A 110,932-nucleotide genomic window follows, 5' to 3' on the forward strand; every position below is an offset into this window, starting at 1 on the left:
CCTCGGGGTCGAGCGAGCAGGGCGGTAACCCAGCGGCACCTCGGGTGCATCAGCAGCATCTCAGCTACCGACAAGAGGATGGTGCACCAGTGAGCTGGGAGGACATGGCCCCGCTGCTGGCGGAGGCGACGGTCGAGACCGCGATCATGGTGGGCTGGTCGGCGCTGCTGACCGTGCTGCTCGGGCTGCCGCTCGGGGTGGCGCTGGTGGTGTTCGACCGGGACGGGCTGCGGCCGCTGCCCGCGCTGAAGTCGGCGCTCGGCGTGATCGTGAACGTGGGCCGGTCGGTGCCGTTCATCGTGCTGATGATCGCGATCATCCCGTTCACCCGGCTGGTCGTCGGCACCACGATCGGGACCGCCGCCGTGGTGGTGCCGCTCACCGTCGGCGCGGTGCCGTTCTTCGCCCGGCTGGTGGAGACGTCGCTGCGCGAGGTGGACCGGGACGTGGTCCAGGCCGCCCAGGCGATGGGGGCGGGCCGCTTCACCATCGTGGCCAAGGTGCTGCTGCCCGAGGCGCTGCCCGGGATCGTCGCCGGGGTGACGGTGACGGTGGTGGCGCTCATCGGCTACACGGCGATGGCCGGGACCATCGGCGGGGGCGGGCTGGGTGACCTGGCCATCCGCTACGGCTACCAGCGGTTCGAGACCGGCGTCATGGTGGCGACCGTCGTCCTGCTGGTCGTGATCGTACAAGTCATGCAAAGCCTGGGCGATTACGTCGCCAGGCGTCTTTCTCACAAATAAAGGAAAAATCATGAATATTCGTCGCCTAGTGGGTGCTGCCGCGCTGGCTCTGTCGCTCGCCGCATGCGGCGCGTCACAGTCCGCCACCAGTGAGGCGGACGGCACGCTCAAGGTGGGCGCCACGCCGGTGCCGCACGCCGAGATCCTCACCTACGTCAAGGAGAACCTGGCCGAGGAGGCCGGGCTGGACCTCGAGATCGTCGAGTTCACCGACTACGTGCAGCCGAACGTCCAGGTCAGCGAGGGCAAGCTGGGCGCCAACTTCTTCCAGCACAAGCCCTACCTCGACGACTTCAACAGCTCCAAGGGCACCGACCTGGCCTTCGTCACCCCGGTCCACCTGGAGCCGCTCGGCGTGTACTCCAAGAAGGTGACCGAGCTCGGCGGCCTGTCCGAGGGCGCCACCGTGGCCGTGCCGAACGACGCGACGAACCTGGGCCGGGCGCTCAAGCTGCTCGCCGACAACGGCCTGGTCACCCTCAAGGACGGCGCGGGCACCGCCGCCACCGAGCGCGACGTCGAGGGCAACCCGAAGAACCTCAAGTTCGAGCCGCTGGAGGCCGCCCAGCTGCCGCGCGCGCTGGACGACGTGGACGCCGCCGTGATCAACGGCAACTACGCCCTGGAAGCCGGGCTCAAGCCCGCCTCCGAGGCGCTGGCGCTGGAGAAGACCGAGGATAACCCGTACGTGAACGGGCTGGTCGTGCCCGCCGGCCAGGAGCAGGACCCGGACGTCGTCACGCTCGGCAAGCTGCTCCAGGACCAGAAGGTGAAGGACTTCATCGCGCAGAAGTACGAGGGCTCGGTGATCCCGGCCGAATAAAGCGGCGATAAAGCGGCTTGCAAGCACGGGGCAATCGGGTCCGCATATCAATGATCTCGACAGCGGAACCCACCTCATCCCGAGGAGCCCTCAAGTGCGAATCGCAACTCGCATCCTCATCGGCGTCGCGGCCGCCTCCGTGGTGGCCGTCGGCGCCCCCACGGCCGCCGGCGCAGCCACCTCCTACGACAGCTGGGGCCCCTACTACTCCAGCGACCACAAGGCCAAGGCCCAGGGCCACGTGAAGGTCGACAGGAAGCGCGTCAAGCACTGGACCTGGAAGACCGTCCACACCCCCAAGCGGGTCTGCAAGTGGAGCCACGGCGAGCGCAAGTGCTGGGTGGTGAAGAAGAAGGACAGGAAGCGCGTGCTGACCTGGAGGCACGTCCACCAGATCGACGTCCGCAGCAGGCTGAGCAACCACCGGGCGTGGGGCAAGGACAAGTGCGCCTGGGAGACCTTCAAGATCGTCACCACCGGCGGCCACACCTCCTTCAAGCGGTTCAAGAACTGCGACAAGCACACCCGGACCTTCTCGTTCTCCGCTAGCCACATCGCTCACGTCTACGTGAACGTGAGCCGCGGCAACGAGTGGAGCCCGAAGGGCTCGAACTCCGGCTGGAAGGACGTCTACCACGCCGTCTGACCCTGATCGGCAGCCGCGGTCTCGAAGGCGAGGCCGCGGCTTCGCCGTGTAAGGAAGCACTGGCTTTTCCGGTCTGAAACAGAATACTGTTCGGTCATGTACCCGGGAGCCATCGCAGCAGTCACCCCCGACAAGCCCGCTGTGATCATGGCGGGCTCCGGTCAGGTCGTCACCTACCGCCAGCTGGACGAGGAGTCGAACCGGCTGGCCCACCTGTTCCGCGCCGCCGGCCTGAGGCCGGGCGACCACATCGCCTTCATGCTGCCGAACCATCCGCTCTTCCTCGCCATCGCCTGGGCCGCGCACCGGTCCGGCCTGTACTACACGGCCATCAGCTCGCGCCTCCAGCACGACGAGCTGGCCTACATCGTCGACAACTGCGGCGCCCGGGTGTTCATCTCCAGCGCGGGCCTCGCCGACGTCGCCACCTCCATCACCGCCGACACGCCGCGCGTGGAGCTGCGGCTGATGCTCGACGGCACCGCCGAGGGTTTCCAGTCGTACGAGGAAGCCGTGGCGGGCCACCCGGTCACCCCGGTCGACGGCGAGGTGCAGGGCGCCGACATGCTCTACTCCTCCGGCACCACCGGCCGGCCCAAGGGCGTCAAGCCGGCCCTGGCGCTGGAGCCGCTGACCGAGCCGGGCGCGCTGTTCAAGCTCATCCAGTTCCTGTTCGCGCCGTCGGCCGACAGCGTCTACCTGTCGCCCGCCCCGCTCTACCACGCGGCCCCGCTCCGCTACTGCATGACGTTCCAGCGCCTCGGCGCCACCCTCGTGGTCATGGAGCGCTTCGACCCCGAGGAGTACCTGCGGCTGGTCGAGAAGTATCAGGTGACGCACACGCAACTGGTGCCGACCATGTTCATCAAGATGCTCAAGCTGCCGGAGGAGACCCGGGCGAGGTACGACCTGTCGTCGCTGCGGGCCGCCATCCACGCCGCCGCGCCCTGCCCGATCCCGGTCAAGGAGCAGATGATCGAGTGGTGGGGCCCGATCATCCACGAGTACTACGCGGGCACCGAGGGCAACGGCTTCCTGTACGTGGACTCCAAGGACTGGCTGGCCCACAAGGGCACGGTCGGCAGGTCGCTGCTGGGGCCGGTGCACGTCTGCGACGAGGAGGGCAACGTGCTGCCGCCGGGCGAGCACGGCACCGTCTACTTCGAGAGCGCCGCGGCCTTCGAGTATCACGGCGACCCGGACAAGACCCGCTCCGTCCAGGACCCGCAGGGCCGCGGCTGGACCACCCTCGGCGACATCGGCTACCTGGACGAGGACGGCTTCCTCTATCTCACCGACCGTCGCTCGTACATGATCATCTCGGGTGGGGTGAACATCTACCCGCAGGAGGCCGAGAACGTCCTGTGCATGCATCCCAAGGTCGCCGACGTGGCCGTGCTCGGCGTGCCGGACGAGGAGATGGGCGAGCAGGTCAAGGCCGTGGTGCAGCCGGTGTCGATGGACGAGGCGGGGCCCGGGCTGGAGCAGGAGCTGATCGAGTACTGCCGCTCCCAGCTGGCGCACTACAAGTGTCCCAAGTCGGTCGACTTCCGGGCCGAGCTGCCCCGGCACCCCACGGGCAAGCTCTACAAGCGGCTGCTCAGGGACGAGTACTGGCGGTGATTCCGCCGTGTCGGGTGAGCGGCTCCGAGCAGGAAGGATAAGGTCTGCGTTTACGCTTTCAGGTGCCGTCGATCATCGGCTTAACCAGTGCTTACGCTGGCTTTGGCACCCTTGAGTCAGAGAACTTTGAGGGAGATGACGATGAACGCGAACGAGCCTCGCGAGCAGGGCACCGGCGGCTGGAGCCAGTTCGGCGACACGCCGCCCTCCGCCGGGGGCTTCCCCCGGCGCGACACCATGATCATGGGCCAGCCGGTGCCGCCACCGCCGCCCTCCGCCAAGAAGACAGGGAGCGGGGCGGGGCGGAAGGCGATCGCCGGGCTGGCCCTGGCGGCCGTGGCCGTGGGCGGGGGCGTGGTGGGCGCCGCCGTCGCCACCGCGTTCCAGGATCCCGTCGTCACGACCGTCAGCGCGCCGAGCCCGACGTTCGCCCAGGCGTCCAGCTCGCTCACCGTGGCCGAGGTCGCCGAGAAGGTGCAGCCTTCGGTGGTGATGATCCAGGGGACGACCGGTGAGGGCTCCGGCGTCGTCCTCACCGAGGACGGGCTGATCCTCACCAACAACCACGTGGTGGAGGGCGCCGCCCGGGGCGGCCAGATGAGCGTGAAGTTCAGCGACGGCAGGACCGCCGCCGCCTCGGTCATCGGCACCGACCCCGCCACCGACCTCGCCGTGATCAGGGCGAAGGACGTGTCGGGGCTTTCGCCGGCCGCGCTCGGCGACAGCTCCCAGCTCAAGGTGGGCGACTCCGTGCTGGCCATCGGCAGCCCGCTCGGCCTCGACGGGTCGGTCACCCTGGGCATCGTCAGCGCGCTCGACCGCACGCTCACCGTCGGCGGCGAGCGGGAGCAGCTCCCGCCCGGCTGGCCGCAGCAGCGCAGCGGCGGGGTGACCACGATCGGCGGAGCCATCCAGACCGACGCCGCGATCAACCCGGGCAACTCCGGGGGCGCGCTGGTCAACGCCGCAGGGCAGGTCGTGGGCATCAACACGGCGATCGCCACGGCGGGCAGCAGCGGCAGCATCGGGCTCGGCTTCGCCATCCCGATCAACACGGCCAAGCACGTGTCCGACCAGCTCATCCGTACCGGGAAGGTGACCCACGCGTTCCTGGGCGTGAGCGTCACCGATGCCACCGGCGGCGTGCCCGGCGCGCTGGTCAGGCAGATCACCCCGGGAAGCCCGGCGGAGAAGGCCGGGCTGCAGATCGCCGACCTCATCACCAAGATCGACGGCAGGGCCATCGAGGGCGGAGATGACGTCGTCGGGCAGATCAGAGGTTTCAAACCGGGTCAAGAGGTTCAGATCACATATATGAGGGATGGGAAGGAGCACACGGTCACCACCACCCTCGCCGAGATGCAATAACCAGAACCCCCACACGGACGGGTGTGCCGTTGAGATCGCTGCGGACTCGGCGGCACACCCCCTCCATCCCCGCGGATCAGGTGAACCGGCGGCCCTCGTCGCGCCGGAACGCCCAGGCCGCCGCCGCGCCCGCGGCGACCGTCCAGACCACCAGCGCCACCAGCGCGGCCGTGCCCGGCGTGGCTCCGGTGGCGGCCCACCAGACCAGCTCGGCGCCGCCCCGGCTCGGCACGTACGGCGAGATCACCTGAAGGAACTCGGGCATGATCTGCGGCGGCAGCATCAGCCCGCCCACGATCGCGAACGGGAAGAACAGGATCTGCGACACCGCGATCGCGCCCTTCGACGGCATCATCAGCCCGACGAACAGCCCGATCAGCATGAACGGCACCGCGCCCGCCAGCGCCGCGCCCACCATCCCGGCCAGCCGCGCCGGGGCCAGGTCGGCCTCGCTGAACAGCGCCGCCACCAGGATGACGGGGACCGTCGAGACCAGCATGAGCGCCGTCGTGGTGAGGATCCGCCCCGCGAAGTGCGGGAACGGCCCCGCCGGCAGCGTGCGCAGGTAGGGGTTGAACGGCTGCTCGCGGTCCATCGCCACCGAGATCGACAGCCCCATCAGCGCCGCCGACATGGCGCCCAGCAGCATCATCGAGCCCATCGACAGCGTCGAGCCCACCGGGTCGTCGCCCACGAACGGCACCGCGAACGCCAGCATCGCGATGGCCGGGAACAGCCCGCTCGCCAGCAGCCCGATCGGCACCCGGATCTGCTCGATCACCTGATAGCGGGTGTGCGCCAGGACGAGACTAGACATGCGCGTGCTCCTTCGCGGCGGTGATGGTCAGGAAGGCCTCCTCCAGGGAGGTGGGCCTGATCTCCAGGCCCGAGAACGGGGTGCCGCTGCGCACCAGCTCGACCACGAGCCGGTCCGGGTCGGCGGTCACCAGGTGGACCCGCTCGCCCTCGCGCTGGACGGCGACCACGCCGGGCAGCTCGGGCAGCTCGCCGGCGTCGAACGAGACGCGCCGCGCCCCGACCACGTCGCGCACCGCCGCCACGGTGTCGTCGGCGAGCACGCGGCCCTGGCCGACGACCACCACCCGCTCCGCCAGCGCCTCGATCTCCTCCAGGTAGTGGCTGGTCAGCACGACCGTGCCGCCGCCCTCGTGGAAGGCCTTGATGCCGTCCCAGAGCGCCCGCCTGGCCTCCACGTCCAGCCCGGTCGTGGGCTCGTCCAGGAAGACCAGCTCGGGGTCGCCGGCGAAGGCCAGCGCCACCGCCAGCCGCCGCTTCTGGCCGCCGGACAGGCCGCCGATCTGCCGCTTGACCAGGTCGCCCAGCCCGAACCGGTCCAGCAGCTCGGCGGCGGGCACGGGCCGGGGGAAGTGGGCGGAGACGAAGTCCACGATCTCGCCGACCCGCAGCACCTCGGGCAGCCCCGTCTCCTGCGGGGTGACGCCGATGCGGCGCCGCATGGCCGGGTCGCGCGGCGAGCCGTCGAACAGCTCGACCGTGCCCGAGGTGGGGCGGCGCAGGCCGACGAACAGGTTGATCAGCGTCGACTTGCCGGCGCCGTTGGGGCCCAGTAACCCCACCAGCTCACCGGCCCGGATGTCGGCGGAGACCCGGTCGAGCGCGACGACGTCGCCGTATCGCCGGGTGGCCTCGACCGTACGGGCGAGGACGGTCATGTGGTTCCTCCTGCGGAGTCCAGTAGGGAGCGGATGGCCTTGGTGTAGTCCTCCAGCGCGAGCCGCCCCCGGGTGGTCATCGAGACGTAGGTGACGGGGGTGCGGCCCCGGTGGGTCTTGGTGATGCGCACGTAGCCCGCCTCTTCGAGCCTGGTCAGGTGGACGGACAGGTTGCCCGCGGTCATGCCGAGCAGGTCCTTGAGCGAGGGGAAGGCGATCTCGTCGCCCTCATGGAGGGTGCTGAGCGTCACCATCACGCGCAGCCTGGCCTGCGCGTGGATGACCGGGTCGAGCTCGGCGCTCATGCCCGCCGCCGCAGCCGGATCCCGGTGACGATCTGGCCGCCGCCCAGGAGCACCGCGGTGAGCAGCGCGTGCCAGCCCGGGCCCAGGATGACGCCCAGGCCGTCGACGGCGGCGATCCACACGCCCATGAAGAACATCGGCCACTGCGTGTAGAGCGCGCCGCCGGCCATGTAGAGCACGGCCACCACCATCAGGGACACGCCCGACCACAGCAGCCCGCGCTCCTCCATCGGGAGCAGCTGGCTGAACTTGATGTTGATCACGGTCATCAGCACCATGCCGACGAACCACGCGTAGCCGTACATCATGCCCCGGGCCGTGCTCTCGCCCCGCACCGCGGAGCTGAGCCTGACGAGGCCGGTGGCGACGAACGCGCCCGCCACCAGCTGACCGGCCATGAGGATCCCCAGGGCGAGCTGCCAGCTGATCGGCGCGTACGAGACGCCGTCCAGCCCGTAGTGCAGGAAGAACGCCCCGAATCCGAGCAGCCAGGCGACGCCCCACGGGGTGTAGAGCAGCAGCGGGTCGCCGGCCAGCGCCTTGACCGCGACGGCGCGCTGCCGCTCGATGAGCCGGAGCGTCTCCTCGGGGGAGGACTCCCGCTCGCCGTCGTCTGTCATGGCAACTCCTCGACACCTCAAACTGGTTTGTACCGTAAACCAGTCTGCCATGCCGGCACAACGCGCGGCGGTCGCGCGGAGTTCCCTAGCGGCGGGTGAGCACCTCCGACTCCCACAGATCCCGGTAGTAGCCGGGCCGGGAGACCAGCTCGTCATGGGTGCCGCGCTGCGTCACGCGGCCGTCCTCCAGCACCACGATCTCGTCCACCCGCTCCAGCCCCTTCAGGCGGTGGGTGACCAGCAGCGTGGTCCGGTCGTGCGTGACGTCGAGCAGATCGGCCATCAGCTCGTCGGCCGTCTCCTCGTCCAGCGCCTCGGCGGGCTCGTCCAGCAGCAGCACGGGCGGGTCGTACAGCAGCGCCCTGGCCAGCGCCAGCCGCTGGAGCTGGCCGCCGGAGACGGTGCTGCCGTCCTCGCCCAGCTCGGCGTCCCAGCCGGTGCGCTCGACCCACCGCTCCAGCCGCGCGTCCCGCACGGCCCGCGCCAGCCGCTCGTCGTCCGCCTCCGGTCCCGCCAGGCGCAGGTTGTCGCGGAGCGTCGTACGGAAGAGGTACGGATCCTGCGTGAGGCCGGTCATCATGGCCCGCACGTCGTCGGAGGCCAGGTCGCGGATGTCCACACCGTTGACCCGGATATATCCGGACTCGGGGTCGACGAGCCGCATCAGCGCCGCCAGGATCGTGCTCTTGCCCGCGCCGCTCGGCCCCACCAGAGCCACCCGCCTGCCCGGGGCCAGCGTGAGCGACACCCCGTCCACGGCCGGCCTGGTTCCGGGCGCGTGCCGTACCACCAGATCCTCGACCTCGACCGTCAGCGGCGGCGACGGGGGAGCGGCGGGCGCGCCCGGCTCGGTGACGGCCGGGGGAGCGGAGCGGATCTCGCGCAGGCGGCGCAGCGCCGCCGTGACGCCCGCGTACCGCTCCCCGGCGGCGGCCAGCGGCAGCACCGGCTCGAACGCCACCAGCGCCGTCAGCGCGAGCACCGCCGTGCCGACCGTGTCCACGCCCGAGGCCTGGGCGAGCAGCACGATCGCGACCACCGTCAGCACCTGGATCAGCGTGCCCCCGGCCAGGGCGGTCGCGTGCACCCGGGCCTGGCGGCGCTCCAGCCGGCCCAGCGCGTCCCCCGCCTCCCGGGCCTCCTCCAGCGCCCGGTCACCCGCGCCGTACGCGGACAGGTCGGCCGCGCCGTGCACCAGGTCGGCCACCCGGCCCGCCAGCTCCGCCCGGGCCGGGGCCAGCCGCGCCGACCACCGCCGGGCGGCCGCCGCGGTCCCCGCCGGGAGCAGCGCCCCGGCCAGCAGCAGCCCCGCCAGCAGGACGAGCGCCGTCACCGGCAGGATCGTCAGCCCGATCACCACCGCGGCCAGCCCCGCGATGGCGGCCGCCGCGGCGGGCAGCAGGCACCGCACCAGCAGGTCCTGCACCGCGTCCGTGTCGTCCACCATCCGGCTGAGCAGATCGGCGCCGCCCACCCGGGGCGGGCGCGGCGGGATCAGCGACTCGTACAACCGCTCCCGGGTGTCGGCCTGCGCCCGCAGCGCCACGTCGTGCCCGGTCAGCCGCTCCGCGTACCGGAACACGCCCCGGCCGGTGGCGAACGCCCGGGTGGCCACGATCGCCACGCTCAGCGCGGCCAGCGGCGGCTGCTCGGCGGCCCGCGTGATCAGCCACGCCGCCGCCGCGATGAGCCCGAGCCCCGCCAGGTCGGCCGCCGCCCCGGCCAGCACCGCGTACACCAGCCGGACCCGCATCTGCCCCTTCATCGCTCCCCCTGCTCAAGTGGCACCGTGACCGGTCCGTGCGCGCTCGGGGGCTCCGGGCGGCGGCGGGTGGTGTCCGAGATGACGCGGCCGTCGTGGATGCGGATGACCCGGTCCGCCAGGTCGATCATGGCGGGGCGATGGGCCACGATGACGGCGGTGCGGTCCTTGACCAGTTCCGCGGTCGCCGCCACCACGGCGGCCTCGCTCCGGCCGTCCAGGCGGGCCGTGGGCTCGTCCAGCAGGAGAACGGACGTGGCGGGACGGCAGAAGGCGCGGGCCAGGGCGATCCGCTGGCGCTGGCCCGCCGAGAGGTTCGCGCCGCGCTCGCCGACCCGGGTCTCGTAGCCCTCAGGCAGGCCGGCGATGAACTCGTCGGCGTACGCGGCACGGGCGGCCTCCCGGACCTCCGCCATGTCCGCCGAGGGCGTGCCGAGGCGGATGTTGCCGGCGACCGAGGTGGTGAACAGGTGGGCGCGCTGCGGCACGTACGCCAGCCGGGCCCGCCACGCCTCCAGATCCAGCGTGGCCAGGTCGGCCCCGTCGACCAGCACCCGCCCCTGCGACGGCGCGACGAAGCCGAGCAGCAGGTTGAGCAGCGTGCTCTTGCCGCTGCCGCTCTCGCCCACCAGCGCCACCCGCTCGCCGGGCTCGATCGTGAGCGTGACCCCGTCCAGCGCGGGATCGTCCCGCCCGGGATAGCGGACGGTGACGTTCTCCAACTCGATGCGGGGCCGGCCGGAGGCGGGGACGGTGCCGGGACGCGGCCGCTCCGCGGGTTCGTCGTCCGTACGGTTCAGCACCGAGAAGGCGGCGTCCGCGGCGGCCACCCCCTCCATCGAGGCGTGGAAGCGCGTCCCCATCGCCCGCAGCGGCAGGTACGCCTCCGGCGCCAGCAGCAGCACCAGCAGCGCCGTCGACAGGTCCAGGGTGCCGCCGAGCAGCCGCAGCCCGATCGGGACCGCCACCAGCGCCAGCGAGAGCGACGCGCACAGCTCCAGCACCAGCGACGACAGGAACGCCACCCGGAGCGTGCGCATGGTGGCCGAGCGGTGCTCCCCGGCGACCTGCCGGATCACCGTCGCCTGGTAGCGGGCCCGGCCGAAGGCGCGCAGCGTGGGCAGGCCGCGCACCACGTCCAGGAAGTGGCCGCCGAGCCGGGACAGCGCCCGGTACTGCCGCTCGGTGACGGCCTTGGTTGTCAGGCCCACCAGCGCGCCGAAGATCGGGATGAGCGGCAGCGTGACCAGGACGATGACCGCGCTGGCCAGGTCGGCGGCGAGCAGCCGGACCAGCACCGCCAGCGGCACCACCGCGGCCACCGCGATCGACGGCAGGTAGCCGGTCAGGTAGTCGTCCAGGCCGTCCAGGCCGCGCCCCACGAGCGTCACCAGCTCACCGGAGCGGTGCCCGGCCAGCCGGACGGGCCCCAGCTCGCGGAGCCTGGCCAGCAGGCGGTGCCGGAGCGCGGACTTGACGCCGGTCGCGGTCCGCCCGGCGAACACGCCCTGCGTCCAGGCCAGCAGCGCGCGCAGCGCCACCACCCCGGCCACGGCCGCCAGCGCCGCCGCGGTGAACCTCCCGGACAGCACCCCGGCCAGCAGCTCCGCCTGGACGAGCACGAGCAGCCCCGCCGCCATCGCCGCCGCGAACGTGACGGTCAGATGGCGCAGAACCGCCTGCTCTCCCCGGATCAGGCGGAGTAGATCCTTGTGCACGGGCGCCTCAGAAGAACGAAGGATTCAGGTCGGCGCCCTTCCCCGGACGGAAAGTGCGCCATATCCATACTTGCGCGCCCACCATGATGGGTGCGAACGGCAGGACCATGAGACTGAGCACATTCAGCGTGGCCGCCGGCGCGCTCCGTTCCAGCAGGTAGGTCATGCCGGCGCCGAGCAGGACGAGCGCCGGCAGCGCGGCCACCGCCCCCGAGGCCAGCAGCGCCCGGCCGCTGCGCGCGGGCCCGGCGAACCCGGGCAGCCGCCAGCCCAGGAACACCCGGCCGTGCCAGGCGAACAGCAGCGTCACCGCCGCTCCGGCCAGCAGCCCCACCGGATGCATGAGCGGCCCGTCGAACCCGGTGGCCGCCGCGTACAGCACCAGCCCCCAGCCGAACGACAGCCAGAGCGAGCCCAGCACGATCAGCCCGTCCCAGAACGCCCGCCACCGGGCGCCCCCGATCCTGCGCCGGAACCACAGCCCGGCGTCGCGCACGATCCAGGCCAGCAGCATGGCCACCACCAGCGGGTAGAGCGCGGGCAGCACCTCGCCCTCCAGCAGCGGATAGACGCCGAACATCGTCCCGCCCAGGGCGACCAGCCACACCTCGTTGGCGAGCACGTACGGCGCGATCGCGGCGACCATGCGGTCCCGGTCGTCGCGGCTGCGGCCGAGGACCGGCAGCAGCAGCCCGACCCCCAGGTCGAAGCCCTCCAGCGCGAAGTAGCCGGCCATCAGCAGGGCGAAGACGGCGAACCAGATCAGTTCCATCGGGGCACTCCTAGTGGCTCAGCGCGGACTCGCGCTGTTCGGGGGCGGTGGCTCCGAGGTCGAGGTCGCGCGGGCCGCGCCTGATCACCCGGGCGATGAGCACGTAGTCGACGACGGCCAGCAGCCCCAGCACGGCCACGAACCCGGTGAAGGACGCGGTCACCATGCCGGTCGTCAGCCCCGGCGTCATGGCGTCGGCCACGGTCAGCTTCTCCCAGATCATCCACGGCTGCCGCCCCATCTCCCGGGCCAGCCAGCCGAGGATGGACAGCACGAACGGCACCGGCGTGAGGACCATCAGCACCGGATGCGCCCACCGCCACCGGGGCAGTTTCCTCATCAGCGGCAGCATGAACAGCAGCACCACCAGCGACAGCAGGTGGCCGCCCTCCATCATCACCGCCAGCGGCACCGAGGCCGCCGGGTTGTCGTCGAACTTGCCCGGCTGGATCCCGCCGAACTGGGCGTAGCCGAATCCCGTGGTCAGCAGGATGCCGATCGAGGCCGCCACGATCCCGGTCCGCAGGGACGTGGTGAAGAACTCCTGCTCGTCCGTGCGCCGCCGGAGCTGGTAGGCGCTGGCGCCGACGAGCACCATCGCCCCGGTGAACAGCCCGGCGCCCAGCACGTGCGGCAGCGAGAACACCAGCGCCTCATTGGTGAACAGCGCGCCGGCGTCCACCAGGGCCAGCCGGTCGCCCGCGTCCACCGCGCCGGCGGGGTTCTGCAGGAACGAGTTGGCCACCATGATGTAGAACGCGCTGGCGTACGCGGTCGCGGTGACCAGCCAGATGCAGGCCAGGTGCGCCCGCTTCGGCAGCCGCCCCCAGCCGAAGATCCACAGCCCGAGGAACGTCGACTCCAGGAAGAACGCCACCAGCGTCTCCATGGCCAGCGGCGCGCCGAACACGTCGCCCGCGTAGTGGGTCAGCCCGCTCCACGACAGCCCGAACTGGAACTCCATCACCAGCCCGGTGACGATGCCCAGCGCGTAGTTGATGACGTAGATCTGCCCCCAGAAGCGGGTCATCCGCTCGTGCAGCGGCCTGCCGGTACGGACCCACCGGGTGTTCATGATCGCCACGAGCGGCGCCAGACCGAGCGTGAGCACGACGAACAGGAAGTGCAGGCTCCCGGTCACGGCGAACTGTAAGCGGGCCAGATCGAGTGCTTCCATCTCTCCACTCCGTCGTTGTGCCTGACTACATGTAGACACCCTACATGTAGACTGCCTACATGCGAGACGGATGCTTAGGATCGATGCCATGAATCCGGACGCGCTGCGCGGCCACATGGACGCCCTGCTGCTGTCGGTGCTCGAACGCGAGCCACTGCACGGCTACGCCATCATCGAGGCGCTGCAGGAGCGGAGCGGGGGAGCGCTCAACGTGCCGACCGGCACCGTCTACCCGGCGCTGCGCCGGCTGGAGCGGACCGGCTATCTGGTCAGCGAGTGGGCCACGGTCGGCGGGCGGCGGCGGCGCACCTACCGGCTCACCGGCGCGGGCAGGAAGCAACTGGAGGGGGAGCGGTCCGCCTGGCAGGCGTTCACCAAGGTCATCGGGAGCGTGCTGCACCCCGAGGCCGGGCCCTCCGGCCCAGCATGACGCACCGGGTCGCGCAGTAGATCTGCACCCCGGCGAAGAAGTGGGTCACCAGGTTCGCCAGGGTCACAAGAGGCGCGCCCGCCGCCATGTACGAGCCCCGCGCGAGCAACATGCCCAGCAGCGCGGTCGTGACCAGCATCAGCCACACCATCACGCCGAGCGAGCGCGTCACCAGGCGCGGGCGCCGGACCCAGCGCGCGCCCCGGCCCAGCGCCAGCACCGCGAGCCCGGCGTAGACGGCGGCGCCGAGCTGGACGGTGTCGAGCAGCCGGGAGACCGTCATGTACCAGCCGGGCCGGTCCGCCCACAGGCTCGCGTCGCCGGGGTGGAGATGCCAGACCAGCGCCCAGATCAGCACGGTCACCGGCACGCTGGTGAACAGCAGCAGCCCCAGCCGGCGCCCCGCGCAGGCGGCCAGCTCCTCCTGGTAGCCGGGCGCCACCTCGTGCACCGGGCCGAACTCCTCGACGGCCAGCCGCTCCGCCTCCGCCCGGGGCAGGCCCTCGGCCTCGTAGGCGTCGGCGCAGTCGAGCAGGCTGTCGCGCGCCTCGACGACCATGTCCCGCTTCGGCCCGGACGGCCCCGACAGGGCGCTCCGCAGCTCGGCCACGTAGTCGTCGATGAGCATGAACGTCATTCTATGATTTCCCGCCCCCGGCCCCATCGGGGACATCCCTGAGATCACCCTTGATGTGTAGGAAAAATCCTACGTATGATGCCTGGCATGCTCGTTTCCCACATCATCACCGTCACCGTGCCCGTCTCCGACCAGGACCGGGCGCTCGCCTTCTACACCGGCGCCCTCGGGCTCGAGGTCCGCACCGACAACCCGTTCCCGATGGGCCGCTGGCTCACCGTCGCCCCCAAGGGCGCGCAGAGCACGCTCCTGCTCGCCTCCTGGTTCCCCGACATGGCCCCGATCGACGGCCTGGTGCTCTCCTCGCCCGACGCCGGCGCGCTCGCCGACCGGCTGCGCGAGCACGGCGTGGACGCCCAAGGCCCCACCGACGAGCCCTGGGGACGCCAGCTGCTGTTCAAGGACCCCTTCGGCAACGGCTTCGTGGTCACCGAGGAATGACCGCCGACCACGTCTTCACCGCGCTCGCCAGCCCGGCCCGGCGCGAGCTGCTCCGCCTGCTGCTGGAGGAGGGCGCCCAGCCCGCCGGGCGGCTGGCCCAGCGGTTCGACATGAGCCGCCCCAGCGTGTCGGAGCACCTCAAGGTCCTCAAGGACGCGGGCCTGGTGGCCGAGACGCGCAAGGGCCGCGAGCGCCACTACCGGCTGGAGGCCGAACCGCTCATGCGGGTGCGCGACTGGCTCGTCCCGTACGAGCGATTCTGGCGCGAGAAGCTGACCGGCCTGCGCACGCTTCTCGACGAGATGGAGGACGACGATGGCTGAGGACCGCACGGCGATCCGGCTGGACGAGTTCCTGGCCCACCCGCCCGCCAAGGTGTGGCGGGCGCTCACCGAGCCGGAGCTGGTGGCCCGCTGGCTCATGCCCGGAGACATCAGAGCCGAGGCGGGCCACCGCTTCACCTTCACCACCGAACCGGTCGAGCAGGCGGGCTTCGCCGGCATCGTGTACTGCCAGGTGCTGGAGGTCGAGCCGGAGAGGCTGCTCAAGCTCAGCTGGAGCGACGGCCGGGTCGACTGGACGGTCACCTGGCGGCTGGAGCCGGAGGGCCGCGGCACCCGCCTCTTCCTCGACCACGAGGGCTTCGACCCGGACGACCCGCGCCAGCAGATGTCGCGCCGGATCCTGGGAGGCGGCTGGCGCACCATGCCCCGGAAGATCGCCGAGGTGGCCGCCGGTCTCTAGCGGCCGGGTACGGGGGCGCGGCGGCGGGCGAGCCAGCGCAGCATGGGCAGGCGCATCCCCATGCGGCGCGGCGTGCACTCCGTCAGCCGCACCCCCGCCGGGTTGGCCAGCCCGGCGAACCCGCACGCCGACAGGTCCAGCCTCGACAGGGCCAGGCTCACCGCGTCCACCTCCCGTAACGACGTGAGCGTGGACGCGCCGCACCCGGTCACCGTCGCCGGGCCGTGCAGCACCGCGCCCTCCAGATCGGCCTGCGAGTCCGTCAGCCGCACCGTGGTGGTCCCGGCCACCACGAGCTGCCGCAGGTCCACCCCGCCGCCCTGCACGGCCAGGTCGAGCACGCCGTCCGCGCGCGCCCGCGCCGCCGAGAACCGGCCGGTGGCCGACAGGTAGGCGTCGGCGGCGAAGCGCACCGCGTCGAACCACGCGCTGCCGCTCACCTTGCGGAAGGAGAGGGTGCGGCCGAACCGGGCGCCGCGGAAGCTCGCCGCCCCGCCCACCCGGGCCCCGTCGAACGTCGCGTACCCCTCGAACCGGGCGCCCTCGCAGGACAGCCCCTGCTCGAACACGGCCTGGCTGAACAGCGCGTCCCTGGCCATCATCGCCCCGTCGAGCGAGGCGTGCCCGCGCACCGTCACGCCGTGGAAGGACAGCTCCCTGGCGAACCAGGCGCCGGCCATCGACAGGTTGCCGTCGAACCGGGCGCCGAAGAACGACGCGAGCCGGTCGAACCGGGCGCCGTCGAGCGAGACGTCACCCGAGAACGTCACCCCGGCCAGCCGCACCTCGCCGGTGAAACGGGCCCGTTCCAGCCGGGTGCGGCCGGGCCGGGAGCAGGTGGCCCTCACGACCCGGGTCAGCAGGTCGCCGCTGAGGGTGGTGCCGCGCAGGTCCAGCAGCCGCCCGGGCGCCATGCCCGCCAGCACGCTGGAGAGTTGTTGGGGGGAGAGGTGAGCGAGACAGAGGCCGAAGGGCCGGCGGGCGATTCCCGTGCAGGCCGCCGATTGCGCGCAGGTGACCCAGTCCATTTCCTGGTCATACCCGGCAGGCCGCCTTGTCAAGGTTTTCCGGCAGAAGCCTATGGTCACACTTCTGTAGACACCTGGGACGGACCCGGGCTCTAAAGTGCCGCGTATGCATGGTTTATCCCGGGCTACCTGTGCCGCGCTCGCCGCGGCCGCACTCACCGCCGGCCTCCTCGCCGGACGCCGACCCGGCCACCTCCGACGCGCTGTTCGCCTACGCCCGCGACACCTTCAAGGACGTCGAGGTGGGCGACCGGGTGCTCGTCACCGGCCGCGCCGTCGAGTTCAACGGCTGGACCGAGCTGTCGCCCGTCACCGCCGTCGACGTCTGCGGCACCGGCTCCATCGCGCCGACCAGGCTCCGGCTGCCCGTCGCCGACCTGGAGCCGATGGAGAACATGCTGCTCACTCCCGCGGCGCGAGCAGCCCCGAGGAGCAGCAGCGCCAGCTCGCCGAACTCGTCGCCGCACTCAAGGGCATCGACGCCGACGCCGTCGGCCTCATGGAAGGCGAGAACAACGGCCAGACCGCGCTGCGGGCCTTGGTCGACGCGGTCAACGCCGAAATGGGCGCGGGCACGTACGCGGCGCTCACCCACCCCCACCCGGGCGGCGACGCCATCCAGGTCGGCCTCATCTACAAGCCCGCCGAGCTGACCCCGGTCGGCGCGGCCCGGTCCTCACAGGACCCCGTCTTCAGCCGACCGCCGCTCGCCCAGACCTTCCGCCGCAAGCACGGCGGACAGCCCTTCACCATGATCGTCAACCATCTCAAGTCCGAGGGCTCCTGCCCGGACAGCGGGCCCGACGCCGACCAGGGCGACGGCCAGGGCTGCTGGAACGCCACCCGGGTCCGCCAGGCGGAGGCGCTGCTCGGCCTCGCCCGGGACCTGCCCGCCCCGCTCGTGCTCGGCGACCTCAACGCGTACGGCGAGGAGGACCCCATCAAGACCCTCGAAGCGGGCGGCCTCACCAGCCTCACCAAGCGGTACGTGCCCGCCCCGCGGCGCTACAGCTACGTCTTCGACGGGCCGGCCGGCGAGCTCGACCACATGATGGCGAGCAAGCAGCTGCTCAGGCGCGTCACCGGCGCCACCGTCTGGCACGTCAACGCGGACGAACCCCGCATCCTCGACTACAACACCGAGTTCAACCCGCCCGGCCTCTACCGCCCGGACGCCTACCGCTCGTCCGACCACGACCCGATCATCGCCGGCCTCGCTCTTCCAGGCCGCTGACCTGCGCCGATCCAGGAGCGGGGCCGCCCTCAGGTGCGGCCCCGCCCCCGGGCATGGAATGCTGGGGAAGGGTACGTGGTTGTCAGGGAGACAACCACCGGAAGCGCACCGACGTCAGAGGAGCCACTTGTGGCGACCATCGAGGTAACCGAGAAGAACTTCAACGAGATCGCCGACAAGGGGATCGTCCTGCTCGACTTCTGGGCGGAGTGGTGCGGTCCATGCAAGATGTTCGGGCCGATCTTCGAAGCGGCCGCCGAGAAGCACCCGGACATCACCTTCGGCAAGATCGACACTGACCAGGAGCAGGCGCTCGCGCAGGGCTTCGAGATCAGGTCCATCCCGACCCTCATGGCCATCCGCGACGGCATCGTCGTCTTCGCCCAGCCCGGCGCGATCCCGGCCCCGGCGCTCGACGACCTCATCCGCCAGGTCCGCGCCCTCGACATGGACGAGATCAGGGCCGAGCTCGCCAAGGAGCTCAAGAACGCCGAGCAGAACTGAGCGGACCCGGCACGGCCCCGCCCTCGGGCGGGGCCGCCGTGCTGTCCAGAGCTCGCGGCGTCTAGAGCTTGCGGCCTACGGCCGCGTATCCGGGGCTGCGCCGCGCCGGGGCGGGCCCGTCCTCGTCGTCCGGACGCCAGTCCTTCGGGTCCACCAGGCCCGGCTCCAGCACCTCGTAGCCGTCGAAGAACCGCAGGATCTCGGCGTGCTCGCGCAGGTGGATCGCCGCCGTCGACTGCTTGTAGACCTCCAGCGCCGCCGGCGTGAGGTCGGCGTTGTCGTCGATGGCGTGGCTTATCACCAGATAGCTGCCGGGCACGCTCAGGTCGCGCAGCCGCGTGATGAGCGTGTTCGCCTCCTCGTCCGTGAGGAAGTGCAGGAGCGTCAGCATCAGGAACGCGACCGGCCGCTCGAAGTCGATCAGCGGGCGGAGCTGCTCCACCAGCTCGTCCGCCTTACGCGCGTCGCCCTCCAGGAACTCCACGTTCTCGCCGCGGGCCAGCAGCGCCCGGCCGTGCGTGCACACCACCGGGTCGTTGTCGACGTACACCACCCGCGAACCGACCGCGATCTCGTGCGTGTTGCCCTGGGTCGGCAGCCCCGCCCCCAGGTCCACGATCTGGTCGACGCCGTTCTCCGTCACCAGCCGCACGGCCCTGCGCAGGAAACCGCGGTTCACCCTGGCCGAGGTCTTGGTGTTGGGGAACAACTTCATGATCTGCTCGGCCGCCTCCCGGTCGGCCGCGAAGTTGTCCTTGCCGTCGAGGTAATAGTCGTACATCCGTGCGACGTTGGGCACGTTCGGATCGACGCCCTCTGGAGCTCTGTCCACCACATCTCCCATGATTCCCGGCCGTATGCGGACGATCATAGAAGAAGTGACGGGCCACCGTGGTCACGATGGCCCGTCAAATGAGGATGACTCAGGGGTAAATATGAGGCTGACTCAGCCGCGGTAGAGCTCGGCCACCTGGAAGGCCAGATCGAGCGACTGGCTCCGGTTCAGCCGCGGGTCGCACGCCGTCTCGTAGCGGGTCGCCAGATCCCCCTCCGCTATCTCGTGGCCGCCGCCCACGCACTCGGTCACGTCGTCGCCGGTGAACTCGATGTGGATGCCGCCCGGATGCGTGCCCAGCGTGCGGTGCACCTCGAAGAACCCGGCCACCTCGTCCAGCACGTCGCCGAACCGCCGCGTCTTGTGACCGCTCGGCGCCTCGAACGTGTTGCCGTGCATCGGGTCGCACACCCACGCCACCTGCGCGCCCGCCGCCGTGACCTCCTTGACCAGCCGCGGCAGATGCTGACGGATCTTGGGCGCGCCCATCCGCGTGATGAACGTGAGCCGCCCCGGCACGTTGTCCGGGTTGAGCTTCTCCACCAGCGCCAGCGCGTCGTCGGGAGTGGTGGTCGGGCCCAGCTTGACGCCGATCGGGTTGCGGATCCGGGAGAAGAACTCCACATGCGCACCGTCGAGCTGGCGGGTGCGCTCGCCGATCCAGACCATGTGCGCCGACACGTCGTACGGCAGACCCGTCCGCGAGTCGATGCGCGTGAGCGCGTGGTCGTAGTCGAGGATCAGCGCCTCGTGCGAGGAGTAGAACTCCACCGAGTGGAACTCCTCCGGCTCGGCCCCGCACGCCCGCATGAACGCCAGCGCCTGATCGATCTCCCGGGCCAGCCGCTCGTAGCGCCGCCCGGCCGGCGACTCGGCCACGAAGTCCTGGTTCCAGGCGTGCACCTGGCGCAGGTCGGCGTAACCGCCCTTGGTGAACGCACGAGCCAGGTTGAGCGTCACCGCCGACGAATGGTAGGCCTTCAGCAGCCGGCTCGGATCGGGCTCGCGGGCCTCCGCCGTGAAGTCGAACCCGTTGACCATGTCGCCCCGGTAGGCGGGCAGCTCCACCCCGTCGCGCACCTCCGTGTTCTTGGAGCGCGGCTTGGCGAACTGACCGGCCAGACGGCCGATCTTGACCACCGGCACCTTGCCGGCGTAGGTGAGCACGATCGCCATCTGCAGCAGGGTCTTGAGCTTGTTGCGCACGTTGTCGGCGGTCGCGCCGGCGAACGTCTCCGCGCAGTCGCCGCCTTGCAGGACGAACGCCTCGCCCCGGGTGACGGCCGCCAGGTCCTCCTTGAGCTTGTCGCATTCCCCCGCGAAGACCAGCGGGGGCAGGCCGCCGAGCTCGGCGACGACCTTCTCGAGCTCGCCGCGATCAGGCCACTCGGGCTGCTGGGCCGCGGGGAGGGCTCGCCAGGAATCGAGGTTCAGCGAATTGCTCTGTGCGCTCACGACATACGAGGGTATTCCACCGGGTCCCCCCAGCAGGCCGACCTGTCCACGTTGTGAGAAGGACATTCCACCCTTCGGCGGCATCCGGCGGCGAAGAACCACCGAATCACGACCCAGGAAACCGGACATGGACGCCCTCACCTCCTGCCCGCGCCCTCCGCCCCCGCCGTTCGGATCCACCCCGACGTCCCTCACGCACGCAGACCCGGGGACCCTGAGGAGGGCGGGCGACCGGAAACTGTCCTAGACCTTGGGGGGTCGCGTCTTCGAGGAGAAGGTGAAGGCAGTGGGCGGGCTCGCGGGGTGTCCACGACCGCCGCTGTCGCGTTCGCGGTGCTCGCTTTCGACCCCCGCCTCCGTACGAGCCCGGCAGCGTGCGCACGTGACCGACCTGGCGGCTGTTCTCGCCGCTCTGGATGCTCGTACGGTGCTGCGCCGTGACAAGGGTGTCGCCGCGTCTTCCGGGACCGGGGACACCTCGTCGCGGCTCCCCAACTGCCGCCCAGGGATCGCGAAGACTCTGGCCGAGCCCGGGTCTGCCGCCGAGCGTCCCGCGCTCGGAGGAGGTCCGCTGGCCGGGGACTCGTAGACCGGGTCGGCCGAGCTGTTCGCGGCCTGAGCTGAGGGTGGTCGTGGGAAGTCAGGCGGCGAGGCGGTTCAGGATGGTGGTGAGGCAGGTGGTGGCCGGGTCGCGGATGCGGGCGTACTCGGACTCCGGGTACTGGCGGGGGCCGTTCTCCACCAGGAGGATCAGGTAGAGGTAGGCGCGGTAGAGGTCGAGGCGGAGGTGCGCGGACGGGGTGAGGTCGAACGGGGTGATCTCGCGGTAGCCCTCCACCAGGGGGTCGTCCTCGTGCAGGTCGCCGAAGATCGTGGGCGTGATGAACTCGGCCAGCGGGTCGCCCCAGAAGGCCCGCTCGTGGTCGATGATCGCCTGGATGCGGGGCCGGCCCGACAGGTCGAGGAAGACGTTGCCGGGCCAGATGTCGAAGTGGACCAGGTGGGGCGTGGTCACCTCGTCGAGTACGGGCGAGGCCGCCGCCAGCAGGGACCGGATGCGGTCCGCGGGCGCCGGCAGCGGCGTCGGGTAGCGCACGGTGTCGCCGAGCAGCGCGTCCACCATCGCGAGGTACGCCTCACGCCAGGTGGAGCCGGTGATCCCGGCCTGCGGGTAGCCGAAGACCGGGCCGGTGATCGCGTTGAGCCGCGCCAGGTGGCGGCCCAGCTCGCGGCGGAGCCCGGCCTCGCACGCGGGGGTGACCGACGCCGCGTTCCAGGAGACGCCGTCGAGCGCGGCCAGCATGAGGTAGTCGCCGCCCAGCACCGGGTCGTCGAACCCGGTCTTCACCAGCGTCGCCACCGGCACTCCCGCCGCCGCGGCCAGCTCGCAGGCCGCCGCCTCCGTACGCAGCAGGTCACGCTCGTAGCTCAGCTGTGCGAGCTCGGGCGGCGGCGAGAGCTTGCAGACCACCTCGCGCCCGTCGTCCAGGCGCAGCCGCCAGACGGCGTTCGCGAAGCCGTCGGTCAGCTCGGCGTGGTCGAGCACGCCCGCGCCGAGCGCCCGGCGGGCCAGCGCGTCCAGCTCCGGACGTGATAATCGGCGCTTGGTCCTGCTGTCCACGCATCCTCCTCAGCCCGGCCCGCGGCCGGGTCCCGCCGTACATGACATGCGGCGCTCAGGCCGACTCGCGCCGCACCAGGTGGGTGTCGAGGATCACCACCGGCTGGCGGAGCTCCTCGCCGTGGATGCGGGCCACCAGCAGCAGCGCCATCTGGCGGCCCATCGCCTCGGTCGGCTGGTGGACGGTCGTCAGCGGGGGGTCGGCGTGCAGCGCGGCTTTGGAGTCGTCGAAGCCGATCACGGCCACGTCGTCGGGGATGGCCCGGCCCGCCGCCTTCAGCACCCGGAGCGCGCCGAGCGCCATCGGGTCGGAGGCGGCGAACACCGCGTCGAGGTCGGGGTGCTCGGCCAGCAGCTCGGTCATCGCCGCCTCGCCGCTCTCCTCGGAGAAGTCGCCGTACGCGACCAGCTCCGGCAGGCCGGTGGGCAGCAGCGCGTCGCGGTAGCCCGCCAGGCGGTCGACGCCCACCCCCATGTCCTGCGGGCCGGCGATGGCGGCGATGCGGGTACGGCCGAGGCCCAGCAGGTGCTTGACCGCCTGCCGTGCCCCGGCCCTGTTGTCCATGTCGACGTAGCTGTAGGGCGACAGCCCGATGGGGCGGCCGCCCAGCACGGTCGGCACGCCCATCTCCTCCAGCTTGCCCGGCAGCGGGTCGGCGCCGTGCAGCGACAGCAGCAGCACGCCGTCGACGTGCTGCCCCGTCAGGTAGTGCTGCAGCCTGGCGTGTTCCTGGGGGGTGCGCGCCATGGCGAGCAGGAGTTGCAGGCCGGTTTCCGACAGTGCCGAGCCGATGCCCCGGATGGTGCCGGCGAAGTAGGGCTCGTCGAAGAGCCTGCCCTCCGACTCGGACACGACCAGCGCGACCGTGTCGGTGCGGCGGGTCACCAGCGTCCGGGCCGCCCGGTTGGGGACGTAGCCCAGCTCCTGGATCGCCGCCTGCACCGCTTCGCGCGCCTTCTGGCTCACGTTGGGGGAGCCGTTGATGACTCTCGACACCGTGCCTCGGCCGACCCCGGCCCGGGCAGCGACTGCCTCAAGAGTCGGTCGGTTCATGGTTCCTATTCTGCCGGATGATCTCGGCGTACCAGGTCGCGCTGTCCTTGGGCAGCCGCTCCTGGGTTTCGTAGTCGACCCGGACGATACCGAAACGCTTGCCGTATCCCCAGGCCCACTCGAAGTTGTCCATGAGCGACCAGGCGAAATAGCCCTCCAGCGGCACCCCGGCGTCGATCGCCTCGCGGCAGGCGCGCAGGTGCGCCTCGAAGTAGGCGCGCCGCTCCTCGTCGCGGACCCGGCCGTCCTCCAGCACGTCGTCGAAGGCGGCGCCGTTCTCCGAGACGACCAGCGGGACCCGCGGGTAGTCGCGGGCCACCCTGGTGAGCACCTCCACCAGGCCGTCCTCGTCGATCTCCCAGCCCATCGCGGTGACCGGGCGGCCGCCGTTGACGAACGAGACGTGCTCGCTGCCCACCCAGGGCGAGTCCGTGTCGGTCGGCGCGGCCGCCGCCGAGGCCCGGCCGCCGGGCTTCCCCGACACCGTGAACCGGCTGTAGTAGTTGACCAGCAGCACGTCGATCGGCGCGTTGATGGTCTTGAGGTCGCCGTCCTCGATGAAGCCGAAGTCCATCCGCAGGTCGTCCAGGACGTCCTGCGGATAGCGGCCGGTCAGCAGCGCGTCGAGGAAGAACCGGTTCTGCAGCCCGTCGATGCGGCGGGCCGCGTCCTGGTCCTCCTCGGAGGAGGTTTCCGGGGTGATCGCGTAGAGGTTCACGCAACCGCCCACCCGGCGGGCGTCCATGGCCTGGACGGCCAGGCCGTGGGCGAGGTTCAAGTGGTGCGCGGCCCGGATGGCGTTCTCGGGCTCGCGGCGTCCCGGAGCATGCTCGCCCGAGGCGTATCCGAGGAAGGCCGCGCACCACGGCTCATTGACGGTGCTCCACGTGTGCACCCGGTCGTGCAGCGCTTCGTGCACGACCGCCGCGTAGTCCGCGAAGCGGAGCGCCGTGTCCCTGACCGGCCAGCCGCCTCTGTCCTCCAGGGCCTGCGGCAGGTCCCAGTGGTAGAGCGTCAGCCACGGGTCGATCCCGTGCGACAGCAGCTCGTCGATCAGGCGTTTGTAGAAGTCGAGTCCTTTCTGGTTCACGCGGCCGAATCCGTCCGGCTGGATCCGCGGCCACGAGACCGAGAAGCGGTAGGAGGTCAGGCCGAGATCGGCCATGATCCGTACATCGTCGCGATAGCGGTTGTAGTGGTCGATGGCGACGTCGGCGTGCTCGCCGCCCACCACCCGGCCCGGGGTCTTGGTGAACGTGTCCCAGATCGAGGTGCCGCGGCCGTCGGCTGTGACCGCGCCTTCGATCTGATAGGCCGAGGTGGCAGCGCCCCAGGCGAAGCCGGGAGGGAAGCGGAGCTCGGAACGGGTCTGTTCCTCCTGAGTCGTCACGCCTTGACCGCACCTTCCATCAGGCCGCCGACGATCTGCCGGCCGAACAGCACGAAAACAACGAAGAGGGGCAGCACCGAGGCCGCGGTGCCGGTGAACAGCATCACGTAGTCGGTGCCGTGGGCCTGGTTCAGCGCCGCGATCGACGTCTGCACGACCGGGTTCTCCGGGAGCAGCACGATGAGCGGCCACATGAACTCGTTCCACGTCTGCATGAACACCAGCAGCGCGAGCACCGCCATGCCCGGCCGGAGCGCGGGCAGGATGACCCTGCGGTAGATGCCCAGCGTGGAGGCCCCGTCGACCCGGGCGGCCTCGACCAGCTCGTCCGGCACCGCCTGGGAGGCGTACTGGGTCATCATGAACACGCCGAACCCGTTGACCAGGAACGGCAGGATCACCGCCTGGAGCTTGCCGGTCCAGCCGAGCGTCACCATCAGTTCGTACAGCGGGACGATGCCCATCTGCTGCAGCGGCACCATCATCGTGACCAGGATCGTGCCGAGCAGGATCTTCGAGCCGCGGAAGCGCAGCTTGGCGAAGGCGAAGCCGGCCAGGGTGGAGATGAGCACCACCGACACCGTCACGGTCGTCGCCACGATCGCCGAGTTGACCAGCCCGGTGAGGAAGTAGGCGTCCTCGGTGGAGAGCAGCCGCTCGACGTTCTCCCCGAGGTTGCCGCCCGGGAGCATCGGCGGCGGGGTGTCCAGCGCGTCGTCGTTGGTCCGCGTCGCCATGATGAACATGTAGTAGACGGGGTAGGCCGACAGCAGCAGCGCCACCGTCAGGACGACCTTAGTGAGAGCCCCCGCATCCCACAGTCGGTTGACCGGTTGCCTGGTGATCATCGTGCACCCCCGATGCGGCGCGTGAACCAATAGTTGATCATGGTGCCGAAGAGGATCAGCACGAACAGCAGCCACGCCGCGGCCGAGGCGTAACCGATCTGGAAGCTGCCGCGGAAGGCCTGCTCGACGATGAACATCGCCACCGTCTGGTACTGGCCGGTGGTGCCGCCGGTCATGATCTGCTCACCCTCGAACATCACCGGCTCGGTGAACAGCGTCAGGCCGCCGATGGTGGAGATGAAGACCACGAACACGATGGTCGGCCGCAGCATCGGCAGGGTGATCTGCCAGAACTGCCGGCGTGGGGAGGCACCGTCGATGGCCGCGGCCTCGTACAGGTCCTTGGGGATGGTCTGCATGGCCGCGAGCAGGATGATCGCGTTGTAGCCGGTCCAGCGCCAGTCGACCATCGTGGCGATGGCGATCCAGGAGGACCACTTCTCGTTCTGCCAGGCGATCGGCTCGATGCCCACCAGCCCGAGAATCCAGTTGAACAGGCCGTAGTCACGGCTGTAGAGCTGGCTGAAGACGACCGCCACCGCGACCACCGAGGTGACCATCGGCAGCAGCACACCCAGGCGCCAGAACAGCCGGCCCCGCAGGCGCTTGTTGAGCGCGTTGGCCAGCAGCAGGGCCAGGATGATCTGCGGCACCGTGGCCAGCACGAAGATGCCGACCGTGTTGAACACCGCGTTCCAGAAGTCGGCGTCGACGATCAGCTTGGCGTAGTTCGAGAGTCCGGCGAACTCCCGATCCCCGGCCAGTTCCGCGTCGTACAGCGAGAGCCAGAACGTGTAGAGGAGGGGGAAGATGCCGAAGACGGCGAAGAGCAGGAAGTACGGCGAGACCAGGAGATAGGGCATTCCCCTGAGGTCGAAGCGGCTCATCCGCCTGCCGGGCCTCGCCCGCTTGGGCGACGCGTGCCGGGGCGGCGTCGCGAGTTGGAGTGTCATGGAAGCCTTTCGAGCCAGGTAGTAGGTGGCGCCCGCCCGGAGCGGGCGCCACCCGGTCCTCTGGGAGCGTCAGCCCGCCGCCTTGACGCCCGCCTCGACGAACTTCGTCCAGGCCTCGTCGTAGCCCACGGCGCCCTGGTCCATGCCCTCGAGCACCTTCTCCACCGCGGTCTTCACCTGGGCGTGCTTCTCACCCAGGAAGACCGGCTGCAGGTCCTTGACCGAGTCCGAGAAGATCTTGCCGGTCGGGACGTCGTTGAAGTACTCGTTCTTGAGGTCGGCGACCTCCGGGTCCTGCTGGGCCGGGAGGGAACTCGGGAAGGCGCCCGCCTCCTTGAAGGCCGCGACGTGGCCCTCCTTGCCCGTCAGGTAGTTGAGCACCTCGGCGGCTTCCTTCGGGTGCTTGGTCTGCTTCGGAACGGCCAGCCACGAGCCGCCCCAGTTGCCCGAGCCGCCCGGCACCGCGGCGACGTCCCAGTTGCCCTTGTTCTCGTCACCGGCCGCGCCGGAGATCACGCCGAGCATCCACGACGGGCAGCCCATGGTGGCGAAGTCGCCGCCCTTGATGGCCTTGTTCCACGGCGGGCTGAACGCCTGCAGCTTGGCGGTCAGGCCCTCCTGGCTGAACTTCTGCACCCAGTCGAAGGCGGTCTTGACGGCCGGGTTGGACTCCAGGACCAGCTGGTTGTCCTTGCTGAAGTAGGAGACGTTGCCGTTCTTCGGCGCCTCCTGCGACAGGATCACGTTGTAGATGGTGTTGGGGCCGTCCATCCACTTCGCGCCGGTGTCGGCGGCGGAGAACTTCTTGCCGGCCTCGAGGTAGGCGTCCCAGGTGGGCCAGAGCGCGGCGACCTCTTCGCGGTCGGTCGGCAGCCCCGCCTTCTCGAACAGGTCCTTGCGGTAGCACATGGTCATGCCGCCGATGTCGGTGCCGAGCGCGAACAGCTTGCCGTCGGCGTTGATGCCCGCCTCCCACTTGGCCGCGGGGAAGTCGGCCTTGCGGTCCTGCAGCCCGTACTCGCCCAGGTCCAGGAAGAACTGCGGGCGGGCCGCCATCAGGCCCATCGCGCCCTCGTCGATGCCGACGATGTCGCCGGCGCCGCTGCCCGCCTGGAGGCGCTGGAGCAGCTGCGGCAGGAAGACGTCCTCGAACCGGTCGGTCAGGTTCGAGTACTTGATCTGGATGTTCGGGTTCTCGGCGTTCCACTTCTCGACGGCGGCGTCGTAGCCGAAGTTCTCGCCGCCACCGAAGGTGTGCACGTTGATGGTGACCGGCTCGGCGGGCGCGTCCGAGGCGGAGTCGGCGGCCGGCGTCTCGGCGTTGCCGCAGGCGGCGGTCACCGCCGCCAGGGCGGCGACCAGGAGTCCGCTGACGGCGAGGCGGCGCTTGTGGTTCGTCATTACCGTACCCCTCTTGGGTGTGGATCTTGGGAGGTGTGATCGCGGCATACCCGCGACTGGAAGTCTTTGGGAGCGCTCCCACAAAGAGTGCCCTCAGCGCGTGCAGGCGTCAACGTCCCGAAACTCAACCGTTACCTCTGGGGCATTCTGCGACCCCTAAAGCGGGCTTGAAGGCATGAACCACGCGAAGCACTACTTGGGAGCGCTCCCATCCCACGGGTACCGTTTCTCCCGCTTTTCGCCACAGAAACACTGAAACCCCCGCCTCAGCGGCAGGAGGCGGCCCGCCGTTCCATGAGAACACGCTCGCGCTCGTTACGCGTCAGCGAGGCCGCGCGCTCGAACTCCGCCGCGGCCTCCCCGAGCCGCCCGAGCCTGAACAGCAGGTCCCCCCGGACGCCCGGCAGCAGATGGTAGCCCTTCAGCGCCGGCTCCCCGGCGATCTGGTCGACCAGCTCCAGCCCCACCCCGGGCCCGTACGCCATCGCCAGCGCCACCGCCCGGTTCAGCTCCACCACCGGCGAGCCCGACAGCGCCGCGAGCCGCGCGTACAGGTCCGCGATGCGGACCCAGTCGGTCTCCCCGGCCGTGAACGCGCGCGCGTGGCAGGCCGCGATCTCCGCCTGCAGAGTGTACGGGCCCAGGTCGCCGCTCAGCTCACCCGCGCGCTCCAGCGCGGCCAGGCCCCGGCGGATGAGCAGCCGGTCCCAGCGGGCGCGGTTCTGCTCCAGCAGCAGGATCGGCTCCCCGGACGGGCCCACCCGGGCCGCCGCGCGGGACGCCTGGATCTCCATGAGCGCCACCAGCCCGAACACCTCGGGCTCCTTGGGCATCAGCCCGGCCAGCACCCGCCCCAGGCGCAGCGCGTCCTCGCAGAGCGCCGGCCGCATCCAGTCGTCGCCCGCGGTGGCCGAGTAGCCCTCGTTGAAGATCAGGTAGATGACCTCCAGCACCGGCGGCAGCCGCTCGGCCAGCTCCATCCCGGAGGGCACCTCGAACGGCACCTTCCGCGCGGCCAGCGTCCGCTTCGCCCGGACGATCCGCTGCGCCACCGCCGGCTCCGACATCAGGAACGCACGGGCGATCTCGCCGGTGGACAGCCCGCCCAGCACCCGCAGCGTCAGCGCCACCCGGGCCTCGGCCGGCAGCACCGGATGGCACGCGGTGAACACCAGCCGCAGCAGGTCGTCCTCGATCTCCCCGGCCTCCGGCGGCTCGTCGTCCTCCAGGCGGTCTTCGAGGTCGCGGCCCAGCTCGGCGAGCTTGCGCTCGTACGTTCTGTTGCGGCGGATCAGGTCGACGGCGCGGCGCTTGGCCACGGTCATCAGCCAGGCGCCCGGGTTGCGCGGCACGCCCTCGCGGGGCCACTGCTCCAGCGCCGCGACCAGCGCGTCCTGCGCCAGCTCCTCGGCCAGGCCGACGTCGCGCACGATGCCGGAGAGCCCGGCGATGAGCCGCGCCGCCTCGATGCGCCAGACGGCCTCGACGGCCCGGTGGGTGTCCGAAGCTGTCACCCGGCCATGCAAACAGCCCGACGGGCGGGCCGCAACCTCCGTTCCGCGCCAGACGGAGGTCGCGGCCCCGCCCGTCAGGAGTCCGGACGCTCGGCTTCCAGGCCCTCCCGCACCGCCCGGTCGCGCCGGGCGGTCTCCGGGGTCATGGAGGTCTCCGGCATGTCGGCCGCGTCGAAGACCTCCCAGACCTCCAGGCCGACGCCCTCCTCGCCTTCCGGTACGGGGACGCGCAGGGCCCATTCGATGGCCTCCTCGCGGGATTTGACCTGGATGAGCCAGAAGCCGGCGATGATCTCCTTGGTCTCGGCGAAGGGCCCGTCGATGACCTTGGGCTTGCCCTTGCCGTAGGCGATGCGGGCGGCGCGGGAGCTGGGGTGCAGCCCTTCGGCGGCCAGCAGGACGCCGGCCCTGGCCAGCGACTCGTTGTAGGCGATCATGTCGTCGACGAGTTCCTGGCTCGGCATGACGCCCGCCTCGGTCTCGGCGCTGCCCTTACCGATGATCATGAATTTCACGGTGGTTCTCCTCGAATCCCGGTCTCGCCTGAGCGTCGGGCGAGCGGTGCCCGGATCGACACCTCACGGGATTCTTCCGGAGAACTCAGGCGGCGTACTCGGGGTAGCCGTAACCCACGACCTGCCACTTGGGACGGATCCGCTCCTCGACCTTCCCGCGGCCGGTGTTGCCCTCGATCGTGGTGATCGTCCCGTTGTTGTTGTCCTTGACCACGAAGCCGACGTGCTGGATGGCTCCGATGCTGTTGCTGCCGTTCCAGGCGAAGAAGACGACGGCGCCCGGCCTGGGCTCGGTGCCCCAGCGGTTGTTGTCCCTGAACCACTGGGCGTGCGTCACCGTGTAGGCGTCCGAGCCGACCTGCGAGCCGGCGCCGAGTTGCTCGCCGACCCAGGAGACGAACATCGCGCACCAGGGGGCGTTCAGGTAGGCGCTGGGGTGGCCGCCGTCGCGGGCGACGGTCTCCAGGGCGCGCTGCGAGCCGGCATACCAGTGCTGGAACTTGGTGCCGCCGCCCTGGGCGTTCTCCGTGATGCCGATCTGCGCCCTGGCCAGGGCGAGCACGTCGGAGGCGGTGGCGGTGATCTTCTTCTCGGAGTCCTGCGCCGCGGCCTGGACCCGGTCGCTGCCGGGGTCGGCGTGGGCGGGGAGGGCGACGCCCAGAGTGCAGGCGGCGAGGGCGGCGGCGAGGGCGGCGCGGAGCCGGCTGGGTTTGGGGGAAGGGGAAAGACGGTGCCTGACCATCGAGGGGAGATACTCCTTGCTTCCATGCCGCTTACCGGGTTAGCTGACGGGTTCGGGCGTGGAAGCTGCCCTACGGCGCGCTAGGCGCCGATTCACCCCGAGGGAAGTGGGTCCCCGGTTCCGCGCAGGGCGGATTCAGCGGTCGCAGGGCGGTCCTGCGAGGCGACGATCTACTCGGACATGAACGGACAAACCGGACGTTCGTCGCGAATGCCGAGTAAGGTAACGTATCCGGCAAGAGACGGCAAGCGCCCTAAAGCCGCAGCTAGCGGAGCTGCGCCCGCGCTTCGGCCAGAAGCCGCATCATGGCAAGGCTTTCGTCAAGCGGCATGACTTCGCTCTCGGTGCGGCCCCGCGCAAGACAGTCGCGGACCTCCCGGAGCTCTCCGGCGTACCCGTTCTCCGCCGGATCCCCGAGCACGTGCTCCTCCGGCTCCATCCCCGGCCTGCTGAGCACGACCCGCCGCGGAGCCCAGAACGGAGCGTCGATGTCGGCCCGCATCCCGGTGCCGACCACACTGGCGTCGTTGGCATATCCTGCGAGCAGCGAGCACTCCACCAGCGCCCGCGCGCCGCCCGGGTATCTCATCAGCCCGCCCGCCTCGGCGTCCACGCCGCTCGGTGCCAGCGAGCCGGTGAAACTCATGCTCTCGGGCTGCCCGAGGAACAGCTGGGCCAGCCCCATGGGGTAGATTCCCAGGTCGAGCAGGGCGCCGCCGCCCAGCTCGGGCGCCCAGAGCCGGTGCGCCGGATCGTACGGATGCGCGAAGCCGAACGCGGCCCGCACCGAGCGGATCTCCCCGAACCGCTCATCGGCGGCCAGCATGCGGATCAGCGGGCTGAACCGCGTCCACATCGCTTCCATCAGGAAGACCCCGGCCTCGCGGGCCAGCCGGACCATCCGTTCGGCGTCGGCCACGGTGGCGGCGAGCGGCTTCTCGCAGAGCACCGCCTTGCCCGCCGCGATGGCCGCCTCGGCCACCTCGAGGTGCTGCGCGTGCGGGGTGGCGACGTAGACGGCGTCCACCGCCGGGTCGGCGCAGAGCTCGGCGTAGGAGCCGTGGGCGGAGCCGGCGCCGAGCGTCGCGGCCAGCGCCTTGGCCCGGCCCAGGTCGCGGGAGCCGACCGCGGCCACCCGCATCCCCGGTTCGGCGGCGATCACCGCGCCCACCGTCCGGGCGATGCCGCCGGTCGCCGCGATGCCCCAGGCTAAGTCACGCACGCGGAAGATCGTACAGACTCATCCGCGAAAGCGATATATGTGCCAATTACCCCAGCTCGTCGGGGTCGGCGCCGAGGCGGCGGTTGGCGTTCATCGCCCCGATCGCGGCCATGTCCTCGTGGTCCAGGATGAAGTCGAACACGTTGATGTTCTCCCTGATCCGCGACGGGGTCACCGACTTCGGGATGACCACGTTGCCGATCTGGATGTGCCAGCGCAGCACGATCTGCGCGGGCGTGCGGCCGTGCTTCTCCGCCAGCACCGCGAGCGCCGGATCGTCCAGCAGGCCCTTGCCGGAGCCGAGCGGGCTCCACGCCTCGGTGAGGATCCCGTTCTTGTCGTGGAACTCGCGCAGCTCGTGCTGCTGGAACCACGGGTGCAGCTCGATCTGGTTGATGCAGGGGATGATGTCGGTCTCGTCCAGGAGCCGGGTGAGCGTGGCCACCGTGAAGTTGGACACGCCGATCGCGCGGGCCCGGCCGTCCTTGTAGATCTTCTCCAGCCCGCGCCAGGCCTGCACGTACCGGTTCTGCTTGGGCGCCGGCCAGTGGATCAGGTAGAGGTCGACGTAGTCCATGCCCAGCCTGGCCAGGCTCTCGTCGAAGGCCTGCTCCACCCGGTCGTGGTCGCTGTTCCACAGCTTGGTGGTGACGAACACCTTCTCGCGCGGGACTCCGGAGGCGCGCACGGCCCGGCCGACGCCCTCCTCGTTGCGGTAGAGCGTGGCCGTGTCGATGTGCCGGTATCCGGCTTCGAGCGCGGTCCGCACGGCCCGCTCCGCCTCGTCGTCGGGCACCTGCCAGACGCCCAGCCCGAGCTGCGGGATCTCGACGCCGTCTCTGTAGAGCCGTAGCGTGTTCATACCTCCCATTGTTCACGTCTCGTTCCGCATGGCTTAAGCCTCCCGGGCTAGCTTGAAGCGGTCGTGAACGGGCCATCACCTGGCTGGGAGAACAAACGTGGTCAAACAGGCGTCGGCCTGGGTGGAGTCCCCGCTCCAGATGCTGTGCGCCGTCGAAGCCCACCACGCCGGGCTGCTCGGCCCGGCCACGGCCATCGTGCCGCGGGCGCGGCTGCGCGCGCTCAAGGCGACCCGCCGCGAGCTGCGCCGCCTCGACCTGCCCGCCGGTCTGGAGCTGGCCGAGCCGAGCGAGCGCCTGCCGCGCCGCCCGGCCGCCGTCGGCGACGCCTTCTCGGGCCGGGTGCAGCTGCGCTGGCTGACCGGCTTCCCCGGCCGGGTCGTCGTGGTGGACGACGGCATGGCCACGCTCCGGCTGCTGGAACTGCTCGCCGCGGGACCGTACCGGCCGCTGCTGCGGGCCCGCGCCGAGCCCGGCCCGCTGCGCACCGCGCTCGGGCTGGCCGCCGCGCTCCGGCTGCGCGCCGGCGGGGTGACCGTCTTCACCGCGCTGCCGGTCCCCGACGATCTGGCGCGCGCCGTCCGGGACGCCGGGGTCGACCTCGTACGACACGACTTCGCGTGGCTGCGCGGCCAGCCGCAGCGGCAGGCGGGCCCGGCCGAGCGGACGGTCGTGCTCGGCACCTCGCTGGTCCGCAACGGGCTGGTGCACCGCGAACGCTACCTGCGCTGGCTGACCGAGCTGGCGGCCGAGGAGCCGCTCGCCTACTACCCGCACCGGCGGGAGGACCCGGTCGACGTCGCGATCATCCGCGAGCGGCCCGGCATCACCGTGCACGACCACGGCGCGCCCGCCGAGCTGACCCTGCGCGGGCTCGACCCGGGCCAGCGGGTGGTCAGCCTGCCGTCCACCGCGATCTCCTCGCTGCGGGTGCTGCTCGGCCCGCGCGGCGTGGCGGTGGAGCCGGTCGAGGTGCCCGACGACTGGTGGACCAGCAGGGCGGCCCCCGCGCTGCGCACGCATCTGACAGGAGTGTGACCGGTTGAGAGTCCTGGCGGTGGCCGACTCCGACTCGTACCTGAAATGGGCGGCCTGCCTGCTCCAGGACCTGCCGGAGGGCTGCGACACCGAGCTGGTGGTGGTGCGCACCCCGATCGCGCCGTCGGCCGAGCAGATCGCCGCCGCCGTCTCCGGGCGGGCCGCGCCGCCGGTGGTGACCGCGCGGGCGCTGCGCCGCCTGGCGGAACGGTCCCGGCCCGACGTGATCCTGGCCGCCTGCACCGGGCCGGTCGTGGACGTGCTGGTCTCCGGCGTGCTGGACGGGCTGCGCCCGCGGCCGGTGTTCGCCACCGGGCTGCCCGGCATCTCGGTGCCCGCCACGGAGAAGGCGTGGCTGTACCGCAGCGGGTGCGACCTGTTCGTGGTGCACAGCGAGCGCGAGGTGGCCGAGTTCGGGGCGATCGCGGCCCGGCTCGGCGGGGGAGGGGCGGTCGGGCTGGCCCGGCTGCCGTTCCTGCGGCCCCGGCAGGAACGCCTCGGCGGCGACCGGGTGGTGTTCGCCACCCAGGCCAAGGTGCCCAAGGCGCGCGAGGAGCGGGAGCGGATCCTGCTCGCGCTGGCCGAGCTGGCCGCCCGCCGTCCCGGGCTGGACGTGGTGGTGAAGCTGCGCGCGCTGGAGGGCGAGCGGCAGACCCACCGCGAGCGGCACCACTACCAGAGGCTCTGGCGCGAGCTGGGCGAGCCGGGCCGGCTGCGGTTCGCCGCGGGCTCCATGCAGGACCAGCTCTCCCGCGCGGCCGGGTTCGTCACCGTCAGCTCCACGGCGGCGCTGGAGGCCATCGCGATGGGCGTGCCGTCGCTGGTGCTGAGCGACTTCGGGGTCAACGCGGAGATGATCAACCTGGTGTTCGAGGACAGCGGCCTGCTGGGCACCCTCGACGACCTGGCCGCGGGCGACTTCCGGCAGGCCGAGCCCCGCTGGTGCGCCGCCAACTACTTCCACCCCGACGAGCGCGGCGACTGGACCGGCCTGCTCACCGGCCTGGTCGTCTCCCGGCCCCGGGTCCCCGCCAGATCCCTCCTGGACGGCCCCGAGCACGCCGCCGCCCGCCGCCGCGCCCGGCTCCGCGTCGAGGTGCCGCCGAACATGCTGCGAGCCGGCTACCGCGCCAAGCGCCGCGTCCGCCGCTACCTCAAGGTCCTCATCTGACGCACCACCCGCCAGGCTGACCGCACCTCCCCGCCTGCTGGAGGCTTGCGGCTTCTCCCAGGTGAAGGCGGGGCTAGCGGGGGGTGCGGAGGCGTCTGCGGAGGCGGTCCAGGGCGCTTCGCGGGGGTGGCGGGGGTGTGTCCGGCTTCTCGGCGAGGCCCAGGGCTTCCAGGCGGCGGCGTTTGAAGTAGCGGGGGTCGAAGGCGAAGCCGTCCGGGCGCAGGTCCGGGTAGGAGCCGGCCTGCATGCAGTAGCCGACGGCGCGGACCAGTGAGGGCAGGTCCACCGGGGGCGGGTCGTCGATGATGCCGTCCGCCGACAGCCGGGGGAGCAGGGCGTCCACGATGGTGACCGGGATGCGGTTGCTGTTCTCGTACGGAGTGAGCCGTTCCAGGACGAGCCCGGTGCCGTGGGAGGCGGCGCGCAGCCCGTAGTGGCGCCGCGCCGTCATCAGCGCGGTGGAGAAGCAGCCCACGACCAGCTCGGGCCGGAGGGTGGCGAAGCAGACCTCGGCGGGCACGCTCTCACCGGCCACTGTCAGGTGGACGCCGAGCCGTTCGGCGGCGGCGCGCAGCAGCCGGGCGTGCCCGCGCCCGGCCGCCGGGTGCGGCTTGAACAGCACGCTGGTGCAGCCGCGCAGGGCCAGCGCGCGCAGCATCGCCTCGTGCAGCCCGGTCTCCTCCTCAGGGGTGAGGATGCCGAGCGCCGACAGGTACTGGCCGAGGATCATCGCCTGCCCGCTCGCGACCGCGGGCGCGGTCACGGCCATCTCGCGCACCGCCGCCAGGAACGGCTCCTCCGGCAGCGTCGCGGCGGGCACCCCGTACTCGCTCAGCGGCAGCGGCGTCAGCCCCGGCACCAGGTCCGGGTGGAGCAGCCGGGTGACGCGGCGGTGGATCTCGGCGGGCAGCGGGTCGCGGGTCGGCCCGTAGCTCATCAGCCCGTCGGCGTAGACGGTGATCGGGCAGTCGCGGATGAGCGCGGCGATCGTCCGGGCGGGCGGGACCGCGACCGACTCCAGCACCAGCTCGTCGGCCACGTCCAGCCTCAGATGGGTGCGGACCAGCCGCTCCAGCATCGGCACCTCGACGGCGCGGGGCCGCCAGTCCGACGGGTGCAGCGGGGCGATCAGCTCGTTCCAGGAGCGCACCTCGTCGAACCGGGAGGCGATCGCGGCGAAGCCGGGGGTGGCCTCCAGCGGGGTGGAGACCTCGGGGATCGCCGTGTTCGACGACACCAGCAGGATCCGGCGGCCGTCCCGGAACAGGCCCGCGTCGATGCCCGCCGCCAGCGACAGCGCGCCGAAGAGCGTCGAGGAGTAGAAGATCGTCGTCACGCGTCCTCCGCGAGGGGCAGTCCCGGCAGCACGTCGGCGAGCAGGGCGGCGCGCTCGGCGGGCATCGACGCCACCGCCTCCGCCACCAGGTCCGGCGGCAGCGCGCCGAGCATGCCGGCGGCCCGCCCGGTGAACCGCTCCCGCAGCTCCGGCGGGAACCGGCCGGCCAGCTCCAGGTGGTGGCCGAGCAGGGCGCAGAAGTTGCGCACCGCCTTCGGCAGGTACGCCGCCTCCAGGTCCTTCATGACCAGCTCGAAGGCGTCGAAGAAGTGCAGCTGCCGCTCGTCGCCCACCTGCGTGAGCGAGCCGGGCACCTGCCGCCGGTAGAAGACGCCCGCCAGCGGCACCGCCGCGAACGTCACCGCCTCCCGGTGCAGCCGCCAGATCCACGGCCGGTCCTCGGCGGTGTGCAGCCCGGCCGGGAACCGCAGCAGGTCGCCCAGGGACCGCCGGTAGACGCCCGCCCACGCGTACGGGTAGTCGACCATGGTCCGCACGCCCGCGGGCAGGATCGCCTCGCGCGGGTCGAGCACCGCGCCCCGCTGCGCCGCGGGGGCTCGGTGCACGACCCGCTTGCGGCCCTCGACCTGGACGTGGTCGGTGCGTACGAAGTCGCAGCCGAGCCCGTCGACGGCCGCGACGAGCCGCGCCAGGTAGCCGGGGGCCAGCCAGTCGTCGCCGTCCAGGAACGTGACGTACCGGCCGGAGGCCGCCTCCAGCCCGGTGTTGCGCGCGTCCGCCAGCCCCAGCGGCTCGGGGTTGCGGATCACGGCGAGCCCGGGCAGGTCGGCGCGGAAGTCCTCGACGACGGCGGCGGTGTCGTCCGCCGACCCGTCGTCGACCACGATGAACTCGAAGCCGGGCCGGAAGTTGCGGGTCAGCGAGGCGAGCGCGTCGGCGACGAAGCGCTCGCCGTCGCGGACCGGCACGATGACCGAGAGGACGGCCACCGGGGTCAGACGGTGATCCGGCGCAGCCGCGCCTTGGGCGCCTCCTCGCCGGGGAAGACCCGCTTGACGCCGTCGCCCATCGCCTGCTCGATGATCCGGATGTCGCGCACCAGGTGCTCCAGCCCGGACGGCTCCAGCGAGGCGGCGTGGTCGGAGCCCCACATGGTGCGGTCGAGCGTGATGTGCCGCTCCACGCAGACCGCGCCCAGCGTGACCGCGGCCAGCGAGATCTGCAGGCCCCGCTCGTGCCCCGAGTAGCCGACCGGGACCCCGTACCGCTCCTTGAGCGTGATGATCGTCCGCAGGTTGGCCTCCTCGGGAGGCAGCGGGTACGTGGACGTCGCGTGCATCATGATCAGCTTGTCGGTGCCGAGGATCTCCACCGCCCGGTCGATCTCCTGCAGCGTGGACATCCCGGTCGACAGGATGACGGGCTTGCCGGTGGCGGCGAGCGCGCGCAGCAGCTCGTGGTCGGCGACGCCGGCCGAGGCGACCTTGTGCGCCAGGACGTCCATCTCCTCCAGGAACTCCACCGACGGCACGTCCCACGGCGAGGCGAACCAGTGCAGGCCGCGCTCGTCGCAGTACTTGGCGATCTGCCGGTACTCGTCGCGGCCGAACTCGGTGCGCTCCTTGTACTCCAGGTACGTCATCTCGCCCCACGGCGTCTGCCGGATCTGCCCCTTCTGCGCCTCGGGCACGCAGATGGCCGGGGTGCGCTTCTGGAACTTCACCGCCTGGCAGCCGGCGTCGGCGGCGACGTCGATGAGGCGGCGGGCGATGTCGAGGTCGCCGTTGTGGTTGATGCCGATCTCGCCGATCACGTACACCGGCTCGCCGTCGCCGACCAGCACGTCCCCGATGGCCACCGGGCGGAACCTGAGCCGCGGCGGCGCGGCCGGGGCGGGCTCCTCGGTCACCGGGCGGGCCGCGATCACCCGGTCGCAGAGCTCGCGCACCGCGCCGTCGCCGCCCGGCCTGCTCAGCACCACCCGGGCCACCGCCCGCACCCGCGGGTGGGCGTCCGGCACCGTGACCGGCCAGCCCACCTCGGCCATCGGGCCCAGGTCGTTGACGTCGTTGCCCACGTACGCCACCCGGGCCGGGTCGAGCTTCTCGATGGCGAGCCAGTCGCGCAGCACGGTCCGCTTGTCGGTCAGGCCCTGCAGCACCGGCACGCCCAGCTTGCGCGCCCGGGCGGCCACCACCGGGTTGTGCTCGGTCGACATGACCAGCACCTTGACCCCGGCGCGGCGCAGCAGCGACACGCCCATCCCGTCCGAGCGGCTCACCAGCACCATCTCGCGGCCCTCGGAGTCGACGTAGGCGCGGTCGTCGGTGTGCACGCCGTCGAAGTCGGTGATGACGGCGTCCACGTCGATCGGCTCGGGCGCGTCCGCGAACGGGGCCAGCGCCCGCGCGATCTCCAGGTCCTCGGGGGTGTCCACCTCGACCGCGTGCCGGGCGGGCACCTCCTGCACGGCGACCTGGCCGAAGAAGCGGTGGCCGTGCTCGCGGAAGCCCGCGGTGCGCATCGCGTAGAAGGCGCCGGTCTCGCGGAACTGCGGCTCCATGTCCTGCCTGCGCGGGCGGGAGGCCGGGTCGTGGTTGACGCCCGCGCCGGCCGGGGTCCACAGGAACTCGTGCGTGGGCGTACCGGAGAAGACCGAGTCCGCCTCGCCGTCGAGCACCCGGCGCACCGCCGCCGACAGGTCGGCGGGGTCGATGAACGCGCTCGTGCACTGCACCAGCACCACGACCACGGGATCCTCGTCCAGCGAGTCGAGCGCGTGCAGCACCGCGGACTCGCTGGAGGCCGTGGCGCCGCTCAGCTCGGCCGGCCGCTCCACCACGCGCGCGCCAGCCCGCCGGGAGGCCTCGGCGATGCCCGCGTGGTCGGTGCTCACCACCACCTCGTCCACCGGCTCGGCACGGAGGCAGGCGCGCACCGCGCGGGCCACGAGCGGGACGCCCCCGACCGGGGCGAGGTTCTTCAGTGGGACGCCCGCCGAACCTCCACGGGCGGGAACTACGGCCAGGACTCGCAACGTGTCTCCTCTGTGCCTTCCGGGATGCACCCAGAAGCTAGAGGCACCGGTTGAACTGGCAGCGTCCCCGTGCTTAACGTTCCGGGGCGGCCGGCAGGCGCAGCACGAAACGGGCGCCCTGGGAGTCGCCGTAGGTGCTGTCCTCGACCCGGATCTGGCCGCCGTGCGCCAGCGCCACGTCGCGGGCGATCGCCAGGCCCAGCCCGGTGCCGCCGGCGTCGCGGCTGCGGGCGGCGTCGAGCCGGGTGAACCGCTCGAAGATGCGCTTGCGGTCCGCCACGGCGATCGGCGCGCCGTCGTTCTCCACCGCCAGCACCGCCTGGCCGTCCTGTCGCGACACCTCGACCGTCACCTGGCTCTCGGCGTGCCGCTGGGCGTTGTCCAGCAGGTTGCCCAGCAGCCTGGACAGCTGGAACTGGACCCCGTCCACGGTGACGTCCTCGGCGAGCTCGGTCCGTACCGGGATGCGGTCCGTGCGGGAGGCGAGCTCCTGGCGGACCAGCCCGGCCAGGTCCAGCCGCTCGCGGGGGCCGTCCGCGTCGGAGCCGATCCTGGCCAGCAGGAGCAGGTCGGCGATGATGGCCTCCAGCCGGTCGGTGTCGCGCAGCGCCGACTTCACCAGCGTCCGCACGTCGGTGTCGTCCGGGTAGAGCTGGGCGCTCTCCAGCTGGGCGCGCAGCCCGGCGACGGGGGTGCGCAGCTCGTGCGAGGCGTCGGAGGCGAACTGGCGCTGCTGCACCCCGGAGCGCTCCAGGCGGGCCAGGGTGCCGTTGACCGAGCGGGCGAGCTGCGCCACCTCGTCGTCGCCCGGCGGCTGGGTCACCCGGCGGCTCACGTCCCGGGAGGTGATGTCGTCCAGCTCACGGCGGAGCCGCGCCACCGGCCGCAGGGCCGTGCCGGTGACCACCCAGGTCGCCCAGGCGGTGAGCGCGAGGATCAGGCTGACCTGGACCGCCGCGTTGATCTCCAGGACCCGGCCGGCGATCATCGCCGGAGGCTGCCGGGCCGCGTAGACGATCGGCGAGCCGGCGTTCGGGCCGGCCCGCATCGCGGTGACGTAGAAACAGGTGTCGTCCGGCAGGCAGTTCGTGACGTCGACGGGGCGGCCGCTCACCTGGGGCCGTACGTGGCTCAGCCGCGGCAGGTGCCTGGCCGCGTCGCTCGTCGCCAGGATCCGCCCGTCCGGCGCGACCAGCTGGACGAAGTCGACGTCGCTGTCGAACACGGGCAGCCGGCCGTCGGGGCTCAGCCGTCCGTCGCGGGCCAGTGCGGCGACGCGGCCCGCCGTGTCCCCGGTGGAGTCCCAGGCGGACCGTGCCAGCAGGTGCCGGCCGACGAGCACACTGGAGATCGCCACGGGAATGAGCACGAGCGCGGCCACGACCGTGGCGATGATGGTGACGCGTCCCCGCAGGGAGCGGGCCCACAATCGCACCTATCGACGCTACCCACCGCACGCTTGGGCAACTGCCGCGCCAGGGAAAGAACCTTCCCGAACTGCGGCAATAGAGGGATTATCGGGCTGAGCTCGGGCCCGCCGCCGGCCGGAGCCGGTGCAAGCTTGCGGAAAGTTGCAGACCGCTCCCGTGCTGGAGGTAGGCCCGAAAGGGCGCTCTGGCCGGTGTGGATCGGGTAACGCTCTCTTGCAAGATCTTCCAAATTTTGCAAAATGCGGCTAACGTCCCGGAAGCAAATGCCGTGAAAGCGGCGATTCCATGAATCTTTCGGGAGGTCTCATGAGGAAGCGAGCTCTGGGGGTGGCCGCTCTCACGACGCTGGCTCTCACCGCCTGCGGCGGGTCCGACCCCGCCGCCGCCCCCTCCGCGGCTCCGAGCGAGTCCGCCTCGGCCGCTCCCGCCTCGGGCAAGCTCGTCATCTGGGCCGACCCCAACCGGGTCAAGGCCCTGGCACCCTTCGCCGACCAGTTCGGCACCGAGAACGGCGTGACCGTCGAGGTGAAGGAGATCAGCAAGGACAACCAGCAGACCTTCCTCACCGCCTCCCAGCAGGGCAGCGGCCCCGACGTTATGATCGGCGCGCACGACTGGATCGGCAACCTGGTGCAGAACGGCGCCATCGAGCCGGTCAGCCTGACCGAGGAGCAGAAGGCCGCGTTCTCCGACGTCGCCATCAAGGCGGTCACCTTCGACGGCCAGATCTACGGCGCCCCGTACGCGGTCGAGAACATCGCGCTCATCCGCAACACCGACCTGGCCCCCGACGCCCCCGCCACCATCGAGGAGATGGTGGCCACCGGCAAGAAGCTCAAGGACGACGGCAAGGTCCAGGAGATCCTCTGCCTGCCCGTCGGGCAGAAGGGCGACGCCTTCCACGTCTACCCGCTGTTCGCCGCGGGCGGCGGCAAGCTGTTCGGCGCCACCCCGGCCGGCGACCCCGACCCCAAGCAGGTCCTGGTCGGCTCCGAAGGCTCCGTCAAGGCCTTCGGCAAGCTGCGCGACCTCGGCGAGAAGGGCGACGGCGCGCTCAAGACCTCGATCACCAACGAGAACTACATCTCCAGCTTCGCCGGCCAGAAGTGCGCGTACCTCATCTCCGGCCCGTGGGCGATGGGCGACGTCAGGAAGGGCGGCTTCGGCTACGACATCACGCCCGTCCCGACCTTCGAGGGCGGCGACCCGGCCACCCCGTTCGTCGGCGTCCAGTCGTTCTTCGTCGCCGCCAAGGGCCAGAACAAGACGCTCGCCCAGGAGTTCGTCACCAACTACGTGACCAACAAGGACGTCGCCAAGGCGCTGTACGAGGCCGACCCCCGGCCCCCGGCGCTGACCGAGGCCCTGGAGGAGGTCAAGGCGGCCGACGCCGACGCCGGCAAGTTCATGGAGGCCGGCAAGGAAGGCATGCCCATGCCCGCCATCCCCGAGATGCAGGCCGTCTGGGATCCGTTCGGCATCGCCGAGGCGGCCATCGTGAAGGGCGGGGACGCCGCCAAGGCGGCCGCCGCCGCGCAGAAGACCATCGACGGCTCGCTCAAGAACTGAACCCATGACGCCCGACCCGCGCGAGGCCGCGGAGACCCGCCGGGCTCCGCGGCCCCGCCGCACCATCACCACCGCCTTCGTGGTGAGCAGGATCGCGGTGCTGGCCGTCGCCGCCGCGATCCTGCTCTACGCCGCGCCGCCGCTGATCGCCACCCGGTCCTGGATCGGGCTGGGCGTGCTGTTCGGCGCCACCGCCGTCATCGGCTACCTCTACCTCACCCGGAGGTACGTCCCGGCCAAGTACCTCATCCCCGGCACCGTCTTCCTCCTCGCCTTCCAGGTGTTCCCGGTGCTCTACACGGTGACCACCGCCTTCACCAACTTCGGCGACGGCCACCGCGGCGACAAGGCGGCCGCCATCGCCGCCATCGAGCGCGGCTCCGTGCGGCAGGCCCCCGGCTCGCCCGAATACCAGCTCACCACCGCGATGCGCGGCTCCGACCTGGTCTTCCTGCTCGTCGACCCGGACACCAAGCAGGTCTCGCTCGGCGACGCCGCCGGGCTGTCGCCGCTGACCGGCGCCGAGGTCGGCGTCACCGGCAAGGTGCTGCGCGCGCCCGGCGTCACCGTGCTGACCGCGCCGGAGGCCGCCGCCCGCGCCGACGAGATCGCCGCGCTCGCCGTCCCCACCGACGCCGGGGCGATCAAGGCCAGCGGGCTCAGCCGCGCCTTCGAGGGCCGGGCCGCGCTCGCCTACGAGGCGGGCTGCGACTGCCTGCAGGGCGAGGGCGGGCCGTGGCGCGCCGACGAGTCGCGCGGCTACTTCGTCAACGCCGCCGGCGACCGGCTCGCCCAGGGCTGGCAGGTCAACGTCGGCTTCGACAACTTCGCCAGGGTGCTGACCAACCCCACGATCTCCGGCTACTTCCTCGGCGTGTTCGCCTGGAACAGCGTCTTCGCGCTCGCCTCCGTCGCCGGGACGTTCGCGCTCGGCATGGCCGTCGCGCTCGCCCTGCACCATCCGCGGATGCGCGGCACCAAGGTGTACCGGATCGCGCTCATCCTGCCGTACGCGATGCCGTCGTTCGCGATGCTGCTGGTCTGGCGGGACATGTTCAACCGCGACTTCGGGCTGATCAACCAGATGCTCGGGCTGGACGTGGACTGGCTCGGCGGGGTGACCACCGCCCGGCTCGCCGTCGTCCTGGTCAACCTCTGGCTGGGCTTCCCGTACATGTTCCTGGTCACGACCGGGGCGCTGCAGGCGATCCCGCGCGAGCTGACCGAGGCCGCCGCCATCGACGGGGCCACCCCGTGGAAGGCGTTCCGGCAGGTGACGCTGCCGTTGCTGCTGGTGGCGCTGACGCCGCTGCTCATCTCGTCGTTCGCGTTCAACTTCAACAACTTCAACGCCATCCAGCTCACCACCGAGGGCGGGCCGTTCCCGGCGGAGAACCCGCAGGTGGGGGGTACGGACCTGCTCATCACCTACACGTTCAGGCTGGCCTTCGGCACCGGCGGCGCGCAGTTCGGGTTCGCGGCCGCGATCTCGGTGTTCATCTTCGCCATCGTGGCGATCGTCTCGGCCGTGGCGTTCCGCCGCACCCGCAAGCAGGAGGAGGTGTACGCGTGAAGCTGGCGTTCAGGCACGCGTTCGTGCTCGTCGTGTGCGCGTTCGCGATCTTCCCCATCCTGTTCGTCGTCTCCGCGGCGATCAACCCGCTGGGCACCCTCGCCTCCACCGAGCTGCTGCCGACCGGCGCCAGCTTCACCAACTTCGGCGAGCTGCTGACCTCGGACGTCTACCCGTTCGGGCGGTGGTTCTTCAACTCGGTGTTCATCGCGCTGCTGTCGTCCTTCGCCAGCCTGCTGCTGTCGATGTTCGCCGCCTACGCCTTCAGCCGGATGCGCTTCGCCGGGCGCCGGGTGGGGCTGCTGGCGCTGCTGCTCATCCAGATGTTCCCGCAGTTCCTGGCCATCGTGACGATCTTCATGATCTTCACGGAGGTGACCGAGCTGTACCCGGCGTTCGGCTTCGACACCGTGTGGGGGCTCATGCTGCTCTACCTGGGCGGCGCGCTGGGCGTGAACACCTGGCTGATGAAGGGCTTCCTGGACACCGTGCCCAAGGAGCTGGACGAGGCCGCGACCGTGGACGGCGCCACGCACGCGCAGGTCTTCTGGCGGATCATCATGCCGCTGGTCACGCCGATCCTCGCGGTCACCGCGCTGCTGGCGTTCATCACCACGATGAGCGAGTTCCTCATGGCCAACGTGTTCCTGCGCGACCCGGAGAGCAAGACGCTCGCCGTCGGCATGTACGGGATGATCGCGGGGGACCGGCGCAACGAGAACTTCGGCATGTTCGCCGCCGCCACGCTGCTCACCGCGATCCCCACCGTCAGCGTCTTCCTCTGGCTGCAGAAGTACATCGTGTCCGGACTGACCTCCGGCGCCGTCAAGGGGTGACCTCGTGCTTTTCCTGGACCAGCCGCATCACGACGGCTCGGCACTGTACGTCTCCACCCTGGCGCCGGAGCCCGGCGAACCGGTGACGCTCTGGCTGCGCGCCCCGCGCGCCGCCGGGGTGACCGCCGTGCACGTGCGCACCGTCCACGACGGCGAGCCGCGCTACGCCCGCGCCGTGCCCGACACCGCCAGGTCCGGCCGGGCGATCGGCGGGTACGGGGCGACCGACGACTGGTGGCGGGCCGAGGTGACACCGGTGAACCCGGTGACCCCGTACCGTTTCCTCCTGGAGACCACCGGCGGCCAGGCGTGGCTGAACGCCGCCGGGCTCTTCCCCCACGACCTGCCCGACTCGGCGGACTTCCGCCTCGTCTGCCACGAACCGCCCCCGGCGTGGATGGCCGACTCGATCGTCTACCAGATCTTCCCCGACCGGTTCGCCCGCTCCGGCCCCATGCCCGACCTGCCGGACTGGGCGCTGCCCCGCGACTGGGACCGCGACCCGGTCATCCCCAGCGGTCCCGGCACCGCCGAGCAGTTCTACGGCGGCGACCTCGACGGCGTCGTCCGCCACCTCGACCACATCGAGAGCCTCGGCGCCGACACCGTCTACCTCACCCCGATCTTCCCCGCCCGCTCCAACCACCGCTACGACGCCGCCACCTTCGATCACATCGACCCGCTGCTCGGCGGCGACGCCGCCCTGCGGCGGCTGGCCGCCGCGCTGCACGGGCGGGGCATGCGGCTGCTCGGCGACATCACCGCCAACCACACCGGCGACACCCACGCCTGGTTCACCGCCGCCGTCACCGACGTGCACGCCCCCGAACGCGCCATGTACTACTTCGACCCGGAGACCGGCGACTACGAGTCCTGGTGGGGCGTCAAGTCGCTGCCCAAGCTCAACTGGGGCAGCGAGCTCGTCCGGGACCGCATGCGGGAGGTGCTCACCCGCTGGATCGGGCCGTTCGACGGCTGGCGGGTGGACGTGGCCAACATGACCGGCCGCTCCGGCGCCGACGACTTCAACCACGAGGTCGCCGCGCTGCTGCGCCGCGCCCTGCCGCCCGGGGCCGCGTTCGTCGCCGAGCACAACCACGACGCCACCGCAGACCTGGACCGCGACGGCTGGCACGGCACGATGAACTACGCGGGCTTCACCCGGCCCGTCTGGTCCTGGCTGCGCGGCGACGACCTCGATCTGGACCACTTCCTCGGCGTGCCGGGCACCGTGCCCCGCCGCGACGGCCACGCCGTCCTGGCCACGCTGCGCGCCTTCGCCGCACACATGTCGTGGCGCTCGCTCGTACACTCCTGGCAGCTGCTCGACTCGCACGACACGCCGCGGATCCGGACCGTCACCGGCTCGCGCGAGCGCCACCTGGTGGCGCTCGGGCTGCAGGCGACCCTGCCCGGCACGCCGATGGTCTTCGCCGGCAGCGAGTTCGGCCTGACCGGCGTCAACGGCGAGCACTCCCGCACCCCGATGCCCTGGAACCGGCCCGCCGACCAGGACCTCGCCACCCTCGCGGCCTACCGCGGCCTGCTCGGGCTGCGCCGCCGCGAGCCCGCGCTGCGCCACGGCGGGCTGCGCTGGCTGCACGCAGACGCCGACTGCCTGGTGTTCGCCCGTGAGACGTACGAGGAGACGCTGATCGTGGTAGCCCGGCGGGCACCCGGCAGCACGCCGGCCCTCCCGGCCGGAGCCGAGCCCGTGGGTCACGGCGAGGTCATGAATGCATCAACAAGTGACGGCCCGTCGCTGTCCGTATGGCGGCTGGCCGGTTCGTAGCGCTAGCTTGGGGCGGCCCCCTCCAATGTGCGACGAGTTAGTGGTGTGCTCGATGAGGTTGCCGTCCGCCGCCGTCCTGGCCTCGCTCCTGCCCGCCCTGGCCCTGCCCGCGCTGCCCGCCGAAGCGGCCGCGCGGACCGGGACCACCTACTACGTGGACTCCAAGGAGGGTGACGACGCGGCCGACGGCACCGCCCCCGACCGGGCCTGGCGCACGCTCGAACCCGTCAACGCCGCCGAGCTCCGGCCCGGCGACACCGTCGCCGTCAAGCGCGGCGGCTCCTTCCGCGGGCCGCTCACGCTGAGCGCCCGCGGCACCGCCGCCTCGCCGATCACCGTCAAGGCGTACGGCAAGGGCGCGCTGCCCAGGATCAGCGGGCGGACCGCTTCCTGCGTCGTCGTCGAGGGCGACCACTGGCACATCAGCGGCCTGCGCGCCTCCGGCTGCCCGTGGGCCGGGTTCGAGATCAAGGGCAGGCACAACGTGCTGTCCGGGGTGGAGGCCGACCGCAACGTGGCCGGCGTCTCCGTCACCCCGGCCGCCTCCCGCAACACGATCCGCGACAGCCGGTTCACCGACAACAACCGGATGAGCGTCAACGACAAGGGCGGCGACAACGACTCCGGCGCCTTCGGCATCCTGCTCAACGGCGACGACAACCTCGTCACCCGCAACACCATCACCGGCAGCCACGCCAAGAGCTACGACTACGGCGTCGACGGCGCCGCCATCGAGATCTTCGGCGGCAACCGCAACCGGATCACCCACAACCGGGCCCACGACAACAACACCTTCAGCGAGCTCGGCGCGAAGAAGGGCGACACGGCCACCGGCAACATCTTCGCCTTCAACGTCGTCACCTCCACGCTGAAGAGCGGCTCCTTCCTCGTCACCCGCGGCCCCCGGCACGTCGTCGGCCCCGTCAAGGGCACCAGGGTCGCGCACAACTCCGTCTACATGCCGGCCCGCCACACCATCGGCTGGTCCTGCCACGACGGCTGCTCCCCGTCGATCCTGAGGCTGCGCAACAACGTCATCGTCGTCGGCGGCGAGGCGGGCTACGAGGACGGCAAGGGCGCCGACGAGGCGGCCAGCGTCTACCAGGCGCGCTCGGTCAAGATCAAGCTCGGCCCCGGCTCGGTGGTGGCCGACCCGCGCTTCGTCTCGCGCCGCGACCTGCGCCTGGCGCCCTCGTCGCCGGCCCGGGGCCGCGCGGTCCGCCTGGACGACTCCTGGTTCGGCGGGCGCGAGCTGGCCAGGGACTTCACCGGCAAGCCGCTGCCGTCCTCCACCCGGCACGCGGGCGCCTACCAGTAGGCCGTCAGCCGATGCCGTAGCGGCTCGACATCCAGTCGTAGACCTGGCGGGCGGCGGGCTCGTCGCCGCCCAGCAGGCTGATCAGCCGGCCCGTGCGGCGGGTCAGCACGCAGGCGAAGCTCTCCGCGAACAGTTCCGACACGTCCTGCCGGTACGGGGACTCCAGCCGGGAGCGGCGCAGCGCGTGCATGAACGTCCACCAGCGGTCGGCCGAGGGCCGGCCGTCGGAGTGGTCGATGGCGTGCCCCAGCTCGTGACCGCACACGTTCACCGACGGCGACGGCACGCTGCCCACCGCGATGCGGCGCAGCACCGGGTCGTAGACGCCCGCGCTCCGCTCCCACGTGCCCTCCTGCTGCGGCAGCGGGATCGCGCGCAGCTTCTCGAAGGCCGGCAGGTCGGGCACCGAGCCGGGCCCCACCACCAGGCCTCCGTCCAGATGTTCGGCCAGCCGGGCGCCGAGCGCCCGCGGCACCGCCGCGAGCGTCATGACGGCGACGAGCGACTCCGGAGGCGGTAACGTCCCCGGCTCCCACATCCTCGTCAGCCTGTGCTCCAGCACCCCGACATGGAGCCACCCAGGCCATCCTCTGCTGCGCCTCACCGCACCGCGCTTCCTGCAAACCGTTCCGAGGCCACCCTCGTGACCGAGATCAATGATTACCTATCCGAGAACATGAGGTGGTGTCGATCCGGTCGCATTCCGGCCGTGTCGTCCTCTCGCGGCGGGTTGGCGAAACCGAGAGGACTCTTGCCTGCTTCTTGGGGCTCTGGCCGTAAGAGACGCTGCATGCTGAGATTAGGCAAGGCTGGCCGCATGCGTGACATATGTGTGGAACGTGCCTGAAACCTTCCCACGGCACTGTGAAAAGCCTCGGAAAAGGGAGGGGCGATGCTGCTGCGACTGAGGGTGTCGCTGCCGGACCGCCCGGGCGGGCTCGGCCAGGTCGCCAAGGTGCTGGGGACGCTCGGGGCCGACATCCACCAGGTCACGGTGCTCGAACGCGGCATGGGCCGGGCCGTGGACGACTTCACCGTCGCCTGGCCGGGCCCTTCGGGCGTGGAGGAGGTGCGCGAGCGCTTCGCCGCCGTGCCCGGCGTGCGGGTGGAAGGCGTCTGGCCCACCCGCGAGGTCCCCGGCTCCAGCCCCGATTACGACCTGCTCATGCACGTGGCCTCCGAGCCGTCGCGCTGCCTCGCCACCCTGGTGGACGCGCTGCCCGGGCTCTGCGGCGCCGAATGGTCCGTGGCCTACGCCGACGGCGCCGTCCTGCACAGCTCCATCGCCGCGCCCCCGCTGGTCGACCTGCCGGAGCCGCCGCCGCGCGCCGCCACGCTGGAGAGCGAGAAGGTCCGGCTCATGCTCCTGCCGATGACCGCCCACAAGCTGCACCTGCTCGTCGCCCGGGTCGACGGGCCCGGGTTCCACCGCGCCGAGCTGGAGCGCGCCGTGCGTATCGTGGACGTCGTGTCCGTCCTGGCGGCCCGCGTCTGACCTCGGGGTTTTCGGAGGAAAAGCCGGGTTGTTGGCGATCTCGTGGTATTTCTCCGGTCACCCGGGGTAGGTTTGGGCGGGTGTCCGCTCCCGCCCAGCCACGCCTCGCCTGGCTCGACGCCCTGCGTGGCCTCGGCGCGATGGCCGTCGTCGCCGAGCACATGACCCCGTGGTTCCTCCCCTCGGTCCGCCCGCAGTGGTTCCATCTCGGGGTGTACGGGATCTTCGTGTTCTTCCTGGTCAGCGGCTACATCATCCCGGCATCGCTGGAGCGGCACGGCGACGTGCGGTCCTTCTGGATCAGCCGGCTGTTCCGCCTCTACCCGCTCTACCTCGCCGTCGGCCTGCTGGTGGTGGCACTGCACTGGTGGGTGCCGGTCCGCGAGGCCGTCGAACGCGACTGGGCCTCGGTCGCCGGGCACGCCACCATGCTGCTCGACGTCGTAGGCGTCGCCGGGGTCGCCGACACCATGTGGACGCTCTCGTACGAGATGGTCTTCTACCTCATGGTCACCGCGCTGTTCCTGGCGCGATCCCACCACCGCAGCGGGGTGCTGGCCATCCTGTTCGCGGCCGGGGCGATGGCGAGCGGCGTGCTCATGAGCCAGGGGGTGCTGACCGGCGGCTGGCTCGCGTACGTGTCGTGCGCGGTGTTCGCCGCCGGGCTCTACTGCCTGATCAGCGGCCGGTTCCGGCGGACGGCGGCGGCCGTGCTGGGCTTGATGGCGCTGACCCTGCTGGTGCTGGGCAGCCGGGTGCCGTGGGTGGGCCTGGCGATCCTGGCGCTGATGTACGCCGGGACCGCGATCTACCGCTGGGAACGGGGCGAAGGCCGGCTCTGGCCGGTGGCGGTCACGCTGGCGGTGGTCGCCTGCGTGCCGTTCTGGGCGATCACGGCCGGCTGGTGGTGGGTGCAGCCCGACATCTGGATCACCACGCTCGTGCTGGTCGCCGTCACGTTCGCGGCGGGCATGGCGATGCGCGGGCGGCGGGTGCCCCGGGTGCTCGTCTGGCTCGGGCTCATCAGCTACTCGCTCTACCTCGTGCACCATCCGCTGCTGCGCTACTTCACCTACGTCTCCGGCGACCTGCGCGCCGAGCCGCTGCCCTACCAGCTGGCCATGACCGCGCTGGCGCTGACCTTGGTGGTGCTGCTGAGCGCGGTCACGTACCGCTTCCTGGAACGGCCCATGCAGGAGCTGGGGCGGCGGATCGCGCGCTCCGGGCCCACGCGTCCAGCGCCGGAGCCGTCTCCGGACGCCTCAGCAGCGTCCGCCGGACGATAGGGTCCTCGGCCAGCAGGAACGCCAGGTGACGGACGGCGTGCGCGGCCACGTGGGCCACCTCCACCCGCTCCGGCGACGGCTGCGCGGGCGCGGGACCCCGGGCGATCTCCGGGTGGAGGAGCGTCTCCGCGGGCAGCCATGGGGCCGGATCGGGGCATACCACGTAGGTGAGCACGATCTCGCCGTGCGGAAGATGGCGCCAGCTCGTCGAGTGGACGACGGTCAGCGGGTCTCCGGCGGAGACGCCGCAAACTCGGCGGGCGGCCTCGTCGGGGCTCTCGCCGGGGCGCGGGCGGGTCTCGGCGCGGCGGTACGCCCAGGAACCGCCGCTCTCCGGCCGCAGCATGAGCGTCTCGACCGAGACCAGGTGTCTTTCCGTCACCGTCGGCAGCTTACTGCAAGTCGTGTGCAACAACCGTTGGGGTGCAGGTAGGCCGGGCGGCTCTTGCGAAACAGGCCGCGGGTGGCTGTGATCGAAGCGGCGACAGGAGGGGCACCGATGGGCGGACTGCTCGTGCTGATGGGGTCGGGGGAGACCAGCCCGACCATGGTGGAGGTGCACCGGGCCGCCGCGCGGCGGCTGCCGGCCAGGGCGCGGGCCGTGCTGCTCGACACGCCGTACGCGTTTCAGGAGAACGCCGCCGACATCTCCGCGCGCGCCCGCCGCTACTTCGCCCGCAGCGTGGGACTCGACGTCCAGGTGGCGCCGGACGTCGCCGGGGCCGGCTGGGTCTTCTCCGGGCCGGGCAGCCCCACCTACGCCCTGGACCGATGGAACCACTCCGGGGTGGCCGGTGACCTGCGCGCCCGCGTCCGGTCCCGCACCGGGGTGACCGTGCTCGCCTCCGCCGCCGCCTGCACCGCCGGGCTGGCCACCGTTCCGGTGTACGAGATCTACAAGGTCGGCGCCGACCCTCACTGGCGCGAAGGCCTCGACCTGCTGGCCCCGGTCGGGCTGCGCGCCGTCGTGATCCCCCACTTCGACAACGCCGAGGGCGGCACCCACGACACGCGCTACTGCTACCTGGGGGAGCGGCGGCTGTCGCTGCTGGAGCGTGAACTGCCCCCGGGCACCGCCGTCCTCGGCATCGACGAACACACCGCCCTCCTCATCGACCTGGAGACCGAGACCGTCGAAGTAGCAGGCCGCGGCGGCGTCACCATCCGCCTCCCCGGCCCGGCCACCGACTCGGACGCCGACTCGGTCCCTGGCTCGGCTGAAACGTCGGCCTCTCGGTCGGCCCCCGTGTCGGCCCAGGGCCCGGCCACCGTGCCGGCCCAAGGCTGGGTCACAGTGTTGCCCGCAGGCACTCGCACCAGGCTGGCCGAGTTGCGCCGCCTGGCGGAGGGCCGCGCCGGCGCCCCCGCCCCGACACCACCGCCGCCGACAGCCCCGCAAGCCCGGGCCACGCTGCAGGAGACCATCGAGGCCGGCGAACGCGCCTTCGCCGAGGCGGTGACCGTGCCCGACCTGCCCGCCGCCGCCCGCGTGGTGCTGGAGCTGGAGGCCGAGATCGTGTCCTGGGGCGCCGACACCGAGGAGGACGCGGGCGGTGTCGACCAGGCCAGGGAGCTGATGCGGCTGCTCATCGCCCGGCTCGGCGAGCAAGCCGCCACGGCGGGCCTGCGCACCGTCGTCGACCCGTTGCTGGCGCTCCGCTCCGAACTCCGCGCCGCCGGCCGCTACGACGTGGCCGACGCGCTCCGCGCAGCCCTGCTGGCGGGCGGAGTCCTGGTCGAGGACACCCCCGACGGCCCGCGCTGGTCGGTGGTGCCTCGCCCTCGGTGAACTTCAGCGGGTGCGACCGCGTACTCCTGGGTGGAGGTGGGGGCATGAGACGAAAGCGCCGCCCGCTGCGGTCAGCCTTGCCTAGCCCCCGGTGAACCTCGAAGGGGTGCGACCGCGTACTCCTCGGTGGAGGTGCGGAGACGTGGGACGGAGAGACCGCCCGCTGAAGCCCCCGGACTCCTGGGTGGGAGTCCGGGGGTGCCTGGGTCAGCGGCGGGGTTTGTCGATGCGGGCGCCGTCCGGGGTGAAGATCATCAGGCGGCTCATGTCGATGCCCACCTTGGCGGCGTCGCCCGTACGCCAGACCGGGCGGTTGCCGAGCCGGACGGTGAGGTCGGCGCGGCGGTGGACGCCGTTGCCGACGTTCTGGCCCACCTGCTCCTGGTCCTCCGCCTCCTCGTGGTGCGGCAGGAAGAGGCGGCGGATCATCGCGCCGATGCCGCCCCGCGCGGTGTGGCGGCCGTTGCTGTTCAGGCGCGGGTCCGGCGGCTCGGGGACCGGCACGGCGGGGACGCCGCACTCGATGTAGGCCATCCACTCGTGGCCGTGGTACTCCAGCGTGCGCACCCGGCCGAAGAAGGCCGGGCCGTCGTACGACTCGGGGACGGGCGCCAGGCCGTCCGGGCGCATGCCGACGAGGACCTGGCCGCCGGTGTGCTGCGAGATGGCGTACGCGCGGGGATCGCTCCAGGGGATGGAGAGGCGGTGCGGGCCGAAGTCGAGCAGCACGTACTGGTTCTGCGGCGTGTGCACGTTGGCCGCGAGGAGGTTGAGCTGCTGGGAGTTGAGGAACGCCGCCACGAAGGCCGTGGCTGGATCGTTGTAAATCTGCGCCGGAGTGCCGACGTCCTGGAGGACGCCGCGGTTCAGGATGGCGATCCGGTCGGCCAGGGTGAGCGCCTCGACCTGGTCGTGCGTCACGTAGATGGTGGTGATGCCGAGCGACCTGACCAGCGCGGAGATCTCCATGCGCAGTTCGGTGCGCATGCCGGCGTCGAGGTTGGACAGCGGCTCGTCCATGAGGAACAGCTTGGGCTGGCGGACGATCGCGCGGCCCATGGCCACCCGCTGGCGCTGGCCGCCGGAGAGCGTGCCGGGCCTGCGGTCCAGGGTCTCGTCGATGTGCAGGGCCTTGGACAGCTCGGTGACGCGGTCGCGCACCAGCTGCGGGTCCGCCTTGGCGATCTCCAGGGGGAAGGCGATGTTCCCGCGCACGGTCCGGTGCGGGTACAGGGCGCCGCTCTGGAAGACCATGGCCACGTCGCGGTCGCGCGGGGCCACGTGGTTGGCCAGCTCGCCGTCCAGCCAGAGCTCACCGTCGGTGATGTCCTCCAACCCCGCGATCATGCGGAGCAGGGTGGACTTGCCGCAGCCAGAGGGGCCTAGGAGGACGAGGAACTCGCCCTCTTCGACCGTCAGGCTCAGCTTGTCGACCGCCAGGTAGTCACCTGGATACACCTTGGTCACTTTGTCGAGAACGACCGAGCTCATGGAGGCCACTACCTTGTGCGCGTGTCACCTGTGACGGGGACGGATTGAAGAGGTAGTACATCGCGCCTTAACACCAGATGTCCACCCTTGACATGAACAATCTGGTGCTTCGGGGTTTCGGGCAGTGATTTCGGAGCCTTACTGTCCGATATTTCCGGATTGTGACACCTGGAAGGACTTGCGCAAACTTGCGGCAAGCCTTTCAATGGTCAGGACTTCCGGGGGTGACCATGACGAAGTGGTGGCAGGACGCCGCTATCTACCAGGTTTACGTGCGCAGCTTCGCCGACGGCAACGGCGACGGAGTGGGCGACCTGATCGGCGTCCGGGAACGCCTCCCCTACCTCGCCGGGCTCGGGGTGGACGCGATCTGGCTGACGCCGTTCTACACGTCGCCGATGGCCGACTTCGGCTACGACGTCGCCGACTACCGCGACGTCGACCCGCTCTTCGGCACGCTCGGCGACGCCAAGGCGCTCATCGACGAGGCACACGGGCACGGCCTGCGCGTGATCGTCGACATCGTGCCCAACCACACCTCCGATCAGCACCCCTGGTTCCAGGAGGCGCTGCGGGGGAAGAACCGCGACCGCTACATCTTCCGCGACAAGCCCAACGACTGGGAGTCGATCTTCGGCGGCCCGGCCTGGACCCAGACCGACGACGGGCAGTGGTACCTCCACCTGTTCGACTCCAGCCAGCCCGACCTCAACTGGGAGCACCCCGAGGTGCGGGCCGAGTTCGAGTCGATCCTGCGCTTCTGGCTCGACCTGGGCGTCGACGGCTTCCGCATCGACGTCGCGCACGGCATGGTCAAGCCGCCCGGCCTGCCCGACATCGGCCACTCCGGGCAGACCCGCCTCATCGGCAACGACGTGGTGCCGTACTTCGACAACGACGGCGTCCACGAGATCCACCGGTCGTGGCGGCGCATCCTCGACTCGTACCCGGGAGAGCGCATCGGCGTGGCCGAGGCCTGGGCGCCCACCCCCGAACGCCTCGCCCTCTACGTGCGGCCCGACGAGCTGCACCAGGCGTTCAACTTCCACTACCTGTTCGCCCCCTGGGAGGCCAGGGCGCTGCGCGAGGTGATCGACACCTCGCTGGCCACCGCAGGCTCGGTCGGCGCGCCCACCACCTGGGTGCTGTCGAACCACGACGTCAAGCGGCACGTCACCCGCTACGGCAGCCTGGCCAGAGCCCGCGCCGCCGCCCTCCTCACGCTCGCGCTGCCCGGCTCCGCCTACATCTACCAAGGCGACGAGCTTGGCCTGCCCGAGGTGCTCGACCTGCCGGAAGAGGTGCTGCGCGACCCGCAGCGGCTGCGCGACCCCGACAGCGGCCGAGACGGCTGCCGGGTGCCGCTGCCCTGGACACGCCACCTCGGCTGCTGGCGCGAGCCGTGGCTGCCCATCCCCGCCGCCTGGGGCGAGCTCAGCGTCGAAGCCCAGCAGGGGGTGCCCGGCTCCACCTTGGAGCTCTACCGGGAGGCGCTCCGGCTGCGCCGCTCCTTCGAAGGCGACCTCGTCTGGCACGACTCGCCCGAAGGCACACTCGTCCTGTCGCGGGGCGACCTGCTGTGCACGGTCAACCTGACCGGGTCACCGGTCGCCTTCGACGTCGAGGGAGAGCTCCTGCTGGCCTCCGGCACGCCCGGCTCGCCCGATTCGGCGGCCTGGTGGAAAGTAAAGTAATCGTCATGAACGGACCCGCCCGCCTTGCCGACATCGCCGCCCAGGCCGGGGTGAGCGAAGCCACGGTCAGCCGCGTGCTCAACGGCAAGCCGGGCGTGTCCGCGGCGACCCGCCAGGCGGTGATGACCGCGCTCGACCTCATGGGCTACGAACGCCCCCCGCGGCTGCGCCAGCGCAGCAACGGCCTCATCGGGCTCGTCACCCCCGAGCTCGACAACCCGATCTTCCCCGCGTTCGCGCAGGCCATCGAGAAGGCGCTGACCCAGCACGGCTACACCCCCGTGCTCTGCACCCAGATGCCCGGCGGCGCCCCCGAGGACGAGTTCACCGAGCTGCTGGTCGACCGCGGGGTGAGCGGCATCGTGTTCGTGTCCGGTCTGCACGCCGACACCACCGCCCGGATGGACCGCTACACCCGCCTCACCGACCGCGGCCTGCCCATCGTGCTCGTCGACGGCTACAACGAGCACATCGACGCCCCCTTCATCTCCGCCGACGACCGCATGGCCGCCCGCCTCGCCGTCGGACACCTGGCCGACCTCGGCCACGAACGCATCGGCCTGGCCCTCGGGCCCCGGCGCTTCGTCCCCGTGATCCGCAAGATCGAGGGCTACCGGGAGGCCATGAGCCGGCTGCCCGGCGTCGACCCCGGCGAGCTCATCAGCCACTCGCTGTTCTCCGTCGAAGGCGGCCAGGCCGCCGCCGCGCAGCTCCTCGACCGCGGCTGCACCGGCATCGTCTGCGCCAGCGACCTGATGGCGCTCGGCGCGATCCGCGCCTGCCGCCAGCGCGGGCTCAGCGTCCCGGGCGACGTCTCCGTGGTCGGCTTCGACGACTCGCCGCTCATCGCCTTCACCGACCCGCCGCTCACGACCGTGCGCAAACCGATCGGGCCGATGGCCACCGCCGCCGTCCAGACGCTGCTCGAAGAGGTCGCGGGGGCGCCCGCCCGGCACGTCGAGCTGGTCTTCCAGCCCGAGCTGGTGGTGCGCGGCTCCACAGGCTCCGGCCCGCTCGTCAACCGGTGACGGCCGGCGTCCTCGTGACCTGCGGGCGGGGCCGACGACTTCCACCGTGATCTCGCCTGCTGCCCCGGCTTGGTGGTCCTGCCGGCGACCGCGCTGGGCGACTCGGTGGCTGGAGACCTCATCTCTAGGAATAGGGCACAAGAGGAGTTTGAGGCCGGCGACTGCGCTGGCCACGGTGCGCGGGTTTCTTGTACGGGTCACCGCGCCTCCGCCTGACCGCCATCACGTTCGGCGCGGTTATACGGAGCCGGCGTCCAGTTGACTCGGCAGGCTTACGACGGAGCTCACCTGGGTGGCCTGGACCGGCTGGACTGCCTCGCCCCCGGCCGGTCTGAGGGACATCCACACCAGGGTGGCGATCACCAGCGCGAGCAGCACCAGAGCGATCACCACTGCGGCCAGGCAGCCGGTGAGCGGGCTGCGGCCCTGCTTGGCGGGCTGCTGGTGAGGCGGCAGCGGGCCACGGCGGGAGAGCGGATTCCGCCCGGTCTGATGCGGGTGAAGGTGCGGCGCCTCAGTAGGCCGGGCGTAACGGCCTGAGGTGTCGCTCGGCGGCACCCCCTGCCCGAGCCGGGGAATGTTGCCCGAAGTCTCGGCAGGCGGCGCCTGGCGCGGGCCGGAGCGGGGGAAAGTGCCGGAGATCTCGGCGGGCGACGGCGGGTGAGGAGCCGCCGGTCCCGGCGCGTTGCGGGTGCCGGGCGGTGCCTGGTGGCCTGGTCCGGGCCTGGGCACGTTGCCGGAGATCTCGGCGGGTGAAGGCTGGGGTGCGGGGCCCTGTCGCGGTGCGTTGCCGGAGGGCCCGGCGGGCTGCGCTTGGTGGAGGGTTCCCGGTCCCGGGGGGTTACCGGAGGGCCCGGCGGGCTGCGCTTGGTGGGGGGCTCCCGGTGCCGGTGGGTTGCCGGTGGTTCCGGCATGGGGTGCCTGGTGTCCCGGCCTGGGCACGTTGCCGGAGATCTCGGCAGGCGGGGTCTGGTGTCCGGGTCTGGGGACGTTGCCGGAGATCTCGGCTGGTGAGGGCTGGTGGGGGGCGGCGTGGCCGCGGTGCGCGGGCGGCTGCTGGGGTGCGGCCTGCATGGGGAAGCGGCCGGTGGTCTCGGCGGGGGTGGGCGGATGCGGAGGGTGGCCGGGCTGCGGCTGCCGGGGCTGGTGGGGTGCGCCCTGCTGGGGGGAGCGCGCCGGAGGGTCGGGGTACGGGCCGGCCTGAGGGGAGGGCGGGGCCTGGTGGGGGCGGAGCGGGGGGAACTCGGCGGGGTTCCAGGAGTCGGTGAGGTGGCGGGTGGCGGCGAGCTGGGCGGCCGGTTCGTCGGTGGCGCTCACCAGCTCCAGCAGCAGCTGCTTGGCCGTGGGGCGGCGCGCCGGGTCGGGGTGGATGGCGGCGGCGACCAGGCGGTCCAGCGGCGCGGGGAGGCCGCGCAGGTCGGGCGGGGCGGAGCGGGCCCGGGCCGCCATGACGTAGGCGTCGCCCTCGCCGAACGGGTGCCCGCCCAGCCCGGCGTAGGCGATGAGGGACCCCCAGGCGAAGACGTCGCCGGCGGGGCTGGTGCGGCCCTGGAAGACCTGTTCGGGAGCGATCCACCCGGGCGTGCCCATGACCATGCCGGCGTTGGTGTGGCGCGAGTTGCCGTGCGTGGACCTGGCCAGGCCGAAGTCGATCACCCGCGGCCCGGCCAGCGTCAGCATCACGTTGGCCGGTTTGAGGTCGCGGTGGACCAGCCCGGCCGCGTGGATGGCGGTCAGCGCGGCGGCCACCCCGACGGCGGCCGAGTGGAGCATCGACGGCGACAGCCGGCCGTGCTCGATGAGGTGGTCCTCCAGCGAGACGCCGTCGATGTACTCGGTGACGAGGTAGAGGACCCCGTCGTGCTCGCCGTGGTCGAGCACCCGGGCGGTGCAGAACGAGGCGACCTTGCGCGCGTTGGAGACCTCCTCGTGGAAGCGCGCCCGGTAGACGGGGTCGGCGGTGAAGTCGCGGCGGATCGCCTTGAGCGCCACCGCCGCGCCGTCCGGCCCTTTGGCCAGGTAGACGGTGCCCATGCCACCGGAGCCGAGCCTGCTCAGCAGCTCGTACGGCCCGATCGCGGGCGGGTCCTCCGGTGTCAGCGGAGTGCCAGCGGAGCGGCCCTGCTGCCCCAACGTCGCTGTCCTCTCGCCGTCGTCATCCCGTCGACTCAACCGACCGTTTCCTCCGCCCGGCCTGCCTTCGTGCACACCAGACTCTAACGGAGGAAGGGCCTGCCCGCTGGCCGGGCGAGAGCCTCGCTAGGACCGGACGCCGAGCTGGATGATCTCCGCGTGGACCGACACCGCGATCTCTCCCGGCGTCCGCGCGCCGAGGTTCAGCCCGGCGGGCACCCGCACCCGTTCGCCGCCGTCGATCCCGGCCAGCACGGCGGCTCCGCGCCTGCGGCTCGCGATGAGTCCCACGTACGGGACGCCGGCCGTCAGCGCGGCCCGCAGCACCGGCTCCTCGGACACGCCGTGCGAGGCGACCAGGACGGCACCGGTGTCGGCGGCGATCGGGGCCCACGGGTCGGCGGACGTCTCCACCTGGTAGCCGAGCGCCCGTCCCACCTCGGCGAACGCCCGCGCGATAGGGGTCTCCCCGTACACGTGGACGAGCACCGGCGGCAGCACGGCCTCCAGGAAGATCTCCAGCGTGCCGCCGGACAGGCAGGGCTGGCCGACGGCGACCAGCCCCTCCTCCTCGCGCGGCTCGCCCTCCTCGGGCGTGATGCGCAGCAGCGTCGCCTGCCCGGGCCGCCGGAACTCCAGCAGCTTCAGCCCCTGCGCCCGTACGGTGTCGAGCGCGCAGTGCCCGCCGACGAAGCCCTCCACGGTCCCGTCGGCCAGCACCAGCGCCCGGTCGCCGGCCTTGGCGCTGGTCGGCCGCTGCGCCCGCACGACCGTGGCCAGCACGTACGGCTCCCGCCCGGACCGCAGTTCGGCGGCCCGCTCCCGCACGTCGCGCGGCGGGGGGACCGGCGCCCCGCCCGCGCGGGCGCGGGGGCGGGGCGCCGGCATGCCGAGGAACTCGCTCATGTGATCGCCAGGTCCGTCCGGAAGGGCCGCCCCTGGATGGACCGCCACACGTTCGCCGGGGTGAGCGGCATGTCCGCGTGCGTGATCCCGTACGGGGCGAGCGCGTCGACCACGGCGTTGACCACGGCGGCGGGGGAGCCGACGGTGGCCGACTCGCCGACGCCCTTGGCCCCGATCGGGTGGTACGGCGACGGGCTGACCGTCTCGCCCAGCTCCCACGACGGGCATTCGACGGCCGTGGGCAGCAGGTAGTCCATGAAGGACGCGCCCAGGTGGTTGCCGTCCTCGTCGAACGCCATCACCTGCATGAGCGCCATGCCCACCCCGTCGGCCAGGCCGCCGTGCACCTGCCCTTCCACGATCATCGGGTTGATGCGGACCCCGCAGTCGTCCACGGCGACGAACCGGCGCACCTTCACCTGCCCGGTGCCCGGGTCGACGTCGACGACGCAGATGTAGGCGCCGAACGGGTAGGTCAGGTTGGGCGGGTTGTAGACGGTGACCGCGTCCAGGTGGCCCTCGACGCCCTCGGGCAGCTCCAGGTTCGAGTGCGCGGCCAGCGCGATCTCCGGCAGCGACTTGCCGGTGGACGGGCTGCCGACCACCGACCACCTGCCGTCCCGCCATTCCAGGTCGTCGGGGCTGGCCTCCAGCATGGCCGCGGCCACCAGCTTGGCCCGGTCGCGCACCTTCCTGGCCACCACCGCGGTCGCCGCGCCCGACACCGGCGTGGAGCGCGACCCGTACGTGCCGAGCCCGAACGGCGTCTGGTCGGTGTCGCCGTGCACCACCTCCACGTCGTCGGCCGGGATGCCCAGCTCCTGCCCGACGATCTGGGCGAACGTCGTCTCGTGCCCCTGGCCCTGCGACTGGCACGACACCCGCAGCACCGCCTTGCCCGTCGGGTGGACGCGCAGCTCGGCGCCGTCTGCCATGCCGAGGCCGAGGATGTCCATGTGCTTGCGCGGCCCGGCGCCGACCGCCTCGGTGAAGAAGCTGATGCCGATGCCCATCAGCTCGCCCCTGGCCCGCTTGGCCGCCTGCTCGGCGCGGAGCTCGTCGTAGCCGGCCATGTCCAGCGCCAGCCGGAGCGCCTTCGGGTAGTCGCCGGAGTCGTACTCCCAGCCGGTGGGGGAGGTGTACGGGAACTGGTCCGGCTTGAGCAGGTTGCGCATCCGCAGCTCGGCCGGGTCCATGCCCAGCTCGGCGGCGAGCAGGTCGACCAGCCGCTCCACCAGGTAGACGGCCTCGGTGACGCGGAACGAGCAGGCGTACGCGACGCCGCCGGGCGCCTTGTTGGTGTAGACGCCGGTGACCTCGCAGTGCGCGGCTTCGAGATCGTACGAGCCGGTGAAGACGTGGAAGAACCCGGCGGGGAACTTGGTCGGCTGGGCCGTGCCGTTGAACGCGCCATGGTCGGCCAGCACCTTCACCCGGATCGCCCGGATCCGGCCGTCGCGCCCGGCGGCGATCTCGCCGTGCATGTGGTAGTCGCGGGCGAAGGCGGTGCTCATCAGGTTCTCGGAGCGGTCCTCCATCCACTTGACAGGGCGGCCGGTGACGATCGACCCGACGATCGCGCACACGTACCCGGGGTAGATGCCGACCTTGTTGCCGAACCCGCCGCCGACGTCCGGCGAGATCACCCTGATCTTGTGCTCGGGCAGGCCCGCCACCATCGCGTAGAGCGTCCGGTGCGCGTGCGGCGCCTGGGTGGGGCACCAGACGGTCAGCTTGCCCGTCACCTTGTCGAAGTCGGCGAGCGCGCCGCAGGTCTCCAGCGGCGCCGGGTGGACGCGCGGGTAGAGCATGTCCTGCGCGACCCGTACCTCGGCCTGCTCGAACAGCTCGTCGGTCCTGGCCTTGTCGCCCGCCTGCCAGTCGAAGATGTGGTTGCCGGCCTTGCCCTCCAGGTCGTCCCTGATCACCGGGGCGCCGGCGTCGAGCGCGGTCCGGGCGTCGATCACCGCGTCCAGCGGCTCGTACTCGACCTCGATCAGCTCCAGCGCGTCGCGCGCCGCGTAGCGGTCCTCCGCCACCACGAACGCGACCTCCTGCCCCTGGAAGCGCACCTTGTCGGTGGCGAGCACGGCCTGCACGTCGTTGGAGAGGGTCGGCATCCAGGCCAGGTTCAGCCCGGCCAGGGTCTCGCCGGTGATGACGGCCCTGACCTTCGGGTGCGCCTCCGCCGCCGAGGTGTCGATCGAGACGATCCGGGCGTGCGCGTACGGGCTGCGCAGGATCGCGCCGTGCAGCATGCCGGGCAGCTTCACGTCGTCGACGTAGGTGCCGCGGCCCCGGATGAAGCGGGCGTCCTCCTTGCGGTGCATGCGTCCGAAACTCATGACTTCGCCTCCGCTTCCGCGGCCCACCTGATCGAGCGGACGATGTTCTCGTATCCCGTGCACCGGCAGAGCTGGCCGGAGATCGCCTCGCGGATCTCGCCCTCGTCCGGGTCGGGCTTGTGGTCCAGCAGCCAGCGCGCCGTCAGCAGCATCCCCGGCGTGCAGAACCCGCACTGCAGGCCGTGGCACTCCACGAAGCCCTGCTGCACCGGGTCCAGCTCGCCGTCCTTCTCCAGCCCCTCCACGGTCGTCACCTCGTGGCCGTCGGCCATCACGGCCAGCACCGTGCACGACTTGACCGGCACCCCGTCGAGCTGGACCGTGCACACCCCGCAGTTGGAGGTGTCGCAGCCCCAGTGGGTGCCCGTCAGGCCCAGCTCGTCGCGGAGGAAGTGCGTCAGCAGCAGCCGCGGCTCCACGTCCCGCTCGTACGGCTGCCCGTTCACCGTCACCGTGATCCTCATCGTCAGATCCTCTCCGCGGCCCTGGTCAGCGCCCGCCGGGTCAGCTCGGCGGCCAGGTGGCGCTTGTAGTCGGCGGGTCCTCGCTGGTCGGAGTGGGGGTCGCAGTGCTCGGCGGCGATCCGGCCGGCCTCGGCGAACAGCTCCGCGCCCGGCGGCTTCCCGGTCAGGTGCGCCTCCGCCTCGGGCGCGCAGAAGTGCGCGGCGCCCACCGCGGTCAGCCCGATCCCGGCCTGCGCGATCACCCCGCCGTCCACTTGCAGCACCGCCCCGGCCGCCGCCACCGGCCAGTCGCCGACGCGCCGCTCCACCTTCTCGTACGCGCTGCCCGTCCCGGCCGCGACCGGCACCCGGAGCGCGATCAGCAGCTCGCCGTCGTCGACCGCGGTCTCGTACGGTCCCTCATGGAACTCGCGGACCGGCACCGTCCTGACGCCGGACGGGCCCTGGATGACGGCGGTCGCGCGCAGGGCCGCGAAGACCGCCGCCAGGTCCTCCGACGGGTCGCCCTGGCAGAGCGAGCCGCCGACGGTGCCCCGGTTGCGGACGATCGGGTCCGCGATCACCCGCTCCGCGTCCTCGAAGATGGGGAACATCCCGGTGGCGGTCGTGCTGGCCAGCAGCTCGGCGTGGCGCACCATCGCGCCGACGACCAGCTCGCCGCCCTCCACGGTGAGCTGGGCCAGCTCGGTCAGGTCGTTGATGTCGATCAGGGCTTCGGGCTGCGCCAGGCGCAGCTTCATCATCGGGATCAGGCTGTGGCCGCCGGCCACGATCCGGGCGTCCGGGCCATACCTGTCCAGCAGCTCTAGCGCGTGCGGGACGCTGCCCGCTCTTTCGTACGCGAACGTCGCGGGAACCTGCATGCCTGCACAGTGCTGTCACCCTTTCCCCTGGACAATCCAGAAATAAGGGATTCCTTAATGTGCGCCGGGAATCTATGAAGGAAGAGTGACCCTGAGCCAGCTCGGCGCGTTCGTCTTCGTGGCGCGTCTCGGTTCCGTCAAGGCCGCGGCCCGCGCGCTCGGCGTCAGCGAGCCCGCCGTCTCCCAGTCTCTCGCCCAGCTCCGCCGCCACCTCGGCGACCCGCTGCTGGTCCGCTCCGCCGGCGGCATGGTGCTCACCGAAGGCGGCCGGCGCCTGCTCGGCATCGCCTCCCAGATCGTCGCGCTCGGCGCCGAGGCCGTCGCCGCCGTCCAGCCCGGCCGCCCCGCCCGGCTGCACGTGGTCGCCGACGGCGTCCTCGCCGAGCACGTCGCCGGGCCGCTGGTCTGCCTGTTCAACCAGCGCAAGTCCATGGACGCCGGAACCGGTACGGCCGCCACCGCCGAGATGCCGCTGCTGCTCACCAGCCGCCTCGCCGACGTCGCGCTCGGCCCGCAGCTGCCCGGCCCCGGCCTGGTCAGTCGGCCGATCCTGCGCTGCCGCCTCATCGCCGTCGCCGCCCCGCACGGCCGCCGCGACCACTGGCTCGTCGGCCCCTCTGGCACCGACCCGGCCGGCGCCAGCGGGCGGCTGCTTCGGCTGCTGCGCGTCCCGGAGTCGCACGTACGGGTCTTCGCGAACCAGACGGCGGCCTGGAAGGCGGCGGCGGAGGGGGCCGGGATCGCGCCCGCCACCGCGCACCTGGTCGCCGGCGCGATCCGGCGCGGGGAACTGGTCATGGTGGAGACGGCGGCCACGCCGATGGCGGTCTCCTGGTACGCGACCGTCCTGGAGCCGGGCGCCCGATCCGCCGCGGCCGACGCCTTCCTCGACTTCCTGACCACTCCGTCGGCCACCCAGGTGATGCGCTCCCCGGACTCGGGCATTCCGCGTGCCCGCTTCCGCCCGCCGGTCCACGTCTCGATCTGGAGCTGACAAATCACCCGAATGTGGGGCGTTCGCCTGACAGGGCTCTGTTCTCTCCGTTCCTACGGTTGTCATGTCGTATGCGGGTGATTGATGCCTGAATGCGTGCGCTGGGAACGCACGTCACGATCGCCCGCGCTCGTTCCATGACCGCCGCACCACGTACTGAACGGGAGAAGTCGTGAAGCACACCAGGAAGCTCGCCCTCGCCGCGGCCGCCGCCCTCCTCGCGCTCGGCATCGCCGCCGCGACCGCCTCCTCCGCCTCCGCCGGTTCGGGTGAGATCGCGGGCTCGGGTGAGATCGCGGGTTCAGGGGAGATCGCCTGACTCCGGCTGACCGCTGACCGTGCCGCGCAGGCGGCACGGTCGGCCTTTTCCCGGGTGACCCATCCTCCTCACGGGTGCCAACCTTTCGCCGTGCCCGCGGCGTCTGGAGAGTACTGACCCTGAGGAGAGACGTTGGATCGTGATGCCGGATTCCGGGCGTTCGTGGACGCGCACCAGCGCCCGTTGCTGCGCCTGGCCTACCTGCTCACCGGGGAGGCCCACCTCGCGGAGGACCTGCTCCAGAGCGTGCTGGTGCGCATGATCGGCCGGTGGCCCAAATTACGCCGCGTCGACAACCTCGACGCCTACGCCCGCAAGACCATGCTCAACCAGTACATCTCGTGGCGGCGGCGCCGCAGCTCCGGCGAGGTGCCGAGTGCCCATCCCCCCGACCGCGCCTACACCCCCGAGGACTCCACCGTCCTGCGGATCGTGCTGCGCCAGGCCCTCATGCGGCTGACGCCCAAGCAGCGCGCGGTGCTCGTCCTGCGCTTCTACGAGGACCGGTCCGAACGCGACGTCGCCGACCTGCTGGGCTGCTCGGTCGGCACGGTGAAGAGCCAGGCGCACCATGCCCTGGCCCGCCTGCGCGCGCTGGCCCCCGAGCTGGCGCCGCGCCTGCCCGTCCTGGACGACGACCCGGCTCACAGTGAGGGGGCACGCCGATGACCTGGCTCGGAGAACAGCTCGGCCGCATCGCCGACGAGATGCCGGAACACGACCTGGCCGCCCGGGCGATCGCCGTCCACCAGCGCAGGCGGCGCAACCTCGTGGCGCTGGCCGCCGCCGCGGTGGTCGTCGTCACCCTGGTGGCCGTCACCGCCGGGGTGCGGGCGCTGCCCGCCGAGCCGCCCGTCGCCGCCAGCCCGCCGGAGCTGTCCACCGTCAGGATCGGGCTGATTCCGTCCGTGGAGGCGGCGCCCGTGTACCTGGCCCTGATGGAGGGCTACTTCCAGGAGGAAGGGCTCACCGTGGAGCCGATGATGATCACCGGCGCTGCCGGCGCGGTGCCGCAGGCCGAAACGGGCGCGCTCGATCTGGCGCAGACCGACTACACCACGCACTTCCGGGCGTACGAGCTGGGGAGGAGGGACTTCCTGATCGTCTCCAGCCTCCACCAGGCCGCGCCGGGGAGCTTCGCGATTGTGGTGCACCCCGAGTCGAAGATCAGGACGATGGCCGACCTCAAGGGCAAGAGGGTCGCGATCCCGAACCTCATGGACCGCGGGGAGCTGACGGTCCGGGCCGCACTCAAGCACGCCGGACTGTCGAGGGACGACGTCAAGCTGGTCGAGGTGCCCTATCCCCAGGTGGCCGCGGCCATCGACAAGGGAAAGATCGCCGCCGCCCTGCTGGCGGAACCCTTCGTCACCACCTTCCAGGACACCGGGCAGGTGCGGGTCCTGGAGAACGCGATCCCCCGCGAGTTCGAGAACCTGCACACCGCGGGGATAGCGGCGACCGCCGAGTGGGTCCGCGAGCATCCGCGCACGCTGGCGGCCTTCCAGCGCGCCCTGGCCAAGGCGCAGCACCTGATCGCCAGTGACCCTGAGCAGGTGCGCGGCGTGGTGCCGACCTACACGAGGGTCGAGCGGAGGCAGGCGGCCAAGGTCACCTTCGGCTCCTACCCCGCCGAGCCGGATAGGGGGGAACTCCAGCGGCTCGCCGACCTGGCCCGCGCCCACGGAATCATCGAACAGCCGGCGGACCTGGGGCGCCTGCTCGGCGAATGACCCCGGTCAGGGCCGCGCCGCGTCGAACAGGACCTGGCGCAGCCAGGCCATGAAGTGGTGGTCGCCGAGATGCGGGTTCCACACCATGTCGATGCCCAGTCCGGGTAGGGGGAACGGGAACTCCTCGATCCGCAGTCCGACGAACGTCCGCATCTCGGCGGCCACCCGGTAGCGCAGCAGGGCGACCCCGCCCGCCCGCGCCACCAGGTACGGCACCAGCAGGAAGTCGGAGATCAGCCGCCCGACGCGGTAGCCGATCCCCTTCTCGTCCAGCACCGGGTACGGGAAGACCCGCTGCTCGGCGTCGACCACGACGTGCGGCTCCGTCGTCAGCAGGTCGAGCGCGCTCGCCTCCGGCGGCGTGTCCGGCGAGGCGACCACCACCACGCGGTCGTCGTACAGGCGCTCGCGCGGATGCGGCGACGCGATCGCCTCGGAGATCAGCACCACGTCGACGCCGCGCTCGGTGAAGGTGGTCTCGCCCGGCACGGTGATCGTGCGCAGGCGGAGCGTCGCGTGCGGGGCGCGCTCCGCCACCAGCCGCGCCAGCCGCGCGCCGACGACGAACGCCGTGCTGGTGGTCATCGCGACCGTGATGGTCCGGCGGGTCGTCGCCGGATCGAAGACGGGGAAGTCGATCACCTCCGCGGCCTGCTGGAGCGTCGCCCGCAGCGGCGCGATCAGCTCCAGGGCGCGCGGGGTCAGCGTGACGGTGTTGCCCTGCCGGACGAGCAGGTCGTCGCCGAGCAGCCGCCGCATCCGGGCCAGGGCGTGGCTCATCGCGGACTGGGTCAGCCCGACCCGCTCGGCCGCCCGGGTGACCGAGCGTTCCTCCAGCATCGCCAGGAGGGGCACCAGCAGGTTGAGGTTGACCGACGCCAGCCGGTCCAGCCCGGTGCCCCTGGTGCCCGCATCCTCGTCCATCGGGACGAAACTCTACGCGGCGGCCCGGCGCAGCCTCGGGATCGGGATCCGGTGGTTCAGCGCCACCGCCGTGCCGGACCCGTCCCCGTGGGACCAGCGCATCAGCCCCGCCCCGGCCGGTCCGCCTTCGACGTACTCCGGCTCCCCGCGCACCGGAAGCTCGCCCACCGCCTTCAGGCTGAGCCCGAACTGCTCGGTCCAGAAGTACGGCCGGAACCGGAGCGGCGGCGCCTCGTCCCCACGCAGCAGCGCGGCCGCGGCCACCCGCGCCTGCTCGATGGCGCTGTTCCAGAGCGGGACCCGGCGCTTTCCGTACGCCGCCAGGTCACCCGCCGCCGCGATGTCAGGCCGTACGAGACCGCGCGAGCAGACCCGCAGGGCGCCTCCGCCCGTCAGGCCCGAGCCCGCGAGCCACTCGGTGTTGGGGACGTCGCCGACGGCGGACACCACCAGCCCGGCCTCGACCACCCCGCCCTCGGCGAGGCGGACCCGGACGCCCGGCTCCAGCCGCGCGGCGGCCGTCTCCACGATCGTCAGCCCGCGCTCCCGCGCGGCCTCCGCGAAGACCTCCGAGAGGTACGGTCCCAGGTGCTCGATCAGGGGAGGCCCCTGGGAGACGAGCGTGACCCGGCAGCCCGACGCCAGGCACGCCGAGGCGATCTCCATGCCGAGCGGGCCGCCGCCCACCACGGCGACGTCCGGGCGGCCGGCGAGCCGGTCGCGCAGGGCCAGCGCGTCGTCCAGCCCGCGCAGGGTGAACTCCCCGGGCAGCTCCGACAGCCGCCGCGCCCGCGACCCGGTGGCGATCACCAGCCGGTCGTACGGCAGGGCGGTCCCGTCCGCCAGGCGGACCAGCCGGCGCTCCACGTCGAGCCCCGACGCCCGCACCCCGAGCAGCTCCTCCGCGCCGTGCGTGGCGGGCGGCAGCTCGTGGGCCGACAGGTCACCGCCGCCGAGCAGGAGCGCCTTCGACAGCGCCGGACGGCTGTAGGCCGGGTGCGGCTCGTCGCCGACGATCGTCAGCTCCCCGTCGAACCCGGCGTCCCGCAGCGAGTCGGCCGCGGTCAGCCCGGCGATGCCGTTCCCGACCACGACGACCCGCCTGATCCGCGCGGTCACGTCAGCCGCAGGGCCGCGACCGGGCAGACCCGGACGGCGGCCCTGGCCGCCGCGGCGTCGGCCTCGCCGATCTCCTCGCGGACGAGGACGAGCTCGCCGTCGTCGTCGAGGTGCATCAGCTCAGGCGCGGCCTCCTCACACAGGCCGTGCCCCTCACAGCGCGGACGGTCGAGGACGATCTTCATACGGGGATCACCTCCAGGACGGGGAGCTCCTCGATGCTCCGGGTGACGTTGGCCGGCACCCGCACCTCGGTGCCGGCGACGAGCCGCTCCACGCGGCGCGCCAGGGCCCCGATGACCGCGTGGGCCTCGAGGCGGGCCAGGCCCTGACCGGCGCAGCCGTGCGGGCCGTAGCCGAACGACAGGTGGTCGACCGGGTTCCGCCGGACCAGGAACGCGTCGGGGTCCTCGTAGTGGCGCGGGTCCCGGTTCCCGGCCCCGAACAGGATCGCGACCTTCGCCCCCGCCGGGACCCGGACGCCGTCGATCTCCACGTCCCGGGTCACCCGGCGCCCCCAGGCGTGCAGCGGGGCCCAGTAGCGCAGCACCTCGTTGAACGCGGCCGGGATCAGCGACGGGTCCTCCCGGACGAGGGCGAGCTGGTCCGGGTGGGCGGCGAACAGCGCGACCAGGTTGCCGATGGAGGCGATCGTGGTGTCGACGCCCGCGCCCAGGTACTGGTGGATGATGTGGCCGGCGGTGCCGGGCGGGATCTCGCCCCGGGCCTCGGCCTCGAAGATCCCGCGCCCCACCGAGCCCGGCGTGAGGTCCTCGGCCGTGACCGTGGAGCACCACTCGTACAGCTCGCCGGCGATCGGGAAGCTCTCCGCGGTGCGGCGGTTCATCGGCCCGATCACCTGCATCGCCGCCTGGCCCCAGCGCAGCATGTTGTCGCGGGCGCGGCCGGTGAACCCGATGAGGTCCGCCACCACCTCCAGCGGCAGCGCGCGGGCCAGAGCGTCGACGGCCTCGAACGAGCCCTGCGCGACCAGCTTCCCGACCAGCGCGTCCGCCTTGGCCTCGATGCCGGCCTTGAGCCCGCGCAGCGCCCGCGGCGACAGGTTGGCGGTCAGGGCCGCCCGCAGCCGCGTGTGCGCGGGCGGGTCGGAGGCGAGCGACGTGCCGGTCAGCGCCTGGTTGACCATCGGGTTGAAGCCGATGGCGCCTTCGGAGGAGAAGGTCTCCCAGTCGCCCAGGGCGCCGCGGATCACCTCGTACCTCGTCAGCGCGTACACGTCGTTGGCCGGAAGGCGGACGACGCCGCCCAGGTCGCGCAGGGCGGCGTAGGCGGGGTAGGGGTCGACGAGCACCTGGTCGTCGAACAGGTCGATATCGGAGACGGGGGCGGAGTCGGTCATCGTTCACCTCGGGTCGTTCCTGGCGTAACCCAGTGAAGCGACCCCGCCACGCATCAGGCAAACGCATGTTTCGTATGGATCGTCATGAATCTCATGCATGACCTCCGCGTCCGGGCCGCCGGGCTGCTGGCGGTGACGGCCGTCGTGACCGTCCTGGCCGCCACCGGCGTCCTGCCGCGCTGGTCAGGGCTGATCCACCTGGTCGCGCTGCCCCCGCTCGACCTGATTGCCGACCTCCGGGTGCTGGCGGCGGCCGCGCCCGGCTATCCGGCGTTCCTCGGCGGCCTCGCGCTCTCGCTCGCCGTGCGTATCACCGTCCTCGCCGTCCTGCTGGGCGGGGTGGACCGGCGGCGGCTGGGCTGGGCGGCCCGCTACTACCTTCTCGTGCTGCCGCTCGCGCTGCTCGCCGTCGCGCCGATCCTCGCCGCCGGGGCGCTCCGGTACGCCGGACTTTTCTGGACAGGGGTGGCCATCGCCCTCCTCACCGCTGTGTTCACCGCCTCCTCCGCCTGGCGCTCCGCCCGCCTCCGTCTCGGCACCGTCGGCGCCTACCTGCTGCTCCTGGCCGCGCTCGGCGCCCTGGCCGACCTGACCGGACCTGCGGGCGCGGTGGCCCTCGTCCCCGTCTCCGCCCTGCTGACTCTGACCGCCGCCCGCCTCCTCCTCGCCGATCCGGCTCCCGTTTCCGCCCACTGCCGGTCACAAGAGACCCCGAGGTCACGTGGGTGGGTCCGGCTGGGGCGGCGGGTGCTCGCCGGGGCCGGTGCGGCTCTGACCCTGGCCCTGGTCGTCGTCGTGGTCACCGGCCCCGCCGGTCCGCCCCGGGCGCCGGAGCCACGTCAGCCGCGGCCCGGCTCGCTCATGCTGATGTCCGGGGTGGACTCCTCATCCGGGAACGGCGCCATCCTGGAGATCGACCCGCACGGGCTCGGTTACACCTGTGATCAGACGTACTACTTCTCCTACGCGGGCCCGGGCGGAGGCCAGCCGCGCGGCGCGGCCCTGTGCCCCGTCAGGACCGGCGCGCCGTACAGCAAGAACGACACCATGCGCCCCACCGCCGACCTGGTCGCCGCCCTCGAAGCGCAACTGGCGGACCTGCCGCCGCCCGTCGTGCTGATCACCCACTCGCAGGGCGTCTGGATCACCTGGGAGGCGGCCCTGCGGCACCGGCTCCCCAACGTCGGCACGCTCGTGCTCGTCGGCCCGTTCGCGAACAACCCGCTGCGGGGCGAGCCCCGGCTCGCCGCCGACGTCACCCGGCTCATCTCGGACTGGGCACGGTCGCACGGCGTCTCGGCGTTCACCCCCGGCTCGCCCCTGGGCCGCGAGTGGCTGGCCCACCCCACTGCGATCGAGCGGACACTGGCCCGGCCGCCTGAGGGCATCCGCGTGCTCGGCGTCCCCAGCGTCTTCGACACGCCGCTGACGCCGCCGCTGCCCCGGGCGGAGAGCCTCTGCCCGATCCCGGTGATCCACCCGAACCTGCCCTTCGCGGCGGAGTTCCAGCGATCGCTCACCCGGTTCCTCGACCACCGGCCGCAACCGCCCTGCCCGCCCTGGCGGCACGCGGTGGGCCACACCTTCCGCCCCTTCACCGTCCCCGCCGGTTCGTCGGCCACCGGCCGCGGGGTGGGCCACACCTTCCCGCCTGCGTTGCGAAACGGACAAATGGGGTAGGGGCTGCGAACACCCATGAAGAAAGGACGAAAGCCTTGGCCACGATCGAGGAGCTGGACGACAAGACACTGCTGGAGCTGTCCGGGCGCACCGACGCGGCCGGTGTGCTGTCGGTGTACGTGAACGACGATCCGGCCCGGGATCCGAACGCCACGGCGATCGATCTCAAGAACCGGTACCGGGAACTGCAGCGCCGCATCGCCGAGGAGGGGCCGGCCGACCGCCGCCGCGAGATCACCGAAGCCCTCGACCGGCTCGCCCCCGAACTGGACGAGCTCGCCACCCCGTTCGAGTCGGGCCGCGGCCGGATCATGTTCGCCGCGCTCGGCGACGACTGGAAGATGCGGCTGGACAGCCAGATGCCCGTGCCCAACCGGGTCGTGCTCGACGACGGCCCCTTCATACACCCCCTGCTCGAACTGCTGGACGAGGGCCGGCCCGCCGGCGTCGTGCTGGTCTCCGGCGACGGCGCCCGGCTGCTGGAATGGCGGCTCGGCCGGATGCGCGAGGTCGACACCCTGGAGCAGGAGGAGCAGGAGGCCCCGCACGAGCGGGCGGGCCAGATCGGCGGCGGACCGTCGGGCCAGTACCACACGCCGATGCGGGAACAGCGCCAGGCCCGCGAGCGCGAGTGGGGGCAGCGCTTCCTCGACCAGGTGGCGGAGACCGTCACCAACCTGACCGGCGAACGGCGCTGGGAACGCATCCTGATCAGCGGCGGAGATCCGTGGACCGAAGTGCTCGCCGACAAACTCCCCGAGCAGCTGACGGACCGGGTCGTCCGGGACTCGCGCGTGCTCGCCGGACTCGACGACGCCGGACTCCTCGCCGCCGTGACCGAACGGCTCCACGCCGAGCACGACGAGAGCGAGCGCCGGCTGCTCGAACAGGTCCGCGAGGCCGGGCTGACGCAGAAGGGCGCGCTGGGCCTGTCCCAGGTGGCCGGGGCGCTGAACGAGGGGCGGGTCGCCCACCTCGTGTACGACCCGGAGGTCCGTTACGTCGGCTCGATCGACGCCGACGGCCTGCTGTACGCGGGCGAGGAGACCGGCACCCAGCCCCACACACCCGAACCCCGCCTCAACGAACGCCTGGTGGAACGGGCCCTCGCCACCGGCGCCCGGGTCAGCCCGATCGAAGGGGCCAGCTCCGGCATCCTCGCCGACGCCGAGGGCATCGGCGCCCTGCTGCGCTGGTGATCCCAGCTACGAAATGATCACCCGCCTCGTACAGGCGTTGACCGTCTGCCCGGTGCTCGCGGCCCCTCGCGCGTTCTTCCAGGCGGCCGCCCCCTGGCGGTCCTGACTCCGCTCGGGCGTCTTCTCCACGCTTCGCCGCTACTTGACCGTGTCCGTGGAGATGAGTTGCGCACGCCTCTAAGATCTCGGACGCACCCGTAGAGATCGAGACGGAGGGGACAGATGGCCGCGACCTCGCTGGGACCGGCGTACCACCGGCTCTGGTGGGCGACGGCGCTGTCCAATCTCGGCGACGGCATTCGCGCGGCGGCCTTACCCTTGCTGGCCGCCGCCCTCACCAAGGACCCGGTCGCGGTGGCCGGAGTCGCCATCGCCGGACAGAGCCCCTGGTTGATATTCGGCCTGTTCGCCGGAGGCGTCGTCGACCGTTTCGACCGGCGTCGCCTGACGGTCCTCGTCGACGTGGCACGCGTGACGCTGCTGGTCGCCCTCGTCGTCGCGCTGTCCCTCGGCATCGCCGGAATCGCCATGGTGTACGCGGTCGCGTTCTTCTGCGGCATAGGCGAGACCTTGCGCGACACGGCGACGGTCACCCTCCTCCCGCCCTTGGTGAACGACGCCGACCTCGATCGCGCCAACGGCGGCCTGGTCAACGCGGAAGTCGCGGGCAACGAACTGGTGGGGCCGCCGATCGGCGGATACCTGTTCGGCGTCGCGATGGTGCTCCCATTCGCCATCAACGGCGGCACGCTGGCACTGGCGGCGGCCCTGATCTTCAGCCTGCCGAACATCTTCACCCCGAAGCCCCGCTCTGGCGCCCGTAAGGGGCAGATCTGGCGTGACACGCTTGAGGGCCTGCGATGGCTGACACGTCACCGGCACCTGCGGCTCCTGCTCATCCTCGCCGGCCTGTTCGCGTTGATGGACAGCGCCTGGTTCGCCATCCTCGTCCTCTACGTCCCCCAGATTCTCGGCCTGCCCGAGTGGGGCTACGGCGTGCTGCTGGGCGTGGGAGCAATAGGAGGCCTGGCCGGCGGCTACTTCGCGGCACGCATCACCCGCTCCATCGGCTCCACGGCGGCACTGACAACCTGCCTCGCCTCCGCCGCCCTGGGACAACTCATGCTCGGCGTGACCACCTCAGCCATCGTCGCCGCCTCGGGCCTGGCCCTCACCAGCGCCGCATTCGGCGTATGGGCGGTCGTCGCCCGCACCCTCCGCCAACGACTGACCCCTCCCGAACTCCTCGGCCGAGTCAGCAGCGCCTCGATGACCGTCGGGATGGGAGCAGCACCCCTGGGCGCCCTCATAGGCGGACTCCTGGCAGCCCAGTGGGGATTGACGGCACCGATCCTGGCGGGAGTGCCCGTCCTCGCGGCGTGCGCCCTCATCTGCGCCTTGAGATTGCGCGCGAACTGAGATGGTGCTCGCTACCGCTCGCGCGTTCTCCCAGGCGGGCTGGCGCCCGCCCCCTGGCGGTCCTCACTCCGTTCGGGCGTCTCCTCCACGCTTTTGGAGCTGAGCCAGCTAGGTTCGGGTCTTATGCAGGGACGGCGGAACTAGGTCGAGTTCGGTGTCAGACGCGGGCAGGGTCGACCCACTGACCGGCGGCGATCGGCTGGAAGGCCTTTGCCTGGCCGAAGTCGATCAGTGGGAACAGCAGGTCCAGGGCGTAGACGACAGCGTTGAACTCTGGTCCTTGCCCGGGCTGGGCAGAGGGCGGACTGTTCAGGGTGAAACGGGGTGGTCGGTGGTACGCCGAACAGGGAGTACTTCTGGACGGCGCAAGACGGTCATTTCTCCAAGATGGGCCCCACGAGCATCGGGCGGCCGAGCATGTCCGGTGTGAACGGCACCCCCGTGACCTTCGCTGCCAAGGCGAAGCCCCTTGGAACGGCGGTGTCGTAGTTGTCCTCCCACGCGGCGTCCCACGCGGCCTCGTCCTCCGGCTTGTCCAGCCCCATGCCCAGCTCCCGCATGAAGCCGTTGAGCCGGTCAGGGTCGGAGCCGTAACGCTCGTACGGGTGTCGCAGGCGGTAACCGGTGACCACCGTGCCGTCGATCGCGTACTCGAAACTGTGCTCGGCGGCGTAGTCGTGCCGGGTGACCGCCAGCACCTCGCAACCCCGCGACAGCTCCGTCACCACCTCGTGGAGCGTGACGAACCAGCCGTAAGGCTCGATGGCCACGCACCACTCGCCGGCTTTGAAGACGCCCACGTAGCCGCCGCCATCCCCACCGTCCGTCTCGTTGACGAACTCGTAGGCCTTGTCCTCGAGCCCGCCGAAGTCCGACTCCTGGCCGGAGCTCTCACCGCGGCTGAAGCGGCGCACCACCTCCGCAGGATCGAGCCCGCGGAAGAAGGCCACGCTGAAGATCACTCCCAGTTCGCCGCCGCCCGAGCTCTCGGACACGTTGAGCCACTGGAACTGGGCTAAGGGGTCGGACGTCGTCATGCGGGACATGGTGGCAGGCCGTACCGACAATCTTGCCGTTCTCGCAGATGGTCGACCGAGGGCTCCGCCTGTCCAGACCTGGGGGATGCTGCGGACGCCGTGGTCAGGAGCGGATGGCGTCCGGGTTGGGAAGCCGGTAGTTCGACTCGTCCAAGTGCTGATCCAGGTGGCGCCCCCGGGCATTTTGAAACGCTATGACTGGGGTCGTTCTATGCCGTAGTGATCGAGCAGCAGGCCTACACCGTGTTCGAGGTGCACCATCCGCTCGTCCAGCCCCGTGATCCGTTCGTCCATGGCGGCCAGTTGCCCGCTCATGCCGGTCATCCGCTCGTCTAGAGTGGCGAGCCGATCTGTGTGCTCCCTCTGAACCGACTTGATCTCGGCGAGGTCGCGGCCGGTTTGGAACGCGTAAGACTCCAAGGCGCTGACACGCTCCTCCGTGCTCTTGGTGTTCACAGGTGATCCCCTTACCGTGGGTGGGGGACCTGGCTGATATGCGCAGTCAGGTCCCACCAGTCTTCAGGTTAGTCGAGGCCCGGCTTTTACATATAGTTGCACATGGGGAACGCGGCGAGACCCGGGAATGTTTGATTCGCCCCAACAATTCCTGTTCGGATCAGAAGTCGAAGTCGCCCTTTCTTGTCCTGTTTGTTAATGAAGGAGTAGAGGGGCTACTGGGGGCCGAAGATTAATCGTGCTGGGTCAGGTTGAACCAGACCAGGACGCCGGACTCGTCGTGCTGGAATCCCCAGTGGTCGGAGAGCATGTTCACCAGCCACAGTCCTCTGCCTCGGTCGTCGGAGAGCGTCGGGGTGCGGACGGTGGGCGTGGTGGTTGAGGAGCCGGCGTCGGATACCTCCACCTGGATGGTCGAGGCCGCACGGGTGATCTGGACGGTCACGGCGCCGGAGCGGTTGTGGCCGGAGTCGGAGTGGGTGATGGCGTTGGTGACGACCTCGCTCAGCAGGAGAAGGGTGTCGTCGAGGGTGGGGGAGGGGCCGAGCAGGGAGCGCGCCCAATCGCGGGCTTCGGGAACGGATCTGTATGTTGCCGGAAACGATCGGCGGTAAGTGATCCGCGGCGTCCTCGTGGGCGTCGGTTGAGGTGGCCTTCTCATCAGCTGTTGCCCCACCCCGGTAGTTCGTGCTGTTCGCGCGCTGTCATAGATTCCGCCTCCGAGTGCTTGCCGTGGCTGAGGTGTGGAACGATTCCGCCGCTTATTTCCTCTTCGATTCGAGAATGAGGATCGGCTTCTTCGCCCGACGCCGCCGAGGAAAGGTGTGCGCCCAGAGTGCCTTTCGCGGGGTGGGGTGGGCGAGGGGGTTTCCAGGCCAAGGAAGCATGCATGATGACAGTCGTTGGTCAGGCGTGGTTTAAATGGTGTCACAGGCTGTGGAGCGTTCCATTTTGCGTGATTAGAGGGGATTTGTCATGCACGTCGTGCCGTCTCTCGACCCTGAGTCCCCTCGCGTGCGGTTCGGGGCCGAGATGCGGCGGCTGCGGGAGGCGGCGGAGTTGTCGCAGGCCGCGGTGGCGTCCCGGCTCGGGTGTACGCAGACGCAGGTGAGCAGGCTGGAGAAGGCGACCCGTACGCCGTCACGGTCTGATGCCGAGCGGCTGGATCTGCTGTTCGGTGCGTCGGCGGGGGTCTCCTTCACTCGCCTGTACCAGCGCATCATCGCCCAGCCGGGCAGCCCGGCCTGGTTCCGGGATTGGGCTGAGGAGATCGAGCCGACCCTGCTGGTCCTGCGTTCCTGGGATCCTCTGCTCATTCCCGGCCTTCTCCAGACCGAGGCGTATGCCCGGCACATCTTCAGCATGGAGCCCCGGGCCACTCCGGACGAGGTGGAGCAGCGGGTCGAGGCCAGGATGAGGCGGCAACGCATGCTCGGCCGGGACCACCCGCCGCTGATCTCCGTGCTGTTCGACGAGAACGTGCTCCATCGCCGAGTCGGCGGGCCCGAGGTGATGCGTGAACAATTGAATCGCCTGCTGGAGGTGGCGGCGCATCCCTCTGTCTTCATCCAGGTCGTGGATGCGGATTGCCTGCCCGGGCTGGCGGGCGCATTTATGATCGCCGAACTCCCGGATGGGCAACCCGATGTGATCAGCTCGGACGCGCCCGCCCAGGCGCAGATAACCGCCGATATCGAGATCGTGACGTCGATATGGGAGCGCTATGAGGCCATCCGGCTCTGGGCCTATCCTGAGCGCGTATCCCGCGAAATGATCGAGAAAGCGAGAGACACATGGATCTGAGCGGCGCCGTGTGGCGGAAGTCGTCGCGGTCTTCCGGCAACGGCGGTCAGTGTGTCGAAGTCGCCATGAATCTCCCCGGGATCGTCGCCGTACGCGACAGCAAGGACCCGGACGGCCCCAAGCTGATCTTCACCCCCGATGAATGGAAGACTTTCGTCGACACCCTCAAGGCCTCACCGGCCCCTTCCTAGGTACGGCAGCGCGAACAGGTACAGCCCGGCGGGCAGGAGCAGGGCCAGCGGGAGAAGCGGCAGGGCCGCCAGGCTGAAGCCTGCACCTCTCCTGAACGGCTATAGATCAGGGCTGCTCGGCGGGGATCGTGCGAGTCAGCTGAGTTACTCGGTGCAACCGCCCGTCATCGGCGAGCTGACCGAACATGTAGATCTCGGTGGCGATGACGTTTCCCTTGCGCATCGACGCGATCAGCCGGTAGCGCGAGGCGACCCGGTCGCCATGGACGATCACCTCGTCCACCTCTACCTGGATGGAGGCCGCCCGCTTGCGGCCGGGGCGGACGTGGTCGAGCAGTCGCTTCCGGTCCAGCAGGATCCCATCGCTGACCATCTCGTAGTCGGATGTGTGATACCGATCCATCACCGTTTCCGGCTCCTCGTCCCCGAAAGTGAGCTCCTGGGGATAACGGGTCAAATACCCGGCCAGATCAGTCGCGGGCGTCACAGGTGTGTCGGCCATGTGTGCCTCCAGGGGAGTGCGCGTGGCGAGTGCTTGGCGCTTACTTTGACAACACTGTCCAAGATAAGGCCAAGAGTTATCCTTGACAACCATGTCTGAGAAATCCGACGGCAGGCGAGGGCGTCGCCGCCGTTCCGATGCCGACCGCAGCGCCACCGCCGTGCTGGAGGCGGCGGTGCGGGTGCTGGGCCGGCGGCCTGAAGCGAGCATGGAGGAGATCGCCGCCGCGGCGGGCGTCGCCCGCCAGACGGTCTACGCCCACTACCCCTCTCGGCAAGCGCTGCTGAGCGCCGTGATCGGCAAAATCACGGACGACGTGATCGCCACGATCGACGCCGCCGGCATCGACACCGGCTCGGCGTACGAAGCTCTCATGCGGTGGCTGGACACCAGTTGGGGTCTTCTGGATCGATATCCGCTACTGCTGCACCCCTCGGTGGCGACGATCGACCCGCAGGAGTCCCACGAGAGCCATCTCCCCATCACCAGCCGGCTGGAGAGGCTGATCCGGCGCGGTCAGGACGCCGGGGAGTTCAACCCGGACCTCTCGGTGACCTGGCTGCTGGCGGCCACGATGGCCCTGGGGCACGCGGCCGGGAACGAGGTGGCCGCCGGCCGGATGACCTCTGCGCAGGCCGGCAGCGCACTGCGGGAGAGCGTCCTGCGGCTTTACAGGACGGACGATCGGCAGCGCGTCGACGAATGACTTCGCCGTCCAGGGCATACCGGCGACCGATCCCGGCGACCACCGGCCGCAGGCCGTTTCCTGGGCTAAGGCTCGTCCTACCGGCTCGCGGCGCCCTCGCGCCTGGCGCGCCGTTTGAGGGCGTACGGCAGCGCGAACAGATACAGCCCGGTGGGCAGGAGCAGGGCCAGCGGGAGGAGCGGCAGGTAGTACACCCATTCGGCCACGTCCTCCCCTCCCGCGACCACGATGGCGACGACCGTGACGACCACGGTCACCGTGAAGGTCATGGACAGCCAGCGGTGCAGCCGCCGAACCCACGTGCGCATGAGATCTCCTCGGTAAGACGAACGATCCCGATCACGGTAGGCAGGGCGCGGCGGCCGGCACTTCTCGATTCCTGACCGATGGGCGGCCCGTCAGGGGGCCAGGAGGCGGCGGAGCCAGCGCAGGCGGGCCGCCGCGGCGTCCCGGGAGATCGCGGCGTGCGGGACCATCATGTCGAAGCCGTGGAATCCGCCCGGCCAGACGTGCAGTTCGGCCTGGCCGCCCGCCTGCCAGATGCGGGTGGCGTAGGCGACGTCCTCGTCGCGGAAGGTCTCGGCCGAGCCGACGTCGATGAACGCCGGCGGCAGTCCCGACAGGTCGGTGGCCCGGGCAGGGGCCGCGTAGGGCGACACGTCGGGGCCGCCGCGCGCCTCGCCCAGCAGGGCGGTCCAGCCGACCTCGTTGGCGGCGTGGTCCCAGATGCCGAGCCCGGCCATCTGCAGGGACGACGGGGTGTCGTTGCGGTCGTCCAGCATCGGGCACAGCAGCAGCTGCCCGATCAGTGCCGGGCCGCCCCGGTCGCGCGCCATCAGGACCACCGCCGCCGCGAGCCCGCCGCCCGCGCTGCCTCCGGCCACCAGGATGCGGTCCGGGTCGATGCCCGGCTCCCCGGCGTGCTCGGCCGTCCAGGCCAGGCCCGCGTAGCAGTCCTCGGCGGGGGCGGGGTGCGGGTGCTCGGGGGCGAGCCGGTACTCGACCGACACGACCGCCAGGTTCAGCTCCAGCGCCCAGTCCAGCAGCACGTCCACGCCGACCATCCGGTTGCCGAAGACCATGCCGCCGCCGTGGATGTGGTAGAGGGCGGGCAGCGGGGTGGTGGCGCCGGCGGGGCGGCAGACGAGCAGGGTGATGTCGGGCGCACCGGCGGGGCCGGGCACCACCCGGTCCTCCACCTCGAACGCGCCGTCCCGGCTGAGCTGCTCGGCGGTGGGGGCCGGCATCATGTCCATGCTCTGCCGGAGCTCCGGGATGACGTCCACGGACGTGAGCGTCCCGGACATCTGCTGCTCGATGATCGTCAGTGCCGCGCCCAGCTCCGGGTCGAACGGGACGGGCGGGGCCTGCCCGGCGGGGGACTGGTCGGTGCTCATCCTGAGAACCTTTCAGGTCGGAGGTGGCGGCCGGTCGCCGCCCAGAACCCATGGTGACCACGGACAGTCGGGCGAATCGACCAGCCACGTGGCGGGGCTTACCCGCCAGATGGCGGGTGACGCCGCAGCCGCCGCAGCACGAACGCCAGCTGCAGCCGCAGGCGGCCCTGCGGGGTGCGGACGTTCCAGCCCAGCAGCTGCTCGGCCTGGACCAGCCGGTCCTGCAGCGTGGAGTGGTGGATGGTCAGCTCGGCGGCGGCCGCCCGCAGGCTCGGGGCGTAGGCGACGGCGTGCAGGGTGATGAGCGTCCAGGGCGCCGCCGAACCGGCCCGCTCCAGCGCGAGGACGTCGGGGACCGGCTCGCCGTCCGGCCCGGCGGCGGCGAGCGCCATCAGCCCGCCCAGCTCGTCCGCGTACGCCACTGTCGGGCCGGGATCCTGCGCCGACCCCTCGGCCGCCAGGCGCAGCGCGACCCGGGCCTGCCGCCACGACTCGGGTAGCTCCAGCACCGGCACCGCGGGGCCGACCCCCGGCGTCTCTCCCCGGGCCCGTCGGCGAGGAGCACCGGGTCACGCTCGATCCGGCCGCCCCCGCCCTCCTCCGCGACCGCGCGCACCCGTACATCCACCAGGTTCAGCCGCCGCGCGGCGACCAGCCGGGCCTGCCGCGGCGCCGCCGTGTCCAGAAGCAGCTCGACCAGCGCGGGATCCTCGCCCGGCCGCGCGGGCGCCCGGCCCCAGGTGCGGTCCAGCACGTCGCGGGCCGCGGCGGCGGCGCGTTCCAGCACGATCGCGTCCACGGGGCCGCGCCGTCCGGACCGCTCCAGCCGCAGCACCGCTGCCCCGCTGCCCACCTGCTGCAGGGGCCAGCCCGGGTCGGGGTCGGCCCGGGAGTCCTCCCGCTCGCCGTCGGCCCGTACGCGGATCCGCAGCTGACGCTCGCGATCGGAGAGGAGCGCGGGACACTCGGCCAGCGTCGCCGCACCGCGCACGATCGCCTCCAGACCGGCATGAGTACGTACGAGACGATCGAAGTAGGCGATGACCCGCACCGCGGCCCCGGCCTCGTCGTCGATCGCCGACACCCGGCCCACCAGCTCCCGCATCCCCTCAGCCTAGTCAGCAGCGCCCGGGCCTCGCCTGGTTCGCGTATCAAGATGCTTGTGGCGGTCGACCTCGTCGGGCTTCCGCCGGCGGTCTACTGGGCACTGTTCGCCCTGGCGGCCGACCGGGGTGCAGTTCAGGACTCGTCGAGGAGTTCCGCGGCGGTTTTGGGATCCATGATGTTCGACCAGACTTGTTCGGCAGGCAGGAGATTGCGCTGGGGGAGCGTGTACTCCGGGAACCAGCAGTCCATCTCGCAACCTGGTACGCGATCCAGGATCATCGCGGTCAGGTTGTGCGGGACCGACCCGGTGATACGGATGGCCGCGTAGGTCTCGTTGCCATCATCGGCACGGATCAGGATCCCCAGCCGGAAACCGGGGAAGTCGGCGGCATGCTCATGACCGTCGTGCAAGGAACCGCGGGCGAGATCGCGGATCGTGAAGTTGAGGCGTCGAACGAATCGGGCGGCCGCTTCGAGTCTGTAGCGGTCGTGGTCATCCGCGTTGGGCAGGAGATGGCCACTGTAGGTGTCGGTGGTCAGGGACTGGTCGTGCTCGGCGTTGTAATGGGCACGAGCGGCCTTCCCGCTGCTTGCCAAGGACGTAGAAGTCGTCTCCAGAACCTTCCTCTCGAGTACCCGCCGCTACCAGCCATGTTGACACTTCGGCATCGGGACCGTCGTGCCACACGGCGCCACGCCAGCGTTGCACCTTCACCTTGAACAGCACCACGTCATCGATGGCGCGGATGCGCTCGTGTGCGGTCTCGGGGTCGGCGAACTGGTCAGATGCCTTACCGATCAGAGGATGACTGATCGTTTCGAGAGGAACCTGAGCAGAGGGGATCGGGATCCTCAAGTCGTCCCGTAGAACGCGGAGCGTGGGGCGGACATGGTTCATTGAGAGGTCAGTCTTCCCAGTCGCCGGTGCCGCCCAGCTCATTGATGCGTTCCAGGGACATGCCGGTGAGTAGGGACACGCTGGAGCTCAGCGAGCCGTCCAAGACCTTCATGGACTCGATCATTCCACGGCGGATGTGCTCCCGCTGCTGGTCCAGATAAACCTGGACGGCGGCGGCCACCAGGTCTTTCTTGGTCATGCCAAGGAAGTGGGCGCCTTGCGTGATCAGCTCATCGGTTGCTGGGTCGACCTTCAGTGGTGACTGCCGCTTGGCAGGCTGAGGCATCGTCATGGCTCCTCCTGAGGCCATAGTACCCAAGTACCTCAGGGCAGCCTGCTGGACTGCCAGGTCCGGAATGGGTGGTGACTCACCTCAGGGCGGCGGCCTCCGAGGCGAGCTTCTCGATGCGGGCCCAGTCACCCGCGGCGAGGGCGTCGGCCGGGGTGAGCCAGGTGCCGCCGACGCAGCCGACGTTCGGCAGCGCCAGGTAGCCGGGGGCGGTCTCGGGGCGGATGCCGCCGGTCGGGCAGAAGCGGATGTCCGGCAGCGGGCCCTGCAGCGACTTCAGGTACGCGACGCCGCCCGCGGGCTCGGCCGGGAAGAACTTCAGCTCCTTGACGCCCCGCTCCGCCAGCGCCAGCGCCTCGGAAGCGGTGGCCGCGCCGGGCAGGTAGGGCAGGCCGCTCGCGTCCATCGCCTCCACCAGCGACAGCGTGGTGCCGGGGGAGACGAGGAAACCCGCCCCGGCCTCCAGGGCGGCCGCGATGTCCTCCGACCGGCGGACCGTGCCCGCGCCGACCGTGGCCCCCGGGACCTCGGCGGCGATCCGGGAGATGGCCTCCAGGGCGGGGGCCGTGCGGAGCGTCACCTCGATCACCGGCAGGCCGCCGGCCACCAGCGCCCGCGCCATCGGCACGGCGGTCTCCACATCGTCGATCACCACGACGGGGATCACGGGGGCGAGGTCGAGCAGGCTCATCGGGAACTCCTCACGTACGGAAAACGGCCGGGACGAGGCCCCGACGCCGAGTGGTCGATAGAGAAAGGGACGCTGCTGCCGCCCTGACGGGGTTCCCGCCGCGACAGATCTCGCCAGTGACGGTGGTCCGTCGTGACAGGGTCCTCGCCTCGGCGGGGACGTACGTCGCCACGACGCGCATCTGCGACGAACGGGCGTCCCCGGAAGGACGCGTGCCCTGGGAAGGCCCACACCCCAGGGCGCGGAGATTCGAAGGACACGCGCCCCCCGGAGGACGCGTGCCCCCGAAGGACGCGTACTCGGGAAGGACGCGTGCCCCCGAAAGACGCGCGCTCCGGAAGCGGCGAAGGCGGGCCCGCCACTTGGCGGGGCGGGCCGTCATCGGGTCGCATACTGGGTGAGCCAGGCGGCGGCGCCCGTCAGGGCGGGCTGGGCCGCGACGATGAGCGACGTGCCGATCCCCGACAGGTATGCCGACATATCGGGGTTGGCGGTGAACCTGGCCCGGAAGCTGCTGGCGCACACGCGTTCCACGATACGGGGCAGGACCCCGCCGCCCAGGTACACCCCGCCCCGCGCGCCGAGCGTCAGCGCGACGTTCCCGGCGAAGCTCCCCAGCATCCCGCAGAACACCTCCACGGTCTCCGAGCAGAGCGGGTCGTCGAGCCGGGCCACGATCTCCGCGGCCACCAGCGGCGGCGCGTCGGCGCCGTGCACGCGGGCGAGCGCCCGGTGCAGGCGGGCCAGCCCGGGCCCGGAGAGCACGTGCTCGGCCACCACCTGGTCCAGCCCCTCCGCCCGGAGCGCGCGGACGATCTCCAGCTCCCGGTCGTCGGCCGCCGGAACCGTGACGTGCCCGCCCTCACCCGGTAACGCCACCCAGCCCTGGCCAGCCGGCACCAGGCCGCCGACTCCGAGCCCGGTCCCGGGGCCGAGCACCGCCTTCACCCCGTGGGACGGCGCGGGCCCGCCCAGCGACACCAGCTCGCCGGCGCCGAGGTGCGGCAGCGACACGGCCAGCGCCTCGAAGTCGTTGAGCAGCTTCGCGTACGGGACGTCCAGGTCGCGGACGGACCCGGCCCAGGGCGAGTTCGTCAGCTGGTAGCGGTCCCCGTCGATGGGCCCGGCCACGGCCAGGCAGGCCGCGCCCGGCCGCGCCCCGCCCGCGTGCTCCGCCAGGTAGGCGGCCACGGCGTCGGACAGCGTCGGGTAGCCGGCCCCGGGCATCACCGCGACCTGCGAGGGCGCGGCCCCGGGGGCGGTGACGAGGCCGAACCTGGCGTTGGTGCCGCCGATGTCGGCGACCAGCCACGGCAGGCCCGGCGCCGTCATCGCCGACCGCCGGAAACCAGGCGGATTGTGCCCTCCGAGGGCCTGAGGGCGGGCACGCCCTCGGAGGGAGACCAGAGGGTCACCGGGGCGCTCCGGCGGGAGCCGGCAGCAGATCCGCCTCCAGGTGACCGTCGGCGGGGAAGGCCAGGCCCGGCCCCCGGTGCGGCGACTCGGCGCCGCTGACGCCGAACATGCCCGCGCCCTGCTCCGCGTGCCCCGCCATCCGGCGGAAGGCGTTGAACAGCTCGCGGCCGGTGCCGACCCACTCGGCGTCGCTGAGCGCGCGGCCCTCGGGGGCCCGCCGGGCCAGCTCCTCGGCGGGCACCAGCAGCTCCAGGGTGCCCGCGGCCGAGTCGAGGCGGATCACGTCCCCGTCGCGGACCAGCGCGATCGGGCCGCCGTCCGCCGCCTCGGGCGACAGGTGGATCGCGGCCGGGACCTTGCCGGACGCGCCCGACATGCGGCCGTCGGTGACGATCGCCACCCGCTGCCCCCGGTCCAGCAGCACCGCCATCGGCGGCGTGAGCTTGTGCAGCTCCGGCATGCCGTTGGCGCTCGGCCCCTGGTAGCGGATGACGGCGACGAAGTCCTGCCCGTCCAGCTCGCCCGCCTCGAAGGCGCGCAGCAGGTCGAGCTGGTCGTCGAAGACCTTCGCGGGCGCCTCGATGACCAGGTGCTCGGGCTTGACCGCCGACACCTTGCTGACGGCCTTGCCCAGGTTGCCGCTGAGCACGTGGATGCCGCCGTCGGTGGTGAACGGGTCCGACACCGGGCGCAGCACGTCCAGGTCGGTGCTGCCGCCGGTCACCGGCACCCACACCAGCTCGCCGTCGCGCAGCTCGGGCGCCGACCGGTAGCGGTCCAGGCCGGGCCCGGCCACGGTCATCACGTCGCCGTGAAGCAGGCCGGCGTCCAGCAAATCGCCGATCAGCACCTGCATGCCGCCCGCGTCGCGCAGGTGGTTCACGTCCGCCTGCCCGTTGGGGTAGACGCGGGTGAGCGACGGCACCACCTTCGACAGCTGCGACAGGTCGTCCCAGGTCAGCACGATCCCGGCGGCCGCCGCCATCGCGACCAGGTGGAGCGTGTGGTTGGTGGAGCCGCCGGTCGCCAGCAGCGCCACGCACGCGTTCACGATCGCCTTCTCGTCGACCAGCTCGCCGAGCGGCGTGTACTCGGCGCCGTGCGCGGTGATCTCGACCGCGCGCCTGCCCGCCGCCGCGGTCAGCGCGTGCCGCAGCTCGGTGTGCGGGTTGACGAACGTCGAGCCCGGCAGGTGCAGGCCCATGACCTCCATCAGCGCCTGGTTGGAGTTGGCGGTGCCGTAGAAGGTGCAGGTGCCGGGGGAGTGGTAGGACTTGGCCTCGGCCTCCAGCAGCTCGTCCCTGCCGACCTTGCCCTCGGCGAAGAGCTGGCGGGTGCGGGCCTTGACCTTGTTCGGCAGCCCCGACGTCATCGGCCCGGCCGGGACGAAGATCGCGGGCAGGTGGCCGAAGTGCAGCGCGCCGATGAACAGCCCCGGCACGATCTTGTCGCAGACGCCCAGCAGCAGGCTCGCGTCGAACATGTCGTGCGACAGCGCGATCGCCGTCGACATCGCGATCACGTCGCGGCTGTAGAGGGACAGCTCCATCCCGGCCCGGCCCTGCGTGACGCCGTCGCACATGGCCGGCACGCCGCCCGCCACCTGGGCCACGCCGCCCGCCCGGCGCACCGCCGCCTTCAGCTCCGGCGGGTACGTCTCGTACGGCTGATGGGCGGAGAGCATGTCGTTGTAGCTGGTGACGATGGCCACGCCCGGCTTGGCCGTGCCGCGCAGGGCGGGCTTGTCGGCGTCCGGCGCGGCGGCGAAGCCGTGCGCCAGGTTCGCGCAGTTCAGGTGCGCGCGGGCGGGGCCCTGCGCGCGGGCGGCCTCGCCCGCGCGGCGGATCCTGTCCAGGTACGTGGCCCTGCTCGCCGCGCTGCGCTCGGCGACGCGGGCAGTGACCCGCTGGACCACGGGGTGCATGGAAGTCTCAGAAGTCACGATTCCTCCTCGTGCCAGGCGCGGCCGCTGCGCGCGAGAAGCTCGTGCGCGCCTGCGGGGCCGGTCGTCCCGGCGGGGTACGGTTCGGGCAGATCGGGGGAGGAGCGCCAGGCCTCCAGGATCGGGTCGATCCAGCGCCAGGCGGCCTCCACCTCGTCACGCCGCATGAAGAGCGTGGGGTTGCCGGCCAGCACGTCGCTCAGCAGCCGCTCGTACGCGTCGGGCACGCGAGCGGGGAACGTCTTGCCGAAGTTCAGGCTGAGCGGCACCGGCTTGAGCGACACCTCGCCCGCACCCGGCTCCTTGGCCATGATGTGCAGCTCGATGCCCTCCTCCGGCTGCAGCCGCAGCACCAGGCGGTTCGGCGAGCCGCCCGGGAAGATGGAGTGCGGCACGTCCTTGAACTGCACCACGATCTCCGAGCGCCGGTTCGGCAGCCGCTTGCCGGTGCGCAGGTAGAACGGCACCCCGGCCCAGCGCCAGTTGCGGATCTCGGCGCGGATCGCGGTGAAGGTCTCCACCCGCTTGGACTCCTCGGTCGGCGGCGTCGAGGCGGGCTCGTCCAGGTAGCCGACCATGTCGCCGGCGGCGGTGTACTGGCCGCGCACGGTGAAGCGGTCCACCTCGCCCCCGGCGATCGGGCGCAGCGCCTGCAGCACCTTGACCTTCTCGTCCCGGATCGCCTCGCGGTCGTGGCGCGCGGGCGGCTCCATCGCGGTCAGCGTCAGCAGCTGCAGCAGGTGGTTCTGGACCATGTCGCGCAGCGCGCCCGCGTGGTCGTAGTAGCCGCGCCTGCCGGGCGTGCCGACCGTCTCGGCGGCGGTGATCTGGACGTGGTCGATCCAGAGCGAGTTCCAGATCGGCTCCAGGAACGCGTTGGCGAAGCGGAGCACGAGCAGGTTCTGCACCGTCTCCTTGCCCAGGTAGTGGTCGATGCGGAAGATCTGGCGCTCGTCGAAGATGGCGCCGACCTCGTCGTTGATCCGCTGCGCGCTCGGCAGGTCGTGCCCGAGCGGCTTCTCCAGCACCACCCGCGAGCGCGGCGTCACCAGGCCCTGCCGCTCCGCCTGGCGGCAGAACGGCCCGAACGTGCCGGGCGGGCTGGCCAGGTAGAACACGCGGTCGCGGTCGGCGGCCAGCATCGACCGGAGCGCGTCCCAGCCTGTGGGGTCCTCGCCGGTCACGTCGATCGTGAGGTGGTGCAGGCGGCCCAGGAAGCGCTGCCACAGGGCGGGGTCGTCGACCGGGACCTGGGCGCGTACCTGGCTGTCCACCTTGCCGCGGAAGTCGGCGTCCGTGAGCCCGCCCCGGGACAGGGCGATGATGCGCGTCTCAGGGGAGAGCCGGCCGTCCCGGTCGCTGTGGTACAGCGCGGGCAGCAGCTTCCGCATGGACAGGTCGCCGGTGCCGCCGAAGACCACCAGGTCGGCGGTGTGGGCAGCAGGGGAGGACGAGAGCGGGGACACGAACGGATCTCCGATGATCTACCAAAGTGAGGACAGAACGGACACTATCCAGAGTTACGGTCACACACAAGCAGAGTTTTGCTATCTGAGATTAAAAAGTCGTGACTTCTCATTACACAACAGGGTGTGGTTCACTTAACCGATGTCTCGACGTACCGCAGCGACCCTCGCCAGCAGCGGCGACGTACTGCAGCTCATCCGCACCGGTGAGGCCGTCACACGGACCGACATCGGCCGGGTGACCGGCCTGTCCCGCCCCGCGGTCCAGCTCCGCGTCGACGAGCTGCTCGAACGCGGCCTGGTCGTGGAGTGCGCCGACGCGCGTTCCACCGGCGGGCGCCCCCCAGTGCGGCTGGAGTTCAACGCGGCGGGCGGCGTCGTCCTGGTGGCGGCGCTCGGCGCCAGCCGCACCCGCGTGTCCATCTGCGACCTGGCCGCCCGGGAGCTCGCCGGGCAGGACTTCGCCATAGACGTCGAACAGGGCCCCGACGTGGTGCTGCCCCTGGTCATGGACACCTGGGAGGAGCTGCTCGGCGACCGCCCGCGCTCACAAGTGCGGGGGGTCGGCATGGGCATGCCGGCCACCGTCGAGTTCGCCGAGGGCCGCACCGAGAGCGCCCGGGTGATGGCGTCCTGGACCGGCGTGGTGATCCCGCCGCTGATCCGGGCCCGCTTCCCGGTGCCCGTCCTGGTCGACAACGACGTCAACGTGCTGGCCATCGGCGAGCACCGGGGCGCCTACCCCGACCTGGACGACCTGATGTTCATCAAGGTGTCCACCCGCATCGGCGCCGGGATCATCGCCGGCGGCGGCATCCTGCGCGGCGCGCTCGGCGCGGCCGGCGAGATCGGGCACATACCGGTACGCGACGGCGGCGGCGTGCTCTGCCGGTGCGGCAACGTCGACTGCGTCGACTCCGTCGCCAGCGGCACCGCGCTCCTGCGCGACCTGCGCGCGGCGGGCAAGGACGTCAAGGACATCGCCGACGTGATCCGCCTGGTGCGGGCCGGCGACGCCGAGACCATGGCGACCGTGCGCGAGGCCGGGCGCCGGATCGGCGAGGTCGTGGCCGTGGCGGTCAACCTGCTCAACCCGTCGGTCGTGGTGCTCGGCGGCGACGTCGCCGAGGCGTTCGGGCCGCTGGTGTCCAGCATCCGCGAGGTCGTCTACCGCCGCTCAACCACCCTGGCCACCCGGCGGCTGCGCATCGAGCCGAGCCGCCTGGGCCCCAGCGCCGGGATCAGCGGCTGCGCGGTCATGGTCCTCGACCACGTCCTCTCCCCCTCGGCGGTGGACGAGTCCCTCAGCCGCTGATCGCGGGGGCCGTTCATGGTCGTGCGGGTTCTCGTACGTGACCGTACGGCGAACTCAGCGGCCGGCGCGGGACGGGCGAGGGGCGGGCTTCGCGGCCGGAGGGCTCGTGCGGGCCAGAGCGGGGCGCTTCAGGGGAAGGCCGGTGCCCGTCCGGGGGCGGGCCCGCCCGCTGGGAGGCAGGGCGCCGGCTCCGGCCTCGCCGCTCGTACGGATGTCAGGCCCGGAGGTGGACGGCGGGACGCTGGACGCGGACGGGCGCGGCGCGGCGGAGGTCCGGCGCGGCACGCCCGTGAGGTACGGCTGCGCGCCGCGCCGGGGGATCGACAGGTACGAAGGCGGCGCCGGCTCGATCGAGCCTCCGCGTTCGACGGGTCTGGGCATGCTGGCGGGGGAGAGCGACGTGCCGGGCAGCCCGGCGGTGGCGAGGACGCCCGCGAGGGCGACCATGAGGCTGCCGGTCAGCGCCGCGGCGATCTGCAGGATCCGCCCGCGCCGTTCGGTCTCTCTCACAGGGGCAGATGATAGTCAGCCCCGGAGGTGCCGTGACGCGCGAAACGGCGAATCGTGATCAAGAAGGGTCACATCGCCGGATGGTGGCCGCAGGTGCACAGCAGGCTCCGCAGCGCCGCCTCCAGGTCGTCGCAGCTGCTCGTGGGCTCGGGCCAGAGGAAGCGGACGAGCGAGCCGTCCGCCCGCACGGTCACCCCGCGGCTGTCCAGCTCCCACAGCCACACCTCGCGGGGGACCTGGCCGAGATGCCGGGAGACGCCCTTGGCGAGCTGCGCCCGGTGCGCGGCGTTGACGTGCGCCAGCACCCGCTCGGCGGACTCGGCCAGCGGGTCGGGCCCGGCCTCCAGGTACTCCTCGGCGTCCAGCACGCCCGACTCCTGCCCCGTCAGGTAGACGACCTGGGCCACGTCCACCCGGAGCAGCCGGGGCGCGTCCGGCCGCCCGTAGCGCTCCAGCGCCTCGAACAGCGCCTCGTCCGGCTCGTGCGCCGCCACCGCGACGGCCGCCGCGCGTGCCTCGCAGGCGGGCACCGGCTGCGCCCAGCCCTGGACCTCCAGCATCCCGCGCGGGTGCTCGTCGTCGCCGAGCCTGCGCATGGCCGCCAGGTTCACCGCCACCACGGCGTCCTCGTGCAGGCGGTGCAGCCCGTGCAGGGGTTCGCCGGGCAGCACCAGCAGCACCGGCCTGCCCCGCTCGTCGACGCCGCCGCGGGCGCGTGCGGGGACGCCGTCGACGGTGAGCCTCGCGACCTTGGCCGCCGCGGCGAGAGTGCGGATCCGCTGCGGGATCGGCAGCATGGGCACCTCCTGGCATGTAGGTTAGGCTTGCCTAAGTTAGCCTTACCTAAGCACAAAGAGGTGAACGTGCGCTACACCGGTCCCAAGGTGCGCCTGTCGCGCCGCGCGGGAGTGCCACTGACCAGGAAAGCCGTCCGCTACTTCGAGCAGCGCCCGTACCCGCCGGGCGAGCACGGCCGCAAGAGCAGCCGCCGCAACACCGGCGACTACGGCGTCCGCCTGCTGGAGAAGCAGAAGCTGCGCTGGTACTACGACGTGTCGGAACGGCAGCTGCGCCGCTACTGGGACCTGGCCGTGCGCCGGACCGGCGTGCCCGGCGCCGAGCTGGTCTCCATCCTGGAGTCGCGGCTGGCCTCGCTGGTCATGCGCTCCGGGCTGGCCCCGTCGATCTACGCGGCCCGCCAGTACGTGGCGCACGGGCACATCGCGGTGGACGGCCGCAAGGTGGACATCCCCAGCTACCTGGTCAAGCCCGGCCAGGTGGTGTCGGTGCGGGAGCGGTCGCGCCGGCTGCAGCCGTTCGTGGCCGCGGCCGAGGGCGTCCACGCCGACGAGCGCGTCGCCCCCTACCTGAGCGTCGACCTGCCGAACCTGACCTTCACCCTGCTGGCCGTCCCGCAGCGGGAGCAGATCCCGGTGCCCGTCGACGAGCTCCTCGTGGTCGAGTTCTACTCCCGCTGACCCGGCGGGCCGTCAGGCGCTGGCGCGCTTCTTGGCCCGCGGGGCGGCCCGGCGCAGCGCCGCCACCTCCTTGCGCAGCTCCGCCAGCTCGTCCAGGATGCGCTGGGCCGAGGCCGCGTTCAGCTCCTCCTGCTCGGCCCGCTCCTCCTTCGCCTCCTCGTCCATGGCGCTCACCACCACGGCCATGAACAGGTTCAGCACCACGAACGTGCAGAGCAGGATGAAGATGGTGAAGAAGATCCAGGCGGACGGGTGGACGTCCATCACCTCACGGGCGATGTTGCCCCAGTCGTCGCCCGTCATCGTCTGGAACAGGGTGAACAGCGACGTCGGCAGCGTGCCGAAGCGTTCCGGGGCCGTCTGCCCGTACAGCTTGGTGGCCAGCACGGCGGCCACGTAGAGCACCAGCGACAGCAGCACCACGATCGAGCTCATGCCCGGCATCGCGCGCAGCAGGGCCGAGACGACCTTGCGCAGGCTCGGGACCGCCGACAGCAGCCGCAGCGCGCGCAGGATGCGCAGCGACCGCAGCACCGACAGGCCGCTCGCGGTGGCGGGCGCCAGCGCTATCCCGACGATCACCGCGTCGAAAACGTTCCAGGGGTCGCGCAGGAACTGTAACCGCTCCACGTAGATCTTGGCCGACAGCTCGACCACGAAGATCGTCAAAGCCAGGTGGTCCACCAGGGCCAGCAGGTCGCCGTAGCCGGCCGCCACGCTGGGCACCGTCTCCAGGCCCAGGACCGCGGCGTTGACCAGGATGACGGTGATGATGAACCGCTGGAAATGCCGGTGCGCCAGCACGGCGCCGAGGCGTTCTCGCACGGGGGAGGGCTCCTCCTCGCAAGGGATGGATTGCCCGACCATTTTGGCGTAAGGCGATCACTGCTCCGGCGTCAGCCTGAAGACCCGCAGCTCACGCCCGGATCTGGCCTGGTAGCGCTCGTAGAACGGCGAGCCCGCCACCAGCCCCGGCCAGACCGCGGCCCGGTCCTCGCCGGTCAGGTGACGCGCGGTGACCGGGAACTCGCGCCCCTGGAAGACCACCGCCGCCCGCGGGTTCGCCAGCAGGTTGGCCGTCCACGCCGGGTGGCGCTCGGCGCCGAAGTTGCTCCCCACGACCAGCAGCGACCCGTCCGGCTCCCGGACGCACGCCAGCCGGGTGCGGCGCGGCTGACCGGAGCGGGCGCCGGTGGCCAGCAGGACCAGCGAGCGGTCACCGCCGACCGGCTTGCCGCCGGACCTGCGGTCGAGCAGCCGCTCGAGCTTCGGGACGATCCGCGGGCCCGCCCGCATGAACAGCTCGGTGCCCGCCAGCCAGTGGAAGAAGCCCTTGATCATCACGGCAGCATACAAGCGGCTGCGACAATGGGGTCTATGGTATAAACCCTGCTGATCGTCCCGAGAAACCGAGGGGTCACCTCACCGATGTCCTATCCGCACTACGGCCCGGGCTACTACGGCCCTCCCCCGCAGACGCACCCCAACGGGACGACCATCCTGGTCCTCGGGATCCTCAGCCTGGTCGTCTGCCAGATCCTCGGGCCCTTCGCCTGGTCCATGGGCACCAGGGCACTGCGTGAGATCGACGCCAGCGAGTACGTCTACGAGAACCGCGGCATGGTCCAGGCCGGCCGGATCTGCGGCATCATCAGCACCTGCATCCTGGGCGCGGTCATCGCCATCTACGGCGCCATCATCCTCTTCGCGGTCGCGATGACCTTCCTCAACGTCTAAGACCGCACGCAGTAATCACCGATGCCCGACTCCAGCAGGCCGAAGGCCGCCTCGGCCTGTGAGCGGAGGCCGGGCGCGATCGTCTCCCACGGCTCTCCGGCCGCCGCGCGCCGCACGGCGCAGGCCGACAGCAGCCGGGTCGTGGTGAGGATCTGGGCGGCCACCAGGCGCGGCGTCAGATCGTCGGCGTCCGCGCCGAGCTCGTCGGCCAGCGCCCGGGCCAGCGCGTCCTCCCGCCGCTGGTGGATCTCCCGCATCCGGGCCAGCAGCGACGGGCTCTCGTCGACCATCCTCGCGAACTGGACGGCCCCGTCCTGCAGCCCGTAGCGCCATCCCCGGGTCTCGACCGCCTCCAGGAAGTCGCGGCGGAACGCCCGCACCGCGCTCTCGCCGGGCTCCCGCGCGCGCAGCACCTCCACCGGCAGCGTCTCGACGAACTCCTGCCGGTCGGCGAACAGGTCCTCCTTCGTGCGGAAGTAGTTGAACACCGTGTTCACCGACACGTCGGCGGCGCGCGCGACCTCGGCCACGGTCACGTTGTCGAACCCGCGCGCCATGAACAGCCCCATCGCCGTGTCGGCGATGCGCTGCCTGGTCTCGCGCTTCTTCCGCTCCCGCAGCCCCTCTTCCATGCCTCCATCGTACCAATCTTGCAGTGACCCCAAATTTACAGCTACTCTATTTTTGGAGGCGATGAAGTGATTGAGACATCAGGTCTGAGCAAGACCTTCGACGGCGGCGTCCGAGCCGTCAGGAACGTGACCCTGTCCGTGCGGCCCGGCGAGATCGTCGGGTTCCTCGGCCCGAACGGCGCGGGCAAGACCACGACCATGCGCATGCTGACCACCCTGCTGCCGCCCACCTCGGGCACCGCGACCGTGGCCGGCCACGGCCTGCTGACAGCGCCGCGTGAGGTGCGGCGGCGCATCGGCTACGTGTCCCAGTCCGGCTGGACCGACCCGGCCGTCCCGATCGGCGACGAGCTGGAGCTGCAGGGCATGCTGTACGGGCTCTCCAGGACCGAGACGCGGGCCCGCACGGCCGAGGTGCTGGCCATGCTGGAGCTCGGCGGCCTGGAATCCCGGCCGGGCGGCGCGCTCTCCGGCGGGCAGCGGCGCCGCGCGGACATCGCGTTCGCGCTGACGCACCGGCCCGTGCTGCTCTTCCTGGACGAGCCGACCACCGGGCTCGACCCGCAGACCCGGGCGCACCTGTGGGACCACATCCGGGCCCTGCGCGACGAGCACGGCGTGACGATCTTCCTCACCACCCACTACCTGGACGAGGCCGACGCTCTCTGCGACCGGCTGCTCATCATCGACCACGGCGAGATCGCCGCCGCCGGAACGCCCGCCGAGCTCAAGGCCGGGCGCACCCTCGACGAGGCCTTCCTCGACCTCACCGGCAGGTCCCTGCGCGAGGAGGCGAGCGTCTGATGGCACGCGACACCTGGGTGCTGTTCCGGCACCACCTGCGGATCACGCTTCGCCAGAAGGCCGGGATGGTCTTCGGCGTGATCCAGCCGCTCTTCTTCCTCGTGCTGTTCGGGCCGATCTTCGCCACCATCGGCACCTGGGAGGTGCTGGTCCCGGGGCTGATCATCCAGCTCAGTCTGCTGAGCACCGGCATGGCCGGGTTCGGCGTGGTCCACGAGAGGCGGACCGGCGTGCTGGAGCGGATGCGGGTCACCCCCGCCGGCCGGCTCGCGCTCCTGCTCGGCCGCGTGCTCACCAACGTGGTCACGCTGGCCGTCCAGGTCGTGCTGCTGGTCGCGGCCGGCTTCGCGTTCGGGCTGCGCGCCCCCGCCGCGGGGCTGCTGGCCGGGCTGGCGCTGATCGTGGTGCTCGGCACCAGCCTGGCCGCGCTCTCGTACGCGGTCGCGCTCACCATGAACGAGCAGCTGTTCGCGCCCGTGATGAGCACCGCGGTGATCCCGCTGGTGCTGCTGTCGGGATCCTTCCTGCCGATGTCGATGGCCCCCGCCTGGCTCGACGCCCTCTCCCGCGTCAGCCCGTTCAGGTACGCGCTGGAGGCCCTGCGCGATTTGTTCGCCGGCCGCTACCTGACCGGCACGGTCCTGGCCGGGGTCGTGGTGACGGCGCTGTTCGCCGCGGTGGCCCTGGCGGCCGGCACCCGGGTGTTCGGCCGCCAGGCCGCCTAGCGCTCAGGCCGCGGCCGCGGCACGGCGGCGCAGGGCGGCCAGGATTCCGGCCGGGTCCACGATGCCGTAGCCGTAGTCGTAGTCGAAGCCCACCGTGCTGCGGTCCTCGGCCGTACGGCGCAGCAGGGCGCGGAGCTGGGCCGGAGACAGCCGTGAGGCCGGCCACCGGGTCCGCACCGCCGCCACCAGCCCGGCCGCGACCGGCGCCGCCGCCGAGGTGCCGGCGTCGGGTTCGTCCCCGTACGCGCCGGACCCGGTGAAGTGGGTGTACGCGCAGACGTCCGGCTTGCGGGCGGCCAGCCGGCCCGGGCCCTGTGAGGAGTAGCCGACTCGTTCGCCGCGCACGTCCACGCCGCCGATCGACAGCGCCCGCGGATGCGAGTTGGCGCCGGTGATCGGCCGCTCGGCGAAGGCGCAGCGGCCGTCGGGGCAGTCGCGCCCGCAGTTGCCCGCCGCGAACAGGATGTCCGCGCCCGCCTGGTCGAGGCTCGCCACCATCAGGTTGAACGGGTGCGCGCCGTTGTCGGAGTAGTTGCCCGGATGCCCCACCGGGAAGTCCCACTCGGGCGAGAACGACCCCCACGAGTTGTTCACCACCAGCGCCCGCGACTCCTCCGGCTGGGCGTCGAGCACGGTCCGCAGGTGGGCGAAGGCCGCCACCGCGTCGGACAGCAGCCCGTCCATGACCGAGCCGCCCGGCCGGGTGGAGCGCAGCAGCGGCAGGTCGAGCAGGGTCGCCTCCGGGGCGCCGATCAGCGCGTCGAAGGCGCACATCGTGCCGTGGTCGACCGGGAACTCGCCGGGCGTGCCCGGCACGGTAGGCGGCAGCCAGCTCCGCGCGGCGTCGAGGCGCACGTCGCGCCTCAGCTTGCCGTTCAGATGGTCGAGGTTGACGCCCGTGTCGACGACGGCCAGCGCCACGTCCGAGCCGTCGAGGCCCTCCGCGCGCAGCTTCGCCACGTCCAGCAGCCGCTCCACGTCGCGCCAGGTGCCGGCCGGCCCGTCGCCGCCGCAGACCCGGCAGGTCTCGATGACCGGGTCGGAGAAGACGCCCACCACGTCGGGGCGGAGCCCCGGCAGCAGGGACACCCGGGTGGCCACGTCGTCGTCGGAGATCGTGCCACGCACCAGCACCGAGGCGTCCTCGGCGGCCATCGAGAACCGGAGCGGCTGGTTGAGTGAGAGGGGGTCGCCGCCGGTGGCGGGCACCGGGCGGGGCAGCGCCACCGGCGTGAACCCGGTGTCGAGCTCGACACCGGGCAGCCCGTCGGCGACGTCGGCCGTGGAAGCGGTCTGGCCGGGGTCGGCCACCGCCGCCACGAGGTCGGGGGAGGGGCGGAGCTGGATGAGGACCCGCATGTATCACCACCGTGCGTGCGTGAATGAACGTTTCCCCCCACCGTGAGCCATCGCGGCGGCCCCGTCCACCGCTTTGCCGAGCCCGTGACCTGCGGAAACGCCGCAAATCATGGCGAATGGCGCGACATCCTGGCGTCAGCGGGAGGCTTCCGCGCGACCGGTCCGTTCACTAGGTTGGATGACCATGACGCTCCAGGCGCGCAAGCCGGTCGACAGCGAGGACAGCCGACACTGGATGGCGGTGCGGCCACGGCTCATCCTCGCCAGCGCCTTCATGCTCTTCCTGGAGCTCGCCCTGATCCGGTGGACCGGCTCCAACATCGTCCACCTGAGCTACTTCACCAACTTCGTGCTGCTCGGCTCGTTCCTCGGCATCGGGCTCGGGTTCCTGCGCGTCGGCCGCACCACCGCCCAGCCGTACTACTCGCCGGTCGTGCTGTTCGGCCTCGTCCTGGTGGTGCTCGCGTTCCCGGTGACGGTCGACCGCGACACCGAGGGCGTCCTGTACTGGACGAGCCTGTCCACCGCCGGGCCGCCCGCCTGGATCACGCTGCCCGTCGTCTTCTGCGCCGCCGCGCTCGTCCTCATGGGCCCCGCCGAGCTGGTCGGCCGCTGCTTCCCCGAACTGCCCCGGCTGGAGGCCTACCGCTACGACCTGCTCGGCAGCCTGATCGGCATCGCGGTCTTCACCGCGCTGTCGTTCCTCAGCGCGCCGCCGGTCTTCTGGGGGATCATCGCCGCGGCCGCCTACGGGCTGCTGCTCGTGCCCCGGCCCCGCGCCGTCTACCTGGGGCTGGTGACCGTCCCCTCGCTCGCCGTCGTCGTCATGCTGCTGTCCGAGACGCTCACCGCCGGGGCGCTCTGGTCGCCCTACTACAAGGTCACCCACCGCCAGTTCGAGCAGCTCGGCGTGCCCGTCACCGACATCGCCGTCAACGGCATCCCGCACCAGCAGGCCGTGCCCGCCGAGGTCAGGCTGCAGTGGGAGGCCCAGTACGGGCTGCCCTACGAGCGGGCCGCCGCCCGGCCCGACGACGTGCTCATCGTCGGCGCGGGCAGCGGCACCGACGTCGCCATCGCGCTGTCCAAGGGCGCCCGCCACGTCGACGCCGTCGAGATCGACCCCAAGCTCCGCGAGCTGGGCGTCTCCACCCACCCCGACAAGCCGTACGACGACCCCCGGGTGACCACGCACATCACCGACGGACGCGCCTTCCTGGAACAGACCGATCGTACGTACGACCTGATCCTCTTCGCGCTGCCCGACTCGCTCACGCTGGTGTCGGGGGCCAGTTCGCTGCGGCTGGAGAGCTACCTGTTCACCGAGGAGGCGATGCGGGCCGCCCGCGAACGGCTCAAGCCCGGCGGCGCGTTCGCCATGTACAACTACTACCGCGAGAGCTGGCTGGTCGACCGGCTCGCCGACACCGCCCGCGGCGCCTTCGGCCACGCCCCCTGCGTCGACGTGGTCAGCACCGCCGGCCACCAGGCCGTCATCACCGCCGGCCTGACCCCCGACGCGCAGCGCTGCGGCGCCGAGTGGACGGGCGCCGCCGCCGGCACCCCGCCGCCCGCCGACGACGACCGGCCGTTCCTCTACCTCCAGGACCGGACGATCCCGCCGCTCTACCTCATCACCCTCGGCCTGATCATCGCGGTCAGCCTGCTCGCCGTCCGCGTCGTGGCCGGGCCCTACCGCCGGATGCGCCCGTACGCCGACCTGTTCCTGCTCGGGGTGGCGTTCCTGCTGCTGGAGACCAAGAGCGTCACCGGGTTCGCGCTGCTGTTCGGCACCACCTGGGTCGTCAACGCGATCGTGTTCGCCGGGGTGCTGGTCGCCGTGCTCGCCGCCGTCGAGGTGACCCGCCGCTTCCGCACGCCGCCGCTGCCCGTCATGTACGGGGTGCTCTTCGCCGGGCTGCTGCTGGCCTGGCTCGTGCCGAACGCCTGGCTGCTGTCGCTGCCGGTGCCGCTGCGCGCCGTGGCCGCCGTCACCGTCGCCTTCCTGCCGATCTTCGCCGCGAACGTGGTGTTCGCCAAGCGGTTCGCCGACACCGCCGACGCCACCACCTCCTTCGGCGCCAACCTGCTCGGCGCGATGGTGGGCGGCTGCCTGGAGTATCTGGCGCTGATCGTCGGCTACCAGGGGCTGCTCGTCGTCGCGGGCCTGCTTTACCTCGGCGCGTTCGCGCTGATGCCCCGCAAGGCGCTCGCCTGAGCCCTGATTTGCCCGGCCGCCGCAGGCTTTACCTGCGGTTGTGGAATGCCTGGGAAACCCGCGCCGTTATATCCAGCGTCTGAGCGCCCATCGATTCCGACAGCGGCCGCTCCTCTTCCCAGCGCACCTCGCTCCGCAGCGTGTCACGCAGGTGTGCTCCCGTAGCTCTATGCGTACGCATGATCACGTTATGTGTGCGTGCCATCTGGAGGAAACACCTATGTCCATCACCGGCACTCTGCGTAAGTACGGCGCCGCCGCGGCCCTGGCCGCCGCCACCGCGGTCGCGGCCCCCGCCTTCGCCGCCCCCGCCCAGGCCGCCCCGGCACAGGCCGCCGAACTGCCGTACGGCCAGGACGTCTCCAACTGGCAGCCCACCCACGACTGGGCGGCCAGCGGCGCCGAGTTCGGCATCGTCAAGGCCACCCAGGGCCTGCACTTCAAGGACAAGACCTTCGCCCGCCACTGGCAGGAACTCGACAAGCACGGCGTCGTACGCGGCGCCTACCACTTCGGGCACCCGAAGAACGACCCGGTCGCCGAGGCCGACTTCTTCCTGTCCGTGGTCGAGAGCCAGCCCGCCAAGAAGGGCGACCTGCTCGCCCTCGACCTGGAGACCACCGACGGCAAGTCCGCCGAGCACGTGAACAAGTGGGCCAAGACGTTCATGGAGCGCGTCAAGGCCAAGACCGGCGTCACCCCGCTCTTCTACAGCGGCTTCAACTTCGCCGACAAGTACGGCGAGGGCCTGGCCGAGTACCCGCTCTGGGTCGCCCACTACGGCAAGGCCAAGGGCACCGTGGGCCTGCCGGCCGACTGGAAGTCCTGGGCCATCCACCAGTACTCCGAGTCGCCGGTCGACCAGAACGTCTCCTCGCTCACCCTCGACCAGCTGCGCTCCCTCGGCCGGAGCTGAGGGATCAGCCGCACAGCTCGTCGAGCGACTCCCCGCCGTCCGGCGTCTGGGTGTTCCGGGTCGGCGTGTCGGTCGGCTTGGCCGCCCGCACCCGGCTCGGCGACACCGCGGGGTCACCGGACGTGGCCGGGGCCGCCTGGGTGGCGGCCTTGGCCCGCCGCGGCTTCAGCGAGTTCTCGATTGCCTTGGCCGACGCCCGCCGGATCTTCGCCCAGTCGGGGTTGCCCGGCCAGTACTTCGGCGGCACGAACTGCAAGCTGACGATCTTGGCGTCCTTGACCTTGACCGCCAGCTCCACCAGCGGCTCCACCAGCTCTTCCGGGATGTTGGTCTCCGCCAGCCGCTTGGTCGCCGAGGCGATGCTGTTGAAGTTCACCAGGATCTTCTGCGGCGTCGCCTGCTGGGCGAAGGCCCCGATGACGCACCGCTGGCGGCTCATCCGGGCGAAGTCGTCGCTGCCCACCCGGGAACGGCCGTACCAGAGCGCCTCCTCGCCCGTCAGCCGCCGGGTGCCCGCCTTGATCGTGCCCGCGGTCCCGTACAGGCCGCCCCACTTGACGTCCTCCTGCACCCTGATCGTCAGGCCGCCGATCGCGTCCACCAGGTCGGCGAAGCCGTACATGTTCATCAGGACGTAGTAGTCGATGTCCAGGTTGAGCGTGTAGCTGATGGCGTCCATCAGCGCGCGCGGGCCCTTGTTCCGGCCGCCCGCCTGCTCCGGGTGGTCGTTGGCGTACTGCCACACCTCGTTCAGCAGGCCGCCGTTGGGCAGCTCGGCCATGAAACCGTTCGGGAAGTGCTTGCGCAGCGGCGACGACGGCGGGAAACGCACGTGCTGCAGGTTGCGCGGCAGCCCGAACAGGACCGTCGTGCCCGTGGGGATGTGCACGCTGGCCACGTTCATGCTGTCGGTGCGCACGCCGGTGCGGTTGCCGGCGGCGTCACCGCCGATCAGCAGGAAGTTGACCCGGTCCTTGCCGTTCCACGGGTCCTCCTCCTTGATCGGCGCCACGTCCGGGTTGTCCTGCGCGCTCTGGAAGACGTGCCGTTTCGTGTCCATCAACGTGTAGACGGTGTCGGCCGCGAGCGCGAACGGGGCCATCACCGTCACGCACAGCAGCCCTACCAAGACCCCGGAGACGATCTGGCCCTGCTGGTTGAGCCTGCTCGGGCCCAGTGTGATGTACGAGGAGAACGCCAGCGCGAACCAGCCCAGCGCGGCCAGCACGGCCAGCACCACCGCGGTCGTCATCACACTGTTGCGGGTGAAGATGCCCAGGTTGTCCAGGTTGGCCAGCGTGAACGCCAGCAGGCCGAGCAGGGCCGCGGCGTAGAGGCCGACCAGGATCAGGCCCGTGCGGCGGCGTCCGGCCCGCAGGTGCGCGGCACCGGGCACGAAGACCGACAGCAACGTCCAGCCCACGACGGACGCCGGCGTGAGCGGCTTCGCGAACCGCGGCCCACTGCCGCCGTCGCCGATCACGGCCAGCTTCGCCATGATCCCGCTCAGCCACGGCACCCGCCCGGCACCGCCTCCTCCACGACCAGGCCCCCGACCGGCACCCCCCTCACGCCCAGGACCCCGCCCACGATCACCAGCGCCCCGTCCACGGTCGCCGGCTCCGGAGCCACCGCCCTCAGGCCCGCGGCTGCCGTCACCGGGTCCGCGGCCGCCGGCTCCCCGGCCACCGCCGTCAGAGCCGGACCCGCGGCCGCCGCCAGTACCCCTTCCGCCGGAACCGGCGCCCCGGCCACCACCGGGCCCGGTGTCACCTCCGGGTCCAGCGGCGGCACCGCTGGGGTGATGGGCGCGTACGCTGCGCCCGGCCCCGTCGTCGGCACCGGGCTCTCCTCCGGCTCCTTGGCCGGGGCCGGATCCTCTGCCTACATCGGGACCGGTCGGACGGGCACCCCCGTCCCGCCCAGCCCCACCGCCGGCTCCCGCGCCGCCGCTTGCTGCGGCGGCTCGGCGGGCGGCACGTCTTGCGCGTCGCCGGGCTGCCTCGTCGGTGCCGGGCTCTCCACCCGCTCCTCGGCTGCGGCCACTGCCGACGCCGGAAGCGGACGGACCGGTACCTCCGTCGCGCCCGACACCACCGCCGGTCCCCGCGCCACCGCTGGAGTGACCGGCGGGCCCGGCTCCACTCCCGGCGCTCTGTCCTACGTTCTCGCCAGAGGGGCTGCCCGCAGGACGCCCGCCCGCGCCTGGACCCCCACGATCGGGAGAGCCGCTCGCACCGGGGGTGCCTCGTCCGGGAGGGCCGCCCGCGCCGGGAACTCCACGCTCGGGAGGGCCGCCCGCGCCTGGACCCCCACGATCGGGAGAGCCGCCAGCGCCCGGGACTCCTCGTTCGGCTGGGCCGCCCGCACCGGGAACTGCTCGTCCGGAGGGGGCACCCGCGCCGGAGACTGCTCGTCCGGGAGCGCCCGCACCGGAGGGGGCCGCAGGATCGCCGGGAACGCCTCTGCTGCCCGGGGTCTGCCCCTGGGAGGGGCCGCCGGTCGCCGGGGCGCCGCCGGTGCGTCTGGTGCGGCGGACGCGCCTGGTGCGCTCGCTGTCTTCGGCGTTCCCGGGTTCCGCGCTCTCCGGGGGCGGGGCTGCCTGATCAGGTGTGGATTCGGACGCGGGCCGCTGGCGGCGGGGGGAGCGCCGTTTCCTGCCTCCGGGCACGGCGTCCACCCCATCGCGACTGCTCACACCGGCTCCTTCACACGCCTACCAGGCATAACCCGCTGGGTTTGCCCCCCGATGGCACAAGATTGCCAGGATTCTAGTCCCCATATATGGACATCAAAGACATGTGCCCAACATGAGATGAACACCATGTGACCGCTATGAGGTTGCCGAGGCGGGAGCAGCGAAGGTGTTGCACTGGTACGCCTGGTTCTTCTCCCAGCCCTGCCGGAACCAGCGGTGGTTGTTCGCCGTCGAGCCGTGGTCACGCGGGTACCCAGGAGCGTCGCCCAACCGGCTGTAGAACCAGAACAGCCGCTGCCGGTTAGCCGTGTTGACCGGGTACGAGGACGCCACCGACCGCATCCACATCCCGCCGAAGCAGGTCGCCTGCAACTCCAGCCGCCGGCTCAGCGCCAGCTTGCCGTTCTGGTTCGACGTCTCCATCGTCTGCGCCCACCAGGAGTCCAGCAGCCCGGTGAGGTTCTGCACGTGGTGCCCGTACTCGTGGGCCATCATGCTGATGATCCCGCCGTGCCAGCTGAGGAGTTCGCCGTACCCGCGGGAGTTGCCGTTGCCCTTGACCATGGCCGTGGTGGAGGCGTAGATCGTGTGGTTGCGCGGGCAGTAGTACGGCACCATGCTCCCCGGCTGGGGATAGTCGCCGCAGGCGCCGCGGCCGCTCCCGGCCACGATGGCGTAGTTCGGCGGCCGGAACGGGATGCCCTGCTTCTGCAGGATCTGCCCCCACGCCCGGTCCATGCACTTGCCCGTCTTGAGGATCAGCGCCTTGAGCTGGCTGTGGCTGTGGATGCTCGCGTTGCCCGCCGGGCAGTTCATCCTGGGCAGCACGCCGGCCCGGTAGACGGTGTTGTTCTTCAGGCTGCGGTTGAGCGCCGCCCGCTGGGGCTGCTCGGTGTCCTGCGTCGGCCGCTCGCTCGGCCTCTGGGTGGGCCGCCGGGTCGGCTGTTCGGTGGGCCTGTCGTCCCGGCTGGGCGGACTCGTCTCCGTGGGCCTGTCGTCCCGGCTGGGCGGACTCGTCTCCGTGGGCCTGTCGTCCCGGCTGGGCGGACTCGTCGGCGCGTCATCCGGCGTGAACGTCGGCTGCGCGATGGGGACCGTCCTCTCCGGCCCCGACGACTCCTTCAGGACCGCCGCCCCGACGATCGCCAGCACGAACAGCACGGCGATGGACCCGAACGTCAGCCCGAGCACCCCGGCCACGCCCATGCCCGACTTGCGGCGCGGCCGGTGATGCCACTGCCCGTGCGGCGGGAACGGCGGCTGCTGCGGCGCCCAGGGCCCCTGCGGGCCGCCCGGCTGCGGGTGCCCGCCGCCCGGAGGCGGCCCGTGCTGCGGTGGTGGCCCGCCTTGTCCTGGGTACGGTCCAGGCCCCGGCATTCCTTGCCCGGGATACGGCCCCTGGTTCGGCGGCACACCCTGACCCGGATACGGCCCTTGCCCGGGATGCGGTCCCTGGTTCGGATAGGGCCCTTGCCCGGGGTGCGGACCTTGACCCGGAGGTGGCCCCTGCCCGGGGTACGGCGGCTGCCCCGGATGTGGCCCCTGTCCCGGATGTGGTCCTTGACCCGGATGCGGAGCACCGGGGTGAGGAACCTGACCCGGATACGGTCCGGCGGGGTTGGGGTGGCCTTGACCCGGGTATGGGTTCCCCTGGGGCTGCGGCCGGTTGTGTCCGGGTGGCGGCCACGGTAGCGAGGGTGGCCTCTGGGGCTGTCCTGGCCCCTGGGACGGGGGAGGATAGTGCCCGTTGCCTGTCACCGTGTCGCCCCTTTACTCGGATGTCCGAGATGCGTGACCTCTCCTGTCACGCACCGTACTTTTGCCGAATATGGGGCAGAAGCATACTGATTTCTCACCCGTCACGGATGTAGCCGTACTCGGTTACGGACCGAAATCATTCGAGGTGATCTGAGTCATGTTCCGCACCCCGGACGTGCCGTTGTCCTAGCGTTCTTTGCCATGAACCTCCAGCAGCTCCGCTATGTGGTCGCGACTGCGGAGCACCGCACCATGACTGACGCGGCAAGATCGCTCTACATCGCACAGCCTGCGCTTTCGCGTGCGATCCGCGATCTGGAACGAGAGCTCGGAATGACGCTCTTCGCGCGCTCGGGGCGGGGGGTAGTGGTGACCTCACAAGGTCGCCGCGTGGTGAAACTGGCTCGGGAGGCGCTCGACGCCGTCCGCGAGATAGAAGGCCTCGCCAGCCACGGCGGCGCCGGCGACGCGGAACTCCGCATCGCCTCCACCCCCAGCCTGGAGCCCGGACTGGCGGGGCGGCTCTTGCCCGCCTACGCGTCCGAGCACCCGGGCGTCCGCGTGCACATCGTCCGCTGCGAGGGCCGCGAGGCCGTCGTCAGCGCCATCCGGGACCAACGGGCCGACCTCGGCCTGACCGACCTGCCCGTCCCCGGCGACCTGATCACCCACCCGCTCGAGCGCCAGGAGATCGTGCTGATCTCCCCGCCCGGGCTCGAACTCCCCAACCCCGTCCCCATGGGCAGACTCCACGGCATGCGCCTGGCCCTGCCCGCGCGCGGCAGCGTCCGCCGCAGGGAACTCGACGCGATGTTCGGCAAGTTCGCCGTCAGCCCCGTCGTCGTGCTCGAAACCGACGAACGCAACGGCTGGCTGAAGGCGGCGCGCACCGGGCAGGCGTCGCTGCTCTGGTACCGCGGGATGGCCGAACAGGCCGCCCGGGCGGGCCTCGTGGTCCGCTCACTGGAACCCGCGGTCAGGCGCGTGATCGCCTTCGTGCACGCGCGCCGCCGCCTCCCGCTGATCGCCCAGGACTTCCTGGCGACCGCGGAGAAGGGCATGACCGCTTAGCGCGGTCGCATTCCCCGCATCCCGCCCGTGCCCTAGGCGGACACGCGGCGGGCGCCGTCCGGCTCCACCGTCACACGGCCGTGGTCCAGCACGTCCCGGACCCGTTCGTGCGGACGAACGTACGGGAGCGGACGGCGCTCTCCAGCACCAGGAGCCGGTCTCGCCATGCCGGGAAACCGGGAACACATGGCCGGGCAACGCGGCCGAACAGCACGGCCGAACAACACGGCCGGGTAATGCGTACGACCAACACGGCCGGAGAACACAGCCGGACACCGTGATCGGCGCGCGCGTCACAGCGAAGGGGGGAGGGACACGACGGCGCGGAGGCCGGGGGAGGCGTCCTCCAGGTGGACGGTGCCGCCATGAGCGCGCACCGTCTCCCGGACGATGGCCAGCCCCAGCCCCGCACCGCCCTCGTCCCGGCTGCGCCCGGCGTCCAGCCGGGTGAACCGGTCGAACACCCGCTCCCGGTCCTCCTCGGGTATGCCGGGCCCGTCGTCGGTGACGGTCAGCGTCCCGTCGGCCGTGAGCGCGACCTCGACCTCGGACGAGGCGTGCCGTACCGCGTTGTCGATCAGATTGGTCAGCACCCGCCCCAGGTCCATCGCGTCACCCCGGACCTCCACCGGGTCGCAGGCCGTCAGCCGCACCTCGGCGTACCGGTCGGCGGTCTGCCGGACCACCTCGTCCAGGTCGACCGGCTCCCGCCGGGCGGGGACGCCGCCGCGCTCGTCCAGCCTGGCCAGCGCCAGCAGGTCCTCGGCCAGGCGGGACAGCCGCAGCGTGTCCTCCAGCACGCCCTCGGTCGTCTCCTGCCAGTGCTGCCCCTCCGGATGCCCCAGCGCCACCTCCAGCTGGAGGCGGATGCTCGCGAGCGGGCTGCGCAGTTCGTGCGCGGCGTCGGAGACCAGCGCCCGCTGCCGCTTCTCGGCCTCCTCCAGCCGGGCCAGCATGTCGTTGAGCGTGGTGGCCAGCGAGTGCACCTCGTCGCGCGACTCGGGCACCGGCAGGCGGCGCGACCGGGCGGTGTGCGTGATCTCGGCCGCGCCCCGGCGCAGCGCCGTGATGGGCCGCAGCGTACGACCGATGATCATCCAGCTGGCGCCGGCCAGCAGCACCACCAGCAGCGGCGTACCCACCAGCAGCACCTGCCCGGCCGTACGGACGCTCGTCTGTATCTCCGACACCGACCGGGCCGCGATCACGCTGTGCCCCCCGTCGGCCTCCAGCACCACCGCCCGCAGCATCGCCGGGATCGCGTACGGGCGGCCGTCCACGAACACGGCCTGCCCCTCCGCCAGCGCCCGCGCCCGGGCCCGCGCGTCCAGCAGCGGCACCAGCCGGTCGGCGCCGTAGGTGACGTGCGTGATGCGCCCGTCCGCGTCGATGACCTGCACGATCGTGCCGTCGTGGGTGCTGATCGGGGTGGTCAGGGTGCCCGCGTCGGCCTGCACCCGCACGGTGTTCGCCTGCTGCCTGACCGACTCGTCCACGGTGGACAGCAGCGTCCGGTCCAGCACCGAGAGCAGCACCGACGCCGACATCGCCAGCGCCACCGCGAGCACGGCGACGGCCACCACCGTCAGCCGGAACTTCAGGCTCTGCCGCCGCCACCAGGAGGACGGGCGCGCCCCCGAGGGCTCAGCCACCGTCGCCGGCCAGGCGGTAGCCCGCGCCGCGCACGGTCTGGAGGGCGTTCCTGCCGAACGGGGCGTCGATCTTGCGGCGCAGGTAGCCCACGTACACCTCGACCACGTTCGGGTCGGTGTCGAAGGTGTCCCAGACGTGCTCCAGCAGCTCCGACTTGGAGACCACCTCGTCGCGCCGGCGCATCAGGTACTCCAGCAGCGCGAACTCGCGCGGCGTCAGCTCCACCTCCTGCTCGCCGCGCTGGACCCGCCGCCGCGCCGGGTCCAGCGACAGGTCGCCGGCCTCCAGCACCGCCGGACGCCGGTTCGCGCCGCGCCGCAGCAGCGCCCGCAGCCTGGCCACCAGCACCACGTACGAGAACGGCTTGGTCAGATAGTCGTCGGCGCCCAGATCGAGGCCGTCGGCCATGTCGTACTCGCCGTCCTTGGCCGACAGCATGAGGATCGGCACCCAGTTCTCCTCCGCGCGCAACTGCTTGCACACGTTGTAGCCGGACAGCTTGGGCAACATGATGTCGAGCACGACCACGTCGTAGTCGCCGTGCCTCGCCTCGTGCAGCCCCTGCTCGCCGTCGTGTGCCAGATCGACGGCGAACCCCTCCGCCTGCAGCCCGCGCTGGAGCGCGGCCGCCATCCGGCGCTCGTCCTCGACCACCAGTACCCGCATGCGCCGATTCTCCCGCCCGCCCGCTGAGAGCCCGCTGAGAACGCTGAGAGGGGTCTCAGCCCGTCTCAGGTTCGCCTAAGGACCGATCACGCAGGCTGCTCATATCGACATACCGTAAAGGAGTGACATGCGTAGAGGCACGTTCGTGAGGTGGGGAGTGCCGATCGCGGCGGCGGCCGTGATCGGCGCGGCGATCGGAGCCGGCCCCGTCATCGCCGCGGTGAGCGGCGACCCCGTGCTGCCGGAGCGGTCCGCCCAGCAGCTCCTGGCAGACGCCGCGGCGGCCGTGGAGAAGAGCGAGGGCATGCCGCCCATGTCGGGCACCGTCCAGCAGACGTCCTCGCTCGGCCTGCCGCCGCTGCCCGACACGGGCGACGGCTCGCCGCTCTCGCTGCTGTCCGGCTCCCACGAGGTCAAGCTCTGGTACGGCGACGAGAACAAGATGCGGCTGGCCCTGCCCACCCAGTTCAACGAGACCAACCTGATCCTCAACGGCGACCAGCTGTGGTACTGGAACAGCGACACCAACACCGCCACCCGGGTCAAGATGCAGGAGGAGCACCGTGAGGCCCGGCCCACGCCCACCGCGCCGGCCGTGACGCCACAGCAGGCGGCGCAGCGGTTCCTGGAGCAGGCCGGCGAGTCCACCACGATCTCGGTCAGCAACACGGCCGAGGTCGCCGGCCGACCGGCCTACCAGCTCGTGCTCACCCCCAAGGACGAGGCGTCCCTCGTCCAGGAGGTGCGGGTGGCCATAGACGGCGAGCACTACGTGCCGCTGCGGGTCCAGGTCTTCGCCAAGGGGTCGGCCGAGCCCGCCTTCCAGGTCGGGTTCACCCAGCTGACCTTCACCCCGCCCGCCGAGGAGAACTTCACCTTCACCCCGCCCGCCGGGGCCAAGGTGGAGGAGAAGGCGTTCGGGCCGTCCGACGTCGACACCAGCCACGCCGACGGGGCCAAGCAGGTCGCCGAGACCGCCAAGGTGCAGGGCGGCGGCTGGACCGCGGTCGCGGTGCTGCCCGCCGACGCCCTCGCCCAGGAGAAGGACGAGACCGGCCAGGAGAAGGACCCCAGGCGCGGCGGCGAGGCCGACGCGCAGACGCTGCTCGACACCGCGCTGCAGGCCGCCACCCCGGTGAGCGGCGAATGGGGCTCCGGCAAGCTGCTCAGGACGAAGCTCCTCACCATCCTGCTGACCGACGACGGGCGGCTGCTCGTCGGCGCCGTCACCCCGGAGGAGATCACGAAGGCGGCGGGCGTCCAGTGACGACCGCCACACGCGAAGCGGGGGCGCCCACCGGGGCGGCCCCGCCCTCCGCCGACGCCGCCATCGTGACGTCCGGGCTGACCAAGCGCTTCCGCGGCGGGCAGGTGGCCGTGGACGCGCTCGACCTGGTCGTCCCGCGCGGCTCCGTCTACGGCTTCCTCGGGCCGAACGGCTCGGGCAAGACCACCACGATCCGGATGCTGCTCGGCCTCATCACCCCCACCGACGGCGACTGCTCGCTGCTCGGCCTGCCGCTCGCGCAGGCCCTGCCCCGGGTGGGCGCGCTGGTCGAGGGCCCGGCCTTCTACCCGTACCTGACGGGGGAGGCCAACCTGCTCCGGTTCGACGCCGCCGACCCCACCGCCTCCGGCGCGACCGCCCGCCGGCGCGTCGCCGAGGCGCTCGACCGGGTCGGACTGACCGCCGCCGCGGGCAAGCGCTACCGCAACTACTCGCTCGGCATGCGCCAGCGGCTCGCCATCGCCGCCGCGCTGCTCGGCCCGCGCGAACTGCTCATCCTCGACGAGCCGACCAACGGGCTCGACCCGCAGGGCACCCGCGAGGTGCGGGCGCTGGTGCGGGAGATCGCCGCCGGCGGCACCACCGTGTTCGTCTCCTCCCACCTGCTGGCCGAGGTCGAGCAGATGTGCACGCACGCCGCCATCATGCGTACCGGCAAACTCGTCGCCGACGGCACCATCGCCTCGCTCAGCGGCGGCCGGGCCGTCCTCGTCCGCGTCGAGACACCCGACGCCGCCGACGCCGCCCGCGTCCTCACCGCGCTCGGCCTGGCCGACGTGCGGACCGGGACCGGTGAACGGGCCGGCACCGTCACCGCCGAGCTGGGCGGCCACGCGCCCGAGCGCGTCAACGCCGCCCTCGTGGGTGAGGGAGTCGCCGTACGCGGGCTCGCCGTCGTCCGGCCGAGCCTGGAAGACGTGTTCGTCGGCCTGACCGGGGAGGGATTCGATGTCGACGGCTGACCCCCGCACCCGCCGCACCCCGGGCCTGGTGCCGGTGACCGAAACCATGAGAACAACAGAACGCCACCCACCCGATCCCCCGACCCCGGCCGATGCGCCCGCACCGGCCGATTCGCACGCTTCGCCGAATGGGTCCGCGTCGGAAACCCCGCACTCACCAGCGGCTCCCTCGGCGGCTTCGCCCACCCTGGCGGGTCCGTCGGCGCCGGGAACTCCGCCGGATGAGCCGCCTGCCTCGGGTGCTCCGCCCGTCCTGGCCGAGCAGCCCGCCTCGGAAGGTGCGCTGGGGACCGCGACGAAGGCCGGATGGGGGACGACGTCACAGGCCGGGGTCGGTCCGGGGGCTGTTTCAGCCGGGGCGGCCATGCGGGGGGTGGGGGCGTTCTGGCGGTTGCTCGCCTCCGAGCTGGGGCTCACGTTCCGGAGGCCGCGGAATCTGGCGATGCTGGCGGTGGTCGCGGTGGTGCCCGTCGTCATCGGGGTGCCGCTGCGGCTGATGTCCGGCGGGGACGAGCTGGGCGGGATGATCGCCGCCGTGGCCGGCAACAGTCTGATGCTGACGTTCGTCGCGTTCTCGGTGCTGGTGCTGCTGATGATGCCGATCACGGTCAGCGTGGTGTCCGGTGACGCGCTCGCCGGGGAGGCGGGCGGCGGGACGCTGCGTTATCTGCTCGCCGCGCCTGCCGGGCGGACCCGGCTGCTGGCCGTGAAGTACGTGAACGCGGTCGTGTACGCGTACGCGGTCACCGTGGTCGTGGCGCTGTCGTCGCTGGCGACCGGGCTGGTGCTGTTCCCCGCCGGGGATGTGACGCTGCTGTCGGGCACCACCGTCTCCATGACCGAGGGGCTGCTGCGCACCGCGCTGGCGGTCGGGTACGTGGGCGCGGGCATGGCGGCGCTGGCGGCGGTGGGGCTGGCGGTCTCGGCGTTCACCGAGGTGCCGATCGGGGCGATCGCCGGCACGGTGGTGCTGGTCATCGCCTGCCAGGTGGTGCGGGCCATCCCCTCGCTGGATGCCATCGCGCCCTACCTGCTGCCGACCAGGTTCCTCGACTTCGACGCGGTCCTGCGCAGCCCGATCGACACGAAGGTGCTGGGGGAGGGGCTGCTGACGTTCGGCGCGTACATCGTGCTGTCCCTCTCGATCGCCTGGGCCCGCTTCACCGGCAAGGACATCACCTCCTGAGGGGAAGGCTTTCGCCTCGTACGGGGAGGTACGGGGCGAAAGCGGGCGCAGAAAGGGCTTTGTCTCGTACG

Annotated in this window: 110 protein-coding genes and 1 riboswitch; of the genes, 44 read left to right on the forward strand and 66 right to left on the reverse strand. The window is 71.6% G+C overall.

All coding sequences use genetic code 11. The annotated features are described in order from the left end of the window. Nucleotides 1–89: 89 nt before the first annotated feature. The 5 genes from AB0J42_RS20870 (at nucleotide 90) to AB0J42_RS20890 (ending at nucleotide 5,206) form a co-directional block, all read left to right on the forward strand. Nucleotides 90–746, forward strand: a complete 657-nt coding sequence (locus tag AB0J42_RS20870; RefSeq protein WP_364296740.1) for a methionine ABC transporter permease — start codon at nucleotides 90–92, stop codon at nucleotides 744–746. Between the two features lie 10 nt (nucleotides 747–756). Then, nucleotides 757–1,569 (forward strand): MetQ/NlpA family ABC transporter substrate-binding protein, encoded by an 813-nt coding sequence (locus AB0J42_RS20875; protein WP_364296742.1) that lies wholly within the window; start codon nucleotides 757–759, stop codon nucleotides 1,567–1,569. 94 nt (nucleotides 1,570–1,663) lie between these two features. Next, on the forward strand, nucleotides 1,664–2,215 hold the full coding sequence (locus tag AB0J42_RS20880) for a hypothetical protein (protein WP_364296744.1): 552 nt from the start codon (nucleotides 1,664–1,666) through the stop codon (nucleotides 2,213–2,215). 96 nt (nucleotides 2,216–2,311) lie between these two features. Next, the gene (locus tag AB0J42_RS20885; RefSeq protein ID WP_364296746.1) at nucleotides 2,312–3,838 is read left to right on the forward strand and encodes an AMP-binding protein; all 1,527 of its coding nucleotides are present in this window, start codon (nucleotides 2,312–2,314) and stop codon (nucleotides 3,836–3,838) included. Between the two features lie 141 nt (nucleotides 3,839–3,979). Beyond that, the gene (locus AB0J42_RS20890; RefSeq protein WP_364296748.1) at nucleotides 3,980–5,206 is read left to right on the forward strand and encodes a trypsin-like peptidase domain-containing protein; all 1,227 of its coding nucleotides are present in this window, start codon (nucleotides 3,980–3,982) and stop codon (nucleotides 5,204–5,206) included. A gap of 76 nt (nucleotides 5,207–5,282) precedes the next feature. On the opposite strand, the gene AB0J42_RS20895 is transcribed toward AB0J42_RS20890, so the two are convergent. From AB0J42_RS20895 to AB0J42_RS20930, 8 genes are all read right to left on the reverse strand, one after another. After that, nucleotides 5,283–6,023 carry an ABC transporter permease gene (locus AB0J42_RS20895; protein ID WP_364296750.1) on the reverse strand — a complete coding sequence of 247 codons (741 nt, stop codon included), beginning with the start codon at nucleotides 6,021–6,023 and terminating at the stop codon, nucleotides 5,283–5,285. Continuing rightward, nucleotides 6,016–6,900 (reverse strand): ABC transporter ATP-binding protein, encoded by an 885-nt coding sequence (locus AB0J42_RS20900; RefSeq protein ID WP_364296752.1) that lies wholly within the window; start codon nucleotides 6,898–6,900, stop codon nucleotides 6,016–6,018. Before AB0J42_RS20900 ends, AB0J42_RS20895 begins: the two co-directional genes overlap by 8 nt. Then, nucleotides 6,897–7,205, reverse strand: coding sequence for a transcriptional regulator (locus AB0J42_RS20905; protein ID WP_364296754.1), 309 nt, complete (start codon nucleotides 7,203–7,205; stop codon nucleotides 6,897–6,899). Before AB0J42_RS20905 ends, AB0J42_RS20900 begins: the two co-directional genes overlap by 4 nt. Further along, nucleotides 7,202–7,825 (reverse strand): hypothetical protein, encoded by a 624-nt coding sequence (locus AB0J42_RS20910; protein ID WP_364296756.1) that lies wholly within the window; start codon nucleotides 7,823–7,825, stop codon nucleotides 7,202–7,204. Before AB0J42_RS20910 ends, AB0J42_RS20905 begins: the two co-directional genes overlap by 4 nt. Before the next feature lie 85 nt (nucleotides 7,826–7,910). Then, complete coding sequence (gene cydC, locus AB0J42_RS20915; RefSeq protein ID WP_364296758.1) at nucleotides 7,911–9,590, reverse strand: thiol reductant ABC exporter subunit CydC; 1,680 nt, start codon at nucleotides 9,588–9,590, stop codon at nucleotides 7,911–7,913. Beyond that, nucleotides 9,587–11,305, reverse strand: coding sequence for a thiol reductant ABC exporter subunit CydD (gene cydD / locus AB0J42_RS20920; protein ID WP_364296760.1), 1,719 nt, complete (start codon nucleotides 11,303–11,305; stop codon nucleotides 9,587–9,589). The genes cydC and cydD overlap by 4 nt, the downstream gene beginning before the upstream one ends. A 7-nt stretch (nucleotides 11,306–11,312) precedes the next feature. Next, nucleotides 11,313–12,077, reverse strand: a complete 765-nt coding sequence (locus AB0J42_RS20925; RefSeq protein WP_364296762.1) for a cytochrome d ubiquinol oxidase subunit II — start codon at nucleotides 12,075–12,077, stop codon at nucleotides 11,313–11,315. 10 nt (nucleotides 12,078–12,087) lie between these two features. Then, entirely contained in the window at nucleotides 12,088–13,254 is a 1,167-nt protein-coding gene (locus AB0J42_RS20930; RefSeq protein ID WP_364296764.1) for a cytochrome ubiquinol oxidase subunit I, read from the reverse strand. An 88-nt stretch (nucleotides 13,255–13,342) separates the two neighbouring features. On the opposite strand from AB0J42_RS20930, the gene AB0J42_RS20935 reads away from it, so the two are divergent. Then, a complete protein-coding gene (locus tag AB0J42_RS20935) occupies nucleotides 13,343–13,684 on the forward strand; it encodes a PadR family transcriptional regulator (RefSeq protein WP_364296766.1) in 342 nt (113 codons plus the stop codon). On the opposite strand, the gene AB0J42_RS20940 is transcribed toward AB0J42_RS20935, so the two are convergent. Then, complete coding sequence (locus AB0J42_RS20940; RefSeq protein WP_364296768.1) at nucleotides 13,635–14,312, reverse strand: permease prefix domain 1-containing protein; 678 nt, start codon at nucleotides 14,310–14,312, stop codon at nucleotides 13,635–13,637. The two genes, AB0J42_RS20935 and AB0J42_RS20940, sit on opposite strands and share 50 nt — an antisense overlap. Nucleotides 14,313–14,408: 96 nt before the next feature. Between AB0J42_RS20940 and AB0J42_RS20945 the strand changes: the two genes are divergently transcribed. From AB0J42_RS20945 to AB0J42_RS20955, 3 genes are read left to right on the forward strand one after another with little or no spacing between them, the layout of a single operon-like run. Continuing rightward, nucleotides 14,409–14,762: a VOC family protein gene (locus AB0J42_RS20945; RefSeq protein ID WP_364296770.1), complete on the forward strand. Its 354-nt coding sequence runs from the start codon at nucleotides 14,409–14,411 to the stop codon at nucleotides 14,760–14,762. Further along, nucleotides 14,759–15,085 carry a metalloregulator ArsR/SmtB family transcription factor gene (locus tag AB0J42_RS20950; protein ID WP_364296772.1) on the forward strand — a complete coding sequence of 109 codons (327 nt, stop codon included), beginning with the start codon at nucleotides 14,759–14,761 and terminating at the stop codon, nucleotides 15,083–15,085. Before AB0J42_RS20945 ends, AB0J42_RS20950 begins: the two co-directional genes overlap by 4 nt. Further along, nucleotides 15,078–15,506: an SRPBCC domain-containing protein gene (locus AB0J42_RS20955; protein ID WP_364296774.1), complete on the forward strand. Its 429-nt coding sequence runs from the start codon at nucleotides 15,078–15,080 to the stop codon at nucleotides 15,504–15,506. Before AB0J42_RS20950 ends, AB0J42_RS20955 begins: the two co-directional genes overlap by 8 nt. Here the strand turns inward: AB0J42_RS20955 and AB0J42_RS20960 are convergent. Beyond that, nucleotides 15,503–16,534: a pentapeptide repeat-containing protein gene (locus tag AB0J42_RS20960; protein ID WP_364296776.1), complete on the reverse strand. Its 1,032-nt coding sequence runs from the start codon at nucleotides 16,532–16,534 to the stop codon at nucleotides 15,503–15,505. The two genes, AB0J42_RS20955 and AB0J42_RS20960, sit on opposite strands and share 4 nt — an antisense overlap. Before the next feature lie 211 nt (nucleotides 16,535–16,745). After that, nucleotides 16,746–16,931, reverse strand: a complete 186-nt coding sequence (locus tag AB0J42_RS20965; RefSeq protein WP_364297007.1) for a hypothetical protein — start codon at nucleotides 16,929–16,931, stop codon at nucleotides 16,746–16,748. On the opposite strand from AB0J42_RS20965, the gene AB0J42_RS20970 reads away from it, so the two are divergent. Together AB0J42_RS20970 and trxA are read left to right on the forward strand one after the other, a co-directional pair. Further along, on the forward strand, nucleotides 16,860–17,768 hold the full coding sequence (locus AB0J42_RS20970; protein WP_364297003.1) for an ExeM/NucH family extracellular endonuclease: 909 nt from the start codon (nucleotides 16,860–16,862) through the stop codon (nucleotides 17,766–17,768). The genes AB0J42_RS20965 and AB0J42_RS20970 overlap by 72 nt on opposite strands. Nucleotides 17,769–17,897: 129 nt before the next feature. After that, nucleotides 17,898–18,272 carry a thioredoxin gene (trxA, locus tag AB0J42_RS20975; RefSeq protein WP_364296778.1) on the forward strand — a complete coding sequence of 125 codons (375 nt, stop codon included), beginning with the start codon at nucleotides 17,898–17,900 and terminating at the stop codon, nucleotides 18,270–18,272. 61 nt (nucleotides 18,273–18,333) lie between these two features. Here trxA and AB0J42_RS20980 read toward each other — a convergent pair whose 3' ends face one another. From AB0J42_RS20980 to AB0J42_RS21040, 13 genes are all read right to left on the reverse strand, one after another. Continuing rightward, nucleotides 18,334–19,104, reverse strand: a complete 771-nt coding sequence (locus tag AB0J42_RS20980) for an SAM-dependent methyltransferase (protein WP_364296780.1) — start codon at nucleotides 19,102–19,104, stop codon at nucleotides 18,334–18,336. Nucleotides 19,105–19,218: 114 nt separating this feature from the next. After that, nucleotides 19,219–20,562 carry a class II 3-deoxy-7-phosphoheptulonate synthase gene (locus AB0J42_RS20985; RefSeq protein ID WP_364296782.1) on the reverse strand — a complete coding sequence of 448 codons (1,344 nt, stop codon included), beginning with the start codon at nucleotides 20,560–20,562 and terminating at the stop codon, nucleotides 19,219–19,221. Nucleotides 20,563–21,202: 640 nt separating this feature from the next. Next, on the reverse strand, nucleotides 21,203–22,183 hold the full coding sequence (locus AB0J42_RS20990; RefSeq protein ID WP_364296784.1) for an aminoglycoside phosphotransferase family protein: 981 nt from the start codon (nucleotides 22,181–22,183) through the stop codon (nucleotides 21,203–21,205). 55 nt (nucleotides 22,184–22,238) lie between these two features. Then, a complete protein-coding gene (locus AB0J42_RS20995; RefSeq protein ID WP_364296786.1) occupies nucleotides 22,239–23,237 on the reverse strand; it encodes a LacI family DNA-binding transcriptional regulator in 999 nt (332 codons plus the stop codon). After that, a complete protein-coding gene (locus AB0J42_RS21000) occupies nucleotides 23,218–24,627 on the reverse strand; it encodes a GH1 family beta-glucosidase (protein WP_364296788.1) in 1,410 nt (469 codons plus the stop codon). Before AB0J42_RS21000 ends, AB0J42_RS20995 begins: the two co-directional genes overlap by 20 nt. Then, on the reverse strand, nucleotides 24,624–25,475 hold the full coding sequence (locus AB0J42_RS21005; protein ID WP_364296790.1) for a carbohydrate ABC transporter permease: 852 nt from the start codon (nucleotides 25,473–25,475) through the stop codon (nucleotides 24,624–24,626). The genes AB0J42_RS21000 and AB0J42_RS21005 overlap by 4 nt, the downstream gene beginning before the upstream one ends. Beyond that, a complete protein-coding gene (locus tag AB0J42_RS21010; RefSeq protein ID WP_364296792.1) occupies nucleotides 25,472–26,428 on the reverse strand; it encodes a sugar ABC transporter permease in 957 nt (318 codons plus the stop codon). Before AB0J42_RS21010 ends, AB0J42_RS21005 begins: the two co-directional genes overlap by 4 nt. Before the next feature lie 69 nt (nucleotides 26,429–26,497). Next, nucleotides 26,498–27,829, reverse strand: a complete 1,332-nt coding sequence (locus tag AB0J42_RS21015) for an extracellular solute-binding protein (RefSeq protein ID WP_364296794.1) — start codon at nucleotides 27,827–27,829, stop codon at nucleotides 26,498–26,500. Nucleotides 27,830–28,095: 266 nt separating this feature from the next. After that, nucleotides 28,096–29,343, reverse strand: a complete 1,248-nt coding sequence (locus AB0J42_RS21020) for an RNA polymerase sigma factor (RefSeq protein ID WP_364296796.1) — start codon at nucleotides 29,341–29,343, stop codon at nucleotides 28,096–28,098. 74 nt (nucleotides 29,344–29,417) lie between these two features. After that, entirely contained in the window at nucleotides 29,418–29,849 is a 432-nt protein-coding gene (locus tag AB0J42_RS21025; protein ID WP_364296798.1) for a YciI family protein, read from the reverse strand. Nucleotides 29,850–29,943: 94 nt separating this feature from the next. Continuing rightward, nucleotides 29,944–30,600 carry a CHAP domain-containing protein gene (locus AB0J42_RS21030; protein ID WP_364296800.1) on the reverse strand — a complete coding sequence of 219 codons (657 nt, stop codon included), beginning with the start codon at nucleotides 30,598–30,600 and terminating at the stop codon, nucleotides 29,944–29,946. A gap of 13 nt (nucleotides 30,601–30,613) precedes the next feature. Then, nucleotides 30,614–30,751, reverse strand: a riboswitch (cyclic di-AMP (ydaO/yuaA leader). Nucleotides 30,752–30,865: 114 nt separating this feature from the next. After that, the gene (locus AB0J42_RS21035; RefSeq protein ID WP_364296802.1) at nucleotides 30,866–31,822 is read right to left on the reverse strand and encodes a Gfo/Idh/MocA family oxidoreductase; all 957 of its coding nucleotides are present in this window, start codon (nucleotides 31,820–31,822) and stop codon (nucleotides 30,866–30,868) included. Between the two features lie 46 nt (nucleotides 31,823–31,868). Continuing rightward, nucleotides 31,869–32,684, reverse strand: a complete 816-nt coding sequence (locus AB0J42_RS21040; protein ID WP_364296804.1) for an aldo/keto reductase — start codon at nucleotides 32,682–32,684, stop codon at nucleotides 31,869–31,871. A 97-nt stretch (nucleotides 32,685–32,781) separates the two neighbouring features. On the opposite strand from AB0J42_RS21040, the gene AB0J42_RS21045 reads away from it, so the two are divergent. Beyond that, the gene (locus AB0J42_RS21045) at nucleotides 32,782–33,720 is read left to right on the forward strand and encodes a hypothetical protein (protein ID WP_364296806.1); all 939 of its coding nucleotides are present in this window, start codon (nucleotides 32,782–32,784) and stop codon (nucleotides 33,718–33,720) included. A 4-nt stretch (nucleotides 33,721–33,724) separates the two neighbouring features. Further along, entirely contained in the window at nucleotides 33,725–34,891 is a 1,167-nt protein-coding gene (locus tag AB0J42_RS21050) for a DUF6716 putative glycosyltransferase (protein WP_364296808.1), read from the forward strand. A gap of 73 nt (nucleotides 34,892–34,964) precedes the next feature. Here AB0J42_RS21050 and AB0J42_RS21055 read toward each other — a convergent pair whose 3' ends face one another. The 4 genes from AB0J42_RS21055 to AB0J42_RS21070 all read right to left on the reverse strand — a co-directional run bounded on the left by AB0J42_RS21055 (nucleotide 34,965) and on the right by AB0J42_RS21070 (nucleotide 40,660). Further along, nucleotides 34,965–36,227, reverse strand: coding sequence for a polysialyltransferase family glycosyltransferase (locus AB0J42_RS21055; protein ID WP_364296810.1), 1,263 nt, complete (start codon nucleotides 36,225–36,227; stop codon nucleotides 34,965–34,967). After that, nucleotides 36,224–37,177, reverse strand: a complete 954-nt coding sequence (locus tag AB0J42_RS21060) for a glycosyltransferase family 2 protein (protein WP_364296812.1) — start codon at nucleotides 37,175–37,177, stop codon at nucleotides 36,224–36,226. The genes AB0J42_RS21055 and AB0J42_RS21060 overlap by 4 nt, the downstream gene beginning before the upstream one ends. Before the next feature lie 5 nt (nucleotides 37,178–37,182). After that, nucleotides 37,183–39,225, reverse strand: coding sequence for an N-acetylneuraminate synthase family protein (locus tag AB0J42_RS21065; RefSeq protein WP_364296814.1), 2,043 nt, complete (start codon nucleotides 39,223–39,225; stop codon nucleotides 37,183–37,185). Between the two features lie 73 nt (nucleotides 39,226–39,298). Next, nucleotides 39,299–40,660, reverse strand: coding sequence for an ATP-binding protein (locus tag AB0J42_RS21070; protein ID WP_364296816.1), 1,362 nt, complete (start codon nucleotides 40,658–40,660; stop codon nucleotides 39,299–39,301). A gap of 301 nt (nucleotides 40,661–40,961) precedes the next feature. Between AB0J42_RS21070 and AB0J42_RS21075 the strand changes: the two genes are divergently transcribed. The 5 genes from AB0J42_RS21075 to AB0J42_RS21095 are packed head-to-tail and all read left to right on the forward strand — an operon-like array spanning nucleotide 40,962 to nucleotide 47,743. Next, on the forward strand, nucleotides 40,962–42,224 hold the full coding sequence (locus AB0J42_RS21075; protein WP_364296818.1) for a maltose ABC transporter substrate-binding protein: 1,263 nt from the start codon (nucleotides 40,962–40,964) through the stop codon (nucleotides 42,222–42,224). 4 nt (nucleotides 42,225–42,228) lie between these two features. Next, a complete protein-coding gene (locus AB0J42_RS21080) occupies nucleotides 42,229–43,797 on the forward strand; it encodes an ABC transporter permease subunit (RefSeq protein WP_364296820.1) in 1,569 nt (522 codons plus the stop codon). Further along, nucleotides 43,794–44,633, forward strand: a complete 840-nt coding sequence (locus AB0J42_RS21085) for a sugar ABC transporter permease (protein WP_364296822.1) — start codon at nucleotides 43,794–43,796, stop codon at nucleotides 44,631–44,633. Before AB0J42_RS21080 ends, AB0J42_RS21085 begins: the two co-directional genes overlap by 4 nt. Before the next feature lie 4 nt (nucleotides 44,634–44,637). Next, on the forward strand, nucleotides 44,638–46,425 hold the full coding sequence (locus tag AB0J42_RS21090; RefSeq protein ID WP_364296824.1) for a glycoside hydrolase family 13 protein: 1,788 nt from the start codon (nucleotides 44,638–44,640) through the stop codon (nucleotides 46,423–46,425). Between the two features lie 52 nt (nucleotides 46,426–46,477). Continuing rightward, a complete protein-coding gene (locus AB0J42_RS21095; protein WP_364296826.1) occupies nucleotides 46,478–47,743 on the forward strand; it encodes a right-handed parallel beta-helix repeat-containing protein in 1,266 nt (421 codons plus the stop codon). 4 nt (nucleotides 47,744–47,747) lie between these two features. On the opposite strand, the gene AB0J42_RS21100 is transcribed toward AB0J42_RS21095, so the two are convergent. Beyond that, nucleotides 47,748–48,305 carry a hypothetical protein gene (locus AB0J42_RS21100; protein ID WP_364296828.1) on the reverse strand — a complete coding sequence of 186 codons (558 nt, stop codon included), beginning with the start codon at nucleotides 48,303–48,305 and terminating at the stop codon, nucleotides 47,748–47,750. A gap of 330 nt (nucleotides 48,306–48,635) precedes the next feature. Here AB0J42_RS21100 and AB0J42_RS21105 point away from each other — a divergent pair, with 330 nt between their 5' ends. From AB0J42_RS21105 to AB0J42_RS21115, 3 genes are all read left to right on the forward strand, one after another. After that, nucleotides 48,636–49,238 (forward strand): amino acid-binding protein, encoded by a 603-nt coding sequence (locus tag AB0J42_RS21105; RefSeq protein WP_364296830.1) that lies wholly within the window; start codon nucleotides 48,636–48,638, stop codon nucleotides 49,236–49,238. Between the two features lie 80 nt (nucleotides 49,239–49,318). Next, nucleotides 49,319–50,524 (forward strand): acyltransferase, encoded by a 1,206-nt coding sequence (locus tag AB0J42_RS21110; RefSeq protein ID WP_364296832.1) that lies wholly within the window; start codon nucleotides 49,319–49,321, stop codon nucleotides 50,522–50,524. 499 nt (nucleotides 50,525–51,023) lie between these two features. Further along, nucleotides 51,024–52,313: a hypothetical protein gene (locus AB0J42_RS21115; protein WP_364296834.1), complete on the forward strand. Its 1,290-nt coding sequence runs from the start codon at nucleotides 51,024–51,026 to the stop codon at nucleotides 52,311–52,313. A 207-nt stretch (nucleotides 52,314–52,520) separates the two neighbouring features. On the opposite strand, the gene AB0J42_RS21120 is transcribed toward AB0J42_RS21115, so the two are convergent. Then, on the reverse strand, nucleotides 52,521–53,804 hold the full coding sequence (locus AB0J42_RS21120) for an ATP-binding cassette domain-containing protein (RefSeq protein ID WP_364296836.1): 1,284 nt from the start codon (nucleotides 53,802–53,804) through the stop codon (nucleotides 52,521–52,523). 230 nt (nucleotides 53,805–54,034) lie between these two features. Here AB0J42_RS21120 and AB0J42_RS21125 point away from each other — a divergent pair, with 230 nt between their 5' ends. Continuing rightward, nucleotides 54,035–55,498 (forward strand): alpha-amylase family glycosyl hydrolase, encoded by a 1,464-nt coding sequence (locus AB0J42_RS21125; RefSeq protein ID WP_364296838.1) that lies wholly within the window; start codon nucleotides 54,035–54,037, stop codon nucleotides 55,496–55,498. Between the two features lie 5 nt (nucleotides 55,499–55,503). Then, the gene (locus AB0J42_RS21130; RefSeq protein ID WP_364296840.1) at nucleotides 55,504–56,526 is read left to right on the forward strand and encodes a LacI family DNA-binding transcriptional regulator; all 1,023 of its coding nucleotides are present in this window, start codon (nucleotides 55,504–55,506) and stop codon (nucleotides 56,524–56,526) included. A 237-nt stretch (nucleotides 56,527–56,763) separates the two neighbouring features. Here AB0J42_RS21130 and AB0J42_RS21135 read toward each other — a convergent pair whose 3' ends face one another. The 5 genes from AB0J42_RS21135 to AB0J42_RS21155 all read right to left on the reverse strand — a co-directional run bounded on the left by AB0J42_RS21135 (nucleotide 56,764) and on the right by AB0J42_RS21155 (nucleotide 63,237). Then, nucleotides 56,764–58,659 (reverse strand): protein kinase, encoded by a 1,896-nt coding sequence (locus tag AB0J42_RS21135; protein WP_364296842.1) that lies wholly within the window; start codon nucleotides 58,657–58,659, stop codon nucleotides 56,764–56,766. A 126-nt stretch (nucleotides 58,660–58,785) separates the two neighbouring features. Beyond that, the gene (locus AB0J42_RS21140) at nucleotides 58,786–59,565 is read right to left on the reverse strand and encodes an XdhC family protein (RefSeq protein WP_364296844.1); all 780 of its coding nucleotides are present in this window, start codon (nucleotides 59,563–59,565) and stop codon (nucleotides 58,786–58,788) included. Beyond that, nucleotides 59,562–61,910, reverse strand: coding sequence for an aerobic carbon-monoxide dehydrogenase large subunit (locus AB0J42_RS21145; protein ID WP_364296846.1), 2,349 nt, complete (start codon nucleotides 61,908–61,910; stop codon nucleotides 59,562–59,564). Before AB0J42_RS21145 ends, AB0J42_RS21140 begins: the two co-directional genes overlap by 4 nt. Beyond that, nucleotides 61,907–62,374 carry a (2Fe-2S)-binding protein gene (locus tag AB0J42_RS21150; RefSeq protein ID WP_364296848.1) on the reverse strand — a complete coding sequence of 156 codons (468 nt, stop codon included), beginning with the start codon at nucleotides 62,372–62,374 and terminating at the stop codon, nucleotides 61,907–61,909. Before AB0J42_RS21150 ends, AB0J42_RS21145 begins: the two co-directional genes overlap by 4 nt. Before the next feature lie 2 nt (nucleotides 62,375–62,376). Continuing rightward, nucleotides 62,377–63,237, reverse strand: a complete 861-nt coding sequence (locus AB0J42_RS21155; protein ID WP_364296850.1) for a xanthine dehydrogenase family protein subunit M — start codon at nucleotides 63,235–63,237, stop codon at nucleotides 62,377–62,379. Between the two features lie 85 nt (nucleotides 63,238–63,322). On the opposite strand from AB0J42_RS21155, the gene AB0J42_RS21160 reads away from it, so the two are divergent. The 4 genes from AB0J42_RS21160 to AB0J42_RS21175 all read left to right on the forward strand — a co-directional run bounded on the left by AB0J42_RS21160 (nucleotide 63,323) and on the right by AB0J42_RS21175 (nucleotide 66,283). Beyond that, nucleotides 63,323–64,231: a LysR family transcriptional regulator gene (locus AB0J42_RS21160; RefSeq protein ID WP_364296852.1), complete on the forward strand. Its 909-nt coding sequence runs from the start codon at nucleotides 63,323–63,325 to the stop codon at nucleotides 64,229–64,231. 172 nt (nucleotides 64,232–64,403) lie between these two features. Then, nucleotides 64,404–64,550, forward strand: a complete 147-nt coding sequence (locus AB0J42_RS21165; protein WP_364296854.1) for a hypothetical protein — start codon at nucleotides 64,404–64,406, stop codon at nucleotides 64,548–64,550. A 132-nt stretch (nucleotides 64,551–64,682) separates the two neighbouring features. Further along, complete coding sequence (locus tag AB0J42_RS21170) at nucleotides 64,683–65,219, forward strand: SigE family RNA polymerase sigma factor (protein WP_364296856.1); 537 nt, start codon at nucleotides 64,683–64,685, stop codon at nucleotides 65,217–65,219. Beyond that, on the forward strand, nucleotides 65,216–66,283 hold the full coding sequence (locus tag AB0J42_RS21175; RefSeq protein ID WP_364296858.1) for an ABC transporter substrate-binding protein: 1,068 nt from the start codon (nucleotides 65,216–65,218) through the stop codon (nucleotides 66,281–66,283). The genes AB0J42_RS21170 and AB0J42_RS21175 overlap by 4 nt, the downstream gene beginning before the upstream one ends. Nucleotides 66,284–66,289: 6 nt before the next feature. Here AB0J42_RS21175 and AB0J42_RS21180 read toward each other — a convergent pair whose 3' ends face one another. Genes AB0J42_RS21180 through AB0J42_RS21195 form a run of 4 tightly spaced genes read right to left on the reverse strand, consistent with a single transcriptional unit; the run spans nucleotide 66,290 to nucleotide 69,686 of the window. Beyond that, nucleotides 66,290–67,207, reverse strand: a complete 918-nt coding sequence (locus AB0J42_RS21180) for a LysR family transcriptional regulator (protein WP_364296860.1) — start codon at nucleotides 67,205–67,207, stop codon at nucleotides 66,290–66,292. A gap of 12 nt (nucleotides 67,208–67,219) precedes the next feature. After that, a complete protein-coding gene (locus AB0J42_RS21185) occupies nucleotides 67,220–68,326 on the reverse strand; it encodes an NAD(P)/FAD-dependent oxidoreductase (RefSeq protein WP_364296862.1) in 1,107 nt (368 codons plus the stop codon). After that, entirely contained in the window at nucleotides 68,323–68,511 is a 189-nt protein-coding gene (locus tag AB0J42_RS21190) for a ferredoxin (protein ID WP_364296864.1), read from the reverse strand. The genes AB0J42_RS21185 and AB0J42_RS21190 overlap by 4 nt, the downstream gene beginning before the upstream one ends. Next, a complete protein-coding gene (locus AB0J42_RS21195) occupies nucleotides 68,508–69,686 on the reverse strand; it encodes a cytochrome P450 (protein ID WP_364296866.1) in 1,179 nt (392 codons plus the stop codon). Before AB0J42_RS21195 ends, AB0J42_RS21190 begins: the two co-directional genes overlap by 4 nt. Nucleotides 69,687–69,770: 84 nt before the next feature. On the opposite strand from AB0J42_RS21195, the gene AB0J42_RS21200 reads away from it, so the two are divergent. From AB0J42_RS21200 to AB0J42_RS21210, 3 genes are all read left to right on the forward strand, one after another. Then, nucleotides 69,771–71,366 carry a hypothetical protein gene (locus tag AB0J42_RS21200; protein ID WP_364296868.1) on the forward strand — a complete coding sequence of 532 codons (1,596 nt, stop codon included), beginning with the start codon at nucleotides 69,771–69,773 and terminating at the stop codon, nucleotides 71,364–71,366. A 35-nt stretch (nucleotides 71,367–71,401) separates the two neighbouring features. Continuing rightward, a complete protein-coding gene (locus AB0J42_RS21205; protein ID WP_364296870.1) occupies nucleotides 71,402–72,565 on the forward strand; it encodes a VLRF1 family aeRF1-type release factor in 1,164 nt (387 codons plus the stop codon). Between the two features lie 222 nt (nucleotides 72,566–72,787). After that, complete coding sequence (locus tag AB0J42_RS21210) at nucleotides 72,788–73,984, forward strand: MFS transporter (protein ID WP_364296872.1); 1,197 nt, start codon at nucleotides 72,788–72,790, stop codon at nucleotides 73,982–73,984. Between the two features lie 374 nt (nucleotides 73,985–74,358). Here the strand turns inward: AB0J42_RS21210 and AB0J42_RS21215 are convergent, their stop codons facing one another. The 3 genes from AB0J42_RS21215 to AB0J42_RS21225 form a co-directional block, all read right to left on the reverse strand. Further along, a complete protein-coding gene (locus AB0J42_RS21215) occupies nucleotides 74,359–75,021 on the reverse strand; it encodes a DUF6461 domain-containing protein (protein WP_364296874.1) in 663 nt (220 codons plus the stop codon). A gap of 192 nt (nucleotides 75,022–75,213) precedes the next feature. Then, nucleotides 75,214–75,477: a hypothetical protein gene (locus AB0J42_RS21220; RefSeq protein WP_364296876.1), complete on the reverse strand. Its 264-nt coding sequence runs from the start codon at nucleotides 75,475–75,477 to the stop codon at nucleotides 75,214–75,216. A 232-nt stretch (nucleotides 75,478–75,709) separates the two neighbouring features. Continuing rightward, complete coding sequence (locus tag AB0J42_RS21225; RefSeq protein WP_364296878.1) at nucleotides 75,710–76,138, reverse strand: ATP-binding protein; 429 nt, start codon at nucleotides 76,136–76,138, stop codon at nucleotides 75,710–75,712. Between the two features lie 314 nt (nucleotides 76,139–76,452). Here AB0J42_RS21225 and AB0J42_RS21230 point away from each other — a divergent pair, with 314 nt between their 5' ends. Both AB0J42_RS21230 and AB0J42_RS21235 read left to right on the forward strand, forming a co-directional pair. After that, nucleotides 76,453–77,280 carry a helix-turn-helix transcriptional regulator gene (locus AB0J42_RS21230; RefSeq protein ID WP_364296880.1) on the forward strand — a complete coding sequence of 276 codons (828 nt, stop codon included), beginning with the start codon at nucleotides 76,453–76,455 and terminating at the stop codon, nucleotides 77,278–77,280. Further along, complete coding sequence (locus tag AB0J42_RS21235; RefSeq protein ID WP_364296882.1) at nucleotides 77,271–77,471, forward strand: DUF397 domain-containing protein; 201 nt, start codon at nucleotides 77,271–77,273, stop codon at nucleotides 77,469–77,471. Before AB0J42_RS21230 ends, AB0J42_RS21235 begins: the two co-directional genes overlap by 10 nt. Before the next feature lie 106 nt (nucleotides 77,472–77,577). On the opposite strand, the gene AB0J42_RS21240 is transcribed toward AB0J42_RS21235, so the two are convergent. Continuing rightward, nucleotides 77,578–77,973, reverse strand: coding sequence for a nuclear transport factor 2 family protein (locus tag AB0J42_RS21240; protein WP_364296884.1), 396 nt, complete (start codon nucleotides 77,971–77,973; stop codon nucleotides 77,578–77,580). Between the two features lie 91 nt (nucleotides 77,974–78,064). Here AB0J42_RS21240 and AB0J42_RS21245 point away from each other — a divergent pair, with 91 nt between their 5' ends. Next, nucleotides 78,065–78,679 (forward strand): TetR/AcrR family transcriptional regulator, encoded by a 615-nt coding sequence (locus AB0J42_RS21245; protein ID WP_364296886.1) that lies wholly within the window; start codon nucleotides 78,065–78,067, stop codon nucleotides 78,677–78,679. Nucleotides 78,680–78,756: 77 nt separating this feature from the next. On the opposite strand, the gene AB0J42_RS21250 is transcribed toward AB0J42_RS21245, so the two are convergent. The 10 genes from AB0J42_RS21250 to zwf form a co-directional block, all read right to left on the reverse strand. Further along, complete coding sequence (locus AB0J42_RS21250) at nucleotides 78,757–78,987, reverse strand: hypothetical protein (protein WP_364296888.1); 231 nt, start codon at nucleotides 78,985–78,987, stop codon at nucleotides 78,757–78,759. A gap of 90 nt (nucleotides 78,988–79,077) precedes the next feature. After that, a complete protein-coding gene (locus AB0J42_RS21255; protein WP_364296890.1) occupies nucleotides 79,078–80,076 on the reverse strand; it encodes an alpha/beta hydrolase in 999 nt (332 codons plus the stop codon). A gap of 98 nt (nucleotides 80,077–80,174) precedes the next feature. Beyond that, complete coding sequence (locus tag AB0J42_RS21260; RefSeq protein WP_364296892.1) at nucleotides 80,175–80,498, reverse strand: helix-turn-helix domain-containing protein; 324 nt, start codon at nucleotides 80,496–80,498, stop codon at nucleotides 80,175–80,177. After that, nucleotides 80,468–81,181: a hypothetical protein gene (locus AB0J42_RS21265; RefSeq protein WP_364296894.1), complete on the reverse strand. Its 714-nt coding sequence runs from the start codon at nucleotides 81,179–81,181 to the stop codon at nucleotides 80,468–80,470. Before AB0J42_RS21265 ends, AB0J42_RS21260 begins: the two co-directional genes overlap by 31 nt. A 134-nt stretch (nucleotides 81,182–81,315) precedes the next feature. After that, the gene (locus tag AB0J42_RS21270; RefSeq protein ID WP_364296896.1) at nucleotides 81,316–81,780 is read right to left on the reverse strand and encodes a hypothetical protein; all 465 of its coding nucleotides are present in this window, start codon (nucleotides 81,778–81,780) and stop codon (nucleotides 81,316–81,318) included. A 308-nt stretch (nucleotides 81,781–82,088) separates the two neighbouring features. Then, entirely contained in the window at nucleotides 82,089–82,373 is a 285-nt protein-coding gene (locus AB0J42_RS21275; RefSeq protein WP_364296898.1) for a hypothetical protein, read from the reverse strand. Nucleotides 82,374–82,449: 76 nt separating this feature from the next. Further along, a complete protein-coding gene (eda, locus tag AB0J42_RS21280) occupies nucleotides 82,450–83,061 on the reverse strand; it encodes a bifunctional 4-hydroxy-2-oxoglutarate aldolase/2-dehydro-3-deoxy-phosphogluconate aldolase (RefSeq protein WP_364296900.1) in 612 nt (203 codons plus the stop codon). A gap of 378 nt (nucleotides 83,062–83,439) precedes the next feature. Continuing rightward, nucleotides 83,440–84,393: a glucokinase gene (glk, locus tag AB0J42_RS21285; protein WP_364296902.1), complete on the reverse strand. Its 954-nt coding sequence runs from the start codon at nucleotides 84,391–84,393 to the stop codon at nucleotides 83,440–83,442. A 79-nt stretch (nucleotides 84,394–84,472) separates the two neighbouring features. Continuing rightward, nucleotides 84,473–86,401, reverse strand: a complete 1,929-nt coding sequence (gene edd, locus AB0J42_RS21290) for a phosphogluconate dehydratase (RefSeq protein WP_364297004.1) — start codon at nucleotides 86,399–86,401, stop codon at nucleotides 84,473–84,475. A 14-nt stretch (nucleotides 86,402–86,415) separates the two neighbouring features. Beyond that, entirely contained in the window at nucleotides 86,416–87,885 is a 1,470-nt protein-coding gene (zwf, locus tag AB0J42_RS21295; protein ID WP_364296904.1) for a glucose-6-phosphate dehydrogenase, read from the reverse strand. A 142-nt stretch (nucleotides 87,886–88,027) separates the two neighbouring features. On the opposite strand from zwf, the gene AB0J42_RS21300 reads away from it, so the two are divergent. Continuing rightward, nucleotides 88,028–89,200 (forward strand): ROK family transcriptional regulator, encoded by a 1,173-nt coding sequence (locus AB0J42_RS21300; protein ID WP_364296906.1) that lies wholly within the window; start codon nucleotides 88,028–88,030, stop codon nucleotides 89,198–89,200. A 54-nt stretch (nucleotides 89,201–89,254) separates the two neighbouring features. On the opposite strand, the gene AB0J42_RS21305 is transcribed toward AB0J42_RS21300, so the two are convergent. Together AB0J42_RS21305 and AB0J42_RS21310 are read right to left on the reverse strand one after the other, a co-directional pair. Then, nucleotides 89,255–89,710 (reverse strand): hypothetical protein, encoded by a 456-nt coding sequence (locus AB0J42_RS21305; RefSeq protein WP_364296908.1) that lies wholly within the window; start codon nucleotides 89,708–89,710, stop codon nucleotides 89,255–89,257. Between the two features lie 68 nt (nucleotides 89,711–89,778). Beyond that, on the reverse strand, nucleotides 89,779–90,507 hold the full coding sequence (locus AB0J42_RS21310; RefSeq protein ID WP_364296910.1) for a DUF2470 domain-containing protein: 729 nt from the start codon (nucleotides 90,505–90,507) through the stop codon (nucleotides 89,779–89,781). Between the two features lie 66 nt (nucleotides 90,508–90,573). Between AB0J42_RS21310 and rpsD the strand changes: the two genes are divergently transcribed. Next, nucleotides 90,574–91,188 (forward strand): 30S ribosomal protein S4, encoded by a 615-nt coding sequence (gene rpsD, locus AB0J42_RS21315; protein WP_364296912.1) that lies wholly within the window; start codon nucleotides 90,574–90,576, stop codon nucleotides 91,186–91,188. 12 nt (nucleotides 91,189–91,200) lie between these two features. Here the strand turns inward: rpsD and AB0J42_RS21320 are convergent, their stop codons facing one another. Then, complete coding sequence (locus AB0J42_RS21320) at nucleotides 91,201–92,013, reverse strand: ion transporter (protein WP_364296914.1); 813 nt, start codon at nucleotides 92,011–92,013, stop codon at nucleotides 91,201–91,203. Nucleotides 92,014–92,070: 57 nt separating this feature from the next. Beyond that, a complete protein-coding gene (locus tag AB0J42_RS21325) occupies nucleotides 92,071–92,529 on the reverse strand; it encodes a nitroreductase family deazaflavin-dependent oxidoreductase (protein ID WP_364296916.1) in 459 nt (152 codons plus the stop codon). An 87-nt stretch (nucleotides 92,530–92,616) separates the two neighbouring features. Between AB0J42_RS21325 and AB0J42_RS21330 the strand changes: the two genes are divergently transcribed. Beyond that, nucleotides 92,617–92,925 (forward strand): DUF4190 domain-containing protein, encoded by a 309-nt coding sequence (locus AB0J42_RS21330; RefSeq protein WP_364296918.1) that lies wholly within the window; start codon nucleotides 92,617–92,619, stop codon nucleotides 92,923–92,925. On the opposite strand, the gene AB0J42_RS21335 is transcribed toward AB0J42_RS21330, so the two are convergent. Further along, nucleotides 92,922–93,557, reverse strand: coding sequence for a TetR/AcrR family transcriptional regulator (locus AB0J42_RS21335; protein WP_364296920.1), 636 nt, complete (start codon nucleotides 93,555–93,557; stop codon nucleotides 92,922–92,924). The two genes, AB0J42_RS21330 and AB0J42_RS21335, sit on opposite strands and share 4 nt — an antisense overlap. A gap of 66 nt (nucleotides 93,558–93,623) precedes the next feature. Here AB0J42_RS21335 and AB0J42_RS21340 point away from each other — a divergent pair, with 66 nt between their 5' ends. Together AB0J42_RS21340 and AB0J42_RS21345 are read left to right on the forward strand one after the other, a co-directional pair. Further along, nucleotides 93,624–94,361, forward strand: coding sequence for an ATP-binding cassette domain-containing protein (locus AB0J42_RS21340; RefSeq protein WP_364296922.1), 738 nt, complete (start codon nucleotides 93,624–93,626; stop codon nucleotides 94,359–94,361). Next, nucleotides 94,361–95,086, forward strand: a complete 726-nt coding sequence (locus AB0J42_RS21345) for an ABC transporter permease (protein WP_364296924.1) — start codon at nucleotides 94,361–94,363, stop codon at nucleotides 95,084–95,086. Before AB0J42_RS21340 ends, AB0J42_RS21345 begins: the two co-directional genes overlap by 1 nt. A gap of 3 nt (nucleotides 95,087–95,089) precedes the next feature. Here the strand turns inward: AB0J42_RS21345 and AB0J42_RS21350 are convergent, their stop codons facing one another. Further along, the gene (locus tag AB0J42_RS21350; protein WP_364296926.1) at nucleotides 95,090–96,445 is read right to left on the reverse strand and encodes a S8 family serine peptidase; all 1,356 of its coding nucleotides are present in this window, start codon (nucleotides 96,443–96,445) and stop codon (nucleotides 95,090–95,092) included. 178 nt (nucleotides 96,446–96,623) lie between these two features. Here AB0J42_RS21350 and AB0J42_RS21355 point away from each other — a divergent pair, with 178 nt between their 5' ends. Together AB0J42_RS21355 and AB0J42_RS21360 are read left to right on the forward strand one after the other, a co-directional pair. Beyond that, a complete protein-coding gene (locus AB0J42_RS21355) occupies nucleotides 96,624–98,663 on the forward strand; it encodes a spermidine synthase (RefSeq protein WP_364296928.1) in 2,040 nt (679 codons plus the stop codon). 220 nt (nucleotides 98,664–98,883) lie between these two features. Next, complete coding sequence (locus AB0J42_RS21360) at nucleotides 98,884–99,579, forward strand: GH25 family lysozyme (protein WP_364296930.1); 696 nt, start codon at nucleotides 98,884–98,886, stop codon at nucleotides 99,577–99,579. A 4-nt stretch (nucleotides 99,580–99,583) separates the two neighbouring features. Here AB0J42_RS21360 and AB0J42_RS21365 read toward each other — a convergent pair whose 3' ends face one another. The 5 genes from AB0J42_RS21365 to AB0J42_RS21385 all read right to left on the reverse strand — a co-directional run bounded on the left by AB0J42_RS21365 (nucleotide 99,584) and on the right by AB0J42_RS21385 (nucleotide 103,654). Further along, entirely contained in the window at nucleotides 99,584–101,077 is a 1,494-nt protein-coding gene (locus tag AB0J42_RS21365) for an LCP family protein (protein WP_364296932.1), read from the reverse strand. Between the two features lie 8 nt (nucleotides 101,078–101,085). After that, nucleotides 101,086–101,421, reverse strand: coding sequence for a hypothetical protein (locus tag AB0J42_RS21370; RefSeq protein ID WP_364296934.1), 336 nt, complete (start codon nucleotides 101,419–101,421; stop codon nucleotides 101,086–101,088). Nucleotides 101,422–101,463: 42 nt separating this feature from the next. Beyond that, nucleotides 101,464–101,625 carry a hypothetical protein gene (locus AB0J42_RS21375; RefSeq protein WP_364296936.1) on the reverse strand — a complete coding sequence of 54 codons (162 nt, stop codon included), beginning with the start codon at nucleotides 101,623–101,625 and terminating at the stop codon, nucleotides 101,464–101,466. 114 nt (nucleotides 101,626–101,739) lie between these two features. Beyond that, the gene (locus AB0J42_RS21380; RefSeq protein ID WP_364296938.1) at nucleotides 101,740–102,012 is read right to left on the reverse strand and encodes a hypothetical protein; all 273 of its coding nucleotides are present in this window, start codon (nucleotides 102,010–102,012) and stop codon (nucleotides 101,740–101,742) included. A gap of 400 nt (nucleotides 102,013–102,412) precedes the next feature. Continuing rightward, nucleotides 102,413–103,654, reverse strand: coding sequence for a neutral zinc metallopeptidase (locus AB0J42_RS21385; RefSeq protein ID WP_364296940.1), 1,242 nt, complete (start codon nucleotides 103,652–103,654; stop codon nucleotides 102,413–102,415). Between the two features lie 582 nt (nucleotides 103,655–104,236). Between AB0J42_RS21385 and AB0J42_RS21390 the strand changes: the two genes are divergently transcribed. Then, complete coding sequence (locus AB0J42_RS21390) at nucleotides 104,237–105,106, forward strand: LysR family transcriptional regulator (protein WP_364296942.1); 870 nt, start codon at nucleotides 104,237–104,239, stop codon at nucleotides 105,104–105,106. A gap of 293 nt (nucleotides 105,107–105,399) precedes the next feature. Here the strand turns inward: AB0J42_RS21390 and AB0J42_RS21395 are convergent, their stop codons facing one another. Both AB0J42_RS21395 and AB0J42_RS21400 read right to left on the reverse strand, forming a co-directional pair. Beyond that, a complete protein-coding gene (locus AB0J42_RS21395) occupies nucleotides 105,400–106,758 on the reverse strand; it encodes an ATP-binding protein (RefSeq protein ID WP_364296944.1) in 1,359 nt (452 codons plus the stop codon). Continuing rightward, complete coding sequence (locus AB0J42_RS21400; RefSeq protein WP_364296946.1) at nucleotides 106,751–107,425, reverse strand: response regulator transcription factor; 675 nt, start codon at nucleotides 107,423–107,425, stop codon at nucleotides 106,751–106,753. Before AB0J42_RS21400 ends, AB0J42_RS21395 begins: the two co-directional genes overlap by 8 nt. 127 nt (nucleotides 107,426–107,552) lie before the next feature. Between AB0J42_RS21400 and AB0J42_RS21405 the strand changes: the two genes are divergently transcribed. The 3 genes from AB0J42_RS21405 (at nucleotide 107,553) to AB0J42_RS21415 (ending at nucleotide 110,861) form a co-directional block, all read left to right on the forward strand. Continuing rightward, the gene (locus tag AB0J42_RS21405) at nucleotides 107,553–108,692 is read left to right on the forward strand and encodes an outer membrane lipoprotein carrier protein LolA (protein ID WP_364296948.1); all 1,140 of its coding nucleotides are present in this window, start codon (nucleotides 107,553–107,555) and stop codon (nucleotides 108,690–108,692) included. Then, nucleotides 108,689–109,675, forward strand: coding sequence for an ABC transporter ATP-binding protein (locus AB0J42_RS21410; protein ID WP_364296950.1), 987 nt, complete (start codon nucleotides 108,689–108,691; stop codon nucleotides 109,673–109,675). The genes AB0J42_RS21405 and AB0J42_RS21410 overlap by 4 nt, the downstream gene beginning before the upstream one ends. Before the next feature lie 364 nt (nucleotides 109,676–110,039). Beyond that, a complete protein-coding gene (locus AB0J42_RS21415; protein WP_364296952.1) occupies nucleotides 110,040–110,861 on the forward strand; it encodes an ABC transporter permease in 822 nt (273 codons plus the stop codon). The last annotated feature ends 71 nt before the right edge of the window (nucleotides 110,862–110,932 follow it).

It is taken from the genome of Nonomuraea sp. NPDC049649 (assembly GCF_040675175.1).
In the GTDB taxonomy this organism is placed as follows: Bacteria; Actinomycetota; Actinomycetes; order Streptosporangiales; family Streptosporangiaceae; genus Nonomuraea.

Bases quoted from the DNA above. Each gene is read 5' to 3' on its own strand.
- AB0J42_RS20875 (WP_364296742.1), top strand. From the start codon at position 757: ATGAATATTCGTCGCCTAGTGGGTGCTGCCGCGCTGGCTCTGTCGCTC.
- AB0J42_RS20885 (WP_364296746.1), top strand. From the start codon at position 2,312: ATGTACCCGGGAGCCATCGCAGCAGTCACCCCCGACAAGCCCGCTGTG.
- AB0J42_RS20890 (WP_364296748.1), top strand. From the start codon at position 3,980: ATGAACGCGAACGAGCCTCGCGAGCAGGGCACCGGCGGCTGGAGCCAG.
- AB0J42_RS20895 (WP_364296750.1), bottom strand. From the start codon at position 6,023: ATGTCTAGTCTCGTCCTGGCGCACACCCGCTATCAGGTGATCGAGCAG.
- AB0J42_RS20900 (WP_364296752.1), bottom strand. From the start codon at position 6,900: ATGACCGTCCTCGCCCGTACGGTCGAGGCCACCCGGCGATACGGCGAC.
- AB0J42_RS20905 (WP_364296754.1), bottom strand. From the start codon at position 7,205: ATGAGCGCCGAGCTCGACCCGGTCATCCACGCGCAGGCCAGGCTGCGC.
- AB0J42_RS20910 (WP_364296756.1), bottom strand. From the start codon at position 7,825: ATGACAGACGACGGCGAGCGGGAGTCCTCCCCCGAGGAGACGCTCCGG.
- cydC (WP_364296758.1), bottom strand. From the start codon at position 9,590: ATGAAGGGGCAGATGCGGGTCCGGCTGGTGTACGCGGTGCTGGCCGGG.
- AB0J42_RS20925 (WP_364296762.1), bottom strand. From the start codon at position 12,077: ATGGAACTGATCTGGTTCGCCGTCTTCGCCCTGCTGATGGCCGGCTAC.
- AB0J42_RS20930 (WP_364296764.1), bottom strand. From the start codon at position 13,254: ATGGAAGCACTCGATCTGGCCCGCTTACAGTTCGCCGTGACCGGGAGC.
- AB0J42_RS20935 (WP_364296766.1), top strand. From the start codon at position 13,343: ATGAATCCGGACGCGCTGCGCGGCCACATGGACGCCCTGCTGCTGTCG.
- AB0J42_RS20940 (WP_364296768.1), bottom strand. From the start codon at position 14,312: ATGCTCATCGACGACTACGTGGCCGAGCTGCGGAGCGCCCTGTCGGGG.
- AB0J42_RS20945 (WP_364296770.1), top strand. From the start codon at position 14,409: ATGCTCGTTTCCCACATCATCACCGTCACCGTGCCCGTCTCCGACCAG.
- AB0J42_RS20950 (WP_364296772.1), top strand. From the start codon at position 14,759: ATGACCGCCGACCACGTCTTCACCGCGCTCGCCAGCCCGGCCCGGCGC.
- AB0J42_RS20955 (WP_364296774.1), top strand. From the start codon at position 15,078: ATGGCTGAGGACCGCACGGCGATCCGGCTGGACGAGTTCCTGGCCCAC.
- AB0J42_RS20960 (WP_364296776.1), bottom strand. From the start codon at position 16,534: ATGGACTGGGTCACCTGCGCGCAATCGGCGGCCTGCACGGGAATCGCC.
- AB0J42_RS20965 (WP_364297007.1), bottom strand. From the start codon at position 16,931: ATGTTCTCCATCGGCTCCAGGTCGGCGACGGGCAGCCGGAGCCTGGTC.
- AB0J42_RS20995 (WP_364296786.1), bottom strand. From the start codon at position 23,237: ATGAACCGACCGACTCTTGAGGCAGTCGCTGCCCGGGCCGGGGTCGGC.
- AB0J42_RS21005 (WP_364296790.1), bottom strand. From the start codon at position 25,475: ATGATCACCAGGCAACCGGTCAACCGACTGTGGGATGCGGGGGCTCTC.
- AB0J42_RS21010 (WP_364296792.1), bottom strand. From the start codon at position 26,428: ATGACACTCCAACTCGCGACGCCGCCCCGGCACGCGTCGCCCAAGCGG.
- AB0J42_RS21015 (WP_364296794.1), bottom strand. From the start codon at position 27,829: ATGACGAACCACAAGCGCCGCCTCGCCGTCAGCGGACTCCTGGTCGCC.
- AB0J42_RS21025 (WP_364296798.1), bottom strand. From the start codon at position 29,849: ATGATCATCGGTAAGGGCAGCGCCGAGACCGAGGCGGGCGTCATGCCG.
- AB0J42_RS21030 (WP_364296800.1), bottom strand. From the start codon at position 30,600: ATGGTCAGGCACCGTCTTTCCCCTTCCCCCAAACCCAGCCGGCTCCGC.
- AB0J42_RS21040 (WP_364296804.1), bottom strand. From the start codon at position 32,684: ATGAACACGCTACGGCTCTACAGAGACGGCGTCGAGATCCCGCAGCTC.
- AB0J42_RS21075 (WP_364296818.1), top strand. From the start codon at position 40,962: ATGAGGAAGCGAGCTCTGGGGGTGGCCGCTCTCACGACGCTGGCTCTC.
- AB0J42_RS21080 (WP_364296820.1), top strand. From the start codon at position 42,229: ATGACGCCCGACCCGCGCGAGGCCGCGGAGACCCGCCGGGCTCCGCGG.
- AB0J42_RS21095 (WP_364296826.1), top strand. From the start codon at position 46,478: ATGAGGTTGCCGTCCGCCGCCGTCCTGGCCTCGCTCCTGCCCGCCCTG.
- AB0J42_RS21105 (WP_364296830.1), top strand. From the start codon at position 48,636: ATGCTGCTGCGACTGAGGGTGTCGCTGCCGGACCGCCCGGGCGGGCTC.
- AB0J42_RS21115 (WP_364296834.1), top strand. From the start codon at position 51,024: ATGGGCGGACTGCTCGTGCTGATGGGGTCGGGGGAGACCAGCCCGACC.
- AB0J42_RS21120 (WP_364296836.1), bottom strand. From the start codon at position 53,804: ATGAGCTCGGTCGTTCTCGACAAAGTGACCAAGGTGTATCCAGGTGAC.
- AB0J42_RS21125 (WP_364296838.1), top strand. From the start codon at position 54,035: ATGACGAAGTGGTGGCAGGACGCCGCTATCTACCAGGTTTACGTGCGC.
- AB0J42_RS21130 (WP_364296840.1), top strand. From the start codon at position 55,504: ATGAACGGACCCGCCCGCCTTGCCGACATCGCCGCCCAGGCCGGGGTG.
- AB0J42_RS21140 (WP_364296844.1), bottom strand. From the start codon at position 59,565: ATGAGCGAGTTCCTCGGCATGCCGGCGCCCCGCCCCCGCGCCCGCGCG.
- AB0J42_RS21145 (WP_364296846.1), bottom strand. From the start codon at position 61,910: ATGAGTTTCGGACGCATGCACCGCAAGGAGGACGCCCGCTTCATCCGG.
- AB0J42_RS21150 (WP_364296848.1), bottom strand. From the start codon at position 62,374: ATGAGGATCACGGTGACGGTGAACGGGCAGCCGTACGAGCGGGACGTG.
- AB0J42_RS21155 (WP_364296850.1), bottom strand. From the start codon at position 63,237: ATGCAGGTTCCCGCGACGTTCGCGTACGAAAGAGCGGGCAGCGTCCCG.
- AB0J42_RS21175 (WP_364296858.1), top strand. From the start codon at position 65,216: ATGACCTGGCTCGGAGAACAGCTCGGCCGCATCGCCGACGAGATGCCG.
- AB0J42_RS21180 (WP_364296860.1), bottom strand. From the start codon at position 67,207: ATGGACGAGGATGCGGGCACCAGGGGCACCGGGCTGGACCGGCTGGCG.
- AB0J42_RS21190 (WP_364296864.1), bottom strand. From the start codon at position 68,511: ATGAAGATCGTCCTCGACCGTCCGCGCTGTGAGGGGCACGGCCTGTGT.
- AB0J42_RS21195 (WP_364296866.1), bottom strand. From the start codon at position 69,686: ATGACCGACTCCGCCCCCGTCTCCGATATCGACCTGTTCGACGACCAG.
- AB0J42_RS21200 (WP_364296868.1), top strand. From the start codon at position 69,771: ATGAATCTCATGCATGACCTCCGCGTCCGGGCCGCCGGGCTGCTGGCG.
- AB0J42_RS21210 (WP_364296872.1), top strand. From the start codon at position 72,788: ATGGCCGCGACCTCGCTGGGACCGGCGTACCACCGGCTCTGGTGGGCG.
- AB0J42_RS21215 (WP_364296874.1), bottom strand. From the start codon at position 75,021: ATGACGACGTCCGACCCCTTAGCCCAGTTCCAGTGGCTCAACGTGTCC.
- AB0J42_RS21225 (WP_364296878.1), bottom strand. From the start codon at position 76,138: ATGAGAAGGCCACCTCAACCGACGCCCACGAGGACGCCGCGGATCACT.
- AB0J42_RS21230 (WP_364296880.1), top strand. From the start codon at position 76,453: ATGCACGTCGTGCCGTCTCTCGACCCTGAGTCCCCTCGCGTGCGGTTC.
- AB0J42_RS21235 (WP_364296882.1), top strand. From the start codon at position 77,271: ATGGATCTGAGCGGCGCCGTGTGGCGGAAGTCGTCGCGGTCTTCCGGC.
- AB0J42_RS21240 (WP_364296884.1), bottom strand. From the start codon at position 77,973: ATGGCCGACACACCTGTGACGCCCGCGACTGATCTGGCCGGGTATTTG.
- AB0J42_RS21245 (WP_364296886.1), top strand. From the start codon at position 78,065: ATGTCTGAGAAATCCGACGGCAGGCGAGGGCGTCGCCGCCGTTCCGAT.
- AB0J42_RS21250 (WP_364296888.1), bottom strand. From the start codon at position 78,987: ATGCGCACGTGGGTTCGGCGGCTGCACCGCTGGCTGTCCATGACCTTC.
- AB0J42_RS21255 (WP_364296890.1), bottom strand. From the start codon at position 80,076: ATGAGCACCGACCAGTCCCCCGCCGGGCAGGCCCCGCCCGTCCCGTTC.
- AB0J42_RS21265 (WP_364296894.1), bottom strand. From the start codon at position 81,181: ATGCGGGAGCTGGTGGGCCGGGTGTCGGCGATCGACGACGAGGCCGGG.
- AB0J42_RS21275 (WP_364296898.1), bottom strand. From the start codon at position 82,373: ATGACGATGCCTCAGCCTGCCAAGCGGCAGTCACCACTGAAGGTCGAC.
- eda (WP_364296900.1), bottom strand. From the start codon at position 83,061: ATGAGCCTGCTCGACCTCGCCCCCGTGATCCCCGTCGTGGTGATCGAC.
- glk (WP_364296902.1), bottom strand. From the start codon at position 84,393: ATGACGGCGCCGGGCCTGCCGTGGCTGGTCGCCGACATCGGCGGCACC.
- edd (WP_364297004.1), bottom strand. From the start codon at position 86,401: ATGCACCCCGTGGTCCAGCGGGTCACTGCCCGCGTCGCCGAGCGCAGC.
- AB0J42_RS21300 (WP_364296906.1), top strand. From the start codon at position 88,028: ATGTCTCGACGTACCGCAGCGACCCTCGCCAGCAGCGGCGACGTACTG.
- AB0J42_RS21310 (WP_364296910.1), bottom strand. From the start codon at position 90,507: ATGCTGCCGATCCCGCAGCGGATCCGCACTCTCGCCGCGGCGGCCAAG.
- AB0J42_RS21325 (WP_364296916.1), bottom strand. From the start codon at position 92,529: ATGATCAAGGGCTTCTTCCACTGGCTGGCGGGCACCGAGCTGTTCATG.
- AB0J42_RS21330 (WP_364296918.1), top strand. From the start codon at position 92,617: ATGTCCTATCCGCACTACGGCCCGGGCTACTACGGCCCTCCCCCGCAG.
- AB0J42_RS21335 (WP_364296920.1), bottom strand. From the start codon at position 93,557: ATGGAAGAGGGGCTGCGGGAGCGGAAGAAGCGCGAGACCAGGCAGCGC.
- AB0J42_RS21345 (WP_364296924.1), top strand. From the start codon at position 94,361: ATGGCACGCGACACCTGGGTGCTGTTCCGGCACCACCTGCGGATCACG.
- AB0J42_RS21350 (WP_364296926.1), bottom strand. From the start codon at position 96,445: ATGCGGGTCCTCATCCAGCTCCGCCCCTCCCCCGACCTCGTGGCGGCG.
- AB0J42_RS21355 (WP_364296928.1), top strand. From the start codon at position 96,624: ATGACCATGACGCTCCAGGCGCGCAAGCCGGTCGACAGCGAGGACAGC.
- AB0J42_RS21360 (WP_364296930.1), top strand. From the start codon at position 98,884: ATGTCCATCACCGGCACTCTGCGTAAGTACGGCGCCGCCGCGGCCCTG.
- AB0J42_RS21365 (WP_364296932.1), bottom strand. From the start codon at position 101,077: ATGGCGAAGCTGGCCGTGATCGGCGACGGCGGCAGTGGGCCGCGGTTC.
- AB0J42_RS21385 (WP_364296940.1), bottom strand. From the start codon at position 103,654: ATGCCGGGGCCTGGACCGTACCCAGGACAAGGCGGGCCACCACCGCAG.
- AB0J42_RS21390 (WP_364296942.1), top strand. From the start codon at position 104,237: ATGAACCTCCAGCAGCTCCGCTATGTGGTCGCGACTGCGGAGCACCGC.
- AB0J42_RS21400 (WP_364296946.1), bottom strand. From the start codon at position 107,425: ATGCGGGTACTGGTGGTCGAGGACGAGCGCCGGATGGCGGCCGCGCTC.
- AB0J42_RS21405 (WP_364296948.1), top strand. From the start codon at position 107,553: ATGCGTAGAGGCACGTTCGTGAGGTGGGGAGTGCCGATCGCGGCGGCG.
- AB0J42_RS21415 (WP_364296952.1), top strand. From the start codon at position 110,040: ATGCGGGGGGTGGGGGCGTTCTGGCGGTTGCTCGCCTCCGAGCTGGGG.